This window comes from Corynebacterium silvaticum (genome assembly GCF_004382825.2).
Taxonomy (GTDB): domain Bacteria; phylum Actinomycetota; class Actinomycetes; order Mycobacteriales; family Mycobacteriaceae; genus Corynebacterium; species Corynebacterium silvaticum.
The window spans coordinates 1-94,363 of the sequence record NZ_SDQO02000005.1 but is presented as its reverse complement, the minus strand read 5'-3'; the positions used below and the strand labels follow the sequence as shown (position 1 = coordinate 94,363).

Here is a 94,363-nt window from a genome sequence, read left to right as displayed (position 1 = left end):
CCTCTCGCCTTACACTCACTGATTCACAATCACCTTCGTGGTGTTTGCCTCTGTGAGGGGCGCTGTCGGTCGCGGCGACTCACATAAAGTTACACACCACTTACAGAACACACAAATCCCCAGCTCACAGGCGTATTTAAAGCAGATCAATCGCAGAGAGTTTTCAGATCTCCCCCTCAACGCTATTTTCAGCGCACCCAACAGCCCTAGATGGTGGATTCCCGATTACCAGGAACCGGATACGCAAAAGGACCTTGAGAAGAACTTCTTTCTTCTCAAGGTCCTTTTAATAGCTAAGCGTTAAACCGAACACCCGCAAAGTTCTTTTTCCCTTTACGTAGAACAACCCACGTTCCATGAAGCAGATCCTGGCTGCTCGGTTCCCAGGTTTCGTCGTTAATGCGAACGTTATTTACGTATGCACCGCCCTCTTTTACTGCGCGTCGAGCGGCACCCTTGGATTCCGCGAGGCCTGAAGCAACGAGTAGGTCAATGATGGTTCGAGCCTCACCGGCCGCAATCTCTGCGACTGGGGTTTCAAAAACCGCTCCAATCAGAGTCTGCTCATCAAGGTCTTCAAGCAAGGCTTTGCCAAAAAGGGCTTGAGCAGCTAATTCCACGGCAGTAGTAGCGGCTTCGCCATGGACAAGAGTTGTCATCTCTCGGGCAAGTCTCCGCTGTGCTTCGCGCTTATGAGGAGCCTCTGCTACCTGGACTTCCAGTTCCGCAATCTCGGACTCCGTTAGGAACGTAAACCACTTGAGGTAATCGATAACGACTGTGTCTCCAGCATTGAGGAAATACTGGTACCAGGAGTAGGGACTGGTCTGCTCAGGGTCGAGCCATAGCTTTCCGCCGCCAGTAGACTTACCAAACTTTTGCCCCTGAGCATCAGTTACCAGCGGAACCGTCAAAGCATGGACTTTTGTGCCATCAACTCGTCGGTTCAGGTCAACACCCGAGATGATGTTGCCCCATTGATCCCCGCCACCAATCTGAAGGATGCAATCGTATTTTTTGCGCAGATGGACAAAATCGTTTGACTGCAGAAGCATATAAGAGAATTCGGTGTAAGAGATGCCGTCTCTAGCAAGACGACGCTTCACTGTCTCTCGATCCAGCATCGTATTCAGCGAAAAGTTCTTTCCTACATCGCGCAAGAATTCGATCACTGACATCCCGGCAGTCCAGTCAGCATTGTTGACCATGATCGCATCGTTGTTCTGACCGGATTCAAAAGAGACAAAACGCCGAAGTTGCTTTTTAATAGCCTCAAGATTCTGCGCAACTTTATCCTCTGTGAGCATGACGCGTTCCCCCACCTCACGCGGATCGCCGATCATGCCTGTGGCTCCGCCGGCTAGAGTCAGTGGCCTATGCCCAAACTGCTGGAAACGGCGCAGCATAACCATAGGAACTAGATGGCCCGCGTGCAGGGAATCGCCGGTGGGATCAAAGCCGCAATAAAGAGTAATCGGCTGTTCGCATGCTTCTCTCAGTGCATCAATGTCTGTGGAATCGTTAATGAGACCGCGCCACAGGAGTTCATCAACGATATTGCCATGCTGGGACATGTAGATAGGTTCCTTGATTGTGTGAGTATTGTGAAATAAATGGAAAACTACTGGGTTTTCCCTTGGGGCCACGTAATCGCTTCATCTTCAAGCATTACCGGAATATTGTCTTCAATTCGATAGGCAATACCAAGGCGATCGTTGACCAAGACATTATCCTGCTCTAGATAACGCAACGGTCCTTTGTCTTGGGGACATGCGAGAACTTCTAGCAGCTGGGGATCGATACTCATGGTTTTCTAGCGTACAACATTGGCGCATCGCCCGACTGATGGACCGGTGATAGTCACAGAGCCCCGATACCCTATCTAGATAAAGAAATAGGGATCGAGGCTTTTCGACGTAGCAGGTTTACTAGCGAACAGGAGTTTCAGCCCAACGGCGTAACTCCGCAGACGCTAGTTCAACGCGTTCCCGTTGTTTGGCTACCTGTACCCCAGCGGTACCTCCGCGCGTCGCTCGTGAAGCGACTGCACCTTCCACCGTGAGCACGTCTCGAACTGCAGGGGTCAAACGTGAGTCGACACTTGCGAATTCCTCATCCGTGAGCTCATCGAGTCCCACTCCACGTTGCTCTGCAATCCGCACACATGCTCCAGAAGCTTCATGCGCTTCCCTAAAAGGCACGCCCTCACGAACCATCCACTCAGCCAGATCCGTAGCCAACGTATATCCAGCTGGAGCAAGCTCAGCCATACGTTCTTCGTGAAATTCAAGGGTAGACACTAGACCCGTCATCGCAGGCAGAAGCAAGTTCAACTGCGCAGCCGAATCGACAATGGGTTCTTTATCCTCTTGAAGATCGCGGTTGTAAGCCAAAGGCTGAGCCTTAAGGGTTGCCATGAGTCCAGCAAGATTGCCGATCAAGCGACCCGTCTTTCCCCTAGTGAGCTCCGCCACATCAGGGTTTTTCTTCTGAGGCATGATTGAGCTTCCGGTCGACCATGCATCAGACAACGTGACATAACCGTATTCCGGCGTGCACCAGTAAATGATTTCTTCTGCAAGGCGCGACATATCAACTGCAATCTGGGCCAAAACGAAAGCTGTCTCAGATGCAAAGTCCCGAGAGGACGTAGCGTCGATGGAGTTGTCCGCTGCAGAATCAAATCCCAGCTCTTCCGCGATCGCCTCAGGGTTAAGATTCAAGGACGAACCCGCGAGTGCTCCTGAACCGTATGGGGACACCGCTAAGCGCTTATCCAGATCCTGAATTCGGTCTACGTCACGCAGCAACGGCTGTGCGTGGGCTAGCAGCTGGTGAGCCAGCAAAACCGGCTGCGCAGCCTGGGAATGGGTCTTGCCTGGCATGATCGCTGCTGGATGCGCGCTCGCCTGTTGCACGAGGGCGTCGATAAGCTCGGTAACGCCGACAGCGATACCTCGTATCGCGTCCCTAACCCACATGCGGAAGAGCGTCGCAACTTGATCGTTCCTTGAACGGCCTGCGCGCAAACGTCCGCCGACTTCAGGGCCTACGCGCTCGATGAGTCCGCGTTCCATTGCTCCATGGACGTCTTCATCGCTGGGCAAAGGAGTAAAAGACCCATCTGCTACGTCCTTGCCCAGCTGCTCAAGGCCAGCCAGCATGATCTCTAGATCTGAGCTGCTCAGCAACCCCGCCGCATGCAGTACCTTGGCATGAGCTTTGGAGGCTAGAACATCATAGGGAGCAAGAACCCAGTCAAAATGAGTGGACACGCTCAGCGCAAACATCGCTTCGCTGGGGCCGCCGGAAAACCTTCCTCCCCACAGCGCACCTTCATTTGTTCCGTGTTTATTCACGTTAGCGAGCCTCGCGGTCACGGCGGTTCGAGATCTTGGAAGACAAACCATGCAGCTCAACAAAGCCCTTGGCCAAGGTCTGATCGAACGTATCACCGGTGTCATAGGTCGCTAGATCAAAATCATACAGTGAGTGTGCGGAGCGGCGTCCGTTGACAATGCTCTTTCCAGCGTGAAGCACCATGCGGATATCACCAGAGACGTGCTCCTGGGTGGAGTCCACAAAAGCATCGAGCGAGCGCTTCAGCGGCGCGTACCACAGGCCGTCGTATACCTCCTCGGACCAACGTGCGTCGATACCGCGCTTATAGCGGGCGACCTCACGCTCAAGAGTGACGTCTTCCATAGCCTGGTGAGCAGTAATCAACGCAATCGCACCCGGTGCCTCGTAGACCTCGCGAGACTTAATGCCAACAAGGCGATCCTCGACCATATCCAGACGCCCGATGCCCTGTGCACCTGCACGACGATTCAGTTCTTCAATTGCCTGCAGAACAGTAACTTTGCGGCCATCAATGGCGACAGGAGCACCGGCCTCAAAAGTAATAATCAGTGCATCGGGAGCATTGCCCAACGCAGGATCTTCGGTGTAAGAGTACAAATCCTTTGTTGGAGGATTCCAAAGGTCTTCCAAGAAACCGGTTTCAACAGCACGGCCCCACACGTTCTGATCAATAGAGAAGGGCGACTTCTTTGACTGCTCAATAGGAAGATTAATCTCTTCCGCAAATGCAATAGCTTTATCGCGCGTCCACGCGTAATCACGCGCAGGAGCAATGATCTCCAACTCTGGCGCTAGGTTGCGGAAACCAACCTCAAATCGGACCTGATCGTTTCCTTTGCCCGTGCAACCATGTGAGACATGTGTACCGCCGTGCTCCTTAGCGGCCTCTACTAGGTGCTTTACGATCAGCGGACGTGAGATAGCAGAGACCAAAGGGTACTGCTTCATGTACATGCCGTTTGCTTTGATCGTAGGCAGACAATAGTCGTTGGCAAACTCATCTTTAGCGTCAATCACGATGGACTCAACCGCACCGCAGTCGAGTGCACGCTGCCGCACGGACTCCATATCCTCGCCGCCTTGGCCCAGATCAAGCGAAACCGCAACGACCTCGCCTCCGGTCATTTTTGCCAGATAAGGAATAGCTACAGAAGTATCAAGCCCGCCGGAGTACGCCAGAACGACACGATTGGTCATGTTTGCTCCTTAAAAATTCTCAACTGAATTGAATATGAGATGAAATTTTGATCATTATGCAGATTTTATGGAAAAGACGCAGGTTTATCGCTACTAAACTATCCATAAGTTTGGATGTTCTACATATATGAATTCTTCTTTAGGTAGTTTATGCACTCATCCCCATAAATTGCGAAGCGGGATTTTCCGTTCCTTGGAAAGAGGCCAGAAAACTCATGACTCAGGAAGCCATGACACTGCTTTTATTGCCACTAAGTCGAGTGAAAAACATCCAGATCAGTATCCTGAGCGTCTTTGGCTAAGGAATTCCCCAAGGTCCTGACCAGTCATTGGATCGCGTGCAAGAACAAAAACGGTGTCATCGCCAGCGATAGTTCCAACCACTTCTTCCATTCCCACACGGTCGATGAACGAGGCCAAGAATGGAGCACCCCCAGGTGGGGTACGCAAGACAGCAATGTTGCCGGAGTGGTCAACGGAAACGAGCAAGTCGTCAAGCATCTTGCGAAGCTTCTCCCGAGTGCCTACCGTCGACGGCACTGCTGCCTCATCTGCAGCTCCCACCGCATAAAACGCACGCCCGCCCTCAGGGCGAACCTTTTTTGCCCCGAGTTCATCCAGGTCACGCGATAGCGTTCCTTGGGTGATTTCAACGCCCTTCGCTTTAAGCAGATCGGACAATTGCATTTGGCTCGACACTTGGTTTTGTTCGAGCAAATCAAGAATCAAGGCTTGCCGAACCGTTCGCGTAATCGGACTAGTGCTCATGGATTCTTCCTCACAACTTTCTCTTCGCTCCCCTAAAGTTATGCGGGGCACCGAATTCTTTTATATCGCTTTTACGCATCTATCCTAGGCTGTCGGTTGGTGATCCAGCAGCCAAGACATGAGTGCTTTCTGCGCATGTAGGCGATTTTCCGCCTCATCAAAGACCACAGACTGCGGACCATCAATAACAGAAGCAGCAACTTCATTCCCCCGATATGCGGGGAGGCAATGAAGAAATATAGCGCCCTCATCAGCACGATCCATAATGGCATCGTTAACTTGATAAGGAATAAAAGGAGTTCGACGATCAATACCGTCTTTCTCCATCCCCATAGACACCCATGTATCTGTAATCACAATATGCGCCCCTGACACTTCATCAAGATCATCAGTCACAGTGACTACCGCCCCGGTTTGCTCAGCACGTTTTTTAGCACGTGCTACAAACTCTTCCTTAGGTTGAAAATCAGCTGGAGCAATAATGCTTATGTTTACGCCTGCCGTGGCAAAACCAATGAGATACGAGTTCGCCATGTTATTGCTGCCGTCTCCGAGATAGACAGCCTTTTTCCCACGCAAGCCGCTGGGACCTTCTTCTACACAAAGATGCTCAACACAGGTCTGCAGATCCGCCAAGATTTGGCACGGATGAAGATCATCAGACAACGCATTAATAATGGGCACCGTGGCAGTCTGAGCCATCTCCACAAGGTTACTGTGTGCAAATGTGCGCCACACGATGGCCGAGGTAAACCGGGAAAGAACTGCGCCGGTATCTTGATAGGTCTCTCCTTTGCCCATCTGGGAAGCGTTGGTATCTACAACGATCGCGTTTCCTCCCAGCTGCGCAATCCCCGCGTCAAAAGAAAACCTTGTCCGCGTTGATGTCTTATCAAACAAAACCGCGACTGATTGAGGCCCCTCCAGTGGGCGCAAAGAGTACGGATACTTCTTGAGCTGCGCGGCCAGTTCTAACACCTCACGCTGCTCCGAAGGCGTGAGATCATCATCAGCTAAAAAATGTCGCGCTAAGGCTTTTCCAGCCTTTGGAGCATCAAAGGTGCCAAAGGCGTCATGAGAAGTCATCGTTGTGTCCGTGTTCATTAGTGTGCAAGGTCCTTTCACTCAGTAGGGGCAGTCAGGGAATCAAGCAGACGCTCTATGCGCCCGACTGCTTCCACTATGTGTTCAGTGTCGATAATTAATGGCGGGGTGATTCTTAAGACGAATTCCGATGGAGCGTTGAGGACCACACCAAAATCTGCTGCCCGTTGCGCCGCAATTTTTGCGACAGGCTGCTTCAGCACTACCCCCAACATGAGACCTCGACCGCGCACATGATCGACGGATTTCAAGTCTGATAGCTTGTCTTTAAAGAGTTTCCCTTTTGCACGGACGTCGGTGATCAAACCCTCATTTATCACGTCCAGTACTGCGCCCGCCGCTGCGCAGGCCACAGGGTTCCCGCCAAAGGTGGTTCCATGCAATCCAGGAGTAAATAAATCCTTTGCCTTTCCATGCGCCACACATGCTCCGATAGGTAACCCCCCGCCTAAGCCTTTTGCCATGGTAACGACGTCCGGCAACACCCCATCGTGTTGGAATGCAAAGAAGTCTCCGGTACGCCCGACACCGGTTTGAACTTCATCGACCACCATCAGGATGCCGTTGTCAGTACATAAGCTCCGGACTCCTTGCAGGAATCCTTCAGGCGCTGGAATTACGCCGGTTTCTCCCTGAATTGGCTCGAGAAAAATGGCAGCTACGTCGTGAGGATTTATAGCGACAAGCTTGCGCAGATAGTCAAGGTCTCCATAAGGATAAAACTCGACGCCGGCAGGCAGAGGAGCAAAAGGAGCTTGTTTTTCTGGTTGTCCGGTTAGTGCCAATGCCCCCATTGTTCTTCCGTGAAAACCATAGTGTGCTGCAAAAATTCGGCTTCGCCCGCTCAATCGAGCAATCTTAAAAGCAGCCTCGTTTGCCTCGGTTCCTGAGTTACAAAAGAATACTCGCGTATCAGAAATTATCGCGTCCGAATCCGGTTGTCCGTGGCCAAACCATTGAATGATTTTTTCTGCGGCATTCACCACAGGTGCAGAAGCAAAAAGGTTAGACACATGGGAGAAGCTCTGGATCTGTGTTGTTACCGCCTCTGCAATAGCGGGATGCCCATGTCCCAAAGAGTTCACGGCAATTCCAGCAAGAAGATCAATATGTTCTCTGCCCAGGGAATCAGTGACTAGTGCCCCGTGTCCATCAACGAGTTCCAACGCTGGGGTCCCATAGGTGTTCATCAAAACGTCAGACCACTTTTCTTGCGCAGACTGGCGCTCAGCATGGTTTTTAGTCTGACATATATTTTCTTCCTTCATCATTTCCCTCCTTGTGTGTGTCTAAAAATTGTTGCTTCTGGGATCGCCGCATCCTGAGTCACCATCGTGCCAATACCGCCGGAGGTCAGAAGTTCCAGGAGAACTGCGTGCGGAGTGCGCCCATCAATCACATGCGCTGCAGGTACGCCCTTTATAACGGCGTTAAGGCAACTTTCCATTTTCGGAATCATGCCTGCATGCAAGGTAGGAATAATCGCGCGAAGCTCCGCTACGCTGATTTTGGAAACAAGAGAGCCTTGATCTGGCCACGCCGTATAGAGGCCCTCCACGTTGGTGAGAATAAGCAGCCGTTCCGCGCCGATGGCTGAGGCAAGTGCACCTGCCGCTGTGTCCGCATTAACGTTGTATATTTCTCCGTCATCACCGGGAGCAATCGTAGATACTACGGGTATTCTTCCGGCCTCGATGATATCCATGAGGCTCGCGGGGTTGACAGCTGTAATGTCGCCCACCAAACCAATATCGGTAGCTTGTCCGCCCACCGCTACAAGTCGTTTTTCTGCTTGAAACAACCCCGCGTCTTCACCTGATGTGCCAACCGCGTACGGGCCGTGGGAATTGATCAAACCTACAAGGTCCCGTCCCACTTGCCCAAAGAGCACCATCCGTACCACTTCCATAATTTCAGGAGTGGTTACCCGAAAGCCTCCTTTAAATTCGCCTTCTAAACCTAATTTATTCAGCATGGAGGAAATCTGCGGCCCTCCGCCATGCACTACCACGGGTTTTGCTCCGACGGTACGTAAAAAGACCATGTCGGCAGCGAATGCGGCTTTGAGAGATTCATCTACCATCGCGTTGCCGCCATATTTCACGACCACAATCTTGTCACGAAAATGCTGTAGCCACGGCAAAGCCTCAGCTAGCACCGTAGCCCTATCTTGTGCGCTGAGATGATCAAGCATATCTGTCATAGACAATGCCTTTCTCCGTTTCGGGAATGAGCGTAGGTCGTGATGCTCATTTTGTCCCTCTACTTGTTAGGAGGAATAAGCTGAGTTGATTTCCAGGTATGCATGGGACAAGTCCGTTGTCCGGATAAAGGCAGTTCCTGTGTGAGTAGTGCCCAAGTCAACGCGAACATCGATGTCGGTTCCGCTTAAGTCAACCTCTCGGGCATGAGGTGTTCCAGTCGATGCTAGGCATACTGGCTGGTCATTAAAATAAACTGAAATATTATCGGGGTCCATGTCGGCTTCTGCCATACCGATAGCCGCAAGGACTCTTCCCCAGTTTGGATCTGACCCAAACATCGCGCATTTAAACAGATTGTCCCGACCCAGAGTACGCGCGGCCTGAAGCGCTTGGTCATCGTTGGTAGCACCGGTCACTGTAATGCGAACCCGTTTTGTTACCCCTTCTGCATCCGATTGCAGCTGATCGGCTATATCAGCGCACACTGCACATATCGCAGCCTCAAAGGCTTCTGTGCTGGGAGTTATGCCCGATGCGCCGTTTGCCATCAGTATCACGGTGTCGTTGGTGGAGGTAGAACCATCAATATCGAGGGTATTAAAAGTCTTCGCTGCAGCTTTTTCCAACGCAGATTGTGCAACTTCTGAAGACACCGAGGCATCCGTAGTAATGCACACCAACATCGTGGCCAACGAAGGCGCCATCATTCCTACGCCTTTGCCCATTGCACCTACCGACCAATCGGCCTCTTTGAGCACTGCTTGTTTACTGACGGTGTCTGTAGTCATGATTGCTTCGGCTGCTTGTTCGCCGTGGTCGCCTAGGCCGTCGACAAGCACAGAAGTCGCCGCTAGTAGCTTTTCGACGGGCAAAGGTTCTCCGATCAACCCCGTAGAGCATGCCGCGATGTCGTTGCTTTTGAGCGAAAGTGACCGCGCCACTGCATCCACGATGGCTTGAGCATCCTGCTCGCCTTGTACCCCATTGCAGGCATTGGCATTCCCGGAGTTAAAGACAACGGCCTTCAAGGTTCCATCGCTTACCGACTTCTTGCTCAGTTTCACAGGCGCTGCCACAATTTTGTTTCTAGTAAAAACTGCGGCGGCTACAAACTCTGGGCCTTGGTTAACAACCACCGCCATGTCTTTATTACCGGAAGGCTTAATTCCTGCGGTTGTTGCGGCGGCAGAGAAGCCTTTAACAGCGGTGATGCCACTAGTGCTCATGGATAATGCGTCCTTTTCTTTTATCCTTTTGAACCGATACACAAGATCCGCCCTAGGGCGCAGTCCCAGTACGCGGAAGCCCTGACGTTTCTTCCCAGCCCAAAATAATATTCATGCATTGCACTGCGGCTCCGCCTGTTCCTTTTGTCAGATTGTCGATCGCAGACGTAACGATGAGCTTTTCTGCCGTGGAATCCACAGCTACCTGGATATGGCACATGTTCGAACCAACAACCGATTGAGTCTGAGGCTGCATTCCGGGAGGAAGCACCTGGACAAAAGGCTCCGACTCATAGGAACTAACGTATGCGTTATAGGCGTCGCTGTGAGAGACTCCCGGAGCAATCGGAGCTATCGCGGTGGTAAGAATTCCCCGAGGTAACGGAGCCAGAATTGGAGTAAAGCTCACTGAAACCGGCGAGCTTGAATATTCTGACAAATTTTGGACTATTTCCGGCGTATGCCTGTGGCTACCCGCGACGTTATATGCGCTTAATGATCCCATTGTTTCCGCACCTAGTAGCCCCACAGCCGGTTTTTTCCCTCCGCCGGAGACTCCCGTGACAGAAACAATAGATACGTCTGGCCTTACAAGGCCCATTTTTATAGCCGGCCATAGTGCCAACGTGGCCCCCGTAGGAAAGCACCCAGGTACCGCTACTTTGCGCGCACTCCTGATTTGTTCACGATGCCCCGGCATCTCTGGGATTCCATATGGCCACGAACCTGAGTAACTTCCCCCGTAATAGTGGTCCCAATCGCTTTGATTGTGAAGACGGAAGTCTGCAGCACAATCGATGACCACGCACGAGTCCTGACATTCCTTAGCTATTTTCACAGAATGTCCGTGTGGCAAGGCCAAGAAAACTACATCATGACCAGCAAGATGCTCTGGGGTCGTCGGTTGCACTACTCGATCCGCAAGCTCCGGTAAATGAGGCATGAGTTTGCCCAAAGGCTCTCCGGCAGTGGACGAACCGGTTAGTGTGCCAATTTCTAATTCCCCGCTCACATAACGCGGATGGTTAAGCAAAAGGCGGAGAATCTCTCCGCCTGCGTATCCGCTTGCACCCGCGACTGCTACCGTGATCGTCATGACCCCACTATATACATAGTATTCCGTAACATGTAAGTATTCCGAGAATATTTACCCCGATGCCCCCTGTTTGAAAAACACAAAAGCGCCACACACCCGACTTTTGGGATATATGTGACGCGTTAGCTACGTGTTTATATTAAGCACGCATGGCTGCACCAAACTTTTTTGTGGCTGCCTCAGCCGCTGCAAGTCGGCCTTCGGAGCATTCTTCATCGGTAAGAGTGCGATCTTGCGCCCGGAAAACCAAGGAAAAGGCCAGCGACTTTTTGTTTTCCCCGAGGTTATCGGAGCGGTAGACGTCGAAAAGCTCTACCTTTTCCAAAAGCTCGCCTGCGGCTTCCGCAATCACCTTTCGCACTGACTCTGCCGGTACGTCTTCGTCCACGACCAGGGCCAAGTCTTGGTGCAGGGTTGGGAAGGCGGACAACACCGGAGCCGGGAAAGCATTATCAAATGGCATCGCAGTGATATCGAGTTCCATCGCACAGGTGCGCGGTGGCAAGCCCAGACGATCCAGAATCTGCGTATGCAGCTCGCCTGCATAACCTACAACTACCTCACCCACGCGTAATTCAGCACAGCGGCCTGGGTGCCACGGAAGATACTCCGCATTGGAGACTTCAAGCTCTACACCAGCTGCCCGCGCTACGACCCGTGCCGATTCCACGGCATCGGCATACGTATAGTCGCGTCCTTGTCCCCACGGGCCTTCATTTTCAATCTGTCCAGTGGCAACCGTAGCCACGTGAAGTGGCTGATACGGAAGCGATTCCAAAAGCCCCTGCACATCCTCCGCGCTTGGTCGACTGCGAACATCAAGCATTGGGGAAACGCCCTCGCCACGGTTAAAAGCAACCTGCTGTAGACCGAAAAGGCTTACGGAGTGCTGCCCACGGGATACGTTGCGAGCAACTGCTTCCAGCATGGACGGTAATAGCGTGGTGGCAAGGATTGCATAATCAGAGTCGAGTGGGTTCTGCACCTTCACCGTGCGTCTACGAGCGTCATCCGAGGGAAGCTCCCACAGGTCAAAGCTGTCGCTCTTGATAAAAGGCGTGGGCAGAATTTCCGCGTACCCGTTATATGCCAGAGAATGCCCTATTGCCCGACGACGTTTCTGCGCGCGGCTTAGCCCAGTGCCCACTGGAGCGGGAGGAACGATGGAAGGAATCTGCTCTAGCCCCTCCAAACGCAAGACTTCTTCCACCAGATCAGCTGCCATCGTAATATCGTGGCGCCATGTTGGCGGTGTCACAATAAGCTCATCGCCCTCGCGTTCCACCACGCAGCCGATCTCTTCTAAGCGAGAAATGACGGTTTCAGGAGAATAATCAACGCCCGCGATCGCCGCTGGGCGAAGCGCAAGCATGCGCACCTTCGTCATAGCAGGAACTTCCCCGATCAGGGTACGCTCCGATTCGGTGGTTCCGCCTGCGATCGATACCAACAGCGCGCACGCAGCATCGAGCGCTGTCTCCACTAACGTGGGGTCGACTCCACGCTCAAAGCGTCGAGAAGCTTCGGAGCTGAGCTTATGCCTGCGCGAGGTCCGAGCAATTGTAAGCGGATCCCAGTTAGCCGCCTCGAAGTAGACGTTTGTAGTCTCCGCAGAGATCTCTGAAATATTTCCGCCCATGACGCCTGCCAGTGATTGGATTCCAGCAGCATCTGCGATGACCACGTCTTCTTCCGAGAGTGTCCGGGTGATGTGGTCGAGGGTCTCCAGCTGCTCGCCAGCGTGAGCGCAGCGCACAACAAGGTCGCCGGTGATCACGTCTGCATCAAAAGCATGCATTGGCTGGCCCAAGAGCAGCATGATGTAGTTGGTCACGTCAGTGGCAGGATTAACTGGCCGTTGCCCAGACAGCATCAACTCGCGCTGTAGCCAGAAAGGAGACTCAGCAGCCGGGTCAATTCCAGTTACTTTACGCAGGCCAAAACGCACTGCCTTTGTTTCAGGCTTAAGCTCAACCGAAAGCGATGTGTTAGCTGCTCCAGGAACTGCAGAAACATCAATCCCCGCAACCCGAAGGTCTGCCGCAGGGTCAGCGTAGTCGAGGTTAAACGCAGAGGCTAGTTCCCGGGTCAAGCCTCGCGCAGAAAGCGCATATCCACGATCTGGAGTGACGTTAACATCAAAAATAGTGTCTTCTAAGCCCGCGATGGCGCGAGCATCATCGCCGGGTGTTCCCACGCCTTCCGGCAAGGTAATAATTCCTGAATTCTGCTTGTCCGCGAGCCCTAATTCAGCTGCCGAACAAATCATTCCAGCGGACATACGCCCATACGTCTCTCGGGCAGAAATTGCAAAATTACCAGGTAAAACAGCACCTGGCAGGGAAACCACCACGAGGTCGCCTTCGCGGAAATTACGTGCGCCACACACGATGGACTGCAGATCACCGGTCCCGTTAGCATCGCCTACGTTTACGTGGCAATGGCGGATGGGCTTTTTAAAGCCTGTAAGTTCCTCGATCGTTTCCACGCGTCCGAGCACCAACGGCCCGGTTGTCTCCGCGATTCCCTCATAGCCTTCGGTCTCAAACCCGACACGAACATAACCTGCGTCTAGTTCTTCCGGGGTCAAGTACCATCCCTTGTTGGAATGTCCTAGCAGTCTCGTTACCCAGTTTTGCGAGATAAGCATGTACAACTAACTCCTGTTTTGTCTTGAAAGATTCTCGGTGTGCGGGTTCTATGCTTGGACACCAAAAGGAAGAGTGAAGCGCACATCGCCTTCCACCATGTCGCGCATGTCGCTCAATCCATTCCTAAACTGAAGCGTTCTTTCAAGTCCCATGCCAAATGCAAAACCGTTGTAGATTTCCGGGTCAATTCCCGCAGCCTTGAGGACGTTCGGGTTGACCATGCCGCAGCCTCCCCATTCGATCCATCCAGCGCCACCCTTTTTATTAGGGAACCACACATCGATCTCTGCGGAAGGCTCAGTGAACGGGAAGTAATTAGTCCGCATGCGTGTTTTCGTCTCTGGACCAAAGAGGGTTTTAGCCAAATGATCCAAGGTGCCTTTGAGATGAGCCATCGTCAGGCCTTTATCTACCGCTAGTCCTTCGATCTGATGGAACACCGGCGTATGGGTAGCATCGAGTTCATCAGTACGGAACACCCTGCCTGGGCAGACAACATACACCGGAACATCGCGGGAAAGCATCGTTCGCATCTGCACTGGCGAGGTGTGCGTGCGCAGTACTTGGCTGGAGCCCGGCTCACCTACGTGGAAAGTATCCTGCAGCGTACGAGCCGGATGGTCGGGGATGAAGTTCAGGGAGTCAAAGTTAAAGTACTCTGCTTCTACTTCTGGACCTTCTGCAACTTCATAGCCCATTCCCACAAAAATGTCAGCGATGGTTTCACTGAGTTCTGTGATCGGATGCAAAGCACCGAGCTGTCGACGAGTGGTAGGCACTGTGACGTCGACACGCTCAGCTTTCAGTACTTCTGCATTACGTTTTTCTTCCAGAACGACCTTGGCCTCAGCAAAATGCTTTTCGACGCGCCCCCGGGCCATATTAACGAGACGGCCCGCTTCTTTTCGTTTTTCTTTTGCAATCGACCCCAAAGCGCGACGTGCTTGTGGAATCGGCGCGGAATCACCCAGGTGTGCTCGACGCGCCTCAGCCAAGTCTTCCAAGGTCTGAGCAGTGGTAAAAGCCTCAATAGCTGCCTCCACAGCGGCATTCAAGCTTTCTTCGGTTAAGTCCACCGACGAATTATCCGGTTGATCAGACACTCAGTGCTCCTCTGTTGGATCCATAGTCATTCGAGTAACCCTCACATCATACCCACACTGAGGTAGACAAAATGAGTCAGGGCAAATGAGGCGCAAGCATCATTCCGTTATCGTGCCCTTTACCCGATGCTTCCAACAGCTATATACAGCTTGCCTACAGCAGATTCTCTAGTCCGCTAAAAGCGCTTTTGAGGATTCATAAAGGCAAATTGACGCAGCAGTGGCAAGATTCAGGGATTCAGCCCTACCACGGATCGGGATGCTCACGCGGTAGTCTGCTTTCTCCATCAGCTCTGAGTCCAGGCCGTGCGCCTCATTGCCCATAAGCCAAGCAGTCGGGCCGGAAAGGACCTCCCCCGGATTATCCAGGTTTACTTCCCCTTGTGCGGTGGTCGCAAGAATCGTCAAACCACGCGCTTTGAGAGAATCCCAAACTCTCTGAATATTGGGTTCGCGCACTACCGGTATATGAAAAAGAGAACCCGCACTCGATCGCACCGCTTTCGGCCCCTGCGGATCCACAGTCTCTCCAGCAAAGATAATGCAGTCAGCGCCCATCGCATCTGCGACACGGATCAGAGTTCCGGCGTTACCTGGCTCTGCTGTTCCTACGGGGACGCATACTAAACGAGGCTGGCCTTTCAACGCAGACTTAATATCCCACAAGACAGGTCGGCATACCGCAAAAATTCCAGTGTTGTTTACCGTATCCGACAAGCTTTTTGCTGCACGGTCAGTGATCGGATGAACATACACGCCCATGTGTTTGGCAGCAGTTATCACATCGGCAAATCTTTGTGCCGCAGTTTCCGTAACAAACACGTCAGTGGCCGCACCGGTGCTTACCGCCGCTTCGACGCTATTTTCACCTTCAGCCAGGAACCGATCCGCCTTCTTTCTTCCTGCGGTGCGTAGAAGCTTTGCGGCGTTGACTACGCGGGGGGTTCTCTCGCTAAAAGGCTGATCAAAATCCAGTTCCATGGGGAAAACCATATCAGCAATGCTCGTTGCTTCCCGGTGTCCCCCTCCTTCCGTTAAAATCCGCAAAAAGTGAGTTGTGTATCACATCAAACAAAATCCAATACACAAGAATTTCAATGTTAATTTTAAGGTTGCAAAATATGTGGTGCGTCACCAATTTCAGTCATCCACCACAGCAACTTTAGGAAGGTTTCTCTCAAACACCATGAGTAACAAAGTTATCTACGGCGCACTAAGCCGCGTTTTTTCTATCGTTCTCATTGTCGTCGGCGCTGCTGTTATCTTTGGCGGCACATACGCACATGGTTTTGTGCGCGAGCAACTAGTCCAAGAAAAAATCACGATGCCAACGCAAGAAGGCATCGACAAACTCAAGGACCAAGAATCTAAAGAAATTCTGACAAAGTGGATCGGTCAAGACCTCACCACCGGCCCACAGGCTAAGGCTTACGCAGATAATTACATCTGGCAGCATATGCTGGCTTCCGCCGATGGAAAAACATTCCAGGAGATGGGAACTGTAATCAACGAGGCTAAGAAGAAGGGCGCATCCGAAGAGGAAATAGCTAAGCTGCAAAAAATACGCGACTCCCTTTTCCAAGGCGACACCCTCCGCGGCATCCTCCTGAGCGCTTATGGATGGTGGCTTGTTGGATCGATCGCCATGTGGGCAGGCATTGGAATGGCAATTCTTGGCGTTATCCTCGCCATTCTAGGATTCGGAGTTATGCGCACCAAGCGCGCTTAACCCATTTGTTTTCTAAAGCTCCTCTTCCGCCTTAGCGTGAACGGAAGAGGAGCTTTTTCATAAGCATGAAGCTTAACGACGCCTGCCCGATGCCCGCATCTCCATAAACAAGACATCCGCCTCGTACAAGAGTGACGAGGCGGATGTCTTGTTTAATTTTCAAGCTAAATTAGGCAGCCTTAGGAGCGTTAACGCCCTCAGGAAGAGCAGCCTTAGCAGCTTCGCAGATTGCGGAGAATGCAGCGAAATCATTTACAGCAAGGTCAGCGAGACCCTTGCGGTCAACCTCGATCTCAGCAAGGCGGAGACCCTGGATGAGACGGTTGTAGGTGATGTCGTTCATACGAGCCGCAGCGTTGATACGGGTGATCCACAGCTTACGGAACTCAGACTTACGCGCGCGACGATCGCGGTAAGCGTAGGTCATAGAGTGGAGCCACTGCTCCTTTGCCTTACGGTACAGGCGGGAACGCTGGCCGCGGTAGCCCTTGGCGGCCTTGAGAATCTCGCGACGCTTCTTCTTAGCATTCAGTGAGCGCTTGACACGTGCCACAGTGAAAACTTCCTTAATCGTTTTAGGTTCTTAAAGAGAAATGAGGATGATTGGAAGGCGCTATTACGCCATACCCAAGAGGCGCTTGACGCGCTTGGTGTCAGCCTTGGAGACGTCCTCAGTACCCTTCAAGCGACGAGTGCGAGTGGAGGGCTTGCCCTCGAGAAGGTGGCGACGGTTGGCGCGCTCACGACGCAGCTTGCCGGAGCCGGTGACCTTGACGCGCTTAGCGGTGCCCTTGTGGGTCTTCTGCTTCATGGAATTTACGTCCTTTTAGTGTCTTTAAAGTATTACTTCTTGCCCTTGCGGACCGGCCCGAAAACCATCGTCATATTACGACCATCTTGCTTAGGCTTTGTCTCCACAATGCCGAAATCTGCGACATCATCCGCAAGACGCTCCAGCAAACGGAAACCCAGTTCCGGACGAGACTGCTCGCGACCACGGAACATAATGGTGACCTTCACCTTGGAACCCTTTTCAAGGAACCGGATCACATTGTTCTTTTTTGTCTCATAATCGTGATCGTCGATCTTGGGACGGAACTTCTGCTCCTTGACCACAGTCTGCTGCTGGTTCTTCCGAGCTTCACGCGCCTTTTGTGCCTGCTCGTATTTGAACTTTCCATAGTCCATAATCTTGCAAACGGGCGGTTTAGCGTTAGGAGCAACCTCGACAAGATCAAGGTCTGCTTCGTAAGCGAGCTTGCGGGCGTCGTCGATACGCACGATGCCCACCTGTTCTCCGTTAGGACCGACAAGACGGACCTCGGAAACTCGGATGCGCTCATTGATGCGAGCTTCAGCGCTGATGGGGACTCCTCAAGTAGCAATTAATGTGATGTACCGCGCCCATCGCCCGTAGATTTCACCTAAATACATAAAGACATAGAAAAATCCCGTCCATCTTTAACAATGAACGGGAGATCCATACATGTGTGACTTTGAAGTCACACATGTACCCTTTTACCTTTGTCCTGCAAACGTACATTTGCGGCTTCAGGTGGGATGATCTCCACTTGCGACCTGAATAAACAAAACTACTCAACTTGAAAACAAGCAAGACGTTTATCCACCCAGGCGGTAGTAGAGCCAACCATATCAGCACTAGTAATATCTGCACAAATCGACGGCTTTACTAGGCCGGTTGCTTTCCTAAAACTTCCTTTAAAAAAGCTCCAGTGTAGGAACCAGGGACAGTCGCAACGGTTTCCGGTGTACCTTCTGCCACTACAGTCCCTCCGCCGGATCCACCTTCTGGTCCCATGTCAATAATCCAGTCAGCTGCCTTTATTACATCCAAGTTATGCTCGATCACAATGACCGAATTTCCCTTATCCACCAATCCCTGAATCACCAACATAAGCTTCCTGATGTCTTCAAAATGAAGCCCTGTTGTCGGTTCATCCAAGATATAAATGGTTCTTCCGTTAGAGCGCTTTTGCAGCTCAGAGGCAAGCTTTACACGCTGTACTTCACCACCAGAAAGGGTTGTCGCCGATTGCCCTAACCTAACGTAACCCAGTCCCACTTCCGTTAAAGTTTTAAGGTATCGATGAATTGAGGTGATCGGCTCAAAGAACTCAGCAGCCTCACTAATCGGCATGTCAAGAACCTCGGCAATGTTTTTGCCTTTGTACTTAACTTCCAAAGTCTCGCGATTGTAGCGAGCTCCTTGACAGACCTCACACGGGACATAGACATCAGGTAAGAAGTTCATTTCGATCTTCAGCGTCCCATCTCCCTGGCACGCTTCACACCGGCCTCCTTTGACGTTAAAGGAGAAGCGGCCAGCTTTATAGCCCCGCACCTTCGCCTCTGAGGTCTCGGCAAATAACGTTCTGATCTTGTCAAAGACTCCTGTATACGTCGCAGGATTAGAACGAGGCGTGCGCCCAATAGGCGATTGATCAACCTGAACTAATTTGTCTAAGTTTTCAATTCCTTCAACGCGCTTCGCACGTCCAGGAACATTCCGAGCCCTATTCAGCTCATTGCCCAGTACTTTCGCAAGAATCTGATTAATAAGAGTCGATTTGCCCGAGCCTGATACACCAGTAATGCAGGCCAACACTCCCAACGGTATTTCGACATCAATATCCTTGAGGTTGTTTTCTCGTGCCCCCACAACTTTGAGCTTGCGGCCCGGGTCAATATCTCGGCGATCATCTGGTACCCCAAGAACTTTTCGACCAGAAAGATAAGCACCAGTGATAGATTCCTCGCACTTGATGATTCCCTGGGGCTTTCCTTGATAAACAATTTGGCCGCCGTACTCGCCAGCCTTTGGGCCTACGTCGATAAGCCAATCTGCTGCACGAATAGTGTCCTCATCATGTTCTACAACGATGAGTGTATTTCCGATATCTCGAAGGCGCTCAAGCGTGGCGATCAAGCGCTGGTTATCCCGTTGATGCAACCCAATTGAGGGCTCGTCAAGGACATAGAGGACTCCGGCCAAACCAGAACCGATCTGGGTGGCCAAACGAATACGCTGGGCCTCACCTCCAGATAATGTGCCTGCACTCCGATTCAAAGTGAGGTAATTCAGACCAACGTCTAGCAGGAACTTTAACCTAGCGTTGATCTCCTTCAGCACAGCACCAGCGATGATCTCCTCACGCTTGCCCAGTACCAAGGACTCTAAAAATTCTGCAGCATCATTAACAGAGAGCTCGCTCAATCCTGCGATAGAAAGCTCGCCATGAGACGTAGAGCTGATGCGCACAGCCAAAATCTCCGGACGCAAGCGAGCACCACCACATGTTTTACATGCATCCTCACGGGTGTATTGGAGCAACCGATCCTTCTGCGATTCTGAGCCAGTTTGCTCTAATTTTCTGTCGATATAGCCCAGAACGCCTTCAAAAGGCGCTGTCCATTTGCGCACCCGACCATAACGGTTTTTATAGCGCACGGTCACTTCATCGGAACTACCGTTAATGAGTGCATTTTGTTGGGCTTTAGTTAACTCGCTAAACGGAGTTTCGGGATCAAATCCCAGGGCTGTTGCCAGTCCTTCAATAAGCTTTTGAAAATACTTATGATTTGGGCTTGAATTCCAAGGTTGAACGCATTGCATCACCGGAGCGTCTTTGTCTGGAATCAGAAGATCGATGTCTACAACCCTGCGGGTTCCCAAACCATCACAATCAGGGCACGCCCCATAAGGGGAATTGAAAGAGAAAGAACGCGGTTCAAGTTCATCGACGCTCAACACGTGACCATTGGGACACGCCATTTTCTCCGAAAAACGCCGAACTCGATTCGGGTCGGAGGCGTCGAGGGATACAAAGTCCAAAGCGACAACCCCGTCGGCTAGCCCCAGTGCCGTCTCTACCGAGTCTGTTAAACGCTGGCGCTGCGATGGCTTCACCTGAAGCCTATCTACTACCACGTCAATATCATGCTTGATCTTCTTCTTCAGCGTGGGAGGTTCCGTTAAGGAATACACTTCCCCATCGACCTGCACTCGTGAGAATCCCTGGGAAGCTAAATCTGCGAAAAGATCGACAAATTCCCCTTTACGGGTACGCACAACGGGAGCCAGCACTTGGAATTTCAGGCCCTCTTCCATGGCTAATACTTGGTCAACGATCTGCTGCGGAGTCTGACGCTCGATCACAGCATCGCAGACCGGACAATGTGCGGTGCCCGCTCGCGCAAACAGGAGTCGGAGATAATCGTAGATCTCTGTGATCGTGCCAACCGTGGACCGCGGGTTGCGGTTAGTGGACTTCTGATCAATGGATACTGCGGGAGAAAGTCCATCAATGAAATCAACATCCGGCTTGTCCATCTGACCCAAGAACATCCGAGCGTATGAAGACAGAGACTCAACATAGCGTCGCTGTCCTTCGGCAAAAATCGTGTCAAAAGCTAAGGATGACTTTCCCGATCCCGATAGGCCCGTGAACACCACCATAGAGTCACGCGGAATATCAATATCCACGCCTTTTAGGTTGTGCTCCCGTGCGCCACGCACTACAAGACGATCTGCCACTCTATTCCATTCCTCACCATTGCCGAGCCATTAATACCCGTTGTAATACAACGCTATATCCGCAGGCCCATGATTTTTATCAATCTCCTGCTTATACGCAGGTAACCGCTAACTCCACAAGAGACGCATGGTACTTTCAACCTCTTTTACACAACTGGCCCATACAAAGTTGTATTCCCAATCTCGCACACGAGCTTAGGTATCCACAGACCATAGGCTTTCCATCAGACTACACCACATTCGAACATATGGACGCTTTTTAGGTTCTTCGCTATCGTAGATTGTATGAACAACCGAGACATAACACTTGCGCAGATTTCCGTGTCAGAAATGGATAACAACTGTTATCTCCTTTGTGTGGGGAAAGAGGCATTGCTTATCGACGCCGCCGATAACCCACAAGCCCTATTAGATCTAGCTGCTGAAAACGATGTCTCCATCACCGCAGTTCTGAGCACACACAGTCACTGGGACCATCTGCGGGCGCTCCCCCACATTCTTGAGCACACAGGTGCCAAGCACTTTGCGCCTCAACCCGATGCCGCGAATATTAATGCCCCCATAGATGTCCTGCTCACAGACTCAGATGTCCTTTCTTTTGCCGGCCACGATTTTCCGGTTCATATCCTGCATGGACATACTGCAGGTGGTGCTGCGATTGCAGTCCTTATCGGAGAAACCACGCATCTCTTTGTTGGCGATTCACTTTTCCCAGGAGGGGTAGGAAAAACAGAGAACAGCCAGGATTTTATAAAGCTTTTAGATGATGTATCGACCAAACTTTTCCAAAAGTACCCGGATACTACAGTTGTCCATCCTGGCCACGGAAAGCCCACCACATTAGGTGCAGAGCGCCCTCACCTCGACGAATGGCGGGCCCGCGGCTGGTAGGTCAGCAGCGCTCATCACCACAACAAGACCCCACGCACGTACTTCATGCATTAACAATAAGGGAGGAAAATTCCACCAACACAACGTATTGATATGTACCATGGCTTAAGTAGGCGTTGGATAACGCGCACGCTGTTGCTACTGCATGCGCAAACTCGGCTCGCTACCTTTTCTGGTGATTGCTTCATTGCTTTATCGCCAAGATCCCCCAACGGCTGCGCGTCGAATAAATTACGAAGGAGACTTTGCCCATGATCCGCAAGATCGCCCGACCGATGCTCGCTTCCGTTTATATTGCCGACGGCGCGGACACCGTTCTCAATAGCCAAGCACATGTGGAAGGGACTCAGACCGTTCTCGGTCACCTCCGTACAGTTCTTCCGCGGAAATACTACCGTCAGATACCGGATGATCCTAAGCTCATCACGCAGGCAGTAGGCGGTGCGAAGATTGGTGCAGGCACCCTGCTTGCGCTTGGCAAGTCCCCACGTCTTGCCGCAACGACGCTTGCCGCGCTGAGCGTTCCTACGATCCTTGCCCGTCACGCTTTCTGGGAAACTCAGGATCGTGAGGAGAAGACAGCCCGTAAACAAGGTTTCCTTACCAGCGTCGCGCTGCTCGGCGGGCTGACTATCACCAGTGTCGATACAGCAGGAAAGCCAAGTTTAAAGTGGCGTGCCGATAAAGCAGCGCAAAAAGCCAGCACCCAAATTCAGCAGGCTCTTCCAACGAAATCTGAAACAGATAAACTCGCTGAGCAGGCACAAGAAACAGCATCAGCCTTTGCCTCCACTGCTAAAGACTGGATCGGCGATGCCACCGATAAGGTAACCGAGTATGCACAAGCTGCTCAGGGCTACGTAGAAGACAACAAGGATGACTGGCTCACAACGGCTCAAAGCAACGCAAAAATCGCTAAGAAAAAGGCAGTAAAAGTTGCCGCTAAGGCTCAGGAACGAGCTGCGGAGGCCTACGCTCAAGCTGAGAAGTCAACTGGACGTTCCGCTAAAAAGGCCAGTAAAAAAGCCTCTCGTTTGCAAAACCAGGCAGAAAAGGCTTTGAATAAAGCCATGAAACGTTTCGACGGAGCCTTCTAACTACCTCTGCTTTGTTTTGAGATAATGCCGGATCGGGTGTCCCGACCCGGCATTTTATTTACCCGAGGACTCACTGCACGCTCTTTTTGTTTTAACGCTATGCTGGATAACTCTTCAGACTCTCAACGGATCATGTTCTGTTTGTAGAGCACATCAGATGAAAACATATTGTCGAGTTTTATGCACGTAATGGGAAAGGCTGTGTATTGAAGTCTCAACAGGGGGCAGAGAATAGTCAACCTGATGCGGTCATCGCCGAGCAGGGGTACGTCGATAAGCTTTTTGGCAAACTTGACGCCGAGGTCTTACGCGCAAATGAACGACTCCGCGAGGTCATGCTCCACGTCGATCCTTCTAACCCGGATGCGGAAGCCTTGGTGCGCCGGGAAACCGAGTATCACTCCCTTAACCAAAAAATTGACCGCCTTAACATCGCCCAACTGGGTTTGGTCTTTGGCCGTATCGATGTCTATTCCGAGTCAACTGATGTCATCGATAATCCGGTGCCTGGGCAGCCCCATGTCGATCGCCGCTATATCGGCAGGATGGGATTAGACGACAGGGACGATGATTATCGGACGCTGTTGCTTGACTGGCGTGCCCCGTTGGCGAGGCCTTTTTATCTAGCGACAACCGCCAACCCTGAGAATGTCTGTGCAAGAAGACACATCCGAACTCGTGGACGCACGGTTACAGGTGTCGATGACGAGCTTCTCTCTGGCAATCAAGTTGCAGAAGCGACCGCAGCCAGCAACGTTGTCAGCGAGTCTGCACTCTATCGAGCTATGCATGAGGCCCGTACTGGACACATGACCTCCATCGTGGAGACGATTCAACGTGAGCAGGACCAGATCATCCGCGACGAGACACGCGGAGTGATGGTCGTGGAAGGTGGTCCCGGCACTGGAAAGACTGCCGTAGCGCTTCACCGGATTGCCTACCTCCTGTACACCTGGCGAGACCACCTGGCTAAATCTGGCGTACTTATCATCGGGCCCAATCGTACTTTTTTGGACTATATTTCTCGCGTGCTCCCTGAGTTGGGAGAAACTGGAGTCGTGCTTTCTACTGTTGGGGATCTCTACCCAACAGTTTCTGGTCATGCCTCTGAGCCGATCTTGACTCGGGAAATCAAGGGTAGCGAAGAAATGGTCACCATTTTGAGCAGGACTGTGAAAAATTATCAGACAGTTCCTCAGGATCCCCAAGAGATCATCATAGATGGCAACATTGCGCTTACTGTCTCCCCTAGCATTATCAAGGCAGCACGCACTCGTGCCAGAAGAACACGCCGACCCCACAATGAGGCACAACCGCTGTTCAAAGAAGCGCTCGTAGAACAACTCACCGCAGTTCTTGCGCAGAAAATAGGCGCGGATCCCCTCGGCGGCGTGAACCTTCTCTCCGCAGCAGATCGCGCGCAGCTTCACGACGATCTCCTCGATGACCCGAGCGTCGAAAAGCTCGTGCGTACCTATTGGCCTGCGCTTGAACCAGAGCAGGTACTCACCGCGCTACTCGAAGATCCCACGGTTATTGCTCAGTCGGCTTTCGACTACGACGAGGAAACGCAAGCAGCGCTTCTGCGTCCTGCAGGTAGCCCCTGGGCTTCTTCAGACGCCGCGCTTCTCGACGAACTCGCCGTTCTCCTAGGCATCCCCGATCCAGAAACTCAGCGCGCGGAAGAAGCCGCCCAATGGCGCGCGCAGATTGAAGAGGCTCAGGATGCTTTGGAAATTTTGACGGGCTCATCAAACACCGACTTGGACGACGAATCCGATGCCGAAATCCTTTCTGCCCACGACATCATCGACGCAGAGACTCTTGCAAAGCGACAGGAAGTCCGCGATGTGCGTACCACAGCACAGCGAGCTCAAGAAGATCATCTGTGGACTTATGGTCATGTGATCATAGACGAGGCCCAAGAGCTCACCCCCATGGAATGGCGCATGGTTATGAGACGAAGTCCATCGAGATGGATGACACTCGTGGGAGATACCTCGCAAACGGGTTCTCCTGCCGGCGTTGATTCTTGGGCAGACACCCTGAACCCTTTTGTGAAACATCGTTTTCGCACGCATCATCTCACCGTTAACTATCGCACTCCCCGAGAAATCATGGACGTGGCTAACCGAGTTCTCGCCTGTTATTCCCCTGAATCTGAGCCGAGCACTGCGCTTAGGGAATCAGGAAACCCCGTTCAATTTCTTCCCCTAGGAAGCGATTCGATCGCCATTGCGCGCTCCTTGCGAGAGCCCGATCCAGACCGACTCACCGCAATCATTGCAGCAGATGACGCTACCCGCGAGGGAGTGCTGGGAGTAAGCGACATTAAAGGCCTCGAATTTGACCATGTGATTGTCGAGGATCCGCACCACATTATTGAAGCATCTCCACAAGGATGGCAAGACTTGTTTGTTGCGCTTACCCGCGCAACGCAGTCCTTGACCGTTATCGGGGAACTTCCTATTTAAAACGGCGAAAGCCCAGTGCTGTTGTCACAAGGCGCTGGGCTTTTATTGTGTTTCAATGAAGATGCGGTTTGCTTAGTTCACTGTGTGAACGATCATCACGTCGCAATCTGATTGCCGGGCTACGTCGGCAGGCACAGATCCCAAAAGGCGACCTGTCAATGAGTTAATACCACGGTTGCCCACAACCAATAGTTCAGCATTGCTCTCTCGAACGATATCCATAAGAGCTTCTACGGGGGTGCCGGGGCGAACTTTCGTCTCCACTTTCACAACACCAAAGCTCCTCGCGTGCTCAGCTGCAGCATCAAGGTTCTTCTGAGCAGGATCGGTGCCAAGGACGGCCACGGAGTCTTGGCGAAGCGTCTTGGAGGCTTCTTCCTTACTCTCGTAATATGCACGACCAATAACGAGGGTGCTGTCTAGCGCCGCAGCAATCTTGGCGGCGCGCTCGACAGCAAGCATCGAAGACTTGGATCCATCAGTACCGACGACGATAGTTGAGTAATCGCTCATGAGAACCTTCCAATAGTTCATCTCGAAAATTACGGCGCAGGGCACACCCGGGACGACCATGCTATGTGGGGAGTCAGCCAGGCGAGCCAACGGAAACCGAGTTTAACAACAGGTACTAGTCAGCTAAGCGGCATGGCGGTGTGCTTTTACAGCCAGAAGCCAAAAACAATGACCGGGGTCACGAGTAGCGGAAATATGTACCATGCCCCACTACCGATTTGGGGGCAAAAATACCTTTTAAGATTTCCTCATAAAGCCAGTTCAGCGAAGTCACTCACCGACACCTTTCACCCTCAGCCTTAAGGTGAAACACGGCATAAAACACAGTCTACAGGCAGAAACAAAGAAGAAAATAGACTAAGAAAAACTAAAGGCCCAATTCTCTCATGCCCCGAAGTTCTTTCTTCAAGTCAACGATCTCATCTCTCAACCTACCCGCAAGCTCGAACTTCAGGCCCCTAGCAGCCTCCCCCATTTGTGCGGTAAGTTCAGATATGAGCGCCTCCACTTTGTCTGCGGGCATAGTAGAAAGATCCCGCTTCTCCGCAAGAGCTGCGTCAGCAGCAGCCTCCTGGGGAGCTGCTTCCCCTCGCGCCTCTTGAACCTGGTCCAAAATATCCGCGATTTTCTTTCGCAACGGCTGCGGATCAATGCTGTGTTCTGTGTTGTAAGCGATCTGCTTCTCGCGGCGCCGCTCGGTCTCATCAATCGCATACTGCATCGAGTCAGTGATTTTATCTGCATACATAATGACTGATCCGGACACATTTCTGGCAGCACGTCCGATTGTCTGGATGAGAGACTTGGTAGACCTTAAGAAGCCTTCTTTGTCCGCATCGAGGATCGCCACAAGCGAAACCTCCGGCAAATCAAGCCCCTCCCTGAGGAGGTTAATACCCACCAAAACGTCATATTCACCCAGCCTGAGCTGCCGCAAAAGCTCTACCCGCTGCAAGGTATCGATATCGGAATGGAGATACCTCACCCGAACATTGTTTTCCAACAGGTAATCAGTGAGGTCTTCCGCCATTTTCTTGGTCAGCGTGGTAACCAAGACGCGTTCCTCTTTCTGCGTTCTTTGCCTGATTTCATGAATCAGATCATCGATCTGCCCCTTCGTGGGGCGAACGTCCACCTGTGGGTCAAGCAAGCCGGTGGGACGAATGACCTGTTCAACGTATTCTCCCCCAGCAGCAGCAAGCTCGTAGTCCCCTGGGGTGGCGGACATATACACGGTTTGCCCGACTCGCTGTTCAAATTCTTCCCAGCGCAAAGGCCGGTTATCCAAAGCAGAGGGAAGCCGGAAGCCAAACTCAACGAGGTTACGCTTCCTCGACATATCGCCTTCAAACATGCCGCCGATCTGAGGAACAGTTACGTGCGACTCATCAATGATGGTGAGAAAGTCTTCTGGGAAGTAATCAAGCAATGTTGCAGGCGCAGAGCCGGTTTCTCGATCATCAAGATGTCTCGAATAATTCTCAATGCCCGAGCAGAAACCAACCTGCTCAATCATCTCAAGGTCATACTCGGTACGCATCCGGAGTCGCTGTGCTTCCAGGAGCTTCCCCCGGTTTTCCAAGTCCGTAAGACGATCCGCCAGTTCTTCTTTAATCCCCTCGATAGCTTTGGCCATGCGCTCCGGGCCTGCGACATAGTGCGTTGCGGGAAAGATGCGAACTTCTTCCACTCGTCTAATCACGTCACCAGTCAGCGGATGAATGTAGTACAAAGCATCAATCTCATCCCCAAAAAACTCCACGCGAACCGCGACTTCTTCATAAGCAGGGATGATGTCTACGGTGTCCCCCTTAACCCGGAATGCCCCTCGGGTAAACCCAATATCGTTTCGGTCATACTGGATGTCAACAAGGAGCCGCAGGAATCGATCGCGTTCGACTTCCTCCCCCACCTTAAGCATGACCGATCTATCGAGGTATGACTGCGGAGTTCCCAGGCCGTAAATGCAGGAAACCGAGGAGACCACAACAACATCTCTGCGGGACAAAAGCGAACTCGTTGCGCGGTGGCGCAGCCGCTCCACGTCATCGTTAATCGATGAATCCTTTTCAATGTACGTATCGGTCTGCGCAATATATGCCTCTGGCTGGTAATAATCATAGTAAGATACAAAATATTCCACTGCATTATTGGGGAGAAGCTGCCGCAGCTCATTGGCCAACTGCGCTGCCAAGGTCTTATTAGGTGCCATAACCAGCGTTGGCCGTTGTTGCTGCTCAATCAACCATGCCGCAGTCGCAGATTTACCCGTACCCGTTGCACCCAGCAATACGACGTCGCGCTCACCGCGAGTAAGCCGCGCATCGAGTTCTTTAATTGCGGCAGGCTGATCGCCCGCCGGCTTATAGTCCGATACAACATTAAACGTCCCACGTGCACGCTCAATGTCCCCAACCGGACGAAAATCTGATACGGATAATTCAGGATGTTCTGCAGCAAAAGCCATAGCGACGAGTCTACGCGGTAGCACTGCACCAACGCCGCTATATTCTAAAATTCCACAGATGTGTGTCCGGCTTCCGTCCACGCTTGCGGCATATAGGCACACGTGGGATCGGACGCTCTCAGGTCTCCGGTGAGTGCATATGCTGTTGATCGTGAGCCACCACAAAGATCGTGATACTCACACACCGAACATTTTCCGTGCCAATGATTGGGATCACGAAGCGCCTTAAAGGCCGGCGAATGCGCATAAATATCCTTGATTGAGGTTTCCTTCACATTGCCGCAGTGCAACGGCAGGAAACCGCTCGGATATACATCCCCCACGTGATCAATAAAAACAAATCCGGAACCCGAGTTCACCGCCATGGGAGGCCTAGGAGTCCTAGGATGTTCAGGAATTGCACCCAGAAGCCTTGTAGTCTCTGCTGTGAGATAGTCGTAAAGTTCTCCCCCTTTATACGGCGGCAGCTCGCCAGACATGCGCAGTTTATGCTGAATGACCACGCGACGATATTGCGGGGCTTCGGTGGTTTTGATGGCGATCCTATTGGCGACGTCGGCAAGCCAATAAAGAGCGTCTTCTCGTTCCTGCGGACTCAGAGCATTCAACGCTGCTCCGCGCCCCGTTGGCACCAGAAAGAAGACGTACCACATCTTCGCCCCCATCTCCATCACGGTTTTCAGGAGCAAAGGTGCCTCTCGAATATTATTTTTGGTCAGGGTCGAATTGATTTGCAGCCGGAAACCCGCATCAAGAATTGTCTGCGCCATCGAGACGGTTGCGTCAAAAGTTCCACTAAAGCCACGGAAGGCGTCATGCGTCTGAGCTGTGGCCCCATCCAATGACATCGACATTGCTTTGCCGCCGAGATCATGAAGACGGTGAATGCGTTCTGCAGTCAAACGGGGAGTAACCGATGGCGACAACGACATTGAAAGGCCCTGTTGTGTCCCGTATTCCACGAGTTCTTCTAGGTCTTCCCGTTCAAAGGGATCGCCGCCCGTAAGAACCACTAACGGGCGTGGTCTGTCATAGGAAGCCAAGTCCCGAAGCAGTGCAAAACCTTGCTCCGTGGTGAGTTGTCCGGGGTGAGGGTTATGCTGAGCATCCGCGCGACAATGCTTGCACACAAGGCCACAGGCTCGCGTAACCTCCCAAATCGCGATGAAAGGTTTATGGCTTATATCGCCACGCACGCGTCGTACTACTTTAAAAGCATCAGGGTTCCCCGGCAACGGCGAAGAATGTGAGGTGGACAGCGATTTCATTGGAGACGCGGCCATAGATGGATCCCTTCAGCAACACAACAACAAGTCATCCTTTTGGATGACTTCATCTACAAACTATCCTCCTACTTTTTCTGTTACTATTCCAGGAATAGGGCACCCGAAGAACACGAGTAAAACATAGTGAGAATGGACACGCTGGTATCACATGTTTTCCCGCGAGCGCGCCACCTGCAATAAATGCTCCCATAGTTCCTCTATGTGGGGTTCGAGCTCTGAAAGGGTCCGGGAATTATCAATGACGATGTCAGCTTTTTCCAGCCGAACAGCGTCATTTATCTGACGCGCGATTCGATTCCGCGCGTCTTGCTCTTGGAGACCCCGGAAAGCAACCAGCCGCTGAACCCGAATCTCAGCCGGGACATCAACGACTACAACCAAATCCACCTCCGCGGCAAGGCCCTGCTCAAGCAAAAGCGGATGATCGAGCACCGCAACACGATTCCCCTCTTCCCGGGCCTGAACAAGGCGCTCCCCAATCCGGCGGCGGATTTCAGGATGCGTAATCCCATTCAGCAGCTGCGTGTGTTCCTTGTCAACAAATGCTCGACTGGCAAGCAAGGAACGGTCAAGAACGCCATCCACTACCACGTCATCCCCGAAGGCTTGCGCCAAGTCCAAGAGGACCGAAGATCCCGGTTCCACAGCCTCGCGGGCAATCTGATCGGCGTCGATAATGCATGCGCCCTTGCATGCCAGTGCCTTGGACACCGTAGACTTACCGCTCCCGATTCCTCCAGTTAATCCAACAATGATCATGGATTAAGCCTAGCGCCGCCGCCTTGTACTACATAAGAAAACCGCCCCTTCACGTTGTGTAAAGGGGCGGCGAGACTTCCTTGCTCACAAGGAACCGTCTAATTAAGCCTTTGTGGTAATGACCGTGGTGTCAAAGTCAACGTGTGATGCTGGAGCACTGTTAACCTCATCAAACTTAACGGTGTTTGTTACCAGGACCGGGGTGATCATGTTGTAGCCCTTGGACGTGATGAAGTCCTTATCAAAGCTGATAAGCTTCTGCCCCTTGGACACATGCTGCTTCTTTTCCACGTGCACGGTGAAGCCTTCTCCACCCAGCTGAACGGTATCAATACCAACGTGGATCAAGAGCTCTACACCGTTGTCTAGGCGCAGTCCGACAGCATGTCCGGACTTTTGAACAGTCAGGACCGTCGCATCTTCAGGCGCAACAACATCCGCACCAGAAGGAACGATAGCAATACCTTTACCCAGCTTTTCTGCAGAGAAAATTGGGTCCGGAACCTCAAACAATGCAACAGCTTCACCTTCAAGTGGGCTGCTCAGCAAAGTAACAGCGCCGGCTTCCAGAGCCGTCTTGGTTGCCACTGCCGTCGCAACGGCTGCGCCACCAGCAACAGGAGCTGCAGCAGGCACAGGCGCAGGTGTGACCTCGTTGTTCTCAGCGGCACGATTAGCAGCAAGGTTTGCAAGAATTTCAGCCTTTTCTTCCTTACCGCGGTAATCGAAGAAGATAACCAGGAAGAACGAGGTGAAGAAGGCTGCAGCGATGGCGATAGCGTAGCCACCAATGGGATCCATCGCAGGGATCGTGAGCAGCGAGGTGAAGACAAAGGCAGAAGCCTTGATGTCAAAGATGCCGGCAACAACGCCACCGACAAAACAACCGGCGAGCAAGCGTGGGTAGCACTTCTTAAAGCGCAGAACCACACCGTAAAGCGAAGGCTCAGTGATACCCCCCAAGAGACCGGCCATCACGCCACCCAGCGAGACCTGGCGCATCTGTACGTTGCGTTCCTTGATGGAGAGAACCAGAACGCCAGCAACAAGACCGAAGCAAGCAAAGTTCCATGTACCCATGGGACCTTGGATGAAGTCATAGCCCAGAGTTGCAAGGTTGGAGACCATGATTGCGTTAAGCGGCCAGTGCAGACCCAGCGGAACCAGGAATGGGTACAGCAGCGGAATGATGATTGCTAGCACGAATGGCGAGAAGTCATTAACCGCGTAGAGGAAGTTGGAGATGAGGTTACCGATTCCGATACCGAAAGGACCGAGCAGGAACGCGGTAGCAGAGATCATAATCAACAGGGAGAAGAACGGCACGAACACCATCTGAACAGCGCTCGGGATGAGCTTCTTCAAGCCCTTTTCCACAAAGAACAGACCGATAGCAGCGAGCAACGGTGGGAAGACCTGACCGGAGTAATCGTCCAACACCAGCGGCATGCCAAAGATTTCAACGGTGTCGCCAGCCTTGCCCATCGCCAAGAACTCGGGAGTAAGCATAGCCGCGGGAATAGCGGCACCAACCCACTCGTTAGCTCCAAGCTTCTTTGCCGCAGTTGCGCCAATCATCACAGGCAGGAAGTAGAAGACAGAGCGCCACATTGCATGGAGCAGCTGATAACCAGCGGGTTGCTCATCAATGGGAGCACGGAAATCTTGCCACCCGAAGGTATCGGCAAGCACCAGCATGGTGATAATCAGTGAAGCACCCAGCAGAGCCCACAAAATGGGACGGAAAGTATCCGAGAGGAACTCAAAGGAATAGTCCACCCATGAGTACTTGCCGCGCACTCCACCGTATTGCTTCTTGGTAGAAGCATTTCCACCATCAGAATCACCGGCAGCCTTAGAGGCCATACCTGGCAAACGAACGATGTCTTGGTAGTAGTTAGCAACACCGCCGCCCATTACTACCTGAAGTCCAGTGGATCCCTGAGGGACAACACCAAGAACATCACTATTAGAGTCCAGAGCCGTTTGGTCTGCCTTGGACTGATCATGAAGCTGGAAGCGAAGACGCGTAGCGCAGTGCGTGAGCGATGCCACGTTATCCACGCCACCAACCTTGTCCAAAATGAACTCAGATGTCTGCTTTGTAGACGCCATGAGCCTACCTTTCAAACGTTGTGTTTGTTCTGTTCCCAACGTCGACACCTGTTCAAATGGTCACAGTCGGAACAAAAATCGGAAAACAATCACAATCCTAGTAATAAAACGGGCCGGATACAACACAGAAACAACAAGTTCAGAAACTCCCATCTCCCTTCATTCCCCCCGCTCAGCCCCCTCTTTAACTTTCTGCAGTCCGAAAGGCGTTACGCATGGCAAGTCTCGGAACACACACTCGCAAACGTGTTATAAATCACTCTCTTATCTTAATTATTTTTAACCTCATATTTTATTGACGGAAGAATTTTCTATCCGGGATTGACTAGCCATTCTCCTGCAAAGTCAGCAGGTCAGCTCTGCAACATCATTGCGATGGCAAAGAATGAAGACATGTGACTGCCCCCCTTTCCACACCCCCTTATTGCACAGCTTTTAAAGAAAGGGCGTGGAATTGCCACCTCGTGAATAAGCGCACTGTCAACGTATATTCCTTGATAATCCGCATTAAAGCTATGCCGAGAATATGTTTTCCCATCCGGATTGGAGCACTTATCGACGTTTGCGTTCTCGGCGGTTCAGGGACCACGTTAGGGTTCCTGCCCCCCTATCTCGCGGGCGTCCCACGGATCATAGAATCACAGAGGATGAATCTCGCAGCAAAGTCCTCAAACACTTCATAGAAGATTGCGCCCTACGACGAGGATTCACACCCTCTAAAAGTGATTCCACATTGCGCCAAAGACCTAAGGGCATAAAGAGAGCGCCTAAGGAATATTCCTTAGGCGCTCTCTTATTGAAGTACTAATTCAAGATTAGTTACCAGCGAGCTTCTCGCGAAGAGCAGCAAGCTGCTCTTCAGAAGCCAGGGAGCCACCCTCAGCCTCAGAAGCTGCTTCGGCCGGAGCTGCCTCAGCGGTCTCAGAGGAGTAGTTAGCTTCCTCGCCAGCTGCTGCTTCCTCTGCAGCTGCAGCTACGCGGTTCTTCTCAATCTGAACAGTGTGCAGCTGGAAGCGACGCTCGGACTCTGCGTAGCGAGCCTCCCATGCCTGACGCTGCTCGTCGAAGCCTTCCATCCACTCGTTGGTCTCCGGATCGAAGCCCTCGGGGAAGATGTAGTTGCCCTGCTCGTCGTAAGAGTCAGCCATACCGTACTTGGATGGGTCGAACTCTTCGGTGTAATCCTCGTCAGCCTGCTTGAGGGAGAGGGAGATACGACGACGCTCGAGATCGATGTCGATGACCTTGACCATAGCCTCGTCGCCGACGTTGACAACCTGGTCCGGAACCTCGACGTGGCGCTGTGCCAACTCGGAGATGTGGACCAAGCCCTCGATGCCCTCTTCGACGCGAACGAACGCACCGAATGGAACAAGCTTGGTGACCTTGCCCGGAACGATCTGGCCCACAGCGTGAGTGCGAGCGAAGACGCGCCATGGGTCTTCCTGAGTAGCCTTCAGGGACAGGGAGACGCGCTCGCGATCGAGATCAACGTCGAGAACCTCAACGGTAACCTCATCGCCGACAGCAACGACCTCAGATGGGTGATCGATGTGCTTCCAGGAGAGCTCGGAAACGTGAACGAGTCCGTCCACGCCGCCGAGGTCGACGAATGCACCGAAGTTGACGATCGAGGAGACAACGCCCTTGCGGACCTGACCCTTCTGCAGCTGGTGAAGGAACTCAGAGCGGACCTCAGACTGGGTCTGCTCGAGCCATGCACGACGAGACAGAACAACGTTGTTGCGCTGCTTGTCCAGCTCGATGATCTTAGCTTCGATCTGCTGTCCGATGTATGGATCCAGATCGCGAACACGGCGCATCTCGACGAGAGATGCAGGCAGGAAGCCACGGAGTCCGATGTCCAGGATGAGACCACCCTTGACAACCTCGATGACGGTACCGGTAACCGGCTCGTCCTTCCCCTTGAGCTCCTCGATGGCGCCCCATGCACGCTCGTACTGTGCGCGCTTCTTGGACAGGATCAGACGGCCTTCTTTGTCTTCCTTGGTAAGAACAAGAGCGTCGATCTGGTCGCCGACCTCGACGACCTCGTCCGGGTCGACATCGTGCTTGATGGAAAGCTCGCGTGAAGGGATAACACCTTCAGTCTTGTATCCGATGTCGAGCAAAACCTCGTCGTGGTCAACCTTAACCACGGTGCCCTCGACGATGTCACCATCGTTGAAGTACTTGATGGTTGCGTCGACAGCTGCGAGGAAATCCTCAGCGGAGCCAATATCGTTGATGGCTACCTGAGGGACGTTGTTGGTGGGCATATGTTAAGTGCTCCGAATTAGGTAGGAATAGTTGATGGACAGGAACGTATCTCTCAAAAAATCACTACTTGAGCTGCGATTTTGATCCCGCTAGAGCCGTACGCCATCCTCCTACTTGGGACTAACATATAGCTTAAGCACAGACACGCTCGCTCAAGGATAGTGCATTTTCCCTGCTAGATCAAGATTGACACTCCGTGTTTCTTCCCCCATCCTCGGCACGGGTTAGTCTTCAAGACTATGAGCAGTTTAGACCCCTGCACCCCAGATGCGATCACCGTTTCCACCCACGAGGCCGCCCACGCAAGCCAAACGTGGTGGGACAGCGATGCGCAGCGGTATCACGACGAACACCAGGAATACCTATCCGGCTTTTATTGGTGTCCTGAAATGCTCGCTGAGGAAGACGCTCACCTGCTGGGAGACGTCCGCAATAAGCGGGTATTAGAAATCGGCTGCGGTTCTGCTCCCTGCTCACAGTGGCTCGCTCGCAACGGCGTTGGCTTTATCACCGGCTTTGACCTCTCACTTGCAATGCTGCGGCACGCAAATCACGATGCTCCCCCACTCCCACTGGTCAACGCCGATGCACAATCGCTCCCATTCAAAGACACGTCCTTTGACATAGCGTTTTCGGCGTTTGGTGCTTTTCCTTTTATCCCAGACATCACCGCAACGCTTTTCGATGTCTCCCGCATCCTCACCGACGACGGTCGTCTAGTATTTTCCGTCAACCACCCCATGCGCTGGGTTTTCCCCGACGACCCAGGACAACCCGGCTTGATAGCTTCCATCCCGTATTTTCAGCGCAGTTACGTCGAAGAAGACGAGGAAGGTCGGCCTACGTACGTAGAGTTCCAGAGAACAATCGGCGATTGGGTACGTGCACTCACCCAGGCGGGCTTTATTCTCCAGGACATCATCGAACCGGAATGGCCCCACGATCTCACCCGTTCCTGGGGCCAATGGTCACCGCTTCGAGGAAAAATCTTCCCCGGCACTGCCATATTCGTGGCCCATAAAGCCTAGGACTTGGCCCCTTCTTTGTCGTTTTTGAGAACGCTAAAAATTCCGTCCTGGAGTTTTACAGGCACCACACCCGCTAGCGTTCTCAAAAACGACATTGTGGCTTCCTAGCGCAAAGGTGACAGGTCACATCAAATGAGACTGGAAACGTCCGCATCCCCTTAACTCTCAAAACACAACATCATAAAAAGCGCCATCTACCAGCATGAAGCTAGCAGATGGCGCTTATAAATGGTGCCCCTGGTGAGACTCGAACTCACACTGCACGGGTTTTGAATCCGTTTCCTCTGCCAATTGGGATACAGGGGCGCTGCAAAAAAATATTAGCGGACATGGGCGTAAAAAGGCTAATCCGCTCGTAGATAGGGAAAAGTTCGGATTTTCTCGCAAAGCTTGGCCCCAGTGGAAGCGGGGAGGTGAGTGAGACAAAAAATAACTAGACTAACCACGTGACTTCAACTAGCAACCGTTTAATGCTTATCGACGGCCACTCGATGGCGTTCCGCGCGTTTTATGCGCTGCCGGCCGAAAACTTTTCCACATCAGGTGGGCAAGCGACCAACGCTGTCTATGGATTCCTATCGATGCTCTCTTCTCTTTTGAACGAGGAGAAGCCGTCTCACGTGGCGGTGGCTTTTGATATTGGCCGGAAGACTTTCCGCACAGACATGTTCCCTGAGTATAAGGCTCAGCGTGAAGCCACGCCGCCAGAGTTCAAAGGCCAGGTCGAGCTCATTAAAGAGGTTCTTGAAGCTTTGGGGATCACCACCCTGGGAAAAGAGAACTACGAGGCAGACGACGTCATCGCTACGCTGGCAACCGCCGCGCAGCCACTGGGATTTGAGACTCTCATCGTCACAGGCGACCGTGATTCCTTCCAGCTTGTCAACGAGACCACAACCGTTCTTTACCCGATGCGCGGGGTCTCAGTGCTCCATCGCTTTACCCCTGAAGCGGTGGAAGAAAAATATGGCCTCACACCTGCGCAATATCCAGACTTTGCTGCATTGCGAGGAGACCCTTCGGATAACCTGCCCAACATTCCCGGCGTGGGTCCCAAAACAGCTACCAAATGGATCGTGGAGTACGGCAGCCTTGATCAGCTACTGGAGCACGCTGATGACATCAAAGGTAAAGCTGGCACGAGCTTCCGTGAGCGTTTAGAGCAGGTTCGGATGAACCGGACGCTGACGGAGATGGTAAAAGATCTTGAGTTGCCATATTCCCCCGACGAACTGGGTCTCAAACCGGCGCAGGTAGCAGGCGTGGCTGAAAAATTTGATGAGCTCGAATTTGGCACCAACCTGCGCGAACGCGTGATGGGAGCAGTGGGGGCCGATGCAAGCACAGCAATCACGGAAGAGCGTGCTGAAGTCACCGTGGAGCAGACAGCTCTTAGCGAGTGGCTAGCGCAACGTGAGGGCGAAGGTCTTGCTATATATGTGCGTGGACGAGGCACCCCGGCGACCGGAGATGCTGAAGCTTTAGCGATCGCAGATAAGCAACGGCGCGTAATCGCCATCGATCTTTCAGATATTGACCCGAAAGATGAAAAGGCTCTGGCGCAGTGGCTGAGTAGTGAAAGCCCCAAGTATTTGCACGAAGCAAAAGCGGCTTTCCATATGCTCTCCGGCCGTGGGTTTGATCTCAACGGAATTGCCCACGATACAGCCATTGCCGCATATCTTCTTAGGCCGGGTCAACGCACTTATGATTTGAAAGACGTTTATCAGCGCCATCTGCAGCGTCAGCTCTCTGGAGAGGAATCTCAGGGGCAGCTTTCGCTTCTCGATGCTCCCGGCTCGGAAGAGCTCATCGATTCTGTCATTGCAATTCTTGAGCTTTCCGAGGAGCTGACCAAGCAGTTAGAAGCTATTGATTCCTTCGAGCTATACCGCGATCTTGAATTGCCGCTCACGTTGATCCTGGCGCGGATGGAAGCCGCTGGCATCGCAGTTGATGTGGAAACTCTAGAAGATCAGCTAAAAGTTTTTATCGAGCGAGTTCAAGAGCATGAAGAGGCCGCTCGGAATATCGCGGGTGATCCATCCTTAAATCTTTCGAGCCCCAAACAGCTCCAAGTCGTTCTTTTTGAGACTCTGGGCTTGCCTAAAACCAAAAAGACAAAGACGGGATACTCCACAGCTGCTAAAGAGATTGAGGCGTTAGCTGTTAAACATCCGGACCCCTTCCTCGATCATCTTCTTGCACACCGTGAGAATCAGAAACTGAAAACAACGCTAGAAGGTCTCATTAAAGCAGTCGGGTCGGATGGCCGTATCCACACGACCTTTAATCAGACCGTTGCTTCTACAGGGCGTTTAAGCTCAACAGAACCCAATCTGCAAAACATCCCGGTTCGTACGCAAGACGGTAGGAAAATTCGATCGGCATTTGTCGTGGGCGAAGGGTATGAAACGCTCCTCACCGCGGATTATTCCCAGATTGAAATGCGTGTGATGTCCCATCTTTCTGAGGATCCTGGTCTTATTGAGGCCTATCGTAAAGGCGAAGATCTCCATAACTACGTAGGCTCTAGAGTTTTCGAGGTCCCGGTGGATCAGGTGACGCCAGAATTGCGTCGTCGAGTAAAAGCGATGAGCTATGGCTTGGTCTATGGGCTATCGGCCTTTGGTCTCGGGCAGCAGCTAAATATTCCTGCTGGCGAAGCCAAGCAGATTATGACGAGCTATTTTGAGCGTTTTGGTGGAGTAAAACAGTATCTGGATAACGTGGTGGAGCAGGCTCGAAAAGATGGATTTACCTCCACGTTGTTCGGTAGGCGTCGGTACCTTCCTGAGCTTGGTTCAGATAACCGAGTGGCTCGCGAAAACGCAGAACGCGCTGCACTTAATGCCCCTATCCAGGGAACAGCCGCAGACATTATCAAGGTCGCAATGATCCGTGTTGACCATGAGCTGAAAAAGGCTGGGGTTGCCTCTCGTGTGCTGCTGCAGGTTCACGACGAACTCGTGGTGGAAATTGCACCAAACGAGTTGGAACAGGTGCGTGAAATAGTGGAAAAGGAAATGAACGCGGCCATTTCTTTGCGTGTACCTCTTGAGGTCTCAGCAGGTAGCGGCCCTAACTGGGAAGTAGCAGCCCACTAGTCGGTGGATGTAACAGCTGAAAGTCCGTTTGTTGGCAAGGCAGCCTTCAAGCGCACTTTTGTTTTCACGTGTCGTGACCTGCTGCCTCGACGTTAGGAGCAAAATGTCGTTTTTGAGAACGCTAGAAATCTTGTCCTGGGATTTTACTAACGGCATACTCGCTAGCGTTCTCAAAAACGACATTCCTACCAATTTTCCTCCAATTCCTCCCCGCTTTTCTTCTTCACAATGCCGCGTAGGTTTGTGAGCCATCAGGACTTTCTTTAAAAAACCGTCTAAGGTGTCAAGCTGTACATTTTTAACAACTACAGTGGCCGCTTTCTTGCAACGGCCACCTAGAAGAAAGCGGTTCATGGCAGCCACACCCCAAGCGACTACCAGGTCCTCATCCTTCTCCGGTTCCATTTTGCACGTCATCGCAGGCGGACTTATTGGTCTTGCTGAGATGGTTCCCGGCGTTTCCGGCGGCACTGTTGCACTCGTCGTAGGTATTTATGAACGAGCTATCCACAATGGTCATGCCCTACTCCATTTAGTTCGCACCATGTTTACTAACCCATCCGGGTTAAAGGAAGCAGCACGACGCGTGGAATGGCTCTTCCTCGCATGCGTAGGATTTGGCATGGTGACCACGGTTCTTTTGCTTTCTTCTGTGATGCATAATTTCGTGGAAAATCATGGGCAATCCGCTCGCGCTCTCTTCCTAGGCATGGTGGCTGTTTCTATTACGGTGCCATTGCTCATGATTTCCCGAAAAGACTACTCGCAAAAACGCGTGGCTATCATTGCGGCTTTCGTTATCGCGGCGATCCTTACGTTTATCGGCACAGGTTTTACTTCTGAGGAAAAAACTGATCCGTCGTTAGTCGTGATCTTCTTCGCGGCTGCGATAGCAGTATGCGCCCTGGTTTTGCCCGGCATTTCTGGCTCTTTCATCCTCTTGTCTTTGGGCCTCTACGCTCCAGTCATCGGAGCGGTCAGCGACCGTAACCTCACGGTCATGGCCATATTTGCGCTTGGCGCATTGACCGGAATTGCGTGCTTTATCAAGGTTCTGGATTACCTGATTACTGTTCACCGAACAATCACACTGGCTACCATGGCGGGGTTAATGCTTGGTTCGCTACGTGTATTGTGGCCTTGGCAGGATCTTTCCGGCTCCCCTGCGGCACCTTTCGGAAACATCGGCATGACCATTCTTTTGATCCTTGTTGGAGGCGGAATTGTGGCAGCGATCATGCTGGTAGAACGTCGTTTTAACACCAAGCCCAACACCGAATCAGAAACCGCTTAGCTTAAGGTTTTCTCCTTAAACTCCACCGAGTTCGGCTGAGCAAAGCCATGGATGTGATAGCTCCCCTCGTGCAAGATATTGCGGGGTTGCATCGTTTTCCATGGCTTTTAGCCTGTCGATTAACATAATATGTAGGAAGCGGTATTATTTGCTCCATGAAATCCCTCACCCGTGTCTTGGCTTTGTGTACTGCAATTACACTTGCCGTCTCACTCAGCGCGTGTGTGACCAATGAAGAACAAGGTCACCCCGACGGCTGGGAAGAGGTCTCACCTCCCGCAGTACCCGACATTACTGCTCTAGTCCCCCAACCTCTTGCAGAAAAGGGCACACTGGTAGCAAGCGCTAACCCGCCATTCGCGCCTTTTGAGTTCAAGGATTCGCGGCATGAGATCATCGGGATGGAAATGGATCTTATGAGGGCTGCCTCATCGGTCATGGGCCTTAAGTACCAGCCGATCGAGCAGGATTTTTCCCTCATTCTCCCCTCCCTCAGCGCCGGAACCATCGATGTGGGCGCCTCTGGTTTTACGGATAATGAGGAGCGGCGGAAAAATTATGACTTTGTTGATTTCCTCTATGCGGGAGTTCAGTGGGGACAACAAGTTGGTTCACCTGTAGACCCAAATAACGCTTGTGGCTTATCCATCGCAGTGCAACGCACAACGGTCGCCGACACAGATATTGTGAGGCCAATGAGCGACGATTGCGTAGCCCAGGGCAAAAAGCCTATCGAGGTCCTGGCGTACGAGACCAGTGATCAGGCCGCGACCGCGCTTGTTCTTGGCCGTGCAGATGCTTTTGTCGCAGATTCGCCGGTGCTGGCATGGGCTATTTCCAGGTCCGAAGGAAAGCTAGAAGCAGTGGGTTCCATCAGCGATGCCGCGCCCCATGGCTTTGCAGTCCCTAAGGGATCTCAACTTGGTACGGCACTGGCCGCTGCGCTGCAGCACCTCATTAAAACTGGTGACTACCAACGAATCCTCAAAATGTGGGGAATTGATGAGGGTCTTGTTTCCTCAGCGATGATCAACGAAGTACCCATCGCTCAATAAGCATCCCTCTATTAACCGCTATCCCTAAAAACATAAGGAAACTACATGACTTCCCCACAACCGAAACCCATCCAAGCGAAGCCGCTGCGTCACCCCGGCCGCTGGGTTGCCGCCATCCTTATTCTTCTAGTGTTCCTCTGGTTTATCATCAGCGCGGCCACCAATGAAGCGTATGGTTGGGACACGTATGTTCAGTATCTCTTTGATACTCGTATCGCTTTAGCCGCAGGACATACTCTCGCCATCACTGTCTTGTCCATGATCTTGGGCGTTGTCTTAGGCTGTGCCGTGGCCGTCATGCGCATGTCGCCTAATCCAGTCCTGCGCACTGTCTCGTGGTTCTATCTGTGGATTTTCCGTGGAACTCCGGTTTACGTCCAGCTCGTCTTCTGGGGGCTCCTCGGTTCGCTGTATCAAACAGTCAACCTTGGCTTTACAGAAATATCCTTGGAAAATGCCCTTTCCAACATGTTCCTACTCGCGGTTTTAGGACTCGGTCTCAACGAGGCCGCATATATGGCAGAAATCATCCGTTCTGGATTGCAGGCGGTTCCCGAGGGACAGACTGAAGCTTCCAAAGCCTTGGGTATGAGCTGGTGGATGACCATTCGTCGTACGGTCCTGCCCCAAGCGATGCGTATTATTGTCCCTCCTACGGGCAACGAGTTTATTTCTTTGCTCAAGACCACGTCCTTGGTCGTAGCAATCCCTTACACCGCTGAGCTTTACGGCCGCGCCACAGACATCGCTGCAGCACTGTTCGATCCGGTACCCCTGCTTCTGGTGGCCGCAACGTGGTATCTGGCTATTACCTCGCTGTTGATGGTCGCGCAAAGTTACTTGGAAAAGTACTTCGACCGAGGCGCAACGCGTGAGCTGACTGCTCGCCAGCTTGCAGCGCTTGCCGACGCAGAAGGCACCCTCCCCAAAAACGTCAATATCGTCGCCGAGCCTCCTATGCGGCAGCACCGACACCCACGTAACCCGCAGAAAGGCGCTTGATAATGACTGACAATCTCATGATTAGTGCGCAGCAGTTGTGCAAGAACTTCGGACAGATTGAGGTCCTCAAGGGCATCGATCTTGAAGTTCCTCAGGGATCTGTGACCTGTCTCATTGGCCCCTCGGGGTCGGGTAAATCCACGCTTTTGCGATGCGTTAACCACCTGGAAAAGATCAACGCTGGTCGTTTGTATGTGGATGGTGAGCTGATCGGTTATAAAGAGCGCGACGGAATCCTCTACGAGATTTCCGAGAAAGAAGCCGCACGTCAACGCGCCGACATCGGCATGGTGTTCCAAGGCTTCAATTTGTTCCCGCACAGAACCGCAATCGAAAACATCATAGAGGCTCCTATTCACGTCAAAGGTGTGCCGGAGCCCGAGGCTCGCGCCAAAGCCATGGAGCTACTCGCGCAAGTCGGTTTGCAGCATAAGGCAGACGCTTACCCAGCTCAGCTTTCTGGCGGCCAGCAGCAGCGCGTAGCCATCGCGCGTGCGGTAGCCATGGAACCCAAACTTATGCTTTTCGACGAGCCCACCTCCGCCCTCGACCCAGAGTTGGTAGGAGAAGTTCTGAGAGTGATGCGCGATCTTGCAGAAGGTGGCATGACCATGTTGGTGGTCACGCATGAGATGGGCTTTGCCCGTGAAGTCGCAGATACCGTCGCCTTCATGGATGGTGGTGTGATCGTTGAAATCGATGATGCTCGTCAGGTTATTGATAATCCTCAGCACGAACGCACCAAGACGTTCCTCTCCAGCTTGCTCTAAAACTCTTTAACTTTATGCCCGAGGCTCTGAGAACACAGCGCCTCGGGCATTGTTGTAGCTACATGTTCACGGTTCCGCTGATAGCAAGCGCGCATTGTCCTCCTACCCTCCTACCCACAGGGCGTCGGCACGCTGCGAGACAAAGATTTTCCGACCCGCCCTAGTACGGCCCCCTGACGCGCTGAGTAGGAGGAAGGGACTATCTCCTCACCGATAAGCCATTGAGCTAACCCCGCATTCAGGCTCCCTGTAACCGGGTCCTCCCCTATGTTTGGGTTGAAGGCGCGTACTTCCATGGCATCACCGTCGCTGGGGTCCAGGAGGCTGACCACTCCAAGCTTGAGCCCGCCCATCAGCGCATAGTGTGGATTAATACCTCGTATGTCGACTCCGGGACTAAGCAGAACGCCGATCCATCCTGTTCCATTGTCAATTCGCTGAATTTTTACGATGTCATCAAGGACTACACCCAAGGCCTGCGGAATGCGTTGGATCTGTTCCGGAGAAAGCGGCGACGTATCCAACAGGGCAGGCGCTTGAAAAGACAACACGTCTTTATTGATCTGTATCGGGACTAAGCCCACGGAGCATTCCTGGACAATGTGTGCTCCCTGCATCACTCCGCCTGCGGCAAGCCACGCGGCCGCAGAACCCAAGGTGGGGTGTCCGGCAAAGGGAAATTCCTTGGTGGGGCTAAAAATTCTGACTCTATAGTCTGCGTTGGGAGTTGTTAGCTCAAGGAGAAAAGTAGTTTCCGATAAATTTGTCCATGCCGCAAAGCGCTGCATCTGGTGTTGCGACAATTGGTCGGCATCGTGGACTACAGCCACAGGGTTACCGCTTAAAGGTCCGGTGGAGAAAACATCAACGTAGGAAACACGCATGAGTCAAATATATGTGTCTTAAGGTCAGAAGAGCCCTACCAAGACTCGGAGCAGAACCATAACGCCTCCTAGCGTTGCCACGCTCAGAGAAATCTTTCTTGCCGTAGAACGAGGAATCTTTTGGGAGGCTCTCGCACCAATAAAAATTCCAGCGATCATGCCGAGTATCCCAAAGATCCATACCCAGGGAGTCACCGATGCCACCGTTCCCGCCCCTGACGCTACTTTTACTGTCAACGAAACCAGGCCTGAGACTATGAAGATTGGTTGCAGCGTCGCCGCAAAAGGTACTTGCGGCCACCTAGCCACCTGCGCGTAAACAGTAATAGCCGGCCCTGCGATGCCAGCAAGGGTATTCATAAAACCAGCGATGATACCTGCGATAACAGCGGGCGCTCTTCCTTGAGCGTGGGGAATACGCTGAACCCCAAAGGTCACTATGGCAAGTGCACTGAGGAGCAGAGTTCCCACCACAACCTGCAGCGTTGGCCCCGATACAACCGTAATGAGCCATGCGCCAGGAATCGCACCAAGCACGAGTACCGGAGCAATGAGCCAAAACTTTTTCCAATCGACGCTCTTGCGCACGATCACAGTGGTCATAGTTGCGTTGATAGCGGCTAGGAGGTTAACCACCAGTATTCCTTCTATCGGCCCCATCACGATGTTCAGAATCGAACCAGCAACTAGCCCCAGCCCCATGCCTGATACTCGCTGTAATAACGATCCGATAGCTACGATCGCAAAAACCAACAGCGCGAGACCCATACCGCTCCTAGCATCCAAAAGATTTGAGTGTGACTCAAATTACCAGAACCACACACAAATGTTGACGCGTCCCCCACTTTTAGGAGGCCGTTTACACCGCTAGCCGAGTTTTTGTTTCATTGCCGCAGAAACTGCAGCCGGGAGCATGTCATCAACATTTCCGCCGTATTTAACAACCTCTTTACACAAAGTCGAGGAGATATAACCATAAGCCGGATCAGTCATCAGGAATGCCGTATCAATCCCGGACAGCTTCCTATTCATCTGTGCCATCGGAAGCTCATACTCATAGTCAAGGGCCGTGCGTAGTCCTTTCACCAGAACGCTCACATTATGGGTGTTTGTGTAATCGACTAAAAGTCCGCCCCAATGATCCACAGAGACATTGTCCAGTCCCCCGACCTCTAGTACTGCCGCCCGAATCAGATCTTTGCGTTCTTCAACGTTGAACATGCCGGAGGGCTTATTCGGATTCGCGGTAACTAAGACAGTCACGTGGTCATACATTTCGGCAGCACGGCCAATAATGTCAATATGACCTTTTGTTACTGGGTCAAAAGAACCGGGGCAAACAGCGTGTATGGCCATCAAGCATCCTTATTAGTAAACGTAGCGTGCACAGTGCTGTAGTAAGTCAGTCTGAAACAAGTTCTTGGTGAAATACGGCCATGTCCATGCGCGCGATTCCAAAAGTCCGCTTTTTTAGCTTCTGCGTGGTGGGAACAAAGCATGCAGGCCATGCTGTCTCCGGCGACTCACGATGGCGCTCTACGACGACCGCTGCGCCGTCGACAAGCGTAGGAATCAGGGCCACAAGCATCTCCTCAATGTCTGAATCAGGTAGATCATAAGGAGGGTCGGCGAGCACCATGTCAAAGTATTCTTTGGGGGCGCTCGCCACATACGTGGAGGCCTTCATTTCCGCAACCGTAACGTTAGGATGTCCAACAACCTGTATATTGTGGCGAATAATCTGCACGGCCTTGGAGTTGTTTTCTACCAGTACTACTTCATCCGCACCCCGGCTTGCAGCCTCAAGACCTAGCGCCCCGGATCCGGCAAAAAGATCCAGCACCTTCGCGCCGACAAAGCCAAAGCGCACCTGAAGAGAAGAAAAAAGTCCTTCGCGAGCGCGATCCGATGTAGGCCGTGTTCCTTGCTCAGGCACCTTAATTGTGCGGCCTCGGGCTTCGCCAGAAATAATTCGAGTCATCTATGCTTCCTCCACGGTCAGTAGCACGTCCCCGCCCATGACATCGTCAAAGTTGTCTTTAGCCAAAGTTGCTACGATCCCTGGCCCCGGCGCGATGATGGGGGCCTCAAGCTTGATAGCTTCAACTGATGCGAGCTCTTGACCGGTATCGACGGTATCGCCGAGTCCTACTTTGTAGTGGACTATGCCGGCGAATGGGGCACAGATTTTCATGCTTTTAACCATAGCGTACGGTTTGTGAGCCTTTTGAGCTTAGGTGGGTGGGACGGCTCTGGTAGTGCGGTGATCTGTTTATGTTTTATCCAGATAGTCTTGCGAGCGGTCGTCGATGTCGCTCACCATGGATCGGGCTGCTTCTGGGTTGTGTTGGACTATGGCGGCGGCGTCGTGGTTGGCGCGTTGGATCAGTTCTTTGTCTTTGATAAAGCTGATGCGTTTGTGGGAGGCTCCTGATTGTTGTGCGCCTAGGATGTCTCCTTCTTGCCGGTATTCGAGGTCTATTTCTGCGAGGGTAAAGCCGTCTGTGGTGGCGGAAACTTTGTGGATGCGTTCGCGTGCAGGGGTATCGGGTTCTGCGGTGGTGTGGAGGAAGCAGATTGATTCTTTGCCGCCTCGTCCGACGCGTCCGCGTAATTGGTGGAGTTGGGAGACTCCGAAGTTTTCGGCTTCTCGGATAAGCATGACGGTGGCGTTGGGTACGTCTATGCCGACTTCTATGACGGTCGTGGCTACGAGGATGTCAATCGTTCCTGCGGCAAAGGCTGCCATTATGGTTTCTTTGTCTTCGGGGTGCATGCTTCCGTGGAGCATTTCTACTCGTAGGTCGTTGAAGATTCCGTGTTGTAGGGCTGTGGTGGTTTCTTCTACTCCGCCATGGTTTTTCACCCGAGGGCATACCACGTAGATTTGTTGGCCTCGTTCTACTTCTTCTCTAATGCGTTTCCACATGCGCTCGCCCCAGGTGGGGTTGTCGGAGCTGACGACAAAGGTCTTGATTGGTCTGCGTCCGCCGGGGAGTTGGCGGAGTGTGGAGACGCTGAGGTCGCCAAATGCGGTCATGGCGATTGTCCTTGGGATGGGCGTGGCCGTCATGACGAGGAGGTGTGGTGTGAGTTCTGTGTTTCCTTTGGCTCTTAAGTAGTCGCGCTGTTCCACTCCAAATCTGTGTTGTTCGTCGACGACGCAAAGACCGAGGTCGTAGAAGTTGACAGTGTCTTGGATAAGGGCGTGGGTTCCGATGATGATGTCGGCATCGCCGGACATGATGTCTAGGAGTGCTTTTTTGCGTTCAGCTGTGGGTAGTGATCCAGTGAGTAGTACGACGGTGAGTTGGATGTCTGCGGCGGCGAGCGTGGCTCGGATGCTGTGTGCGTGTTGGGTTGCAAGGACTTCGGTCGGGGCGAGAAGGGCGCATTGTTTGTGGGCATCGACGGCCTGGAGCATCGCGATGAGCGAGACGATGGTCTTTCCGGATCCGACTTCCCCTTGCAGCAGGCGCGACATGGGCGTGTTCTTCCCTAGGTCTTCTGCGATTTCTTGCGCTACCTGTTGTTGGCCTTCTGTGAGTGTAAAAGGCATGGCTTTGAGTAGCTTGGCGCGAAGGCCGGTGTGGGAGGCGGGCATGGGGAAGGCTTGACGACGTTTCATGTCCGCGCGTCGCAGCGCCATCACTAAAGCGATGCTGAGTGCTTCGTCGTATTTCAGTCTGTTGAGGTAGGGTTCGGCTCCCTCGCAGTCTGTCTCATGCACACCCCGTAGTGCTTGGTCGAGCGTAGGCATGTCATCTGGCGTGAAGTCTCCTAGCGGGTCCACGATAGGAGGAGTTTTACCTAATACCTCGTGTATTGCTCCTAGTATCCGCCACGTGGGCATTGCTTTTTTGGCTGGATATACCGGTATGTATGTGAGCGAGTTGATGATGTGGGTGACGTCGTCAAACTCTCCTGTAGTGGATAGTGCTTGTAGGCCGCCTGAACCGCGGGTTTTTGCGCCGGGATCGGGGAAGAGAAAAAAGTCTGGGTGCTGTAGCTGTGCTTTATCGCGGAAAAATTTGAGTTTCCCAGTGAACATGCCGCGTGCGCCTGTGGTGAGGACTTTGGAGATCCAGTTAGCGCGGAAAAACGTTGCGCTGATGGTGGCTGTGCCGTCGGAGATTCCGATGGTGTAGATGAGGTTTCCGTTGCGGTCTCTTCGCTCGGTGGCCGAAACGATTTCCCCTATACACGTGATGATGTCGCCTTCTTGGGCATGGCCTGCGCTTAGTCCTGACCCGTGGGCGGCATAGGCTCTGGGTAGGTGCATGAGGAGGTCTTCAGCGCAGCGATATCCAAAGTGTTTGGCAAAGGCCTTGGCTTCTTTTTCAGGCAAGAGTTGCGTGAGTGGTCGCGTGTCGTGCCAGCCCAGCATGGGTTACTCCACTCCGATTTCCACGAGGCTGTCTACGTGGTCAGCTAGGTAGATGGTGAGGTCAAGTTCCGAGTTGGGAGGCATCATTGCGGCTACCTCGGATTGGTTAAGCCCAAGTGATTCTAACGCTATGATCGTGACGCGTTCTCCGCCGCCGTCTAGCATTTTGCGCACGGCTTGTTGGGTGCACGCGTAGATGTCTTCGTCTACTGCAATCGTCTCAGAACCGATTGTGGCAACGTAGTCACCTTTGGCGCAGGCGCCGGCAGCGGTGAGGGCAGCTTTTGAGGTGGGGCGGATCTTGGCCGTACGCATGCCAGTGATGGCTTCAGTCATGGCATAGGTATCTACAGCGAGTGCTTGGCTGGAATCGTGCATTGATAGTGCTGCTAGCCCACGGACGAGGCTACCTGTGGGCAGGATGGTGATTGATTGTTTAAACGACCGCGTCGAGCGTTCCACCGACGCCATCTCTCCCCTGGTGAGCATGCCGTTGGGGAGCAAAATCACTTCGGTCGCTCCGCTTTCATGCGAACGAGAAATGAGCTCGTTGACTATCGCCACCCCGTCTGTCAGCGGGGTGGGTTCCTGGCCAAGGTCGGTCGAGCCGACGATGGCAAACTGTTTGCCTTTTCGGACTACCACAAGTGCACCAGCTGCGTTGTAGAGCTCGGCCAGTGTTCCTTCCGGGGCAAGTGCTAGCACTATTCGGGTTGGGTGGTCGGTGCCGCCGAGGGACGGTAGTACCTCAATCCGAAGGTCGCTGACCTTTCCCATGGCATATGCCTGTTCGATGACTCGTCCTGCATCAAATGTGTGGATATGAATTGTTCCAGCTTTTTCGCCAATGCCCGCGATCACGAGGCTGTCTCCTAATGCGAGGAGCTCGCCTCGTAGTGCATCTAGGTCAACGTCCTCGATGTAGAACATTACTTCTAGGAAAGCCTCATGCCCGTGCTGGGAGAAGCTGTGGGAGTGTGGTCTATGCGAAAGTTCCGCTGAGTGATGAGAACCGTGGCCTGCGGTTTCTCCTTGAGAGCGTTGCCCTTGATGAGCCGCATTCATTGGATCTGTAAGCACGGCATCGACAAGAGCATCCAGGAGGATTACGAGTCCTTGGCCTCCGGCGTCGACAACACCTGCTTCTCTTAACACTGCGAGCTGTGAGGGGGTGTTGTGCAAGGCTACTCGCGCTGCGTCCGCAGCCACTGTGACGACCTCATAGAGATTGTCGGTGTCGCAGGTTCGAGCAGAAAATGCGGCAGCGCGCAGCACAGTGATCACGGTGCCTTCAACGGGGTCAGTAATCGCTGCAGCCACAAAATCGAGTGCGTTGAGAAGTGATTTTTGGATACAGGAAGCATCAATGACACCCGAGTTTGCTGCCTGCGCGATGCCGCGTAGTACTTGGCTTAAGACAACACCCGAGTTTCCCCGTGCCCCACGTACAGCACCGGAGGCCAACGCTGTGGCAACGTCGGAAGCGCTCAGTTCTCGGGGCTCATCGTGCGGGGTTTCTCCCCCGGTGCTGGCGATCAACTGGTGGACCGCCTCTACTGCAGCGTGCATGGTATGCGCCATATTTGAGCCGGTATCTGCGTCTGGTACCGGAAACACATTCAGGCTGTTGATCTCCGCCCGGCGCGCGACGAGCTCATCTGTTGCGCATTCCGCCCAGTGTAGGAGGCTGCGTCCGCTAAGAAACGTGATGTCGGGCATGGTAGAAAAGTTTACAATCGCCAATCGATGCCGGAGACTCCGAGGTCTTGAAGCAAGCTGTTTGTCCTGCTAAAGGGGCGAGAACCAAAGAATCCTCTCGATGCGGATAGCGGTGATGGGTGTGGGGACATAATGCAAGGTGTGTTCCCTAGGAATGCTTTGGTTGCTTGTGCGTCTCGTCCCCATAGGATAGCGACTAAGGGGGTGTTGCGTGCAGCGAGGGCTCTGATGGCTACCTCAGTGACTTCTTCCCAGCCGCGTCCGCGGTGGGAGCCGGCTTTACCTGGTTGGACGCTAAGTACCCGGTTAAAGAGTGCGACTCCTTGACGCGACCAAGGGGTCAGATCGCCGTCGTGGGGTGCGGGGATACCTAGGTCTTGCGATAGTTCTTTGAAGATATTGCTAAGGCTCCTAGGCAGTGGGCGCACGCCTGGTTGGGTGGAAAAGGACAATCCCATCGCATGACCTGGGGTGGGATAGGGGTCTTGTCCGACGATGAGAACTTTGACCTCATCAAAGGGATAGCTAAACGCGCGCAGTACGTCTGCGCCTGCGGGTAAGTATCCCCTACCTGCTTTTATTTCTTCCCGGAGAAAGTCTCCCATCGTGTGGATCTGTTCTTCTACAGGGGTCAACGGCTCTAGCCACGATGGGTGGACTGGTAGGGGTTGGTGCTGTTTTTGGGATGCAGAATTGTGCGGGGCACCATTGTTCGATGCAGTATCGGTCATTCGTGTTCCTCGTATCTATGTGCTGTGCTCTACTGCGGTTGTTCAGTGATAGTTAAAAGCTGACCCAGCCGTCGTCATAAGCGGGTGATTTCCCGCCGACGAGTACTTGTCCATGGTCGTGGCCTACGTGGAAGAGTCGTTTTCCTACGGTTCCGATGGCCCGGAATCCTGTGGGAGGTGCGCCGGCAGTGGTACCCATGAGTGTGTGGTCTTCGCCCCCTCCAAGGACCCATTGCCAGGGGTCGGCGTCGAGAAGCTCTGCGGCTTCCAGCATCAATGGTGTTGGAGCGATGGCTTCTGGGTCTAGATCCATGGATACGCCGGATTTTTTGGCCATGGTTCTTAAGTCGACGATGAGGCCATCCGAGTTATCGGTTAGGGAGCTTACTCCTGCTGAGCGTGCTACAAAGCCGCGGCCTTCTGGAACGATGGTCGCGCAGTGTGCGGTTACCAGTGGTAGAAATTTTTCTGGGATGTCCGTGCGTCCAAAGCGTTGAAGGAGCGCGTATCCAGCAGCGGATTCGCCGATTCCTCCCGAGGCGATGATTGTGTGTCCTGGTCGTGCGCGGTCGAGGGAAAGCTCTGGGAGTGAACCGCCTAGTTGCCCCACGGCGGTTACTGCGATCACGATAGCTTCGCCGTCTGTGATGTCTCCGCCGACGAGTTCTGCGGAATAGTCTTTTACTCGGGAGGAAATGCCCCTGGCGAGCTCAGAAACAAAATTAAGTCTGGTGTAGGCCGGCGCTGAGATCGCTAGGAGGGCTGCCACGGGGCGCGCTCCCATTGCCTCGATATCAGCAAAGTTTTGGGTGATTGCTTTGCAGCCTATCTCTGCGGGGGTGGACCAGTCGAGGCGGAAGTGTCGGTCTTGGACCAGCATGTCTGTGGTGACCACTGCACGGGAATTCGCGGAAGCATGTCCGAGTACTGCGGCATCGTCGCCGTTTCGGGAGCTGGGTGCATGCGCGATGATCACCTTGATCGCGGCGCGCTCTCCTACCTCGGCAAGCGTCGGATTCAGATGTTCTTTCACTAGTGTTCTCCTCCGTCGCGTATTTTATGACCTTATTTTTACAGTGTGCAGCAGTACACGATGCAATCGGCGGTGCGACCCGATCTTGTTCATCGCAGAAACTATGATTATTCTTTATGCAGAATGAAGCTTCTTTCAAACGAGGGCCCATCGCACTCGCGTTGGCATTAGCCATTGTATTGGTCGTGGGGGTGCTTGGAGGAGCGAAGCTGGTTTACGATCGGGTAGCCCACCGTCCGGTAGCAATGACTTCTGCAAATTCCCCTGAGGCTGAAAGTCCCGAGTGCACATCTCTTATTGGTGCGCTTCCGCATAAGGTTCTCGGGCACAAGCGTGCTGAGCTTGCCGATCCTGCACCTGCTGGTGCGGCAGCTTGGCAGTCAGACTCCACGCATCGAGTGACTTTGCGATGCGGAGTTAATCTTCCGTTGCAGTACACGCAGCTTTCGGAACTTTCGCTTATCGACGAAACATCGTGGCTAGAAGTCAGGGATACCACGCCTGGATCGACGTTTCGCACGTGGTATGCGGTAGACCGTTTTCCGGTAGTAGCCCTGACGGCTGATGATGCGGGGCTTGGAAAAGCGGCATCGCCCATCCCAGAGCTGTCCACGGCAGTTGCTTCTTTACGCAAGGAAACGGCACAGCCCAACCCGCTTCCTCTTCAATCGTTGCAGCAAGATGCGGATCCTCGCACAAACGCTCACTCGGGTCGTTGTACCGAGTTGATGTCAGATCTGCCGGAACATTTTGGGGATTCCCCGCAGTATTCTCGTCGTGATGTGCAAGGACTTCCAGCTGGCTCAGCAGCGTGGAGTGCATCAGGATACGAGCCTGTTATGGTGCGCTGTGGTGTTGCTTTCCCATCGGCCTATGAGGCTGGGGCGCGCATCCAACAGATAGATTCCGTTGCATGGTTTGAGGATACGACCTTAGGTAATGGAACCACAGCGTCAACCTGGTATGCACTCGGTCGTGACGTGATTGTGGCAGTTAGCGTGCCGCAGAACTCTGGCAATGCAGCACTCGTGAAGTTGACCAAAGCCATAGAAAAACACACGGCGGAGTCCTCTGTCACACGCTAGGCAGTCCCAAAGCAAAGAGGTAGGCACCAAATCCTGTGGTGCCTACCTCTTTGCTTAAGGGTTAGTGCTTTGGTTTTTATTGAGCCAGCGCCTGATCGATCAGGTGAGAGAGCAGCTCTGCGTACCCTATCCCGGTGGCTTCAAACACCTGCGGATACATGGAAATCGGGGTAAAGCCCGGCATCGTGTTCACCTCATTGAGGACTGGCCCCTGGGCGGTGATAAAAAAGTCCACGCGAGAAAGGCCTCGGCAGTTAAGTGCTTGGAAGGCTTCTAGCGACAGCGATTGGATGAGCTTGGTTGTTGCCTCATCAAAGGGCACTGGGATGGTGGCTGTGACTACGTTGTCTAGGTATTTGGTATCAAAACCATAGAAGCCTTCTTCGCCTTCATCAACGTCTTCTAGCTGTGCGGGCACTGAAGCGATCAGGGAGCCGTCGGCACGCTCAAGCACGCCGCACTCTACTTCTACGCCTTTAATCTCCGCTTCCACGATCACTTTGGTGTCATGCTCTCGGGCTAGTGCGAGGGCAGCATCGAAGTCGTCCCACTCGGCTACGCGGGAAATCCCGATGGATGATCCGCCTCGTGCGGGCTTCACAAAAACAGGGAGACCGAGCATGTGTTTATCGGCATCTGTGAGGGTTTCGTCCCCACGAAGGATCACTTCTTTGCCCACGGGCAGACCTTCCGCAGCAAGAAGTTTCTTGGTGTACTCCTTGTCCATGCCGCAGGCAGAACTCAATACTCCGGTGCCCACATAAGGAATACCAGAAAGCTCGAACATTCCTTGAATGGTTCCATCCTCACCGAATCGCCCATGCAGAGCCGGGAAAATCACATCGGCATGTGCGTACAGCGTTCCGTCCTCATACCGGAACTCACCGGCAGAACGAGGGTTCACGGAAAGCTTTACTTCACGAACAAACTCCACCTCTGGCATAACGCGGTCCACAGTCCGCAGCTTTGTGGCGTCGGTCTCCCCCACGGTCCACACGCCATCACGGGTGATTCCTACGGGAAAGACCTCGTATTTTTCTGGATCGAGGTGAGACATAATCGCCCCGGCAGAAACGCAGGAAACGGAATGTTCTGAGCTTTGGCCGCCATAAACTACGGCAACCCTGACACGGGGATTTTCGGAAGGATTCTGAGTCACAACCACAAACTTTACCTTGTGTACTACTCGGATTTCTTTGTACGCCCCATCAACGCCGCAACCATGTCATGAACACTTGCGCCCATATGGCACACACCGTAGACAGCCCGAGTAATAGGCATATCTACTTCATGGATTTCTGCTAGACGGGAGATAGACATTGAAGAGATAACGCCTTCTGCCACCTGCCCGTTGGTGGCGGCTTTTGCGTCCTCTAACGTCTTTCCTTCTCCTAGTCGCGCACCAAAAGTACGGTTACGCGACAGAGGTGAGGAACACGTAGCCACCAGGTCACCTAATCCGGCAAGTCCGGCGAACGTACGCGGATCAGCGCCCATTGCGGTACCCAATCGGGTAATCTCCGCCAAGCCGCGAGTGATCACGGTGGCCACTGTGTTTTCGCCGAGTCCTCTGCCAGCGGCCATGCCGCACGCTAATGCAATAACGTTTTTGCAGGCTCCACCGATTTCACAACCAATAACGTCTGTATTGGTATACGGGCGGAAGTACGAGGCGGAGAGCGCAGCTTGAACTTTTTGTGCGTTCGCCTCGTCGGTACACGCGATTACTGTTGCGGCTGGTTGTTCCTCAGCGATCTCGCGGGCTAGGTTTGGCCCGGAGAGAACGGCAATCTGAGTATCCGGAGTCCCAGCGACTTCAGCGATTACTTGGCTCATCCGCTCGAAAGTATCTTTTTCTATGCCTTTAGCCAGGCTCACAAGGATCGCGGTCTGTGGAATCGCAGCGGCCCACTCGGACAAATTATCTCTTAAGGTTTGGCTAGGCACTCCCAGCACCACAATGTCAGAATCTTCAAGCGCCTGCGCAGGGTTATCCGTGGCACGCAAGGCTTCCGGAAGGACTATGTCAGAAAGGTATCGGTTGTTGGTGTGCTGCTGGTTGATCTCAGCTGCGACCTCAGAGCGTCGTGCCCATAGGCGAACATCACACCCGGCATCTGCAAAGACCTTAGCCAGGGTTGTTCCCCACGATCCGGCTCCCATTACCGCAACTTTCACCGCATACTCCTCTGGTTGCACTATTGGACACTTCAGAGCTTCCGCCACGATGCGTGCGCTCTGTTTTACTTCACTCACGTCAATGTACATGGATATAGCAACTTTGTTGGCGTTAGGCTCTCTGTTGCGCCTCGTCCCTGCCACATGCGCCGAGCAATAACAGGACTCATGAGCAACAGTTATTCCCTATGTCTGCGTAGCCGCGGTGTAGTGTTTGTGCTCATGAGCAGCCCACGCTAACACCATCCGACGAGCTATGCACACCCACCCGAAGATGTTGGTCAAGTAACTAGGCTAGATATTATCCCCACTCCCGCCACCACCGTCATCATTCGCCACAGACCGCCACAGACTAAAGAAAGCTACAGCGATGCATAAAACCAGTCACACCGAAGCGACTAAGGACCTGCAATCTTCACTTGCTATCACGGGAAGATTCCAAAGCATCGTGGCTGAACCTGCGCAGGAATATAAACGCTCTACGCTTGCGGCAGGAGCGGTCTTGTGGCGTGGCGACCATACAGATCCTGATTCCATCCAATACGCAGTGATTCACCGACCGCATTATGATGACTGGTCGCTGGCCAAGGGCAAAGTCGATCCAGGTGAATCTTTGCCTGTTACGGCCGCTCGCGAGATTGTCGAAGAAACTGGATTCCGCGTGAGGCTAGGAAAGCTTCTAGGCAAGGTCACGTACCCCGTCGGCGACCGCACCAAAGTGGTCTACTACTGGACTGCCGAAGTTCTAGACGGAACCTTTACCCCTAATAACGAGGTGGACGAGATCCGCTGGCTCGATTTTCACCAGGCCCGCGAGCTTCTCAGCTACGACGTGGACAAAAACATCATGGATAAAGCCCGCAAGCGCTTTGAGGTTCCAGCGACTACCCGCATCCTGTATGTCCGGCATGCACGAGCTTTTCGACGCAGCAACTGGGCAGGCAACGATAATCTGCGCCCCTTGGACAAAAAGGGACGCAGACAGGCGCAATTGCTCGCCCCTTTGTTGGAGGCGTTTCGCCCCACCGCCATTTATTCTGCCCTACCAGACAGGTGCCAGCAGACCGCTGTCCCGTTAGCTAAGACCCTAGACCTTGAGGTTTCCGTAGACGCAAAGCTTGGCGACGAAGGCTGGCTATCCGCCATGACCGATTCCCAAGCAGCGTTTTCTCGGATTATCGATCAAGGCGGTGTGTCCGTGGTCGTCGCACAAGGCATGGTCATCCCTGACATGATCGCCTGGCTATCGGCCTCTGGCAGACTCCCCTTGGAAGAAATACCGGCAAAGAAAGCCAGTGTCTGGGTTCTATCCTTTACCAACAGCGAGCTAACGGGAGCCGATTATTTTGCCAGCCCGCTTCCGGCAAAATAGCGCAGCTCCTACTGGGTGACGGGCTTAAACGATGGTCGGGACTGCTCGTAGCGAGCGATCTCTGACTCCTGCCTAAGCGTAAGCCCAATGTCATCGAGGCCTTCGAGCAAACGCCACCGCGTGTAGTCGTCTACATCGAAGGTGTAAATGGAACCATCGCATTCCACAGTTCGGGTTTCTAGGTTCACTGTCACCTCTAGACCCGGCTGTTGCTCTAGCTGCTTCCACAGAAGCTCAATATCGGACTGCTCCATTTTTGCAGCTAAGAGCCCAGATTTCCCTGCGTTCCCCCGGAAAATATCCGCGAATCGAGAAGACAGCACCACCCGGAATCCATAGTCCATCAGTGCCCATACCGCATGTTCGCGGGAGGAGCCTGTGCCAAAGTCTGGCCCAGCGACGAGCACTGAGCCCCTGGAATAGGAAGGCTGGTTGAGCACAAAGTTGGGATCATTGGTGCGCCAATTGTTAAAGAGGCCGTCGTCAAAGCCCGTGCGTGTGACCCGTTTTAAGTAGACTGCCGGGATAATCTGGTCGGTGTCCACATTCGAGCGGGTCAGTGGGATTCCAATGCCCGTATGGGTTGTGAATTTATCCATAATTGTTCACTCCTCGTCCAAGTCCGCTGGGCTAGCCAATGTCCCTTTAATAGCTGTTGCTGCTGCGACTGCTGGTGATACTAGATGCGTTCTTCCCTTAGGACCTTGGCGGCCCTCGAAGTTCCGGTTAGAAGTAGAGGCAGAGCGTTCGCCAGGCGCCAGTTGATCCGGGTTCATGCCTAGGCACATGGAGCACCCTGCTGAGCGCCACTCAGCACCGGCAGCGATAAAGATCTTGTCTAGTCCTTCTGCTTCTGCCTGTTGCTTAATCATGGTTGAGGAAGGAACCACGAGCATCCGTACCGAATCCGCGATGGTGCGACCAGCAAGAATTTCTGCGGCTGTGCGCAGGTCTTCCATACGCGCATTGGTGCAGGAACCAAGAAATACTGTGTCGATCGCAATATCTCTTAACGGTGTCCCTGGGGTCAGCCCCATATAATCCAGCGCTTTGTGCGCGGCGGCTTTCTCGCTATCGCCAGCAAAGTCTTCAGGCGACGGGACGTTTTCACTGAGCGGAAGCCCCTGACCTGGGTTTGTTCCCCAGGTGATAAAGGGGGTGATTGCCGAGCCGTCGATGTCCACCACGGTGTCAAAAACAGCACCCTCGTCTGTAGGCAACGTCTTCCAATACTCCACCGCCTGATCCCAGTCCTGTCCTTGTGGGGCAAGCTCTCGACCTTTGATGTAGTCAAAAGTGATCTGGTCGGGTGCGATCATGCCTGCGCGCGCGCCGGCCTCAATGGACATATTGCACATTGTCATGCGTGCTTCCATGGACAGTTTCTCGATGGCCTCACCGCGATATTCAATAACGTGGCCTTGTCCCCCGCCCGTCCCAATCTTGGCGATGATCGCCAAGATGAGGTCCTTGGCAGAAACCCCAGGCTGCAATTCCCCAGAGACGTTGATCGCCATGGTTTTAAAGGGTTTGAGGGAAAGCGTTTGGGTGGCCATCACGTGCTCCACCTCTGAAGTGCCAATGCCAAAGGCCATAGCACCAAAAGCGCCGTGAGTGGAGGTGTGGGAATCGCCGCAGACAATAGTCATTCCGGGTTGAGTCGCCCCCAGCTGAGGCCCCACCTGGTGGACGATGCCCTGCTGCGCGTCCCCCATGGCATGAAGACGAACACCGAATTCCGCACAATTCTTACGCAGTGTTTCCACCTGTGTGCGAGAAACCAGGTCATTGATTTCTAGCAATGACCCTGCCGCAATGCCTTCCGTGGGAACGTTGTGGTCCTCGGTGGCAAGGTGCAGCTCAGGATGCCGCATTGTGCGCCCAGCCATGCGTAGGCCGTCAAAAGCTTGGGGTGAGGTGACCTCGTGTAGGAGTTGCAGGTCAATGAAGATAAGATCAGGTTGGTCGCCCTCGCCGCGCGAGATGACATGGTCACGCCACACTTTTTCTGCAAGGGTTAACTTCTCTTCTTTCGATACCACGGGGCTGGTCATGGATCGAATCACCTCTTTACATAATCAATTCCATACTCAAGGATGAATCCCATGAAATGGAATGCTAGTATCGTGTCATGGGAAAGATTAACATAGATCCAGCCGCCACAAGCGGCATTAAGGTTCTCGACCGCGCAGTAACCATAATGCTGACCGTTGCGGAGCGCCCCCTCTCTCTAACAGAGCTATGCGAGGCCACCGATCTACCCCGAGCCACCGCTCACCGTTTAGCCACAGCACTGGAAACGCACAATATCCTCACGCGCACTTCCGACGGAAAATGGACAATCGGCGCCGTGCTCACTTCCCTTGGGGCAGGAAGCTCCACCAAGCTTATCGACGTCGCCGCCCCCATCATGGCGCACCTCATGAACGTCACAGGCGAATCGGTACAGCTCTACCAACTCGCTGGAGCAACCCGCGTGTGCATTGCTGCGCAAGAACCCGCTATCGGACTCCAAAACACCGTCCCGGTAGGAACACGACTCCCCCTGACCGCGGGTTCCGCAGCGAAAGTCTTCCTCGCTTATTCCTCCCCCACACTACGCGAGGCCATGCTAGACGCGGGAGCGCAATTTACCGCAGAAGACCTCGAAGAAGCCCGCAGCAACGGCTGGGCCGAGTCGATTAGCGAACGCGAAGTTGGCCTGGCCAGCATCTCCGCCCCAGTCTTTGATAGCGAAGGCCTGTTTATCGCGGCGCTATCCATTTCCGGCCCCACCGAGCGACTACGCCCCGCACCATCAACGCTCTGGGCGCGCGACCTTGTTCTCGCGGCCCAACGACTATCAGAATCTCTATAAAGCTCCGAGCTTTTCCACCATAATCCCCATCTGCCGCAGCACAGGATTATCTTCCCCTAAGCGATCAGCAAGCACACCATACACACTTGCATACCACCATTGCTGACGTTCTTTCCCTGCATTAAAGCGCTCCCACAGCACATCCCCTAACGCATCATAATCGTGCAGTATGGAGGCAAGGTTATGAGACTTATCCGCAGCACATACGCATAGAGCCGCCTCGGAAGCGGAGCGAAGATGCTGCAGGTAGGCGTCGCTACGCTCCTGCCAGGAAGACAGCGACTCATCCTTGGTCACCTCCCCCACAATTTCCAAGACTCGTGGGCCAAAAGTCTCCTCGATCTGTCCTTCCGAGAACTCGTCCGGCGCATCTTCGAGGACGTCGTGAAGCAAGCAAGCTATAAGGATGTCCTCATCGTCCGTCATGGCGCTGGCGATATTCATCACCGCGAAAACATGAGAAACGTACGGAATAGCAGTTCCTTTGCGGTACTGATTCCTGTGGGCCATCGCCGCGACGTTTATCGCATTGATGAGGCGCGGGGAAAGGGCTAATTGTGCGTGTGTCATGCTTCCATCCTAACGGTAGCAAGGGCACCCAAAGCGCTATATGCCACAATCAATTTGCCCTACCAAGCGCAGCCAACAGTGGTTAAATCACATTCATGACCACCACATTGAACGATGTTCAAAACTTAAAAGAACGCGTACTCGCAGGTGAAATCATCGACCGCGACACCACCCTCGCGCTTCTCGACGCACCCCTCGATGAGCTCGCCCAAGCCGCCGATGACATCCGCCAACACTTCTGCGGCAACGGCTTTGACATGTGTTCCATCATCAACGCCAAAAGCGGACGATGCCCAGAAAATTGCACCTTCTGCGCCCAAAGCATCCGCTTTCCCAACATTGAAATAGACAAATACCCGCTCATCACCGTCGACGAGCTGCTTGCACAGGCCAAAGAAAACAAAGAAAAGGGAGTACTCCGCTTCTCCATCGTCACATCAGGTCGGAAATTACGACGCGATGAAGTAGAGCATATCTGCGAAGGCGTGCGTCGAATCCGCACAGAAATAGGCATCGAAGTCTACATTTCCGCAGGACTTCTCACCGAAGAACAATTCACCTTGCTGCATAACGCAGGTGTAAGCCGCGTTCACTGCAACCTAGAAACATCACGCAACAACTTCCCCAACATCTGCACATCCCACACCTTTGAAGACAAAATAGAGACGCTAGAAGCCGCCAAGCGCGCCGGGATGAGTCTCTGCTCCGGCGGCATTCTAGGCTTAGGCGAGACCTTTGAAGACCGCATCGATATGGTCATCTCTGCCCGAGAACTCGGCGTAAAATCCATACCCGTCAACGTCCTGGTAGCCATCGAAGGAACCCCGCTCCAAGGGATGGTTCCCGTGACACCAGAAGAAGTACGCCGCGCAGTAGCAATCTTCCGGTTCCTCTGCCCTGACGCCGCAATCCGGCTCGCCGGCGGACGCGAATTACTTGGCGATCACGGCGAAGCCTGCTTTACCTCCGGCGCCAACTCAGCCATCAGCGGAGACATGCTCACCACCACCACTGGCTCTACCATTGCCAGCGACTTGGCGCTGGTCAAGAAGCTGGGGTTTGATGTGGCGCTGGATCATGACAATCGTACTGTGAACGGATAGCGCCCTCACTTTGTCGTTTTTGAGAACGCTAGCAGCTACAAGCGCTGAAAAACCCAGGAGGCAAATTCTAGCGTTCTCAAAAACGACAATTTCTTCCTACCGGCCCCTCAATATCACGCGGTTTGAGCAAGAAAGCCGATGCTCTTGTTAAGGAGCACCGGCTTTCTCTGATTCTTAGGCCTATCAGGGGTGTGATTACTTCTCTAAGAACGAGGAAACGTTGATAATGCCTTCACCTTTTTGGAAGACAAAGCCATCATAAATAGTGGTATTATGCACGGTAATCAGTTGTCCGTAAGCATAAGGCCGCGCAATGATGGTCTCTGCGTATATCTTCTCTAGTTCCTTGACCAGGCTTTCCTTTTCTTCTTTTGACCCGGACTTCACGTAAGCATCAGCACGTTGGTCAAACGTGGGATTCTTATACTTGCCAAGGTTAAAGTCTCCCAGCGTTGGGTCTGATGCACCCATCTGGACGATCGTCGATGCTCTCAATTGCGTTGGCCCCGACCACCCAAAGATCGTCATTTGGTAGTTAGGCTCTTGGGAGACGTCAAAGCCAGGCCATACATGCTCGTCAAGGGTGTCTGAGTCCATGGATTTTACGCGGACATCGAGACCAATTTTTGCCAGTTGCTGCGCAATGGTTTGTGCTGCGGCGAGCCGCAAGGCAGATTCTGAAGAAAGAAGCTCGATGTTAAAGGGCTTGCCGTCTTTGTTTGTGCGGAAATCGCCCTCACGCTTATATCCAAGTTTGTCGAGCATTTTTTCTGCCTTGGCGGTATCAAACTCATATTTGAGCGACGTATCTGCCCACGGCGAATGTGGTGAGTAAAAGCCCGCGGTGGGATGGTCGGCATGCCCCAGATAGACCCGCTCGATGAGCGCGTCCTCGTCTATGGCAAGGCTGATGGTCTGGCGGAATTCCACGTCTTTAAAAGGCCCCACGCTTGTATTCATGTAGATCATGTCATTTCCAAACCCTGGCCCGCTGGTTACTTTGAGGCTTTTCTCTTTCTCAAAAGTTTCGGCGAGCTCTGGCGCTAGGGCGGAGAATGCTGTCAAATATTCTCCCGATTTTAGACCCTGGTGGATGGCGGCGGAATCGGTGATGATCGGCATATTCAGCGTGCCGATTGCGGGTTTCCCTAGGAAGAATTCGTCATTAGCGGTAAGCACGTACTTCTGCCCTGGGACGTATTCGGTCAGTGAGTAGATGCCAGTGCCCACATGTTCGGTGACTTCATTAGCCTTTTTGTCTTCAAAGACATGCTTGGCAATGATCGGCATATCCGTCAGTACTTCCTCAACAAAGTAAGGATTTGAGTCGGCCAGGGTGAAGGTCACGTGGTTTCCGTCGACATCCATGGAGGAAATCCGGTTCGCAATGTTCTTCCAGCGAGCTCTGTCGCTGCCTTTGGCATAGTTGAAGGTGAATGCTACGGCTACGTCTTCAGGCGTTAGTTTCTTCCCGTCATGCCAGCGCACTTTATCGCGGACCTCGATGGTGTACTTGGTGTAGTCACCATTGACTTCATATGACTTTGCTAGGTGCGGCTGAACTTGTGCATCCTTATCCACGCTAAAGAGCGCGTCATACACTAGACGCAGGGCGGTAAGCCCGGGGTTTCCCGTGACATAGCTGTAGGGATTAAGCGAGTTTTCATCTCGGTGAATAGGGATCACCGCGCTTGCGACCTTATGCCCCGACGCTGTGTTGGTCGAGGGTGAAGCCCCTTGAGTAGTACAAAGCGGCGAAGCTCAAAGCCATCACTGCCGCACATAGAAGGGAGAAGACTCTCCGCATAAATTTTCCTTTCAAAAATGCCCACTACCTGGACATATTGAGGTGACGCACATAGGCGGCAAGATCATTCGCCGCACAATCCATCTCCCGAACGTACGGTAGTTGACTAGTTGTTAAATCGTTGTTGTCCGTGATGTGTTCGATCATCTTCCCCTGACGCATCACAACGGTTGAATCTGCTATCCCTTGTGCAAAGGCAAGGTCATGCGTGACCACCACAACCGCAGCGTCGTGCTTCATCTCCGCAATTATTTCGCCGATTCTTTGGGTGTTTATGGGGTCCACCATCGATGTTGGCTCGTCCATCACGATGAGATCTGGTTGCATAAGAACGGCGCGTGCGATGTTGATCCGTTGTAGTTGTCCTCCTGATAACTCGTGGGGCCGACGCTGCGCTAAAGCTGAAAAATCCAGGCCTAGGCGAGAAAAAACCGAGTCGATACGGCGAGCGTCGATGCGTTTTTTCGCAAGCTTGAACGGTTCCGCCATGCTCTGCTCTATGGTGAGCAGAGGGCTTAAAGACGTATAAGAGTCCTGCAGAACAAGCGCAGCCTGTTGTGCAGGAAAGACGCGCCCTGCGGTGGGCTTTATCAGGCCCAACAAGACGTTGATCAGAGTTGTTTTGCCACTTCCGCTTTCACCCACGATGCACGCAACATGGCCCGTGGGGAAATCGAGAGACACGTCCGAAACACCGATCGTCTTTCCATAGCGCTTGGTAATCCGCTCAATACGGATGGGACAGGTACTCATTGGCCCTCCTCAAGGGAGACAACAGAATCCACCAAAGCACTCATAATCCGCGGATCGTGAGAAACGAGGATCGCTGATAATCCCAGATGTTTTCTCAGCCTGTCCAGGGGAGCCACGATATGTGCTTCCACCAGCACGTCGAGACCTGTCGTTGCCTCATCAAGCACGACCATCCGGGGGTTGCAGGCCAGGGCGAGTGCGATGCAGACGCGTTGCCGCATCCCTCCTGAAAGTTCGTGAGGAAACTGTTCCGCAACGTTTGGGGCAAGCTCGACGACGTCGAGAAGCTCGCAAATACGTCGGTGCGAAAAATCTACGTTGTTTGCTTTGCAGGTTTCTTCAATGGTGGTTCCGATGCGAAACGACGGATTCAACGATGACATTGAAGACTGAGGAACAAGCGAAATATCACGCCACCACCGATGCGCTCCCATCGGCGTGCCAGAAAACAGGATTGTCCCCTCGACGCTCGTTCCGGCTGGGAGATTGCCAAAAATTGAGCGAATGATCGTTGCTTTTCCGCTTCCGGAGCTTCCCATAAGGCCCACGAACTCGCCTTCTCTTACCTTGAGGTCAAAGTCTTTGACCACCGGTTTTACCGCTCCCGGATACGTGACTGAGAGGCTACTGACATCAAGCAATAGCATAAGACAACCTCGCATCTGAGCGTTCTTCAATCTTGTAGGCCAACATCATGAGTGAAAACTCACCGCGATGATGCACATGACCGCAGGGAGTGCCCAATAAACCCAGGTACCAGTGGCGAAAGCGTGTCGGGCTTGGGCGTGGTGCAGGATTGTTCCCCACGATGTGGTGGTGAGGGCACCGATTCCCAGAAAAGCGAGCGTGGATTCTGTCAAAATAGTCGACTTAAACCTCAAGACATAGCGATAGACGAGCATGGGTGCGAGTTCTTGTAGAACGTGAACTCGCAAAATATAGAGGTCAGATGCCCCCATCGCGCGGATTGTTCGGATGTATCCGCGTCGTTTAATGTCAACGACTTCACCGCGCACAAGACGGAGAAGATAAGGCCAGCTCATGACTGTGAGGGCAAAGACCATCGACCAAAAACCTCCCTGCATGATCGCGGCAAGGAGCAGTATCGCCGGAAGCGCAGGGACAGCCATGAAGAACTCAGCTACTCGCATGATCGCAAAATCAGTAGCGCCTCCGCGAAGACCCGCAATCGCCCCTCCTACAAAAGCGGTCGTGAGCGTGATCAAACTAGCCACAGTCGCAATGGCTAGTGAGTGCCGGGTTCCCATAATCAACTCCGACAGGATGTCTTCTCCCAGGTGGTTCAAGCCGAGCCAGTGCTTGGCACTCGGTGCGCTAAAAGGGCGGCCTTGCTGCGCGGAGGGGTCATAAGGCGCAAGGGCTGGCGCGAAGATCGCAACGATTACAAGAATCGCAATAATAACGAGGGGCCACCAAGATCTGAGAAATTTCATGGTTATACCTCCGCCCCGATGTTGACTCGGTAGTACAAACGATCCGATAGGTAGCTGCTGGCCAACACCAAAAGCGAGATTGCAAGAAAACTCGACTGTATGAGCGGATAGTCCCGGTTGAACACTGCCTCAGTCATAACCTGGCCGAGACCGGGATAAGAGAAGACCGACTCCACAACAAGAGAGCCGGAAAAGAGATAGCCCACGTCGATCATGAAGATAGTAAATACCTGGGTTAAAACATTGCGCGTGATATACCACCGACGCACGCGGTCCTCGCTGATATTGCGTAACCGCGCAAGTTCAACATAGCTGTTGTTGATAACGCGCAATGTTCCCTGGCGCATTGCAATGAAGTACGTGGCAATCGTGCCAAACACCATCGCTAGGAGTGGGAGGGTTAGGTGGTGGGCAACATCCACGACCCATGCGATTCCCGAGTGTTTGTGCCACAGGTCTACTGCCCCTCCTAGCGGGAACAGGCGCCACTTAGCAGCAAACAGCGAAAGCAGCACAATACATACCCAGAAAATAGGAATCGAGCTCATCAAAGCTGCCCCGACAACATAGCGACGGTCTTTCCCCTCGCCTCTCTTGAGCGCGGAACGACGTTCCAGCCGCGCACCGATGAAGGTGGAGAGAAGCAAGTTTGCGCTGGCTAGAAGCAGTGTCCACGGTGCCGCACGTAACAGGATCGCGGTTATGGACTCTTTTTTGGCAAAAGACGTTCCCCAATTGAGCGTGAAAAAATCGCGGATGTAGAGGAAAAACTGTTGCCACAACGGTTTATCCAGCCCGTATGCCGATAGCAGGTTCATCCGGTCTGCTGCGGTTAATTCGCCCACGGCATCACCCGCGACGTGCTTGAGCGGAGAGCCGGGCATGAACCGGGGCAGGGCAAAATTCACGATGAGCAACGCGATAAACACGAGTGCGTAGAAGTATGCGCTTCGATTTCGATGCATCGACGGTGGCTTTTCAGGCTCGCGAATGGCGGTGTGGGCGCAGGGACTGGGCGATCTGCATGCGCTATAGGTGATCGACGTGGAACATGCCTACCTTGCGATATGCCTCGGCAAACGCAAAGTGACCATGACCCAAAGAACCGTTGTTCAAGTAAAGGGCACTATTGAACTCGCGCAGGGATTTCTTGCCCCGCTCAAGGTTATCCATCGTGGCCCAGCCAGGAACAATTTTTTCCATGGTTTCCGAACCGTGGTAGTGATCATAGTGCTGCGCAGAGAATTCCAGCTGCGATTCTAAAAGGTCGAGCGCTCCCTGTTTTTCCTCCCACACATCTGAAATGGACACGATGGTGCTGGGTGAATCAGGACTCATAAAATAGACCTCAGGCAGCGCCACGGGATCACCGAGTTCGATCCGCCATTGGCGAGCTGACAGCGCAATCGAGTCCAAAATCAAGTTCATTGCTTCACGACGATCCGGATCAAAATCCTCGACGGAGTGCTCGGGATCCTGCGTAATCAACACCTCAGGAGCCGCTGCTCGTATCGCCTTAACGATCTCAGCATTATGGGCCACGTCATTTTGTATTTCGCCCAGTACAAAGCCAAGATACTCAACCGAAATTTTAAGTTTTTCGCACGCCGCGGTGACCCCTGGGCGCATCTCCTCACCGCACAACATAATTGCGGCGCTCGACTGGCCGCCCCTATTCGCGTTTTTAAGAAGCGCACCTCCCACTTCCACAGCTTCCATTCCGTATACGCCTAGCAGCATGATCCGTTTGCCAGCTGGAGTGGTTGCCATGGTGAGGTCTCCTTGGTTATGGCCAAATATTGTCGAGCATTACGCGCCAATCATGAATCTAGATTCGTAATAACGTCTTAACGCTCTAATAAACAATTGAATGTTTACAAAGTATGGTGATTTTTCCTACTTTTTGCTGTTCTCTTGGCATGTTTGGGGTTCGCATCGGGGGTGTGTCATGACGGGTGTTTGCGCTACCCCCTGCAAATATCTAAAACTCTACGAACATCGACGCTTGCGGTAGATTAACGTTCATCGTTCAGTCCTCCTCATATCGTCGTTCACGCATATGCTATGACTAGTAAACGTGGTGATCTCTACTTAATGACTACTGAAGCCAGATCACAACATTCGGCGGGCAAGAACAAACTTCCGTCTGGCTTCGCCCGACTATGGGCGGGCGAGACTTTGTCTTCAACAGGAATGCAAATCACCGCCATTGCTGTACCAATCATGGTGATTGCTGCACTGGAAGCCAGTGCCTCCCAAGTGACGCTCATCAGCATGGCCGAGTCACTCGCGGTTATTTTGTTCGGTTTCCTCGGCGGGAGCGTTGCCGATTTGCCAAACCGCCGTCGCCTGCTAATAAGCCTCAATATAACTAGGGCTGCGGTGATCATGGTGATACCAGCCGCGTTCCTCGTAGGATACGAGTCACTGGAATTAGTCCTGCTAGTCGTGTTCTTCACTGCTGAACTGGGAGTCCTTTTCGATAGCACCATGTCTGGCTATATCCGCGACTTGGTTCCCACACCGCTTCTAGTGCGGGCCAATGGGTACATGCAGGCGACACAATCCACCGGTGAAGTCGGTGGCCCTAGCCTTGCCGGCGCGCTCGTCTCAGTAGTGACAGCACCGCTCGCGATCACCGTTAACGCGTTCTCTTATCTCGCGTCAGCGCTTTGCATCGCATTCACCACCCCGACAAGCACCCACAGACCTAAACAACCCAAAAATCAGCGAACCAATGCCAGCACCTACTCTACATTCCGAGAAGCGGTAACCTCGGGAATCACCTTGGTATGGAAAACTCCGGTGGTCCGCGCTACCACCGTGAGTGCCACTCACTTCAACTTTTCACCAGTATGTTCTTCGCTCTTTACCTGTTCCACCTAGTTTCAACGCTACGGTTGTCTCCTTTCATCTTGGGGATCGTCTTCACGGGTGGCGGTATCGGTGGCGTCATCGCAGGGTTATTTGTGTCTCGAATCAGCTCGCGTTTGTCGACCTATACCTTATTGATAGCAACCTTCGGGATCCCCGGGTTAGCAGCGGCTGTAGTGGCAAGAATCGGTGTGCAAAACTTCGGTTCTATTACGCTTTTGGTCATCGCATCGGCTGTGTGGTCATTCTGCGTTGTGGTGAATATGTCTCTGTGCGAGTCCATCAAGCAGGTCGCCGTTAAATCTGAACAGATAGGGCGAACAACTGCCGCAGTCCGAGCGATCAGCTGGGGAGTTGAGCTTCTCGGTGCAGCAACAGCGTGGCTGCTGACGTCACAGTTCGCAGCTAGCCCTACTACAGTCATGACCTGGGCTGTCCTCGGCTTATTATCTTCTGGAATCTGGGTACTCTACTCCCGTTCCCATATCAACCGATATGATGTCCGGGTGACTTAAAACATTTGTTGGTGAACTCGAATCACTAGTTGATGCGGTTTTCCATCGCGTCGTGTTTCTCAGTAGTGACCAACTAGCCTTTCTTATGCTCAAAGATGCAAGGGCTACCATTCATCATCGATGCCCAAGGTATCCATGCGTCCACGAAAAACTAGTGGAATACTCGCTGGCTAGAAAAACCTCATGGAGACTTTTTCTCGAAAATTATCTGAATATCTCGTTCAATAATTCCCCGACCGCTTTTACCAATAATCAGTTTTCCCTGCTACTGGCTTTGCGGTTCTCAGATCCCATAGCCTGCATAACCATAGACAAAGAGCACTAAAACCACAGAAAATACCGCCAATGTCTATGGTTATGCAGGCACGTGTACTCCATTGCGCCCCAGCACAACAAAAACCACCCAAAGCACTGAGCTTTGGGCGGTAAGTGGTACCCCGTACGGGATTTGAACCCGTGTTACCGGCGTGAGAGGCCGGCGTCCTAGGCCGCTAGACGAACGGGGCAAGTCGTTCATCGCAAGCTTTCGCTGCGGACTCATAAGATATTAAGTGCAACTGCCATGAACTAGCAAATCGGCACGTAGATGGCCAGAAATCACAATCCCCACCGCCTGGAAAGACGGTGGGGACCCTTCTTGAGTAGATTAATCGTTTCAGCCCTAGGGGCTCTTCCTTATCAATCTTGAGGAACGCTCGAATCTCATCGACATGTAATGCGAAAGTTTCGTAAGCCGGCATCTCGCCGCTTCGTCCGCGTAACCCTGAAGGGGAAGTATGTCGGGATTGGCTAATACCTCTTGAAACTAAGGGACGTTACCGCTCCAGTAGTTCTTAGTAGCTCCGGCTTCACGCATCCCTGGCGCTTAGAAGTCCGGATTAGGGCACTGCCGGCGTTGAAAGAGCTGCCGACGCGGTAACCGGAATGTTCTGCTGATTCACTTGCTGCCACGCAACCTCCTTTGCTGGCTCGACTAGCGTGAGCTGTCGACCATAAAGGCCAGTCCCTAAGGAGGCTTTAGATTCCTAGCAGCGTCTTTTTATTTCCTCTAGGATCTTCACCCTTAAAGTTGTGACCTAATCGGTCTGACACCTCACAGTCTAGGCGGGTCACACCTCATTGTGAAGCACTTTTGCTTAATTTCCTCAAATGCCCAGCTCAATAGGATTTTATAAGCACTGTCCTCGATCAACATTACGGGGACAGCGCCCTTTATCAGAGGTCAAAATACTCCCATATGTCACGCGTCATCTTGCTGCGCTCTCCAAAAATCTTTTTGGTCAGCCACCAGATTGGCGCTCCCACTTTCTGGAGAAGCCCCATGCGCGCAGTCTGAGGAATTTCCGGCAACGCTGGCCCGCCCAGATGCGCCGCTACCACTTTGGACATATCGGTTTGGATCCAGTCATCTACCCGCTGCCCCTGGATGGTGGTAGGTGTGCTGCTATCGCCGGTATAAGAGACGTGCCTGGAAGTCACACCAAGCGCCAGGGAGGTTTCTGCAAGCCCAATTTTGCTGTGCAGCGAGCTGACAATATTGATGAGGCGATCCATGGCCATGTTGCCAGTCAGATGTTCTTGGGTAATGCCGAAGATCTTCGTGCTATCCAGGTAACGCATCACACTTGAGGTTTCCTCGGCTACGATTTCCAAGGCATTGCGCTGGGCGTCGTTAAGCCACGTGTTGCGCGATGCCGCGTAGAAGCCGTCGCGGACTGGTTGTGGCTCCCCGTAATAGAATCCAGAGAGGATCTGGCCAAGGTAAGGCCCCACGGAGATGACAAAGCTACCGTCTTTGAACATCGAACCCAAAGAAACGCTAGGACGGTCGTAGTTAATCTCTTTGCCCTCTTTGATAGCCCATTGAGCTACCGCAGCCAGTGCACCATTGGGGATCACGCTGCACACCGGGTCGCCCGAGCTGCACACGGAACGAACTTTTCCGGGCAGGTTACTAAAGGCACCAGCAGGGCGTGGGCTAGCGATACCCACCGAGCCAGGGTCTGGGAGACCATAGTTCGTGTCAACCATGATCGCCCCATTTTCCGTCACTCTGCCGGAGTAACCGGTGGTCATGGTAGCGCTATTAGCTGTTATGCGCGACCGACCGGGATCCGCTAGGAGGTATGAGGCGAGAAGTTTTTCCGCAGTCACGCCTTTAATCTCACCGCGAGAAATGCGCTCAGTGATCGCCCCGGCGATATCCGCGCCCTGGGAGTATCCGGCCAAGATAAAGGACGTTCCTGGGCAAGCGGCAGCGACTTCTTCAACGTGCTTATGCAATGTGTCCACGCCACCCCGGTAGGAGTCGCCGTAAGTTAAAAAGCGATCGAATCCGGTTTTGCTTCCGCCACCGACAACACCGATTGAGGAGTAATACGGGGTTTGCCACACGCGCACATCCGAATGCAGACGGGCAACGTGCTTGGCAAAGTTTGTTCCGCCGAAGCTGAGGATGTCTTGGGGGTCATCCAAGGGGCTTGAGTTTCCCGATCCCCCAGTTACCGCGATCTCTATCCTCGGACACTGCGCCGGTTGCGCCCCCGCTACCGGTATTCCCACAATAGTGCTGCCAGCGCATGCAACTGCCACCAGGCCAAGATAACGCTTTATCCCACCACCCATAAGCGACCTATTCCTCCCTGCATCTTCACATCAATCTCAAACCACTTGGAATGTGCCCACATAAAGTGAACGGATAGGAAAAAACTCCTTTACGTTAAGCAAATATATACCTTTAGCCTGGATTGTTTGAAGACTTACCCGAAAATTCCCCAAAAAAACGCCCGCAACCATGCAAAATCTGTCACGCCCCACCTAATAGGTGGCTAAAACATGAAAAAACCACCTAAAGCTCAATGCTTTGGGTGGTCATTTTGTACCCCGTACGGGATTTGAACCCGTGTTACCGGCGTGAGAGGCCGGCGTCCTAGGCCGCTAGACGAACGGGGCATAGAACTTTCTATCAGAAGCGATTTCTCGCTGCTGGCCTACCAGGACTCGAACCTAGAATGACGGTACCAGAAACCGTAGTGTTGCCAATTACACCATAGGCCATCGCTTAACAGCTCGGTTTGCTTCCCAACACCTTACTGTGCAACGGGAACTAATATAACCACAACCACTAGAAGTGCACAAATCTGGTGGTCATAGCCCTTTTTATAAATGCTGCCGGCTCAAAAAGTTCCATGCAGCGGTAGAAGCATTGGGGGCCTGGTTCCATACGTGGCCTTGACCCAGCACCCGCATGTGTTCGGTCTCGGCAGCGCATCCGTTAAATATTTCGATCTCCACATCCCCGACCTTGAGCTGCGTCGGCTTTTCCGGCAGGCAGCCATTGCGTTGCGAGACAGTGGCAAGGTAGTGCGGAACGGAGTGATACGGGACGCCATGGCGATGTCCACCTTCATAAGCCACCACATGGTCAACCGTGCCATGTATATCCAGCGTAGGCACCGGCTTCCCCTTACATCCTGCGGTAACCGGAAGATAGTACGCGGATGAGACGCTCACTATTCCGGCAAAGACATCAGGAGCATGGCACCCGAGGATCGCAGCCATTCCCCCGCCGTTAGACATACCCGCGGCATACACGCGGGTGCGGTCGATAAGATAATCGCGGTCGATGGCTTCAAGGATCTGTTTAACAAACGCTATGTCTTCCCCAGGAGCGGCAACGGAATAGGGAGCGCCTTCCCAAGAGTTTTCACTCCCAGCGGGGAACACTACTAACGCATCGTTTCCTGCGTCTCCTTCGGAGAATTTGGATTCACGAGCAAAGTGCTCAGGGTCTACCCGCCATCCCGCAAACGCAAACAAGACTGGAGAGGGTGCCGGCCGCTCCGGCCTGTAGTTTTTCCCCACGTGTAAGAGATACCTACGGCGAACGCCATTAGCGGCTGTGATCTCTATATTGCGCATCTGCCCCGGTAGAACGGACGGGTGCGGGTTATACGTGGAGTCAAAAGGATAAGGGCCGGAAAAGACAGGCACTGTTTCCGCCGCACCGCCGTAGGGTGCAGCAGCACTCTGAGCAGGAGCATCGTTAGCCTGTGGAATGGCGGGAGTTTGCCTCACCACACTTTTGCTCACCAACGTAGGGTTCGCTTCAACATCACTAATCAAAGACACCGGCACAGCAAGACAGCCGATAAGGGCGGCTGAGGCGACTGCTATCGTCACGCGACGATCCCGCGTCAGAGCCCTCCACGCGCGCCTTTGGGCCGTGGGCCGTGCATGGCGCGGCCTATAACCTTCGGTGTGCGAGGCTTTCTCGCCGAATCCAAATATCACAAAGATTTACTTTAACTGCTTTATCGGCATTTTCAACGGTACATTCATTTACGGCGCGTCTCATTCACCATAAATCGCAAGGCCAATCTTATAAGTCCACCCTGTTCCCTATAGACCATGGTTATGCATCAACTTTTATGAGGATGCAAACCCCCGAACCAACAACTAAAACAGCAGCTTAACCTGCCTGCATAATTGTCGGTTCGGGGGTTTTCTCGTTCTAAGTTCCATCGAACCTACTGGGCACTACGCCCACCGAGCTACTGCCCTACTGGGCCGAGTAAGGCGTCACCTTCAGAACAGCACGCAAGCGGTTAAGCGTGGACTCACGTCCCAAAAGCTCCATCGACTCGAACAGTGGCGGCGAGATAGCCTGACCGGAGACTCCCACGCGCAATGCACCATAGGCAACGCGTGGTTTGAGCTCTAGATCCTCGATGAGAGCCTTCTGCAACGCGGCCTCGATACCAGGAGTGGTCCACTCGTCAAGGGCTTCCAGAGCCGCAATGCCAGCTTCCAGTGGCTGCACAGCGGTCTCTTTGAGATTCTTCTTTGCGGATTTCTCATCAAGTACGAGGTCTTCATCCGCGGTATCGAGGAATTTCAGAAGCGCATAGGCGTCGCCAAGCATCTTGATGCGGGTCTGCACCAAGTCGGCGGCGATAGCAAACTTCTCCTCTGGGTAACCGGCAGAGAAATCCGTGTACTCCGTGAGGTAGTCGCGCAGGCGCTGTTTGAAGTCTTCTGGGGCCAGCAGTCGGATGTGGTCGGCGTTAATGGCCTCAAGCTTCTTCTGATCAAAACGAGCTGGGTTAGCCAAAACGTTCTTCACATCAAAGTTGGCAACGAGCTCGTCTACAGAGAAAATGTCCTTCTCCGACGACAGCGACCAACCAAGCAGCGCGAGGTAGTTCATCATGCCTTCAGGGATGATGCCGGCATCTCGGTGGTTGAACAGGTTCGACTGCGGATCGCGCTTGGATAGCTTCTTGTTGCCCTCACCCATCACAAAGGGAAGATGTCCAAACTCAGGAGTCTTCTCCGCCACTCCGATTGCCTTCAGCGCCTCATACAGCGCCAACTGCCTAGGGGTTGAGGGAAGCAGATCCTCGCCGCGAAGAACGTGCGTGATGCCCATGAGGGCATCGTCAACCGGGTTGACCAGCGTGTAGAGCGGTGCCCCATTGGAGCGGGCCACTACGTAGTCGGGCTGGGTAGCGGCTTTAAACTCGATCTCGCCGCGCACCAGGTCATTCCACTTCCAGTCCTGATCTGGCATGCGCAAGCGCCAGACCGGCTGGCGGCCCTCGGCCTCAAAAGCGGCGATTTGTTCTTCGGTGAGGGTGCGGTCGTAGTTATCGTAGCCAAGCTTGGGGTCCTCACCCTTGGCGCGATGACGTTCTTCTACCTCCGCGGCTGTGGAATACGCGGGATACACAAAACCTGCGGCTTTAAGCTTTTCCAGCACCTCAGCATAAATATCCATGCGCTGGCTCTGGCGGTATGGCTCGTGTGGTCCACCGACCACTACGCCTTCATCCCAATCCATCCCAAGCCACGTCAGGGAGTCAATGATTGCTTGATAAGACTCTTCAGAATCACGGGCTGCATCTGTGTCTTCGATGCGGAATACAAGCTTGCCGCCGGTGTGACGGGCCTGTGCCCAGTTGAACAAGGCTGTGCGCACCATACCCACGTGTGGAGTTCCTGTGGGTGATGGGCAAAAACGTACGCGTACTTCAGACATGTCTTTCATCGTAGACCAGTGCACTAGACTGGTTTGTCATGTGTGCCCACCGCCCCTCAACTGCGCCCGACTTTTTGTTGTCACGTGCCCATGGTTCCATCCGAACCCAAGGTGCTCAGAAAACCTTCTCCGACCCCTGGGAAGCCATAGAAGCGCTACACAACGGCACCGCAGATCTTGTGGTGGGTGCCCTACCCTTTCGCCGCGATCACGCGTGCGCGCTGACTGTGCCGGAAACGGTTATCCGGGAAGAAGGGCCACTAGAGCCGCATGCGTATTATCGCCACGGTGAGGGCAGCGTTTTGCACGCCCATCTCGATGCTCTGGTACCCGAATTAGACGAGCACCGGGATCGCGTCATCGCAGCGATTGAGACGCTCAAAGCAAGCACGTTAGAAAAAGTCGTCTTGGCACGAGCAGTGGATATGCGTTTTGATCCCCCCGTGGATCCACGCCTGATAGCTGCACGTTTGATCGATCTCTCCCAGAATCGCGATGGATTCATCGCAGACCTCTCTCCTGCTGGCGAAGACTTTGTGGGCGCAATGCTTGTGGGGTCTTCCCCGGAAGTACTGATTAAAAAACAGGGGTCAACGATTTCCGCATACCCATTAGCCGGTTCGGCTCCCCGCAGCGCAGATAAGCTTCTCGACGCCCGCGCGGGGGAAGAACTACGCCGTTCCCCGAAAGATCTCGCCGAACATTCCTACGTTGTTGATCACCTGCGCACACTGCTCGCGCCTTTGTGTTCTTCCCTTGACATCCCCCAGTACCCAGAGCTCACGCGGACTAACGAGATGTGGCACCTAGCTACCCCCGTCGTGGGCACGCTCAAAGACCCTGCGATGACCGCACTAGAGCTCGCGTTGGTCGTGCATCCTACTCCTGCTATCTGCGGCACGCCGACAGACGCAGCCGAAGAAATTATCGGAATTGCTGAGGGCGACCGCCGCTTTTATTCCGGAGCCGTGGGATGGTCCGACGCAGCCGGCGACGGTGAATACATGGTCGCCATCCGGTGCGCGGAGGTCAACGGAAGCGGAACCGCCGCACGGGCGTGGGCCGGCGGCGGCATCATCGCAGATTCCGACGCAGATGCAGAGGTCGAAGAGACCTCCGCAAAGCTGCGCACCATCATGCGAGCACTCGGACTCTAGCTCTGATTAAGAGTCCTACTTAAGGCGTGCGACGAGCACGTTATCAAGGGTATGCCCATGACCAAGTCCGGTAGCCACATGACGCTCACGGGACTCGTTGATCACGATTGTCCACTGCGACGCTGGCAGCATTTCTGCGATGCGTGAGGGGAAGAGATAGTCCTTTAGCACGTCGGGGCTCTGGTGCCCCGTAGCGATCATCTCTTCAAGATCGTGGTGCACGAGAACAAGGTAGCCGCCTGGGGCCACCAAGCTGGTAATCGCTGCAAGCCCCTCATCCCCCTTCACAGGAATATAGAAGCCGGTAACTAAGCCGTAGCGCTCCTGCAACGCCTGTGCAGTGTCAGAAATATCGGGTAGCTTTGCCACCTCAAAATCCGCAGCGATCCCGCGTTCCGTTGCCGCAGCTACGGCACGAGAAATAGCAATCTCCGACGGGTCCACCCCCACGGCTTTCCAGCCATGCTCTGCCAACCACACAACATCCGCGCCCTCGCCACAGCCAACATCAAGGCTCTGAGAAGCTGCGGAGTTCAGATCCAGCTCCTGAATCACCGCCACTAATGAGCTATTAGGGTTACCCGACCACACCGGTCCTGCTGAATCTGTATAAATATCATCCTCTGGATGCTTAGGAGGGGCATCGTGATGTGAATGGTGGTGTTCAGTAGTCATATGCAAAAGCTACCGCACTGGCGAGTGCCGTGCAGTAGCTTTTTTACAACGAGGCTTCCTGTTATGCCCGCTCTACAGGGTTGCCAAGGCTTCCCAGTCCTGGGATTTCTACCTCGATAAAGTCGCCTGGGACCATCTCCGCAGTACCTGCTGGCGATCCGGTGCAGATCACATCACCTGGTAGAAGAGTGAAAGAAGCCGTGATGAACTCTATGATCTCACCCAGGTTCATAATCATCTGATCAGAGTTGGAATCCTGCTTAGTTTCCGTCACTCCATCATGTGTGAGGTGAGCTTTGATCGGAAGATTGGTGGTGTCAATAGAATCTAGGTCTGTTTCAATCCACGGCCCAAGCGGCGCAAAAGTGTCGATTCCTTTAGCGCGTGCCCACTGGCCGTCTGCAAATTGGAGATCGCGGGAAGAAACATCGTTAATGATGGTGAACCCAAGAACGACAGACTTCCAGTCTTCCTTCTTAACATTTTTGCAAGGCTTGCCGATCACCATAGCGAGCTCGCCCTCAAACTCCACCTTGGTGGCAAACTCCGGAATCTTAATGGGCACACCCGGACCAATGACGGCGGTCGGCGGCTTGAGGAACAGCGTAGGAGGAAGATGCTCTGCGCTCTTTTGGAAAACCTCTTTAACGTGATCCGCATAATTGCGACCAATAGCCACGATCTTGGACGGAAGCATAGGGGCCAACACCCGCACGTTTTCTAGTTTCCACTCCCGACCCTTCTTTTTCGGCTCGGTAAACGGAGTGCCTTCAATTTCTTTGCACACAGTTTCTGCACCGTCGCCCTCGACAACGCAGAAGCACATGCCATCTGGGGTAGCTATTCGTCCAAAACGCATAGCAAAGATAGTACTCACTTAGTCGATTTTCCCACCACCACGGTTTTTCTGGGGTAGCGCGTGAGGTGCTGACTCCCGACGAGCGTCATAAGCTGGCGGCACGCACTTTTACATACTGTCAACCAAATTTTTCGCCTCAAGCAGGCCTAAGCCTGGGTACCAGATCCGCGCCTTTTTCACAGCCTTAACCGTCTGGCCAGTAGCTTTTAACGCCCGAAGCTCATCAAGTTGCGCCTCAGAAAACTCCCTCAGCTCCCCGCCCGTTGTCCGTTTCAGTTTTTTATCTGAAATAATTTTGAGGACGGACCCCGCAATAAACAGTATGCCCCCAACCACACCTATCCACGTGATAAGAAGATTCTCACCATAGTAAAAATTATGTCCAATCATGAACAGCAGATAGACATAACACAAGACGAGGCACGCGCGATAAAGGTAGGTCTTCATGATTCCACTTTACGTGTCCCCGGTAGTTATACTCACAAAAATTTTATTATTTTATAGAGACGTTATCCGTTCAGCGCCAGATAAAGCTCCGCGCACGCTAACGCGTCTGTCAGCGCATTGTGGCTGCGGTAATGGGGTAATCCATATCTATTGCGTACTCGCGCAAGCCTTAAGTCTTCTCCCCGAGGATACGTGCCCATGCGTTCCATATGTCTACGCTCTAACTCCATGGTGTCCACGTATGGTACCCGCAGCGGCGCTCCGAAGTGCCGACGGCAAGCAGCATCCCCAAAGCGCACTTCTATGGGGGCAAAGTGGGCAAGGAGTACGCGCCCACGGAGGGCGTCGAGAAGCATACCCACCGCGCTCTGTTCGCTCACCCCTTCCTCCAACATCGCGTCCGTAATGTTGTGGAGAGCCGCGGACTTGCCCACAGAATCCCTGTCTAAATTTTCCGGCCTAATCAACACATGTCCAGCACCTGCGAGTTGTATTTTTCCATCATCGATGGGCACCCAACCGATGGAAAGGATTCGTCCCTCCGTAGGAAGGAGCGCAGTCGTTTCCATGTCTACTGCCAAGAGCCGGGTGTGATCGTTTTTCTCCGGAAGCTCCTGATAGACCTGCGCCAACGGCCCCTGGGCTTTGCGGATGGCGTTACTCCCCCACCACATCACATGCTCCGGGTGGGATATTTAGTGCTCAACGCCTGCTGCATCCCCTTGATGATGTGGAAGGCATCGCGCACATGCTCACGATCCATCTTTCCTAGCTGCTCCGGGTCCACGTGATAGCTTGGTGCATTGCCCACGCGGAGATCCGTTGCCTGATGATCAAACGTAATGGTGTTAAGCACGTCAAAAGCATCCAACAGGTCATGTGCGCCTTTTCAGACACAGCCCCAAGACCCGCCGCAGCATTCAGCCTCTGACGAGTGTCCAACGCATCTGTCCCACACGTCAACGCATACAAACGTGCCATCTGAACAATCGCGTGAATCCCTCCCTTTTTGATGTCCAGGGTATGGGCATAGTCACCGCCGCGTTCCACCACAAAGCCACGGAAAAAACCTAATGGCGGTTCTCGTCGTGAAGCAACCGTTGCAAGGTGGGCATGGAAACGCCTCACAGAACGCGCCTGATCCAGGGAGCTGGCCCGGACGTTGGAGTACAAGGACTCATCGCCATGCACGAGCCTCATGTCAAAGAAGGTCTGCGCAAACATGAGAGCCTCTGGCTCAGGTGCAGTAATCCACGAGGTAAAGGTAGATATCCACTCGCTTTCGGTGAGTCGCCACTGTGGGTTAAATGCCATCATGTCTCCAGGGCAAAGCACCTGACCGGCGAGGGCTAGGCCTTGACACACCCGGTTAGCGAGCACCGTGAAATACTCACCGTGTTCTTCCGGATTGAACGCATTGGACAGAATAAGGGCGTTATCTTGATCTGAGGCAAAACCCAATTCTTTGCGGCCTTGGAAACCCACCACAACAAACGCATAAGGAACGGGAGGCGGCCCAAGTTCTTCTTCTGCAAGGCTCAGCAATCGACGCGCCACTGCATCCGCCGAGTGAGAGAGCAGAGCCGATACTTCCTCCGGGCGCGCTGAACGCTCCACAAAACGTGCTGCTACGTCCTTGCTACGAGCGAAGACCTCTGCGAGTTCTTCCGCAGAGCTGCGCCTGGAAATATCCGCGGTGATGTAAATGGGATCATTGCGCAACAGCCGCATGATGTCGGGAGAACTGACGATTCCCACAAGCGGCTTATGAGGCTGTGTTTGTATCACACACAGGGAGATGATGGATGCCGTGTTCCGCCATAATCATCATCGCCTCAAACGCTGGCGTTGTAGTGGCCGCCGTTATGGGGTTCAGGGTCATTATCCCCTACACCGGCATATTTACGTCCACATCATCCGCGACGACTTTACTGCGCAGGTCGCGGTCAGTCACGATTCCGCAGATGTCCTCATCAGTAGCAATAACCAGGGAAGACACATTTTTATCCCGCATCGCACGAGCCGCAGACTGAATAGATTCCGTCGGATGCAACGTGGCGGGCTGGGTGGTCATAAAATCCCCCAGCCGCGCCCGCAGCGATTGAGAGCCGTCATTGTTGCGCACCTGTTCAGCCGCTGCACGCATCCGAGTTGACTGGCTGGAAAAGAAACGCGTGAAACTAGCATCCTTCTCAGCGACAGCGAGGAAATCCGCACGAGTAATAGTGATCAGGAGGGAGTCTTCCACTGCGATCATCGAATAACGATTCCGGTTCTCTCCGAGAATCGTGGAGTAGCCAAAAGAGCGTCCGGCCTCTCTCCTATCCAGGAGCACTCCGTTTTCATCGGTTATGTCCACTGCACCGCTGCGGATCACCCAACACAAATCATTGGGTTCTCCGCAGCGTAAGATAACCGAGCCACGTTTGCAGTAGCGTATCTCGGCAGAGCGTGTAAGCAGCGCACGCGATTCCGCAGGAAGCTGGGCGTAAGGCGCATTTTCTGCAAGGAAATGTTGCACCTCGTCTAGTTCGACGGTCATGAAGCGAATCATATATCGTGAGTTAGCTCACGTCACGAAAATGAGTCCTTAATGAGTCTTTTTACACCCAGCCGTCTTCTTGTTCAGGGGCTTCCTTCCTACTCACCCCCTGAGCCTCTTCTACCCGCGCAGCGCCGCCGCGATGCGATCACCCACTTCTGAGGTCACAATTTTTGTGCCAGCGCGCGCAGAAACGTCCACAGCAACTGCAGCATCGATCCGGCAGGCGTTTTCCTCGTCTCCCAGGTGGCGCAAGAGCATTCCCGCAGAAAGGATCGCTGCCGTAGGATCTGCAATACCTTGGCCGGTGATATCCGGGGCTGAGCCATGAACAGGCTCAAACATCGACGGATTAGCGCCGCTTGCATCAATGTTTGCGGAAGCCGCAAGACCAATTCCGCCGGTCACTGCGCCCGCGAGATCGGTGAGGATGTCTCCAAACAAGTTGTCCGTCACAATGACGTCATAACGCGATGGGTCGGTAACCATATAAATCGTGGCGGCATCAATGTGGTTGTAATCGACCTGTACCTCTGGGAATTCTCGAGAAACCTCATCTACCGTGCGCTGCCATAGATCACCTGCATGAACCAAGACGTTAGTCTTGTGCACCAATGTCAGGTGTTTCCTGCGCTCCTGAGCCCTCCGGAATGCATCACGGACCACTCTTTCTACGCCATAGCGGGTGTTCTGCGAGACCTCGGAAGCAACCTCATGGCTCGTTCCTTTTCGCAGCACTCCACCATTTCCGCAATACAGGCCTTCGGTCCCCTCTCTCACTACGACAAAATCAATGTCGCCGGGGTTAGCCAGCGGAGACGTAGACGTAGGGTATAGCTTTGAGGGGCGCACATGGACATGATGATCCAGCTCAAACCGCATGGCGAGCAAAAGACCGCGTTCCAAAATTCCTGGCGCAACTTCTCCCGGCGCGCCAATTGCGCCCAGCAGGATTGCGTCGTGTTCGCGTAGTTCATCGAGGTCTGCTTGGGTGAGGAGTTCTCCAGTGCGCAGGTATCGACGCGCCCCTAGGTCAAAATTGGTTACGTGGATGTCATCGCGCACCGCATGAAGAACTTTGAGTGCTTCTGCTGTAACTTCGGGACCGATTCCGTCGCCACCGATAACCGCTAATTTCATTTTGCGGAACCCCTTTTCTCACACTGTGAAATATTTCTGGCAGTGTATCAAACCTATTGATGATGCCGCTAACCTCCTACTAACCAAAGCGGCGTACCATCCCCCTGTTCTTGGGGTCCCGCGTCCAATAAAAGAGATACCCCGCTTATTGCGCTGTACAAAGGCAGTTTCAGGCAATAAGCGGGGATATGGTGAGGCTATAGCGGGGATCGCAGAATGCGATTAGGCGTCAAAATCTACGGCAAAGGATTCTGCCTCAATTGACTGCGCAATTGTGTCCACCAGCGACTCGGGGGCGGGCTTGTCTATGCGCAGCACAAGAGTTGCGCCCTTTCCTTCAGAGTTTTGAGACAATGCAGCGGCGTCGATATTAAAGCCCGCTGCACCGAAAGCGGTTCCGACCTTACCCAAAGCACCAGGGGTGTCGGTGTATTGGAAGAAGACGTTGAAGCCGTGCGCGCGCAGGTCCAGACCTCGCTTGTTGATTCGCACGATCTTCTCCACGTGCTCAAGACCTGTGAGAGCACCGATCACGGATACGGCTTCACCGTCTGCCCCAATAGCGCGGACCTCAAGAACAGAGCGATGTGTAAGGGATTCGCTTGCCGTGGTGACGTCGAGTTTTACGCCTCGCTCTTCAGCAATTCTCGGGGCGTTCACAAACGTGACAGGCTCTTCTACCACTGCGGAGAACAAACCGCGCAGGGCGGAGAGCCCCAGAGCGTCAATGTCTTCCGTGGAAAGCTCACCGCGAGCCTCAACTTCCAGGGCAACCGCAGCTTTATCTAGCAGTTTGCCGGCAACCAGCCCTAGTTTCCTAGCCAGGTCTAGCCATAGCGCGACTTCCTCGCCGACTCGGCCACCGGACACGTTCACTGCGTCCGGGACAAACTCGCCAGCCAGTGCTTTAAGCACGGATTCAGCCACGTCTGTTCCTGCGCGATCTTGGGCCTCCACGGTTGATGCGCCCAGATGCGGAGTGACCACAACCTGCGGCAGCGCAAATAACGGCGAGTCGGTGCATGGCTCGGTAGCAAACACGTCGAATCCTGCGCCACGGATGTGCCCGGAGATGATGGCGTCGGCAAGCGCCTGCTCATTGACCAGGCCGCCGCGCGCCGCATTAATGATGATTTGCCCCGGCTTGGCTTTAGCCAGCAGTTCCGCGTCAAACATCCCTTGGGTTTCTGCGGTCTTGGGGAGGTGGATGGTGACAAAATCTGAACGTCCCATCAGCTCTTCCATCTCAACCAATTCCACACCAAGCTGAGCAGCGCGGGCGGGGTTTGCATAAGGGTCATAGGCGATAACCGTGGTTTCAAAGGCTGCGAGTCGGTGAGCGAAAAGCTGACCGATGTGGCCGAATCCAACAATTCCTATGGTTTTTCCATAAATTTCCACGCCCGTAAACGAGGAACGCTTCCACTCTTGTCCGCGAAGCGACGCATCCGCAGCAGGTATCTGCCGGGCGGTAGAGAGTAGGAGGGAAATTGCGTGCTCGCACGCAGAGTGAATGTTTGAGGTGGGGGCATTAACAACCATGACTCCGCGTTCAGTAGCGGCGGCAATGTCTACGTTGTCTAGTCCTACACCCGCACGGCCGACGATCTTGAGTTTCGACGCCGCATCAAATACTTCTTTATCCACAGTGGTTGCAGAGCGCACTAGCAGGGCATCTGCATCGGTAACCGCTGCAAGGAGTTCTTCCCTCTTGGGTCCATCGACCCACCGGACTTCAACCGAGTTACCCAGAGCATCGACGGTGGACTGCGCAAGTTTATCTGCAATTAGAACGACAGGTCGGCCATTCTGGCTCACGGTATTCTCCTCGATCCGTAATGTCCGGATATTCTGACACGACCGCGCCACAATACCCGGGCCCACGCCGGTTCGCTGGCGTGTGACCTCCACAGTGTAGATGAGGAGCCCCATCGGAACCTACTGGTCGACAGTTTTCCGATATGACGCTCGCCTAGCGCGAAATTATTAGCCCAAGTCGGGGGGAATGTACAAGCTCGGTTATCTCAGGAAGTGCAGACTCCTCCCCGCATTCAGGATCCTTGAGCACCGCTCCGAGCCACCCTTGAGGAAGGCGATCCAAGCTCTGCCCGATCTCCCCCGCCCGTTCACCCGAGGCACAGCTCAACCAGGTCCCAGCCACCGGAGCAAGCGTTGGATAATGCAGCTCCGGAAGCGATGTTGGTGATTGGCTCATCACCACCAATACCTTTTGTGGCAGGCCATGCTCGCGCACAAATCGATCGAGCCAAGCCGCAGCATCTGTAACCGAACCATCATGGCGTTCTGCTCTCACGGCCACACCCATTGAAGGAAACATAAGTATGTCCTTGAGCGCAGCAAGCCTTGCGACGCCACCAGTAACCGCCGGATCAATAACCAAAAATCCGCGTTTTCCTTGTTCTTCTAACCCCTGAGCCCATTCCTTGGCAGAACGAATGTCCTGGTTGTCAAAGGAACCATGTGTTTCTGAAAGATAAAAAGCTTGGGTATCGCTTGCATTATCTGAGCGTTTGTCCACAGCCCACGTCGCACTGATTGGTTGGTGAGAAAAAACAAGTCCACGGCCGTTGTGAGGCCATACTCGTGTCTTCTCCCCGAAACGAATAACCTTGGCCAAGTTTTCCGCCGTGCCAAACTGCGAGCCTAGAGCAATGAGTGCTTCATCAGAAAGGCCTGCGACCATCGACATCGTCTCTTCGCTATACCTAGGATCAGCTACGGGCATCACCCTAATCGTGGCGCCATAGGACCGTGCAGTAGCAACGGCAGCAATGCCAGATTCCGGACTAGCAATCACGATAGGTGCCGCCTCCGCGTCCCTTTTTGATTGCAGGGGAAACGCCATAATCTTCTCTTGACTCTGACCTGACGGAGGCTGCGGAGAGTCTTCCAAAGTCAAAAGCGCAATATCCGCGGGGTTGAGCGTTGCTACTTTTTCAAGTACTTCCCTCTCCGAAATTTTCCTCGGTGTAAACCTTAACGAGGTCAGGCGACCCAATGCATCAAAAGAACCATCGTCTTTGATTACCCGACGGCTCCCGTCCACAGAGCTCAACGGCACATCGCCTACAGCCAACACGTATCGGGCACCCAACCGGCCGATCTCCGCGATGACTTCCGCGCGCGATTGATCAGTCATGGTCAGCATTGGCGCATGGGCGACCACCGCGATTGAGGACGCACGCAGTTGAGACGCCATCACGGAATCGGAGACGACAACCGTATCGGAGGCGTCGAAAAGCAATCGCGAGGCCGCCGCACCCGAATCATAGGGAGTGCCGATCACCTGTGGTTCGGGCGTAAAACTCGATGCCACGTGACGGTTGAGATTGCGCACCCGAGCTTCTTCCAGCACCGAATTGACGAGCGCATTCTTGCTTTGTTCTGCCCGCCGCGTAGACGTTGAACACGAGACAAGAAGCATGGCCACAATAAGGACGAGACAGCCGCGCGCTGCCAGCCCTTTCTGCGAAAAACCACGCAATGGATTCTCATACGCCGTCAACGTAGGACCCGAATCTATAGCCCCGCCAGCTGTATCCCTGTATCTTGCCGATAAGGCACTTTTTACTGCGGGCGGAAGGCATCAGGACCTTCTTCGCCGCCACCCAAGTTCGCCTCATCAACATCCATCACCGCAGAGCCACCGATAGCCTCTTCGATCATAGCGATCAGGCGTTGGCGCCGGTCTCGGAAAAACTCGTTGGCATTCGCACTCAACACAAGATGTGGGTCCATCATGTGTGTGGCTAGCACCTCATCAAATTCCTGATCATCCATCAACGACTTGGATTGGATCCTCGCCAGATAACGAGCAGGAGAAGAACCTTCTATCATCACGTACGTGCGACGTCCCATCGGCGTGTAATTTAACACGCTGTCAGCCAGTACTCGATCTACGTCATTGTCATCGCACCATACCTCCGGGAAAACCGGACGGAAGTGCACTCCCAAGGTCGCCGCATTATGCCGATCAAAGGCTTGTCCGGTACGCCAATCCCGCGCGCCTCGTCCCATTAATAAGGCATAGATTCCTTTATAAAGACCAGACTCGGGGCCAGCGCTGAGCAATCTCGATTCCACAAACCGAGCATTACGGATAGATTTTGGAGTCTCTACCTCATTATCCTTGCCAGCCTCAGCCGCCCGGATCCAAGAGGTGACCTCGTCCACATCCGTTCCCATGCGGACAGTAAGCGCTGGCGAACCATACAGTTCCCCAAAGACCCCACACCAGAACCACCGGTTAAGACGGTTCCACGCTTCCTGTTTGGACAGCAGGCCAGGCTCCTCCGCAAGCAGCGCAATAATCACAGCAAGGGGAATCAACTGCGGGGTGTAAGGCACCTGCGAGGTGGACAAAATGCACCGCTCGCTCATGTAATGAGCCGACTCATGAAACGCCGCACGCATCTTTTTGGCTGCCGGAGCGTAGTCCGCCACGCTCAATTTCAGGATCGATTCCCTATGCCCGCTCGCCCTGCCGTTGCGTGCAGAGACATACAGCGCCACAGCAGTGAGAAACTCCGTCTTTCCTATCCCATCCAAAGCCGGGTACTTCCTGAGCACCTCGTCGGTTTTCTCCCAATCCCTTAGCAGGTCAAAATCTGGATCCTGCGCAGCAAACAATGAGGTAAGAAGCTCAAAGACATCCATCTGCATGCCAGAAGAATTCGCCTGAGCAAAGATAGAACCTATGCCACCCTGGGCGGTTGCCCGGTCAAGACGCACCATCGGAATCGAATAGCCAGCAAGAGGCTTGACCACCTTATTGTTAAAGCGGCGAACGTTATCGCGCGCCTGAGCATCCGCCCCAGCAGCCATGTCAAAGAGCATGTCTGTAGCCTCATCCGACAACAAAGCTGACACTGGAATACAGCCATGAGCCAGCGCCGCCTCACGTGAAGTGATGCCGCCTTCTGGAGTCTCCGCAAAATGGGAGCGAACCACACCCGACTCATCCACAGAAATTACGGCCTCATCCGGCATAACCTCCGAAGAAACAGCTTTTTCTACGTCCACATAAAAGCGACGACGAACATTCTTACTGCGGAAATCAACCGACTCCACGAGCCCCTCGCCGCGCAAGCACTGATACAGGGAGGTGAGGCGCTGTTGTCCGTCGAGAAGCAAAAGCCCCGGTGATACATGATGCTCCGGTGCCCCCTGAAGGGGCCGCGGCCTAAACCGCATGGGCTCGTTTCGGGTATCTAACGCCATCAGCGCGCCGACCGGATAGCCTCGCAATACGGTAACGAGTAACGAACGAATCCGATCCACGTCCCAGCAATACGAACGTTGAAAATCCGGTAGTTGCAGGTCACCGCGATCGATGCGGTTAAACAAGTCTGCAAGATCATAGCTTGGCGTAGAAAAACCCATGGGCATGATTCTAGTCATCACGGCTCGTAGGTGCAGACTCCGAAACATATGATGCGCAACGCTTCCTGTGCATCGTCACTTTAAGCCTCTACCCACGCCCTCGTTGTGCGGTTCATATCAATCAGAAACGACGGCAATAATCCTCGTGAGCATCGTGTCCCTGTTCTTCAATCTGAATCGTGGCGTGTGCGACTCCCACGCTCTTAAGGTAGTCCTGCGCCGCGTCGAGAGGGGCACAACCTTCATCAATATGCTCATCGACAACAAGGTGGCACGTTGCCATCGCCTCATGCCCATCTATCGTCCATACATGAAGGTCATGTACCTCCACGACCCCGCGAATACCCAGCAGGCCTTTCTCAATGGAATCAAGATCATAGCCAGCAGGAGTTCGTTCCAGCAGTACACCAAGCGCGCTCCATGCCAAATCCAACGACCTTGGCAAAATGAGCGCCGCAATGGCGAGCGAAGCCACCGTATCCACCCACAGCCACGACGTGAGATAGATAATGGTTGCCGACACAATCACGGCAAGAGAACCCACCATATCTAGCACAATGTGCAGGTAGGCCCCCTTGACGTTGATGCTCTCATCTTTATGCCCGTGTAGAAGGACTGCTCCCACGATATTGGCCAGCAAACCAACCACTCCGATCGCCAGAGTAAGCGGCGCATCAATCTCAGTTTTCTGACCCAACCGCTGAATAGCCTCCACCACGATCCACACGGAGATCACGGAAACTGCTACAGCATTAAAAAACGCAGCTATAACCTCAACCCTTTTATTGCCAAAGGTGGCTTTTACGGAAGCAGGACGCCGAGCTACGAGCATGGCGGCAAGAGCAACTATCAAACCCGTGGAGTCAGAAAGCATATGCATTGCGTCGGAAAGCAAAGCCAAAGACCCAGTCCATAGACCACCCACTAGCTCCACCAAGAAAAACACACTAGTAACGGCAACAACGGCCAGAAGTGCCCTCATACTCGATGGGACATGTCCATGAGAATGCTCGTGATCATGATCGTGCACATGATGAGCTTTGCCCTGTGGGCTAACCGCGTGTGATGAGCCTTGTCCCGTATCCATGCAAGCGACATTACACTTAATTTCCATTAAATGGAATTATTGAAAATAGCAAAACGTCACCGAACATACAAAGCCCCTGAAACGAAAATCACGCGTCTGTCATTTTGCTCAATTGAGACTGTGATATACCTTAATTGTTGATATGTTCTCATATTTAATTTAAGGAAAAATAAATGCTGAGTATAAAACGTGTTCTAGCGCCGGTCCTCACTATTGCGCTACTCACGACAGCCTCTCCAGTAGCCCAGGCCCAACAGCAGGAAAATGCGACCACAACAATCAGTACGAGTACCACCTTAGAAGGAGGCAGGACCTTCACCCGCAGCATCACTGTCGCGGCCCCTCAAGAAACACCCCAAGTCGAAAGCAATAAAACAGTCACCGTTAATCCAGGCGACACCATTAACGTCAAGCTCGAACTAAAAGTATCCAATAACGGCAACAATGGCTTCACTGATTTTATGGAGCACCTCTCACCTAATTGATTCCTTTAATCCCAGCACAGGAAAGAAAACCGTTGTAACTAAAGATACAGGAGCTACAGAGCCCTCTGTAACAGCTTTAGATCAACTCCCCAACAGGACGTTTAATAAAAAAGACTCGCGCACGATCGAATCGATAGTTAATAAAGGTGGCTTTGGAGAACTCGGTTCTCAAATAACCTACGAATACTCCTATACAGCAGCCAATACCCCTGGCACCTTCGTCACAAGTTTTCAAATGAAAGACCCAAGCACAAAAGAGTTTATGGAAAAATAACTGCCTCTTACCGTCGTCGTTAAAGGTACTGACGGCGGAAGCACACTGGGCAAAGTCTTTACTTGGCTCGGCGGTATTGCGGGAATTCTCTCACTTATCGGTGGCGGCGTGTGGCACCTACTCAAAAATGTCTTTCGCTTTTAATTAAGACGCGCATAGCACCATAAAAAGGGAATGCCGCGGCTATTTCCATATCAGCCGCGGCACTCGCCTATGTATGTATGGTTACGCCGTCGCGTCGAGTGGGTTTTTAACCCAGCTCATGAGATCGCGTAGTTTGGTGCCAGTTTCCTCAATCGGATGCGCCGCGATTTCCTCGCGATATGCCTTCAGCTTTGGCTGACCAGCCTCTACGTCTGCGACCATATCGCGGACAAACTTTCCGGATTGTATGTCTGCGAGAACTGCCTTCATGTTCTCCTTGACCTCAGGCGTAATGATTCGTGGGCCTGCCATGTAGCCGCCCAGCTCTGCGGTCTCCGAAATGGAATAATTCATGTTCTCGATGCCGCCCTCCCAGATGAGGTCAACAATCAATTTCATCTCGTGCAGAACCTCAAAATAGGCCATCTCCGGGGCATATCCCGCCTCGGTAAGAACCTCGAAGCCTTTCATCATGAGATGTTCGAGTCCACCGCACAAAACGGCCTGCTCACCAAACAAGTCAGTCTCTGTCTCTTCGCGGAAAGTGGTCTGGATAACCCCGGCACGTGCACCGCCGATAGCAGCTGCATACGACAGAGCAAGGTCGCGCCCTTCTCCTCGTGGGTCTTGGTCCACGGCGATCAAGCATGGAACGCCTTTGCCGTCAACGAACTGTCGACGAACCAAATGCCCTGGCCCCTTCGGAGCAACCATGCCCACTGTGATGTCGCTGCTCGGCTCGATCAGATTGAAGTGGATGTTCAAACCATGACCAAAGAACAGCGCATTGCCTGGCTGCAGATTGGGCTCAATGTCGGTCTTAAAGATTTCCGCTTGCGACGTGTCCGGGGCCAGAATCATGATTACGTCTGCCCACTGCGCAGCGTCGGCATTGTTCTTTACCTCAAAGCCAGCTTCCTCTGCTTTTTCTGCAGACTTAGAGCCCTTACGCAAACCAATAACAACCTCAACACCGGAATCACGGAGACATTGCGCATGAGCATGTCCTTGGGATCCATAACCAATAACAGCTACCTTGCGTCCCTGAATCAAAGAGAGATCTGCGTCTGCATCGTAAAGAAGTTCAATTGCCATGATGATGTATACCTTTCCGTTACAACCATGCTACCAATCCACATAACGCCTATTGCGACGTGGAAATAAAGAAATATTTTCTGAAAGCTAGAGGAATGTGAGGCGCCTACTTGTTCTGAAGCGCCTCTATTCCGAGGACTATCGGTTACCCGGTGCCATTGTTTTTGATCCACGATGCAGGGCGATTTGCCCGGATGAAATCAATTCCAATACACCAAAAGGTTCGAGCACGTCCAAAAGCGCGTTAAGTTTTCCTTTGTTGCCTGTTGCCTCAATGACTACCGAGTCAGGTGCGACATCCACGACTCGAGCGCGGAAGATATTTGCTGCGTCAACTACCTGCGGCCGATTCGACGCATCCGCAGACACTTTAACCAGCATCAAGGCCCTAGCAATAGTGGTTTCTTTTTCTAGCCGAACCACCTTAAGTACAGGAATTAACTTATTGAGCTGCTTGGTAATCTGCTCAATGTTGACTTCGTCTGCGTCCACAACAATGGTAAAGCGATTAACGCCCGGTTCCTCAGTCTTTCCTGAGACAAATGACACGATGCTGAAGCTGCGGCGAGTAAACATCGCCACAACACGAGACGTAATGCCGTCAGTATCTTGAACCAAAACGCTCAAGATATGACGAGAAATATCCTTATTAGCCATCACTATCTCCTAGATCTGTTCCCGCGGAGCAAGATTTCTCTTCGCCTGCTTCTCCAGAGACAACAGCGTTGCCTCTTCAATCAAATCATCAATCTCATCGGGGGATTCTGCGGCAGATTCTTCCCCGTCAAAGAAGGGGCGGAGTCCCTTGGCGTACTGAATGTCCGAATTTGAATGACCTGCAGCAACCATGGGCCACACTTGGGCATCCTCACCCACGATAAAATCAATGACCACAGGACGATCGTTAATTGCCCGCGCCTTGCGGATCGTCGGAACGATATCCTCCGCACGCGTAACACGGAAAGCAGCGCAGCCAAGCGCTTCTGCGAGCCCAACAAAATCAGGCATGTAGTGGTCTTTTTCACGCAGTTTAGTGTTGGAGTAGTTTCCGTCATAAAACAGCGTCTGCCACTGACGCACCATCCCCAAGTTTCCATTGTTAATCAAAGCTACTTTGATCAGCATGCCCTCCACAGCAGCCGTAGCAAGCTCTTGATTAGTCATCTGGAAGCAGCCGTCGCCGTCGATAGCCCACACCTCGGTATCGGGTGCTCCGGCTTTAGCGCCTAGCGCAGCAGGTATGGCATAACCCATCGTGCCCAACCCACCGGAGTTAAGCCAGGTACGGGGTTTTTCAAAGTCCAGGAATTGCGCCGACCACATCTGATGCTGGCCTACGCCTGCCGTATATATAGCGTCTGGTCCGACTTCCTTAGAAAGCTCCCTGATCACTCGCTGCGGCTCAATCAAACCGGTCTCGCTCTTTTCCCAACCACGAGGGAAGTGTTCCTTCAAGCCTGCTAAATATTTCAGCCAACGAGCACTGCGGGGTAAATCCGCACGAGAAGCTTTATAGACGTTAAGAAGCGCTTCCAGAACTTCTTTAGCATCGCCAACTATCGGGACATCAACAGAGCGAATTTTTCCGATTTCGGCAGGGTCGATATCTGCATGAATCACTTGTGCGCCCGGCGCAAAAGAGCTCAACGCCCCGGTGACCCGGTCGTCAAATCGCGCCCCAATAGCGATCAAAAGATCACTCATTTGCATCGCTCCCACTGCCGGAACAGTTCCATGCATTCCAGGCATCCCCATGTGCAGATCATGCGAGCTGGGGAAAGATCCAAGGGCCATAAGGGTGGTGACCACCGGGATCTGGGTGTATTCGGCGAAGGCACGCAAAGCTTCTGCAGCATTGGCTTTAATAACTCCGCCACCGATGTAGAGGACAGGTCGCCGCGCAGAGGATATCAGCTTTACGGCCTGTTCGATCGGGCGATTGTGTGGCACTGTAACGGGTTTATAGCCTGGAAGATCAATTTTAGGAGGCCAGATAAAGTCCACTTCCGCTTGCTGAATATCCTTGGGAACGTCGACAAGCACTGGCCCCGGGCGTCCTGTTTGCGCAAGGTAGAAAGCTTCCGCTAACGCCTGCGGAATCTTATTCACATCCGTGACCATCACGTTGTGTTTGGTCACTGGCATGGTGATACCGCGGATGTCTGCTTCTTGGAAAGCGTCGGTGCCAAGAAGTGAGCGTCCCACCTGTCCGGTAATAGCCACGAGAGGCACCGAATCTAAGTTGGCATCAGCAATAGGTGTGACCAGGTTGGTCGCTCCCGGACCAGAGGTAGCGATGCACACCCCTACCCTGCCGGTTGCCTGAGCGTATCCCGTTGCAGCATGTCCAGCCCCCTGTTCATGCCGGACCAAAACGTGCCTTAGCTTCTGAGCGGAGTACAACGCATCATAAAGAGGAAGAACTGCTCCACCAGGTAGGCCGAAGACTATGTCTGTGCCTAGTGCTTCAAGCGATCGCACGATCGCTTCTGCGCCCGTCATTCGCTCAGGTCGTTGTACCTGGGACCGCTTAGCCATCGCAGCGGGAGAAGGCGGGACCGAAGATGTGGTCTTTGTGATCTTTGTGGAGGCTGCCACGACTTCTAGCTCCTTGATTGTTCACGGATGTTGTTGTCCGAATCTAGACAAAGGTTTGGTTACCTGGTCTAGGTCGAATACCAATACACAGCTCTGCTAAACCACTGGGTTTCGGTTTAGATGATCTGCATATTCACTAGTTGAACATTAAGCGGATGATGGTGGTCCGCTACGAAAAAAGCCCCCGATCAGCACTTGTGATGCTGGCGAGGGCGCTTACGTTACGACTTGGTGGCCGTTACGGCAGGCGCCGCTCGGATAGCACTACAAGTCGAATAATGTTCATAGGATGGGATCCTACACGCCACAGAGTGGAATGTCGGCTCTTTTTCTTCAACTTACCCCCATATGGTGCAGGTCACTTCCCCATCCGTGGATAAGAACAAGCACACCCACCGAGATGGCTAACACCGCTATCCTCGGTAATCATGCGAACTCAATTCCTCTTGCACCAAACGTGGGACTGGTTCATTGACACAGGTCTTGACCTCCTCATCTTGGCTTTCCTTGCTTTCCTGGTACCCCGCCTTGGGCGCTTAGCCATGCGCATCGTGGAAAAGAAAGTCATAGATGAGCACGAGGACGAGTCAAAGGCGCATCTCGCTTTCGCCGGTGTGATGATCTACATCGCGCAGATGATCGCATACTTTGTGATTTTCGTGTTTGTTTTACAACAAATCGGCTTCACACTCGCCGGCGCTGCAATCCCCGCGACCGCAGCCTCCGCGGCCATCGGTTTAGGCGCACAATCAATCATCGCCGACTTCCTTGCAGGCTTCTTTATCTTGAGCGAGAAGCACTACGGCGTGGGCGACTGGGTTCGATTTGAAGGCGGAGCCACCAAAATTGAAGGCACGGTCATCCAGATCACAATGCGTGCGACGAGGATCAGAACACTCGCAGAGGAAACCGTCATCATCCCCAACTCCAAAGCCGGAGTATCCATCAATAATTCAAATTATTGGTCAAGCGCAGTGGTTACGATGCCCATTCCGCTGCTCGGGTCGGCTTCCATTGAAGAAGCCATAGAACGTTCAACACGCGCCACCCGACGGGCCTTACGCCGCAGCGACATTGCCCCAGAAATCCTCGGCGAGCTCAGCGTGCACCCTTCCGTCGCCGTACATCAACCCAGCACGGTCGGCCAGCCTTGGACAGTGGACATGCGCTTTGTGTGCCAGGTCAACCCAGGATCCCAGTGGCTTGTGGAACGCGCGATTCGCACCTCCATCATTGATGAATTCTGGCAAGAGTACGGCACAGCGCCTACTTTGACGGGTTCCCGAGCTGACACACTTGAGACATCCTCGCCTTCAGATATTGCCGATTCACTCTTCCGTCCAGCAATAATCACCAACGCGGATGCCTCGAAGACGGTTGCGTCGACTAGCTCCACAGGCGAGCTCTCCCAGCCCTTGAATAGCACAGGAAACACCGAAACCACCAAGGTTTTCCCAGGTACTTCCCTTATCACGCCCGCAGAAGATCCACGCACCACAGAGCTTCCCGACGCCCAATCTCCTGACCGCGGCGATCACGCAAAAGAAGATCCCGCCATTGTGGAAACTGGACTCATGGACACCGCCATTTCCAATAATGAGCAGCACGATCCCAACGATCAAGACCCCCACAACAAAGACGCACAAGCTCCAGCCACCTCATCCGATGCGTCTATGACAACATGGCGCCGAATCCTGACTGTCGGAGGACGCACCCGAGTCTCCACAACCATGCTTGTTGTAGGTTTTGCGCTCATAGTTTTGCTCAAGGGCTTCACACTAGAGCCTGACGACGCTTATCAGAATTCCCGCAGCGTGGCCCCGCCATCACCACAGCCCATATCTCCCACGCCGACGCCTCTCGTATCCTCTATACCCTGCTTCATCAGCAGTTACCCGGCGCGTTGCCCCACCGCAGCCTCATAATCGTCAGCCACGAACAGGGAAAACCCGTCCGCGGAT

The 94,363-nt window shown here is 53.2% G+C and carries 77 protein-coding genes, 4 tRNA genes and 2 pseudogenes; 20 read left to right on the top strand and 63 right to left on the bottom strand.

Annotated elements, in window-relative coordinates:
- Positions 1-293 precede the first annotated feature (293 nt).
- The 13 genes from tyrS to ET810_RS11775 form a co-directional block, all read right to left on the bottom strand.
- The gene (gene tyrS / locus ET810_RS11835; RefSeq protein WP_087453895.1) at positions 294-1,574 is read right to left on the bottom strand and encodes a tyrosine--tRNA ligase; all 1,281 of its coding nucleotides are present in this window, start codon (positions 1,572-1,574) and stop codon (positions 294-296) included.
- A 47-nt stretch (positions 1,575-1,621) separates the two neighbouring features.
- A complete protein-coding gene (locus ET810_RS11830; protein ID WP_013911392.1) occupies positions 1,622-1,807 on the bottom strand; it encodes a Trm112 family protein in 186 nt (61 codons plus the stop codon).
- Between the two features lie 121 nt (positions 1,808-1,928).
- Positions 1,929-3,359, bottom strand: a complete 1,431-nt coding sequence (gene argH, locus ET810_RS11825; protein WP_087453894.1) for an argininosuccinate lyase — start codon at positions 3,357-3,359, stop codon at positions 1,929-1,931.
- 1 nt (position 3,360) lies between these two features.
- On the bottom strand, positions 3,361-4,560 hold the full coding sequence (locus ET810_RS11820) for an argininosuccinate synthase (RefSeq protein WP_087453893.1): 1,200 nt from the start codon (positions 4,558-4,560) through the stop codon (positions 3,361-3,363).
- 276 nt (positions 4,561-4,836) lie between these two features.
- Positions 4,837-5,328 (bottom strand): arginine repressor, encoded by a 492-nt coding sequence (locus ET810_RS11815; RefSeq protein ID WP_087453892.1) that lies wholly within the window; start codon positions 5,326-5,328, stop codon positions 4,837-4,839.
- An 84-nt stretch (positions 5,329-5,412) separates the two neighbouring features.
- Complete coding sequence (gene argF / locus ET810_RS11810; protein ID WP_087454877.1) at positions 5,413-6,414, bottom strand: ornithine carbamoyltransferase; 1,002 nt, start codon at positions 6,412-6,414, stop codon at positions 5,413-5,415.
- Between the two features lie 35 nt (positions 6,415-6,449).
- A complete protein-coding gene (locus tag ET810_RS11805) occupies positions 6,450-7,700 on the bottom strand; it encodes an acetylornithine transaminase (RefSeq protein WP_087453891.1) in 1,251 nt (416 codons plus the stop codon).
- The gene (argB, locus tag ET810_RS11800; protein ID WP_087453890.1) at positions 7,700-8,635 is read right to left on the bottom strand and encodes an acetylglutamate kinase; all 936 of its coding nucleotides are present in this window, start codon (positions 8,633-8,635) and stop codon (positions 7,700-7,702) included. Before argB ends, ET810_RS11805 begins: the two co-directional genes overlap by 1 nt.
- 66 nt (positions 8,636-8,701) lie before the next feature.
- Positions 8,702-9,862, bottom strand: coding sequence for a bifunctional glutamate N-acetyltransferase/amino-acid acetyltransferase ArgJ (gene argJ / locus ET810_RS11795; RefSeq protein WP_087453889.1), 1,161 nt, complete (start codon positions 9,860-9,862; stop codon positions 8,702-8,704).
- 52 nt (positions 9,863-9,914) lie between these two features.
- Positions 9,915-10,958: an N-acetyl-gamma-glutamyl-phosphate reductase gene (gene argC / locus ET810_RS11790; protein WP_087453888.1), complete on the bottom strand. Its 1,044-nt coding sequence runs from the start codon at positions 10,956-10,958 to the stop codon at positions 9,915-9,917.
- A 139-nt stretch (positions 10,959-11,097) separates the two neighbouring features.
- A complete protein-coding gene (gene pheT / locus ET810_RS11785; protein WP_087453887.1) occupies positions 11,098-13,608 on the bottom strand; it encodes a phenylalanine--tRNA ligase subunit beta in 2,511 nt (836 codons plus the stop codon).
- Positions 13,609-13,656: 48 nt separating this feature from the next.
- Positions 13,657-14,712 carry a phenylalanine--tRNA ligase subunit alpha gene (gene pheS / locus ET810_RS11780; RefSeq protein WP_087453886.1) on the bottom strand — a complete coding sequence of 352 codons (1,056 nt, stop codon included), beginning with the start codon at positions 14,710-14,712 and terminating at the stop codon, positions 13,657-13,659.
- Positions 14,713-14,880: 168 nt separating this feature from the next.
- Complete coding sequence (locus ET810_RS11775; protein ID WP_087454876.1) at positions 14,881-15,693, bottom strand: TrmH family RNA methyltransferase; 813 nt, start codon at positions 15,691-15,693, stop codon at positions 14,881-14,883.
- Positions 15,694-15,898: 205 nt separating this feature from the next.
- On the opposite strand from ET810_RS11775, the gene ET810_RS11770 reads away from it, so the two are divergent.
- Complete coding sequence (locus ET810_RS11770; RefSeq protein WP_087453885.1) at positions 15,899-16,441, top strand: hypothetical protein; 543 nt, start codon at positions 15,899-15,901, stop codon at positions 16,439-16,441.
- A 169-nt stretch (positions 16,442-16,610) separates the two neighbouring features.
- Here ET810_RS11770 and rplT read toward each other — a convergent pair whose 3' ends face one another.
- The 4 genes from rplT to uvrA all read right to left on the bottom strand — a co-directional run bounded on the left by rplT (position 16,611) and on the right by uvrA (position 20,996).
- A complete protein-coding gene (rplT, locus tag ET810_RS11765; protein ID WP_087453884.1) occupies positions 16,611-16,994 on the bottom strand; it encodes a 50S ribosomal protein L20 in 384 nt (127 codons plus the stop codon).
- 63 nt (positions 16,995-17,057) lie between these two features.
- Positions 17,058-17,252 (bottom strand): 50S ribosomal protein L35, encoded by a 195-nt coding sequence (rpmI, locus tag ET810_RS11760; RefSeq protein ID WP_013241801.1) that lies wholly within the window; start codon positions 17,250-17,252, stop codon positions 17,058-17,060.
- 32 nt (positions 17,253-17,284) lie between these two features.
- Positions 17,285-17,806, bottom strand: coding sequence for a translation initiation factor IF-3 (infC, locus tag ET810_RS11755; RefSeq protein ID WP_087453883.1), 522 nt, complete (start codon positions 17,804-17,806; stop codon positions 17,285-17,287).
- Between the two features lie 325 nt (positions 17,807-18,131).
- Complete coding sequence (uvrA, locus tag ET810_RS11750) at positions 18,132-20,996, bottom strand: excinuclease ABC subunit UvrA (RefSeq protein WP_087453882.1); 2,865 nt, start codon at positions 20,994-20,996, stop codon at positions 18,132-18,134.
- Between the two features lie 285 nt (positions 20,997-21,281).
- On the opposite strand from uvrA, the gene ET810_RS11745 reads away from it, so the two are divergent.
- The 3 genes from ET810_RS11745 to ET810_RS11735 all read left to right on the top strand — a co-directional run bounded on the left by ET810_RS11745 (position 21,282) and on the right by ET810_RS11735 (position 25,458).
- Positions 21,282-21,887, top strand: coding sequence for an MBL fold metallo-hydrolase (locus ET810_RS11745; RefSeq protein ID WP_087453881.1), 606 nt, complete (start codon positions 21,282-21,284; stop codon positions 21,885-21,887).
- 251 nt (positions 21,888-22,138) lie between these two features.
- The gene (locus ET810_RS11740) at positions 22,139-22,984 is read left to right on the top strand and encodes a DoxX family protein (RefSeq protein WP_087453880.1); all 846 of its coding nucleotides are present in this window, start codon (positions 22,139-22,141) and stop codon (positions 22,982-22,984) included.
- 206 nt (positions 22,985-23,190) lie between these two features.
- Positions 23,191-25,458 (top strand): HelD family protein, encoded by a 2,268-nt coding sequence (locus ET810_RS11735; RefSeq protein WP_134316276.1) that lies wholly within the window; start codon positions 23,191-23,193, stop codon positions 25,456-25,458.
- A gap of 72 nt (positions 25,459-25,530) precedes the next feature.
- Here the strand turns inward: ET810_RS11735 and ET810_RS11730 are convergent, their stop codons facing one another.
- The 6 genes from ET810_RS11730 to rpsA form a co-directional block, all read right to left on the bottom strand.
- On the bottom strand, positions 25,531-25,971 hold the full coding sequence (locus tag ET810_RS11730) for a universal stress protein (protein ID WP_087453878.1): 441 nt from the start codon (positions 25,969-25,971) through the stop codon (positions 25,531-25,533).
- 367 nt (positions 25,972-26,338) lie between these two features.
- Positions 26,339-28,438 (bottom strand): excinuclease ABC subunit UvrB, encoded by a 2,100-nt coding sequence (uvrB, locus tag ET810_RS11725; protein WP_134316278.1) that lies wholly within the window; start codon positions 28,436-28,438, stop codon positions 26,339-26,341.
- 44 nt (positions 28,439-28,482) lie between these two features.
- Positions 28,483-29,721, bottom strand: a complete 1,239-nt coding sequence (locus ET810_RS11720) for a TIGR04053 family radical SAM/SPASM domain-containing protein (protein WP_087453876.1) — start codon at positions 29,719-29,721, stop codon at positions 28,483-28,485.
- 147 nt (positions 29,722-29,868) lie between these two features.
- Positions 29,869-30,483 (bottom strand): dephospho-CoA kinase, encoded by a 615-nt coding sequence (gene coaE, locus ET810_RS11715; RefSeq protein ID WP_087453875.1) that lies wholly within the window; start codon positions 30,481-30,483, stop codon positions 29,869-29,871.
- Between the two features lie 102 nt (positions 30,484-30,585).
- The gene (locus ET810_RS11710) at positions 30,586-32,598 is read right to left on the bottom strand and encodes a glucose PTS transporter subunit IIA (RefSeq protein ID WP_134316279.1); all 2,013 of its coding nucleotides are present in this window, start codon (positions 32,596-32,598) and stop codon (positions 30,586-30,588) included.
- A gap of 815 nt (positions 32,599-33,413) precedes the next feature.
- Complete coding sequence (gene rpsA / locus ET810_RS11705) at positions 33,414-34,877, bottom strand: 30S ribosomal protein S1 (RefSeq protein WP_134316280.1); 1,464 nt, start codon at positions 34,875-34,877, stop codon at positions 33,414-33,416.
- Between the two features lie 240 nt (positions 34,878-35,117).
- Between rpsA and ET810_RS11700 the strand changes: the two genes are divergently transcribed.
- Positions 35,118-35,906 carry a class I SAM-dependent methyltransferase gene (locus tag ET810_RS11700; RefSeq protein ID WP_087453872.1) on the top strand — a complete coding sequence of 263 codons (789 nt, stop codon included), beginning with the start codon at positions 35,118-35,120 and terminating at the stop codon, positions 35,904-35,906.
- Between the two features lie 229 nt (positions 35,907-36,135).
- On the opposite strand, the gene ET810_RS11695 is transcribed toward ET810_RS11700, so the two are convergent.
- Positions 36,136-36,212 (bottom strand) — tRNA-Leu (locus tag ET810_RS11695).
- Positions 36,213-36,352: 140 nt separating this feature from the next.
- On the opposite strand from ET810_RS11695, the gene polA reads away from it, so the two are divergent.
- The 5 genes from polA to ET810_RS11665 all read left to right on the top strand — a co-directional run bounded on the left by polA (position 36,353) and on the right by ET810_RS11665 (position 43,134).
- Complete coding sequence (gene polA, locus ET810_RS11690) at positions 36,353-39,013, top strand: DNA polymerase I (protein WP_375167314.1); 2,661 nt, start codon at positions 36,353-36,355, stop codon at positions 39,011-39,013.
- A gap of 352 nt (positions 39,014-39,365) precedes the next feature.
- On the top strand, positions 39,366-40,307 hold the full coding sequence (locus ET810_RS11680; RefSeq protein ID WP_087453869.1) for a DUF368 domain-containing protein: 942 nt from the start codon (positions 39,366-39,368) through the stop codon (positions 40,305-40,307).
- 155 nt (positions 40,308-40,462) lie between these two features.
- Positions 40,463-41,362, top strand: a complete 900-nt coding sequence (locus ET810_RS11675) for an ABC transporter substrate-binding protein (protein ID WP_134316281.1) — start codon at positions 40,463-40,465, stop codon at positions 41,360-41,362.
- Positions 41,363-41,407: 45 nt separating this feature from the next.
- A complete protein-coding gene (locus tag ET810_RS11670) occupies positions 41,408-42,364 on the top strand; it encodes an ABC transporter permease subunit (RefSeq protein ID WP_134316282.1) in 957 nt (318 codons plus the stop codon).
- A gap of 2 nt (positions 42,365-42,366) precedes the next feature.
- Positions 42,367-43,134: an amino acid ABC transporter ATP-binding protein gene (locus ET810_RS11665; protein WP_087453866.1), complete on the top strand. Its 768-nt coding sequence runs from the start codon at positions 42,367-42,369 to the stop codon at positions 43,132-43,134.
- Positions 43,135-43,244: 110 nt separating this feature from the next.
- On the opposite strand, the gene ET810_RS11660 is transcribed toward ET810_RS11665, so the two are convergent.
- From ET810_RS11660 to ET810_RS11620, 9 genes are all read right to left on the bottom strand, one after another.
- A complete protein-coding gene (locus tag ET810_RS11660; RefSeq protein ID WP_225870131.1) occupies positions 43,245-44,018 on the bottom strand; it encodes a PhzF family phenazine biosynthesis protein in 774 nt (257 codons plus the stop codon).
- 24 nt (positions 44,019-44,042) lie between these two features.
- Positions 44,043-44,786, bottom strand: coding sequence for a sulfite exporter TauE/SafE family protein (locus ET810_RS11655; RefSeq protein ID WP_087453865.1), 744 nt, complete (start codon positions 44,784-44,786; stop codon positions 44,043-44,045).
- 99 nt (positions 44,787-44,885) lie between these two features.
- A complete protein-coding gene (gene coaD / locus ET810_RS11650) occupies positions 44,886-45,374 on the bottom strand; it encodes a pantetheine-phosphate adenylyltransferase (RefSeq protein WP_087453864.1) in 489 nt (162 codons plus the stop codon).
- A 46-nt stretch (positions 45,375-45,420) separates the two neighbouring features.
- Positions 45,421-45,999, bottom strand: a complete 579-nt coding sequence (gene rsmD, locus ET810_RS11645; protein WP_087453863.1) for a 16S rRNA (guanine(966)-N(2))-methyltransferase RsmD — start codon at positions 45,997-45,999, stop codon at positions 45,421-45,423.
- Entirely contained in the window at positions 46,000-46,212 is a 213-nt protein-coding gene (locus ET810_RS11640; RefSeq protein WP_087454875.1) for an acyl-CoA carboxylase biotin carboxyl carrier protein subunit, read from the bottom strand.
- A 78-nt stretch (positions 46,213-46,290) separates the two neighbouring features.
- Positions 46,291-48,405, bottom strand: coding sequence for an ATP-dependent DNA helicase RecG (locus tag ET810_RS11635; protein ID WP_087453862.1), 2,115 nt, complete (start codon positions 48,403-48,405; stop codon positions 46,291-46,293).
- Positions 48,406-48,408: 3 nt separating this feature from the next.
- Positions 48,409-50,124, bottom strand: coding sequence for a DAK2 domain-containing protein (locus ET810_RS11630; RefSeq protein ID WP_087454874.1), 1,716 nt, complete (start codon positions 50,122-50,124; stop codon positions 48,409-48,411).
- Between the two features lie 11 nt (positions 50,125-50,135).
- Positions 50,136-50,855, bottom strand: a complete 720-nt coding sequence (locus ET810_RS11625; RefSeq protein WP_087453861.1) for a uracil-DNA glycosylase — start codon at positions 50,853-50,855, stop codon at positions 50,136-50,138.
- Between the two features lie 52 nt (positions 50,856-50,907).
- Positions 50,908-51,888, bottom strand: coding sequence for a thiamine-phosphate kinase (locus ET810_RS11620; RefSeq protein ID WP_087453860.1), 981 nt, complete (start codon positions 51,886-51,888; stop codon positions 50,908-50,910).
- Between the two features lie 116 nt (positions 51,889-52,004).
- Here ET810_RS11620 and ET810_RS11615 point away from each other — a divergent pair, with 116 nt between their 5' ends.
- A complete protein-coding gene (locus ET810_RS11615) occupies positions 52,005-52,973 on the top strand; it encodes a DUF3515 domain-containing protein (protein ID WP_134316283.1) in 969 nt (322 codons plus the stop codon).
- Between the two features lie 76 nt (positions 52,974-53,049).
- Here the strand turns inward: ET810_RS11615 and ET810_RS11610 are convergent, their stop codons facing one another.
- Positions 53,050-54,132, bottom strand: a complete 1,083-nt coding sequence (locus ET810_RS11610; protein ID WP_087454873.1) for a D-alanine--D-alanine ligase family protein — start codon at positions 54,130-54,132, stop codon at positions 53,050-53,052.
- A gap of 23 nt (positions 54,133-54,155) precedes the next feature.
- On the bottom strand, positions 54,156-55,151 hold the full coding sequence (locus ET810_RS11605) for an NAD(P)H-dependent glycerol-3-phosphate dehydrogenase (RefSeq protein WP_171483258.1): 996 nt from the start codon (positions 55,149-55,151) through the stop codon (positions 54,156-54,158).
- A 370-nt stretch (positions 55,152-55,521) separates the two neighbouring features.
- Here ET810_RS11605 and ET810_RS11600 point away from each other — a divergent pair, with 370 nt between their 5' ends.
- Positions 55,522-56,523, top strand: coding sequence for an NUDIX hydrolase (locus ET810_RS11600; protein ID WP_087453857.1), 1,002 nt, complete (start codon positions 55,522-55,524; stop codon positions 56,521-56,523).
- Positions 56,524-56,531: 8 nt separating this feature from the next.
- Here ET810_RS11600 and leuD read toward each other — a convergent pair whose 3' ends face one another.
- Both leuD and leuC read right to left on the bottom strand, forming a co-directional pair.
- Positions 56,532-57,122, bottom strand: coding sequence for a 3-isopropylmalate dehydratase small subunit (gene leuD, locus ET810_RS11595; protein ID WP_087453856.1), 591 nt, complete (start codon positions 57,120-57,122; stop codon positions 56,532-56,534).
- A 6-nt stretch (positions 57,123-57,128) separates the two neighbouring features.
- Complete coding sequence (gene leuC, locus ET810_RS11590) at positions 57,129-58,577, bottom strand: 3-isopropylmalate dehydratase large subunit (protein WP_087453855.1); 1,449 nt, start codon at positions 58,575-58,577, stop codon at positions 57,129-57,131.
- Positions 58,578-58,654: 77 nt separating this feature from the next.
- Here leuC and ET810_RS11585 point away from each other — a divergent pair, with 77 nt between their 5' ends.
- A complete protein-coding gene (locus ET810_RS11585) occupies positions 58,655-59,380 on the top strand; it encodes an IclR family transcriptional regulator (RefSeq protein ID WP_087453854.1) in 726 nt (241 codons plus the stop codon).
- Here the strand turns inward: ET810_RS11585 and ET810_RS11580 are convergent.
- A complete protein-coding gene (locus ET810_RS11580; protein ID WP_087453853.1) occupies positions 59,375-59,950 on the bottom strand; it encodes an HD domain-containing protein in 576 nt (191 codons plus the stop codon). The genes ET810_RS11585 and ET810_RS11580 overlap by 6 nt on opposite strands.
- A gap of 95 nt (positions 59,951-60,045) precedes the next feature.
- Here ET810_RS11580 and bioB point away from each other — a divergent pair, with 95 nt between their 5' ends.
- Positions 60,046-61,053, top strand: a complete 1,008-nt coding sequence (gene bioB / locus ET810_RS11575) for a biotin synthase BioB (protein ID WP_134316284.1) — start codon at positions 60,046-60,048, stop codon at positions 61,051-61,053.
- A 195-nt stretch (positions 61,054-61,248) separates the two neighbouring features.
- Here the strand turns inward: bioB and ET810_RS11570 are convergent, their stop codons facing one another.
- The 6 genes from ET810_RS11570 to ET810_RS11545 all read right to left on the bottom strand — a co-directional run bounded on the left by ET810_RS11570 (position 61,249) and on the right by ET810_RS11545 (position 66,837).
- Positions 61,249-62,739 (bottom strand): ABC transporter substrate-binding protein, encoded by a 1,491-nt coding sequence (locus ET810_RS11570; RefSeq protein WP_225870130.1) that lies wholly within the window; start codon positions 62,737-62,739, stop codon positions 61,249-61,251.
- A gap of 145 nt (positions 62,740-62,884) precedes the next feature.
- Positions 62,885-63,613 carry an ABC transporter ATP-binding protein gene (locus ET810_RS11565; RefSeq protein WP_087453851.1) on the bottom strand — a complete coding sequence of 243 codons (729 nt, stop codon included), beginning with the start codon at positions 63,611-63,613 and terminating at the stop codon, positions 62,885-62,887.
- A complete protein-coding gene (locus ET810_RS11560; protein WP_087453850.1) occupies positions 63,610-64,260 on the bottom strand; it encodes an ABC transporter ATP-binding protein in 651 nt (216 codons plus the stop codon). The genes ET810_RS11565 and ET810_RS11560 overlap by 4 nt, the downstream gene beginning before the upstream one ends.
- A 45-nt stretch (positions 64,261-64,305) precedes the next feature.
- A complete protein-coding gene (locus ET810_RS11555; protein WP_225870129.1) occupies positions 64,306-65,067 on the bottom strand; it encodes an ABC transporter permease in 762 nt (253 codons plus the stop codon).
- Positions 65,068-65,069: 2 nt separating this feature from the next.
- Positions 65,070-66,032: an ABC transporter permease gene (locus ET810_RS11550; RefSeq protein ID WP_087453849.1), complete on the bottom strand. Its 963-nt coding sequence runs from the start codon at positions 66,030-66,032 to the stop codon at positions 65,070-65,072.
- 64 nt (positions 66,033-66,096) lie between these two features.
- Complete coding sequence (locus tag ET810_RS11545) at positions 66,097-66,837, bottom strand: PIG-L deacetylase family protein (protein ID WP_087453848.1); 741 nt, start codon at positions 66,835-66,837, stop codon at positions 66,097-66,099.
- A 294-nt stretch (positions 66,838-67,131) separates the two neighbouring features.
- Between ET810_RS11545 and ET810_RS12920 the strand changes: the two genes are divergently transcribed.
- On the top strand, positions 67,132-67,953 hold the full coding sequence (locus ET810_RS12920) for an MFS transporter (protein ID WP_225870128.1): 822 nt from the start codon (positions 67,132-67,134) through the stop codon (positions 67,951-67,953).
- 14 nt (positions 67,954-67,967) lie between these two features.
- Complete coding sequence (locus ET810_RS12915; RefSeq protein ID WP_241657942.1) at positions 67,968-68,456, top strand: hypothetical protein; 489 nt, start codon at positions 67,968-67,970, stop codon at positions 68,454-68,456.
- Positions 68,457-68,886: 430 nt separating this feature from the next.
- Here ET810_RS12915 and ET810_RS11535 read toward each other — a convergent pair.
- The 6 genes from ET810_RS11535 to gltX form a co-directional block, all read right to left on the bottom strand.
- Positions 68,887-68,962 (bottom strand) — tRNA-Glu (locus ET810_RS11535).
- Positions 68,963-69,671: 709 nt separating this feature from the next.
- Positions 69,672-71,081, bottom strand: a complete 1,410-nt coding sequence (locus ET810_RS11530; protein WP_134316285.1) for a cutinase family protein — start codon at positions 71,079-71,081, stop codon at positions 69,672-69,674.
- Between the two features lie 254 nt (positions 71,082-71,335).
- A tRNA-Glu gene (locus tag ET810_RS11525) sits at positions 71,336-71,408 on the bottom strand.
- A gap of 33 nt (positions 71,409-71,441) precedes the next feature.
- Positions 71,442-71,513, bottom strand: a tRNA-Gln gene (locus ET810_RS11520).
- Positions 71,514-71,615: 102 nt separating this feature from the next.
- The gene (locus ET810_RS11515) at positions 71,616-72,749 is read right to left on the bottom strand and encodes a CE1 family esterase (RefSeq protein ID WP_087453846.1); all 1,134 of its coding nucleotides are present in this window, start codon (positions 72,747-72,749) and stop codon (positions 71,616-71,618) included.
- 268 nt (positions 72,750-73,017) lie between these two features.
- On the bottom strand, positions 73,018-74,505 hold the full coding sequence (gene gltX, locus ET810_RS11510) for a glutamate--tRNA ligase (protein WP_087454872.1): 1,488 nt from the start codon (positions 74,503-74,505) through the stop codon (positions 73,018-73,020).
- Between the two features lie 29 nt (positions 74,506-74,534).
- Here gltX and ET810_RS11505 point away from each other — a divergent pair, with 29 nt between their 5' ends.
- Positions 74,535-75,653 (top strand): isochorismate synthase, encoded by a 1,119-nt coding sequence (locus ET810_RS11505; RefSeq protein ID WP_087453845.1) that lies wholly within the window; start codon positions 74,535-74,537, stop codon positions 75,651-75,653.
- A 15-nt stretch (positions 75,654-75,668) separates the two neighbouring features.
- Here the strand turns inward: ET810_RS11505 and ET810_RS11500 are convergent, their stop codons facing one another.
- The 10 genes and pseudogenes from ET810_RS11500 to ET810_RS11455 form a co-directional block, all read right to left on the bottom strand.
- Positions 75,669-76,328: a class I SAM-dependent methyltransferase gene (locus ET810_RS11500; protein ID WP_087453844.1), complete on the bottom strand. Its 660-nt coding sequence runs from the start codon at positions 76,326-76,328 to the stop codon at positions 75,669-75,671.
- A gap of 61 nt (positions 76,329-76,389) precedes the next feature.
- On the bottom strand, positions 76,390-77,187 hold the full coding sequence (locus ET810_RS11495) for a fumarylacetoacetate hydrolase family protein (RefSeq protein WP_134316289.1): 798 nt from the start codon (positions 77,185-77,187) through the stop codon (positions 76,390-76,392).
- 108 nt (positions 77,188-77,295) lie between these two features.
- The gene (locus tag ET810_RS11490; RefSeq protein ID WP_134316286.1) at positions 77,296-77,634 is read right to left on the bottom strand and encodes a hypothetical protein; all 339 of its coding nucleotides are present in this window, start codon (positions 77,632-77,634) and stop codon (positions 77,296-77,298) included.
- A gap of 62 nt (positions 77,635-77,696) precedes the next feature.
- Entirely contained in the window at positions 77,697-78,308 is a 612-nt protein-coding gene (locus ET810_RS11485) for a 3'-5' exonuclease (protein WP_225870126.1), read from the bottom strand.
- Positions 78,308-80,176, bottom strand: a pseudogene (locus ET810_RS11480) (putative nucleotidyltransferase substrate binding domain-containing protein). Before ET810_RS11480 ends, ET810_RS11485 begins: the two are co-directional and overlap by 1 nt.
- 120 nt (positions 80,177-80,296) lie before the next feature.
- Positions 80,297-81,316 carry a 3-isopropylmalate dehydrogenase gene (locus ET810_RS11475; protein ID WP_087453841.1) on the bottom strand — a complete coding sequence of 340 codons (1,020 nt, stop codon included), beginning with the start codon at positions 81,314-81,316 and terminating at the stop codon, positions 80,297-80,299.
- A gap of 222 nt (positions 81,317-81,538) precedes the next feature.
- The gene (gene serA, locus ET810_RS11470) at positions 81,539-83,134 is read right to left on the bottom strand and encodes a phosphoglycerate dehydrogenase (RefSeq protein ID WP_134316287.1); all 1,596 of its coding nucleotides are present in this window, start codon (positions 83,132-83,134) and stop codon (positions 81,539-81,541) included.
- A gap of 154 nt (positions 83,135-83,288) precedes the next feature.
- Positions 83,289-84,761, bottom strand: coding sequence for a hypothetical protein (locus tag ET810_RS11465; RefSeq protein ID WP_241657941.1), 1,473 nt, complete (start codon positions 84,759-84,761; stop codon positions 83,289-83,291).
- 143 nt (positions 84,762-84,904) lie between these two features.
- Entirely contained in the window at positions 84,905-86,719 is a 1,815-nt protein-coding gene (locus ET810_RS11460) for a GmrSD restriction endonuclease domain-containing protein (protein WP_087454869.1), read from the bottom strand.
- Between the two features lie 121 nt (positions 86,720-86,840).
- Positions 86,841-87,806 (bottom strand): cation diffusion facilitator family transporter, encoded by a 966-nt coding sequence (locus tag ET810_RS11455; protein ID WP_087453839.1) that lies wholly within the window; start codon positions 87,804-87,806, stop codon positions 86,841-86,843.
- A 173-nt stretch (positions 87,807-87,979) separates the two neighbouring features.
- Between ET810_RS11455 and ET810_RS12910 the strand changes: the two genes are divergently transcribed.
- Positions 87,980-88,291 (top strand): hypothetical protein, encoded by a 312-nt coding sequence (locus ET810_RS12910; RefSeq protein WP_225870124.1) that lies wholly within the window; start codon positions 87,980-87,982, stop codon positions 88,289-88,291.
- Positions 88,251-88,565 carry a hypothetical protein gene (locus ET810_RS12905; RefSeq protein ID WP_225870123.1) on the top strand — a complete coding sequence of 105 codons (315 nt, stop codon included), beginning with the start codon at positions 88,251-88,253 and terminating at the stop codon, positions 88,563-88,565. Before ET810_RS12910 ends, ET810_RS12905 begins: the two co-directional genes overlap by 41 nt.
- 225 nt (positions 88,566-88,790) lie before the next feature.
- Here ET810_RS12905 and ilvC read toward each other — a convergent pair whose 3' ends face one another.
- From ilvC to ET810_RS11435, 3 genes are all read right to left on the bottom strand, one after another.
- Positions 88,791-89,804 carry a ketol-acid reductoisomerase gene (gene ilvC, locus ET810_RS11445; protein WP_087453838.1) on the bottom strand — a complete coding sequence of 338 codons (1,014 nt, stop codon included), beginning with the start codon at positions 89,802-89,804 and terminating at the stop codon, positions 88,791-88,793.
- 138 nt (positions 89,805-89,942) lie between these two features.
- Entirely contained in the window at positions 89,943-90,461 is a 519-nt protein-coding gene (ilvN, locus tag ET810_RS11440) for an acetolactate synthase small subunit (RefSeq protein WP_087453837.1), read from the bottom strand.
- 9 nt (positions 90,462-90,470) lie between these two features.
- Complete coding sequence (locus ET810_RS11435; protein WP_134317682.1) at positions 90,471-92,402, bottom strand: acetolactate synthase large subunit; 1,932 nt, start codon at positions 92,400-92,402, stop codon at positions 90,471-90,473.
- A gap of 428 nt (positions 92,403-92,830) precedes the next feature.
- On the opposite strand from ET810_RS11435, the pseudogene ET810_RS11430 reads away from it, so the two are divergent.
- Positions 92,831-94,279, top strand: a pseudogene (locus ET810_RS11430) (mechanosensitive ion channel family protein); the annotation flags it as partial.
- Positions 94,280-94,363 lie beyond the last annotated feature (84 nt).

What these genes read in the sequence shown, in the direction of transcription:
- tyrS (WP_087453895.1), bottom strand. Translation starts at nt 1,574, where the DNA reads ATGTCCCAGCATGGCAATATCGTTGATGAACTCCTGTGGCGCGGTCTC.
- ET810_RS11830 (WP_013911392.1), bottom strand. Translation starts at nt 1,807, where the DNA reads ATGAGTATCGATCCCCAGCTGCTAGAAGTTCTCGCATGTCCCCAAGAC.
- ET810_RS11820 (WP_087453893.1), bottom strand. Translation starts at nt 4,560, where the DNA reads ATGACCAATCGTGTCGTTCTGGCGTACTCCGGCGGGCTTGATACTTCT.
- ET810_RS11815 (WP_087453892.1), bottom strand. Translation starts at nt 5,328, where the DNA reads ATGAGCACTAGTCCGATTACGCGAACGGTTCGGCAAGCCTTGATTCTT.
- argF (WP_087454877.1), bottom strand. Translation starts at nt 6,414, where the DNA reads ATGACTTCTCATGACGCCTTTGGCACCTTTGATGCTCCAAAGGCTGGA.
- ET810_RS11805 (WP_087453891.1), bottom strand. Translation starts at nt 7,700, where the DNA reads ATGAAGGAAGAAAATATATGTCAGACTAAAAACCATGCTGAGCGCCAG.
- argB (WP_087453890.1), bottom strand. Translation starts at nt 8,635, where the DNA reads ATGACAGATATGCTTGATCATCTCAGCGCACAAGATAGGGCTACGGTG.
- argJ (WP_087453889.1), bottom strand. Translation starts at nt 9,862, where the DNA reads ATGAGCACTAGTGGCATCACCGCTGTTAAAGGCTTCTCTGCCGCCGCA.
- argC (WP_087453888.1), bottom strand. Translation starts at nt 10,958, where the DNA reads ATGACGATCACGGTAGCAGTCGCGGGTGCAAGCGGATACGCAGGCGGA.
- pheT (WP_087453887.1), bottom strand. Translation starts at nt 13,608, where the DNA reads ATGCTTATCTCGCAAAACTGGGTAACGAGACTGCTAGGACATTCCAAC.
- ET810_RS11775 (WP_087454876.1), bottom strand. Translation starts at nt 15,693, where the DNA reads ATGGAACTGGATTTTGATCAGCCTTTTAGCGAGAGAACCCCCCGCGTA.
- ET810_RS11770 (WP_087453885.1), top strand. Translation starts at nt 15,899, where the DNA reads ATGAGTAACAAAGTTATCTACGGCGCACTAAGCCGCGTTTTTTCTATC.
- rpmI (WP_013241801.1), bottom strand. Translation starts at nt 17,252, where the DNA reads ATGAAGCAGAAGACCCACAAGGGCACCGCTAAGCGCGTCAAGGTCACC.
- ET810_RS11745 (WP_087453881.1), top strand. Translation starts at nt 21,282, where the DNA reads ATGAACAACCGAGACATAACACTTGCGCAGATTTCCGTGTCAGAAATG.
- ET810_RS11740 (WP_087453880.1), top strand. Translation starts at nt 22,139, where the DNA reads ATGATCCGCAAGATCGCCCGACCGATGCTCGCTTCCGTTTATATTGCC.
- ET810_RS11730 (WP_087453878.1), bottom strand. Translation starts at nt 25,971, where the DNA reads ATGAGCGATTACTCAACTATCGTCGTCGGTACTGATGGATCCAAGTCT.
- uvrB (WP_134316278.1), bottom strand. Translation starts at nt 28,438, where the DNA reads ATGGCTTTTGCTGCAGAACATCCTGAATTATCCGTATCAGATTTTCGT.
- ET810_RS11720 (WP_087453876.1), bottom strand. Translation starts at nt 29,721, where the DNA reads ATGGCCGCGTCTCCAATGAAATCGCTGTCCACCTCACATTCTTCGCCG.
- coaE (WP_087453875.1), bottom strand. Translation starts at nt 30,483, where the DNA reads ATGATCATTGTTGGATTAACTGGAGGAATCGGGAGCGGTAAGTCTACG.
- ET810_RS11710 (WP_134316279.1), bottom strand. Translation starts at nt 32,598, where the DNA reads ATGGCGTCTACAAAGCAGACATCTGAGTTCATTTTGGACAAGGTTGGT.
- rpsA (WP_134316280.1), bottom strand. Translation starts at nt 34,877, where the DNA reads ATGCCCACCAACAACGTCCCTCAGGTAGCCATCAACGATATTGGCTCC.
- ET810_RS11700 (WP_087453872.1), top strand. Translation starts at nt 35,118, where the DNA reads ATGAGCAGTTTAGACCCCTGCACCCCAGATGCGATCACCGTTTCCACC.
- ET810_RS11680 (WP_087453869.1), top strand. Translation starts at nt 39,366, where the DNA reads ATGGCAGCCACACCCCAAGCGACTACCAGGTCCTCATCCTTCTCCGGT.
- ET810_RS11675 (WP_134316281.1), top strand. Translation starts at nt 40,463, where the DNA reads ATGAAATCCCTCACCCGTGTCTTGGCTTTGTGTACTGCAATTACACTT.
- ET810_RS11670 (WP_134316282.1), top strand. Translation starts at nt 41,408, where the DNA reads ATGACTTCCCCACAACCGAAACCCATCCAAGCGAAGCCGCTGCGTCAC.
- ET810_RS11665 (WP_087453866.1), top strand. Translation starts at nt 42,367, where the DNA reads ATGACTGACAATCTCATGATTAGTGCGCAGCAGTTGTGCAAGAACTTC.
- ET810_RS11660 (WP_225870131.1), bottom strand. Translation starts at nt 44,018, where the DNA reads ATGCGTGTTTCCTACGTTGATGTTTTCTCCACCGGACCTTTAAGCGGT.
- ET810_RS11655 (WP_087453865.1), bottom strand. Translation starts at nt 44,786, where the DNA reads ATGGGTCTCGCGCTGTTGGTTTTTGCGATCGTAGCTATCGGATCGTTA.
- coaD (WP_087453864.1), bottom strand. Translation starts at nt 45,374, where the DNA reads ATGGCCATACACGCTGTTTGCCCCGGTTCTTTTGACCCAGTAACAAAA.
- rsmD (WP_087453863.1), bottom strand. Translation starts at nt 45,999, where the DNA reads ATGACTCGAATTATTTCTGGCGAAGCCCGAGGCCGCACAATTAAGGTG.
- ET810_RS11640 (WP_087454875.1), bottom strand. Translation starts at nt 46,212, where the DNA reads ATGAAAATCTGTGCCCCATTCGCCGGCATAGTCCACTACAAAGTAGGA.
- ET810_RS11635 (WP_087453862.1), bottom strand. Translation starts at nt 48,405, where the DNA reads ATGCTGGGCTGGCACGACACGCGACCACTCACGCAACTCTTGCCTGAA.
- ET810_RS11630 (WP_087454874.1), bottom strand. Translation starts at nt 50,124, where the DNA reads ATGCCCGACATCACGTTTCTTAGCGGACGCAGCCTCCTACACTGGGCG.
- ET810_RS11625 (WP_087453861.1), bottom strand. Translation starts at nt 50,855, where the DNA reads ATGACCGATACTGCATCGAACAATGGTGCCCCGCACAATTCTGCATCC.
- ET810_RS11615 (WP_134316283.1), top strand. Translation starts at nt 52,005, where the DNA reads ATGCAGAATGAAGCTTCTTTCAAACGAGGGCCCATCGCACTCGCGTTG.
- ET810_RS11600 (WP_087453857.1), top strand. Translation starts at nt 55,522, where the DNA reads ATGCATAAAACCAGTCACACCGAAGCGACTAAGGACCTGCAATCTTCA.
- leuD (WP_087453856.1), bottom strand. Translation starts at nt 57,122, where the DNA reads ATGGATAAATTCACAACCCATACGGGCATTGGAATCCCACTGACCCGC.
- leuC (WP_087453855.1), bottom strand. Translation starts at nt 58,577, where the DNA reads ATGACCAGCCCCGTGGTATCGAAAGAAGAGAAGTTAACCCTTGCAGAA.
- ET810_RS11585 (WP_087453854.1), top strand. Translation starts at nt 58,655, where the DNA reads ATGGGAAAGATTAACATAGATCCAGCCGCCACAAGCGGCATTAAGGTT.
- ET810_RS11580 (WP_087453853.1), bottom strand. Translation starts at nt 59,950, where the DNA reads ATGACACACGCACAATTAGCCCTTTCCCCGCGCCTCATCAATGCGATA.
- bioB (WP_134316284.1), top strand. Translation starts at nt 60,046, where the DNA reads ATGACCACCACATTGAACGATGTTCAAAACTTAAAAGAACGCGTACTC.
- ET810_RS11565 (WP_087453851.1), bottom strand. Translation starts at nt 63,613, where the DNA reads ATGAGTACCTGTCCCATCCGTATTGAGCGGATTACCAAGCGCTATGGA.
- ET810_RS11560 (WP_087453850.1), bottom strand. Translation starts at nt 64,260, where the DNA reads ATGCTATTGCTTGATGTCAGTAGCCTCTCAGTCACGTATCCGGGAGCG.
- ET810_RS11555 (WP_225870129.1), bottom strand. Translation starts at nt 65,067, where the DNA reads ATGAAATTTCTCAGATCTTGGTGGCCCCTCGTTATTATTGCGATTCTT.
- ET810_RS11550 (WP_087453849.1), bottom strand. Translation starts at nt 66,032, where the DNA reads ATGCATCGAAATCGAAGCGCATACTTCTACGCACTCGTGTTTATCGCG.
- ET810_RS11545 (WP_087453848.1), bottom strand. Translation starts at nt 66,837, where the DNA reads ATGGCAACCACTCCAGCTGGCAAACGGATCATGCTGCTAGGCGTATAC.
- ET810_RS12920 (WP_225870128.1), top strand. Translation starts at nt 67,132, where the DNA reads ATGACTAGTAAACGTGGTGATCTCTACTTAATGACTACTGAAGCCAGA.
- ET810_RS11530 (WP_134316285.1), bottom strand. Translation starts at nt 71,081, where the DNA reads ATGGGTGGTGGGATAAAGCGTTATCTTGGCCTGGTGGCAGTTGCATGC.
- gltX (WP_087454872.1), bottom strand. Translation starts at nt 74,505, where the DNA reads ATGAAAGACATGTCTGAAGTACGCGTACGTTTTTGCCCATCACCCACA.
- ET810_RS11505 (WP_087453845.1), top strand. Translation starts at nt 74,535, where the DNA reads ATGTGTGCCCACCGCCCCTCAACTGCGCCCGACTTTTTGTTGTCACGT.
- ET810_RS11500 (WP_087453844.1), bottom strand. Translation starts at nt 76,328, where the DNA reads ATGACTACTGAACACCACCATTCACATCACGATGCCCCTCCTAAGCAT.
- ET810_RS11495 (WP_134316289.1), bottom strand. Translation starts at nt 77,187, where the DNA reads ATGCGTTTTGGACGAATAGCTACCCCAGATGGCATGTGCTTCTGCGTT.
- ET810_RS11490 (WP_134316286.1), bottom strand. Translation starts at nt 77,634, where the DNA reads ATGAAGACCTACCTTTATCGCGCGTGCCTCGTCTTGTGTTATGTCTAT.
- ET810_RS11485 (WP_225870126.1), bottom strand. Translation starts at nt 78,308, where the DNA reads ATGTGGTGGGGGAGTAACGCCATCCGCAAAGCCCAGGGGCCGTTGGCG.
- ET810_RS11475 (WP_087453841.1), bottom strand. Translation starts at nt 81,316, where the DNA reads ATGAAATTAGCGGTTATCGGTGGCGACGGAATCGGTCCCGAAGTTACA.
- ET810_RS11465 (WP_241657941.1), bottom strand. Translation starts at nt 84,761, where the DNA reads ATGCTTCTTGTCTCGTGTTCAACGTCTACGCGGCGGGCAGAACAAAGC.
- ET810_RS11460 (WP_087454869.1), bottom strand. Translation starts at nt 86,719, where the DNA reads ATGGGTTTTTCTACGCCAAGCTATGATCTTGCAGACTTGTTTAACCGC.
- ET810_RS11455 (WP_087453839.1), bottom strand. Translation starts at nt 87,806, where the DNA reads ATGGATACGGGACAAGGCTCATCACACGCGGTTAGCCCACAGGGCAAA.
- ET810_RS12910 (WP_225870124.1), top strand. Translation starts at nt 87,980, where the DNA reads ATGCTGAGTATAAAACGTGTTCTAGCGCCGGTCCTCACTATTGCGCTA.
- ET810_RS12905 (WP_225870123.1), top strand. Translation starts at nt 88,251, where the DNA reads ATGGCTTCACTGATTTTATGGAGCACCTCTCACCTAATTGATTCCTTT.
- ilvC (WP_087453838.1), bottom strand. Translation starts at nt 89,804, where the DNA reads ATGGCAATTGAACTTCTTTACGATGCAGACGCAGATCTCTCTTTGATT.
- ilvN (WP_087453837.1), bottom strand. Translation starts at nt 90,461, where the DNA reads ATGGCTAATAAGGATATTTCTCGTCATATCTTGAGCGTTTTGGTTCAA.